At 70.8% G+C, this 89,095-nt stretch carries 77 protein-coding genes and 2 pseudogenes (1 of these 79 only partly in view); 39 read left to right on the top strand and 40 right to left on the bottom strand.

The annotated features are described in order from the left end of the window. The 8 genes from AB0H84_RS33880 to AB0H84_RS33845 form a co-directional block, all read right to left on the bottom strand. A partial coding sequence (locus tag AB0H84_RS33880) for a hypothetical protein (RefSeq protein WP_357613422.1) occupies nt 1-205 on the bottom strand: 205 nt, incomplete at its 3' end. A 53-nt stretch (nt 206-258) separates the two neighbouring features. Then, nucleotides 259-1,290 carry a LacI family DNA-binding transcriptional regulator gene (locus tag AB0H84_RS33875; protein WP_357613419.1) on the bottom strand — a complete coding sequence of 344 codons (1,032 nt, stop codon included), beginning with the start codon at nt 1,288-1,290 and terminating at the stop codon, nt 259-261. A 307-nt stretch (nt 1,291-1,597) separates the two neighbouring features. Continuing rightward, complete coding sequence (locus AB0H84_RS33870) at nt 1,598-2,953, bottom strand: sugar ABC transporter substrate-binding protein (RefSeq protein WP_357613417.1); 1,356 nt, start codon at nt 2,951-2,953, stop codon at nt 1,598-1,600. A 43-nt stretch (nt 2,954-2,996) separates the two neighbouring features. After that, nucleotides 2,997-3,941, bottom strand: a complete 945-nt coding sequence (locus AB0H84_RS33865) for a carbohydrate ABC transporter permease (protein WP_357613414.1) — start codon at nt 3,939-3,941, stop codon at nt 2,997-2,999. Between the two features lie 12 nt (nt 3,942-3,953). Further along, the gene (locus AB0H84_RS33860; RefSeq protein WP_357613411.1) at nt 3,954-4,775 is read right to left on the bottom strand and encodes a sugar ABC transporter permease; all 822 of its coding nucleotides are present in this window, start codon (nt 4,773-4,775) and stop codon (nt 3,954-3,956) included. Nucleotides 4,776-4,904: 129 nt separating this feature from the next. Next, complete coding sequence (locus tag AB0H84_RS33855; RefSeq protein ID WP_357613435.1) at nt 4,905-7,037, bottom strand: alpha-galactosidase; 2,133 nt, start codon at nt 7,035-7,037, stop codon at nt 4,905-4,907. A 411-nt stretch (nt 7,038-7,448) separates the two neighbouring features. Then, entirely contained in the window at nt 7,449-7,952 is a 504-nt protein-coding gene (locus AB0H84_RS33850) for a GNAT family N-acetyltransferase (protein WP_357613408.1), read from the bottom strand. 205 nt (nt 7,953-8,157) lie between these two features. After that, entirely contained in the window at nt 8,158-8,913 is a 756-nt protein-coding gene (locus AB0H84_RS33845) for a zinc ribbon domain-containing protein (RefSeq protein ID WP_357613405.1), read from the bottom strand. 176 nt (nt 8,914-9,089) lie between these two features. On the opposite strand from AB0H84_RS33845, the gene AB0H84_RS33840 reads away from it, so the two are divergent. The 3 genes from AB0H84_RS33840 to AB0H84_RS33830 all read left to right on the top strand — a co-directional run bounded on the left by AB0H84_RS33840 (nt 9,090) and on the right by AB0H84_RS33830 (nt 13,809). After that, nucleotides 9,090-10,610, top strand: a complete 1,521-nt coding sequence (locus tag AB0H84_RS33840) for an FGGY-family carbohydrate kinase (protein ID WP_357613402.1) — start codon at nt 9,090-9,092, stop codon at nt 10,608-10,610. Nucleotides 10,611-10,667: 57 nt separating this feature from the next. Beyond that, complete coding sequence (locus AB0H84_RS33835) at nt 10,668-11,582, top strand: hypothetical protein (protein WP_357613399.1); 915 nt, start codon at nt 10,668-10,670, stop codon at nt 11,580-11,582. Nucleotides 11,583-11,709: 127 nt separating this feature from the next. After that, entirely contained in the window at nt 11,710-13,809 is a 2,100-nt protein-coding gene (locus AB0H84_RS33830; RefSeq protein ID WP_357613397.1) for a M14 family metallopeptidase, read from the top strand. A gap of 346 nt (nt 13,810-14,155) precedes the next feature. Here AB0H84_RS33830 and AB0H84_RS33825 read toward each other — a convergent pair whose 3' ends face one another. Continuing rightward, nucleotides 14,156-14,638 carry an Lrp/AsnC family transcriptional regulator gene (locus tag AB0H84_RS33825; protein ID WP_357613394.1) on the bottom strand — a complete coding sequence of 161 codons (483 nt, stop codon included), beginning with the start codon at nt 14,636-14,638 and terminating at the stop codon, nt 14,156-14,158. A gap of 34 nt (nt 14,639-14,672) precedes the next feature. On the opposite strand from AB0H84_RS33825, the gene AB0H84_RS33820 reads away from it, so the two are divergent. The 5 genes and pseudogenes from AB0H84_RS33820 to AB0H84_RS33800 all read left to right on the top strand — a co-directional run bounded on the left by AB0H84_RS33820 (nt 14,673) and on the right by AB0H84_RS33800 (nt 17,400). Next, complete coding sequence (locus AB0H84_RS33820) at nt 14,673-15,101, top strand: hypothetical protein (protein WP_357613391.1); 429 nt, start codon at nt 14,673-14,675, stop codon at nt 15,099-15,101. A gap of 24 nt (nt 15,102-15,125) precedes the next feature. Beyond that, a complete protein-coding gene (locus tag AB0H84_RS33815) occupies nt 15,126-15,581 on the top strand; it encodes an EamA family transporter (protein ID WP_357613388.1) in 456 nt (151 codons plus the stop codon). 4 nt (nt 15,582-15,585) lie between these two features. Then, complete coding sequence (locus tag AB0H84_RS33810) at nt 15,586-16,566, top strand: aldo/keto reductase (protein ID WP_357613385.1); 981 nt, start codon at nt 15,586-15,588, stop codon at nt 16,564-16,566. 57 nt (nt 16,567-16,623) lie between these two features. After that, a pseudogene (locus tag AB0H84_RS33805) lies at nt 16,624-16,770 on the top strand (IS481 family transposase); the annotation flags it as partial. Nucleotides 16,771-16,974: 204 nt separating this feature from the next. Then, a complete protein-coding gene (locus tag AB0H84_RS33800; RefSeq protein WP_357613382.1) occupies nt 16,975-17,400 on the top strand; it encodes an SgcJ/EcaC family oxidoreductase in 426 nt (141 codons plus the stop codon). A gap of 39 nt (nt 17,401-17,439) precedes the next feature. Here the strand turns inward: AB0H84_RS33800 and AB0H84_RS33795 are convergent, their stop codons facing one another. Together AB0H84_RS33795 and AB0H84_RS33790 are read right to left on the bottom strand one after the other, a co-directional pair. Further along, nucleotides 17,440-18,648 carry a cytochrome P450 gene (locus AB0H84_RS33795; RefSeq protein WP_357613379.1) on the bottom strand — a complete coding sequence of 403 codons (1,209 nt, stop codon included), beginning with the start codon at nt 18,646-18,648 and terminating at the stop codon, nt 17,440-17,442. 49 nt (nt 18,649-18,697) lie between these two features. Further along, complete coding sequence (locus AB0H84_RS33790; RefSeq protein WP_357613376.1) at nt 18,698-19,468, bottom strand: class I SAM-dependent methyltransferase; 771 nt, start codon at nt 19,466-19,468, stop codon at nt 18,698-18,700. Between the two features lie 108 nt (nt 19,469-19,576). On the opposite strand from AB0H84_RS33790, the gene AB0H84_RS33785 reads away from it, so the two are divergent. Together AB0H84_RS33785 and AB0H84_RS33780 are read left to right on the top strand one after the other, a co-directional pair. Then, nucleotides 19,577-20,476 carry an amidohydrolase family protein gene (locus AB0H84_RS33785; protein WP_357613432.1) on the top strand — a complete coding sequence of 300 codons (900 nt, stop codon included), beginning with the start codon at nt 19,577-19,579 and terminating at the stop codon, nt 20,474-20,476. After that, entirely contained in the window at nt 20,473-20,931 is a 459-nt protein-coding gene (locus AB0H84_RS33780; protein ID WP_357613373.1) for a MaoC family dehydratase, read from the top strand. The genes AB0H84_RS33785 and AB0H84_RS33780 overlap by 4 nt, the downstream gene beginning before the upstream one ends. Before the next feature lie 91 nt (nt 20,932-21,022). On the opposite strand, the gene AB0H84_RS33775 is transcribed toward AB0H84_RS33780, so the two are convergent. The 3 genes from AB0H84_RS33775 to AB0H84_RS33765 all read right to left on the bottom strand — a co-directional run bounded on the left by AB0H84_RS33775 (nt 21,023) and on the right by AB0H84_RS33765 (nt 24,027). Next, entirely contained in the window at nt 21,023-21,919 is an 897-nt protein-coding gene (locus tag AB0H84_RS33775) for a hypothetical protein (RefSeq protein WP_357613370.1), read from the bottom strand. A 322-nt stretch (nt 21,920-22,241) separates the two neighbouring features. Further along, complete coding sequence (locus AB0H84_RS33770) at nt 22,242-22,889, bottom strand: response regulator transcription factor (RefSeq protein ID WP_357613368.1); 648 nt, start codon at nt 22,887-22,889, stop codon at nt 22,242-22,244. Between the two features lie 4 nt (nt 22,890-22,893). After that, nucleotides 22,894-24,027 (bottom strand): histidine kinase, encoded by a 1,134-nt coding sequence (locus AB0H84_RS33765; protein WP_357613365.1) that lies wholly within the window; start codon nt 24,025-24,027, stop codon nt 22,894-22,896. 160 nt (nt 24,028-24,187) lie between these two features. On the opposite strand from AB0H84_RS33765, the gene AB0H84_RS33760 reads away from it, so the two are divergent. From AB0H84_RS33760 to AB0H84_RS33715, 10 genes are all read left to right on the top strand, one after another. After that, nucleotides 24,188-24,901, top strand: coding sequence for an ATP-binding cassette domain-containing protein (locus AB0H84_RS33760; RefSeq protein ID WP_357613363.1), 714 nt, complete (start codon nt 24,188-24,190; stop codon nt 24,899-24,901). Further along, nucleotides 24,898-25,680, top strand: coding sequence for a hypothetical protein (locus tag AB0H84_RS33755; RefSeq protein WP_357613360.1), 783 nt, complete (start codon nt 24,898-24,900; stop codon nt 25,678-25,680). The genes AB0H84_RS33760 and AB0H84_RS33755 overlap by 4 nt, the downstream gene beginning before the upstream one ends. Before the next feature lie 266 nt (nt 25,681-25,946). Further along, nucleotides 25,947-26,522, top strand: coding sequence for a hypothetical protein (locus AB0H84_RS33750; protein ID WP_357613358.1), 576 nt, complete (start codon nt 25,947-25,949; stop codon nt 26,520-26,522). 135 nt (nt 26,523-26,657) lie between these two features. After that, a complete protein-coding gene (locus AB0H84_RS33745; protein WP_357613355.1) occupies nt 26,658-28,436 on the top strand; it encodes a PA14 domain-containing protein in 1,779 nt (592 codons plus the stop codon). Nucleotides 28,437-28,619: 183 nt separating this feature from the next. After that, complete coding sequence (locus tag AB0H84_RS33740) at nt 28,620-29,036, top strand: MarR family transcriptional regulator (RefSeq protein WP_357613352.1); 417 nt, start codon at nt 28,620-28,622, stop codon at nt 29,034-29,036. A gap of 248 nt (nt 29,037-29,284) precedes the next feature. Further along, the gene (locus AB0H84_RS33735; RefSeq protein ID WP_357613349.1) at nt 29,285-32,983 is read left to right on the top strand and encodes a nitrate reductase subunit alpha; all 3,699 of its coding nucleotides are present in this window, start codon (nt 29,285-29,287) and stop codon (nt 32,981-32,983) included. After that, complete coding sequence (narH, locus tag AB0H84_RS33730) at nt 32,983-34,575, top strand: nitrate reductase subunit beta (RefSeq protein ID WP_357613346.1); 1,593 nt, start codon at nt 32,983-32,985, stop codon at nt 34,573-34,575. The genes AB0H84_RS33735 and narH overlap by 1 nt, the downstream gene beginning before the upstream one ends. Further along, nucleotides 34,572-35,258: a nitrate reductase molybdenum cofactor assembly chaperone gene (gene narJ / locus AB0H84_RS33725; RefSeq protein ID WP_357613344.1), complete on the top strand. Its 687-nt coding sequence runs from the start codon at nt 34,572-34,574 to the stop codon at nt 35,256-35,258. Before narH ends, narJ begins: the two co-directional genes overlap by 4 nt. Then, complete coding sequence (gene narI, locus AB0H84_RS33720; RefSeq protein WP_357613341.1) at nt 35,258-35,950, top strand: respiratory nitrate reductase subunit gamma; 693 nt, start codon at nt 35,258-35,260, stop codon at nt 35,948-35,950. Before narJ ends, narI begins: the two co-directional genes overlap by 1 nt. 116 nt (nt 35,951-36,066) lie before the next feature. Beyond that, the gene (locus tag AB0H84_RS33715) at nt 36,067-36,504 is read left to right on the top strand and encodes an HPP family protein (protein WP_357613338.1); all 438 of its coding nucleotides are present in this window, start codon (nt 36,067-36,069) and stop codon (nt 36,502-36,504) included. A gap of 20 nt (nt 36,505-36,524) precedes the next feature. On the opposite strand, the gene AB0H84_RS33710 is transcribed toward AB0H84_RS33715, so the two are convergent. Together AB0H84_RS33710 and AB0H84_RS33705 are read right to left on the bottom strand one after the other, a co-directional pair. Next, a complete protein-coding gene (locus AB0H84_RS33710) occupies nt 36,525-38,546 on the bottom strand; it encodes a beta-galactosidase (protein ID WP_357613334.1) in 2,022 nt (673 codons plus the stop codon). Nucleotides 38,547-38,561: 15 nt separating this feature from the next. Beyond that, a complete protein-coding gene (locus AB0H84_RS33705) occupies nt 38,562-40,838 on the bottom strand; it encodes a glycoside hydrolase family 3 N-terminal domain-containing protein (RefSeq protein WP_357613331.1) in 2,277 nt (758 codons plus the stop codon). Between the two features lie 197 nt (nt 40,839-41,035). Between AB0H84_RS33705 and AB0H84_RS33700 the strand changes: the two genes are divergently transcribed. Both AB0H84_RS33700 and AB0H84_RS33695 read left to right on the top strand, forming a co-directional pair. Continuing rightward, nucleotides 41,036-42,046 (top strand): substrate-binding domain-containing protein, encoded by a 1,011-nt coding sequence (locus AB0H84_RS33700; RefSeq protein ID WP_357613328.1) that lies wholly within the window; start codon nt 41,036-41,038, stop codon nt 42,044-42,046. Nucleotides 42,047-42,100: 54 nt separating this feature from the next. After that, complete coding sequence (locus AB0H84_RS33695; RefSeq protein WP_357613326.1) at nt 42,101-42,553, top strand: NUDIX hydrolase; 453 nt, start codon at nt 42,101-42,103, stop codon at nt 42,551-42,553. A gap of 25 nt (nt 42,554-42,578) precedes the next feature. Here the strand turns inward: AB0H84_RS33695 and AB0H84_RS33690 are convergent, their stop codons facing one another. Further along, a complete protein-coding gene (locus AB0H84_RS33690; RefSeq protein WP_357613323.1) occupies nt 42,579-43,028 on the bottom strand; it encodes a VOC family protein in 450 nt (149 codons plus the stop codon). Nucleotides 43,029-43,094: 66 nt separating this feature from the next. On the opposite strand from AB0H84_RS33690, the pseudogene AB0H84_RS33685 reads away from it, so the two are divergent. Next, nucleotides 43,095-43,245: pseudogene (locus AB0H84_RS33685) on the top strand (DNA helicase UvrA); the annotation flags it as partial. Nucleotides 43,246-43,319: 74 nt separating this feature from the next. Here AB0H84_RS33685 and AB0H84_RS33680 read toward each other — a convergent pair. The 4 genes from AB0H84_RS33680 to add form a co-directional block, all read right to left on the bottom strand. Beyond that, complete coding sequence (locus AB0H84_RS33680; protein WP_357613319.1) at nt 43,320-44,954, bottom strand: fibronectin type III domain-containing protein; 1,635 nt, start codon at nt 44,952-44,954, stop codon at nt 43,320-43,322. An 856-nt stretch (nt 44,955-45,810) separates the two neighbouring features. Continuing rightward, complete coding sequence (locus tag AB0H84_RS33675) at nt 45,811-48,885, bottom strand: CARDB domain-containing protein (RefSeq protein ID WP_357613317.1); 3,075 nt, start codon at nt 48,883-48,885, stop codon at nt 45,811-45,813. Between the two features lie 309 nt (nt 48,886-49,194). Then, the gene (locus AB0H84_RS33670; protein WP_357613314.1) at nt 49,195-50,082 is read right to left on the bottom strand and encodes a phosphotransferase; all 888 of its coding nucleotides are present in this window, start codon (nt 50,080-50,082) and stop codon (nt 49,195-49,197) included. 25 nt (nt 50,083-50,107) lie between these two features. After that, complete coding sequence (gene add / locus AB0H84_RS33665; protein WP_357613311.1) at nt 50,108-51,055, bottom strand: adenosine deaminase; 948 nt, start codon at nt 51,053-51,055, stop codon at nt 50,108-50,110. Between the two features lie 65 nt (nt 51,056-51,120). On the opposite strand from add, the gene AB0H84_RS33660 reads away from it, so the two are divergent. After that, a complete protein-coding gene (locus AB0H84_RS33660; RefSeq protein ID WP_357613308.1) occupies nt 51,121-51,861 on the top strand; it encodes an alpha/beta hydrolase in 741 nt (246 codons plus the stop codon). On the opposite strand, the gene AB0H84_RS33655 is transcribed toward AB0H84_RS33660, so the two are convergent. The 4 genes from AB0H84_RS33655 to AB0H84_RS33640 all read right to left on the bottom strand — a co-directional run bounded on the left by AB0H84_RS33655 (nt 51,854) and on the right by AB0H84_RS33640 (nt 56,051). Then, nucleotides 51,854-52,615, bottom strand: a complete 762-nt coding sequence (locus tag AB0H84_RS33655) for a class I SAM-dependent methyltransferase (protein ID WP_357613305.1) — start codon at nt 52,613-52,615, stop codon at nt 51,854-51,856. The two genes, AB0H84_RS33660 and AB0H84_RS33655, sit on opposite strands and share 8 nt — an antisense overlap. 91 nt (nt 52,616-52,706) lie before the next feature. After that, entirely contained in the window at nt 52,707-53,702 is a 996-nt protein-coding gene (locus AB0H84_RS33650) for an RNA polymerase sigma factor (RefSeq protein WP_357613302.1), read from the bottom strand. Between the two features lie 160 nt (nt 53,703-53,862). Then, on the bottom strand, nt 53,863-54,948 hold the full coding sequence (locus AB0H84_RS33645) for a winged helix DNA-binding domain-containing protein (protein ID WP_357613299.1): 1,086 nt from the start codon (nt 54,946-54,948) through the stop codon (nt 53,863-53,865). A gap of 62 nt (nt 54,949-55,010) precedes the next feature. After that, entirely contained in the window at nt 55,011-56,051 is a 1,041-nt protein-coding gene (locus AB0H84_RS33640; protein WP_357613296.1) for a winged helix DNA-binding domain-containing protein, read from the bottom strand. Between the two features lie 21 nt (nt 56,052-56,072). Between AB0H84_RS33640 and AB0H84_RS33635 the strand changes: the two genes are divergently transcribed. After that, the gene (locus tag AB0H84_RS33635) at nt 56,073-57,239 is read left to right on the top strand and encodes a cysteine desulfurase-like protein (protein ID WP_357613294.1); all 1,167 of its coding nucleotides are present in this window, start codon (nt 56,073-56,075) and stop codon (nt 57,237-57,239) included. Between the two features lie 58 nt (nt 57,240-57,297). Here AB0H84_RS33635 and AB0H84_RS33630 read toward each other — a convergent pair whose 3' ends face one another. Beyond that, nucleotides 57,298-57,624 carry a hypothetical protein gene (locus AB0H84_RS33630; RefSeq protein WP_357613291.1) on the bottom strand — a complete coding sequence of 109 codons (327 nt, stop codon included), beginning with the start codon at nt 57,622-57,624 and terminating at the stop codon, nt 57,298-57,300. Nucleotides 57,625-57,714: 90 nt separating this feature from the next. Then, nucleotides 57,715-58,440, bottom strand: a complete 726-nt coding sequence (locus AB0H84_RS33625; protein ID WP_357613288.1) for a BTAD domain-containing putative transcriptional regulator — start codon at nt 58,438-58,440, stop codon at nt 57,715-57,717. A gap of 149 nt (nt 58,441-58,589) precedes the next feature. On the opposite strand from AB0H84_RS33625, the gene AB0H84_RS33620 reads away from it, so the two are divergent. After that, entirely contained in the window at nt 58,590-60,245 is a 1,656-nt protein-coding gene (locus AB0H84_RS33620) for an acetolactate synthase large subunit (RefSeq protein WP_357613285.1), read from the top strand. A 78-nt stretch (nt 60,246-60,323) separates the two neighbouring features. Next, nucleotides 60,324-61,295, top strand: a complete 972-nt coding sequence (locus AB0H84_RS33615) for a tyrosine-type recombinase/integrase (protein WP_357613283.1) — start codon at nt 60,324-60,326, stop codon at nt 61,293-61,295. Between the two features lie 4 nt (nt 61,296-61,299). Here AB0H84_RS33615 and AB0H84_RS33610 read toward each other — a convergent pair whose 3' ends face one another. Beyond that, nucleotides 61,300-61,905, bottom strand: a complete 606-nt coding sequence (locus AB0H84_RS33610; protein WP_357613281.1) for a TetR family transcriptional regulator — start codon at nt 61,903-61,905, stop codon at nt 61,300-61,302. A gap of 71 nt (nt 61,906-61,976) precedes the next feature. Here AB0H84_RS33610 and AB0H84_RS33605 point away from each other — a divergent pair, with 71 nt between their 5' ends. The 8 genes from AB0H84_RS33605 to AB0H84_RS33570 all read left to right on the top strand — a co-directional run bounded on the left by AB0H84_RS33605 (nt 61,977) and on the right by AB0H84_RS33570 (nt 70,903). Continuing rightward, nucleotides 61,977-63,962 carry an AAA family ATPase gene (locus AB0H84_RS33605; protein WP_357613278.1) on the top strand — a complete coding sequence of 662 codons (1,986 nt, stop codon included), beginning with the start codon at nt 61,977-61,979 and terminating at the stop codon, nt 63,960-63,962. An 87-nt stretch (nt 63,963-64,049) separates the two neighbouring features. Beyond that, nucleotides 64,050-64,379, top strand: a complete 330-nt coding sequence (locus AB0H84_RS33600; protein ID WP_357613275.1) for a hypothetical protein — start codon at nt 64,050-64,052, stop codon at nt 64,377-64,379. 157 nt (nt 64,380-64,536) lie between these two features. Further along, nucleotides 64,537-65,133, top strand: a complete 597-nt coding sequence (locus AB0H84_RS33595; RefSeq protein WP_357613272.1) for a CoA pyrophosphatase — start codon at nt 64,537-64,539, stop codon at nt 65,131-65,133. A 253-nt stretch (nt 65,134-65,386) separates the two neighbouring features. Further along, nucleotides 65,387-66,046, top strand: coding sequence for a lysophospholipid acyltransferase family protein (locus tag AB0H84_RS33590; protein ID WP_357613269.1), 660 nt, complete (start codon nt 65,387-65,389; stop codon nt 66,044-66,046). Nucleotides 66,047-66,098: 52 nt separating this feature from the next. Continuing rightward, nucleotides 66,099-67,673, top strand: coding sequence for a penicillin-binding transpeptidase domain-containing protein (locus AB0H84_RS33585; protein WP_357613267.1), 1,575 nt, complete (start codon nt 66,099-66,101; stop codon nt 67,671-67,673). A 43-nt stretch (nt 67,674-67,716) separates the two neighbouring features. Beyond that, the gene (locus tag AB0H84_RS33580; protein WP_357613265.1) at nt 67,717-68,964 is read left to right on the top strand and encodes a M24 family metallopeptidase; all 1,248 of its coding nucleotides are present in this window, start codon (nt 67,717-67,719) and stop codon (nt 68,962-68,964) included. Between the two features lie 224 nt (nt 68,965-69,188). Then, nucleotides 69,189-70,022 (top strand): GNAT family N-acetyltransferase, encoded by an 834-nt coding sequence (locus AB0H84_RS33575; RefSeq protein ID WP_357613262.1) that lies wholly within the window; start codon nt 69,189-69,191, stop codon nt 70,020-70,022. Between the two features lie 179 nt (nt 70,023-70,201). Then, nucleotides 70,202-70,903, top strand: a complete 702-nt coding sequence (locus AB0H84_RS33570; RefSeq protein WP_357613259.1) for a hemerythrin domain-containing protein — start codon at nt 70,202-70,204, stop codon at nt 70,901-70,903. Between the two features lie 2 nt (nt 70,904-70,905). On the opposite strand, the gene AB0H84_RS33565 is transcribed toward AB0H84_RS33570, so the two are convergent. Next, nucleotides 70,906-74,250 carry a BTAD domain-containing putative transcriptional regulator gene (locus AB0H84_RS33565; RefSeq protein WP_357613258.1) on the bottom strand — a complete coding sequence of 1,115 codons (3,345 nt, stop codon included), beginning with the start codon at nt 74,248-74,250 and terminating at the stop codon, nt 70,906-70,908. 149 nt (nt 74,251-74,399) lie between these two features. Between AB0H84_RS33565 and AB0H84_RS33560 the strand changes: the two genes are divergently transcribed. Beyond that, nucleotides 74,400-75,041: a GntR family transcriptional regulator gene (locus tag AB0H84_RS33560; RefSeq protein WP_357613255.1), complete on the top strand. Its 642-nt coding sequence runs from the start codon at nt 74,400-74,402 to the stop codon at nt 75,039-75,041. Further along, the gene (locus tag AB0H84_RS33555; RefSeq protein ID WP_357613252.1) at nt 75,038-75,526 is read left to right on the top strand and encodes an OsmC family protein; all 489 of its coding nucleotides are present in this window, start codon (nt 75,038-75,040) and stop codon (nt 75,524-75,526) included. Before AB0H84_RS33560 ends, AB0H84_RS33555 begins: the two co-directional genes overlap by 4 nt. A 595-nt stretch (nt 75,527-76,121) precedes the next feature. Here AB0H84_RS33555 and AB0H84_RS33550 read toward each other — a convergent pair. The 6 genes from AB0H84_RS33550 to AB0H84_RS33525 all read right to left on the bottom strand — a co-directional run bounded on the left by AB0H84_RS33550 (nt 76,122) and on the right by AB0H84_RS33525 (nt 80,370). Continuing rightward, complete coding sequence (locus tag AB0H84_RS33550; RefSeq protein WP_357613250.1) at nt 76,122-77,339, bottom strand: hypothetical protein; 1,218 nt, start codon at nt 77,337-77,339, stop codon at nt 76,122-76,124. A gap of 317 nt (nt 77,340-77,656) precedes the next feature. Next, nucleotides 77,657-78,313 (bottom strand): GPP34 family phosphoprotein, encoded by a 657-nt coding sequence (locus tag AB0H84_RS33545; RefSeq protein WP_357613247.1) that lies wholly within the window; start codon nt 78,311-78,313, stop codon nt 77,657-77,659. Nucleotides 78,314-78,376: 63 nt separating this feature from the next. Beyond that, a complete protein-coding gene (locus AB0H84_RS33540) occupies nt 78,377-78,595 on the bottom strand; it encodes a hypothetical protein (protein ID WP_357613244.1) in 219 nt (72 codons plus the stop codon). Further along, the gene (locus AB0H84_RS33535) at nt 78,565-79,002 is read right to left on the bottom strand and encodes a nuclear transport factor 2 family protein (protein WP_357613241.1); all 438 of its coding nucleotides are present in this window, start codon (nt 79,000-79,002) and stop codon (nt 78,565-78,567) included. Before AB0H84_RS33535 ends, AB0H84_RS33540 begins: the two co-directional genes overlap by 31 nt. A gap of 41 nt (nt 79,003-79,043) precedes the next feature. Then, nucleotides 79,044-79,652: an NAD(P)H:quinone oxidoreductase gene (gene wrbA / locus AB0H84_RS33530; RefSeq protein WP_357613238.1), complete on the bottom strand. Its 609-nt coding sequence runs from the start codon at nt 79,650-79,652 to the stop codon at nt 79,044-79,046. Nucleotides 79,653-80,082: 430 nt separating this feature from the next. Then, entirely contained in the window at nt 80,083-80,370 is a 288-nt protein-coding gene (locus AB0H84_RS33525; protein ID WP_357613236.1) for a DUF3040 domain-containing protein, read from the bottom strand. Between the two features lie 134 nt (nt 80,371-80,504). Here AB0H84_RS33525 and AB0H84_RS33520 point away from each other — a divergent pair, with 134 nt between their 5' ends. After that, nucleotides 80,505-81,536 (top strand): Rv2578c family radical SAM protein, encoded by a 1,032-nt coding sequence (locus tag AB0H84_RS33520; protein WP_357613233.1) that lies wholly within the window; start codon nt 80,505-80,507, stop codon nt 81,534-81,536. 449 nt (nt 81,537-81,985) lie between these two features. Beyond that, nucleotides 81,986-82,945 carry a trypsin-like peptidase domain-containing protein gene (locus AB0H84_RS33515; protein WP_357613230.1) on the top strand — a complete coding sequence of 320 codons (960 nt, stop codon included), beginning with the start codon at nt 81,986-81,988 and terminating at the stop codon, nt 82,943-82,945. A 183-nt stretch (nt 82,946-83,128) separates the two neighbouring features. Here the strand turns inward: AB0H84_RS33515 and AB0H84_RS33510 are convergent, their stop codons facing one another. The 5 genes from AB0H84_RS33510 to AB0H84_RS33490 form a co-directional block, all read right to left on the bottom strand. Next, complete coding sequence (locus AB0H84_RS33510; protein WP_357613227.1) at nt 83,129-84,607, bottom strand: glycosyltransferase; 1,479 nt, start codon at nt 84,605-84,607, stop codon at nt 83,129-83,131. A gap of 156 nt (nt 84,608-84,763) precedes the next feature. Next, the gene (locus AB0H84_RS33505; RefSeq protein ID WP_357613224.1) at nt 84,764-87,871 is read right to left on the bottom strand and encodes a PDZ domain-containing protein; all 3,108 of its coding nucleotides are present in this window, start codon (nt 87,869-87,871) and stop codon (nt 84,764-84,766) included. Between the two features lie 123 nt (nt 87,872-87,994). Then, a complete protein-coding gene (locus AB0H84_RS33500) occupies nt 87,995-88,123 on the bottom strand; it encodes a hypothetical protein (protein WP_357613222.1) in 129 nt (42 codons plus the stop codon). Nucleotides 88,124-88,184: 61 nt separating this feature from the next. Next, on the bottom strand, nt 88,185-88,412 hold the full coding sequence (locus AB0H84_RS33495; protein WP_357613430.1) for a GTP-binding protein: 228 nt from the start codon (nt 88,410-88,412) through the stop codon (nt 88,185-88,187). A 124-nt stretch (nt 88,413-88,536) separates the two neighbouring features. Continuing rightward, nucleotides 88,537-89,095 carry the 3' portion of a transposase gene (locus AB0H84_RS33490; RefSeq protein WP_357613427.1) on the bottom strand. 383 nt of this gene lie beyond the right edge of the window, so the window shows 559 of its 942 coding nt (coding positions 384-942); its start codon lies beyond the right edge, outside the window — the gene reads right to left on this strand; it ends in the stop codon at nt 88,537-88,539.

Below are 89,095 nucleotides of genomic sequence, written 5' to 3'. Positions count from 1 at the left end.
AGCGGCGGCGGGTGCCGATCTCCTCGAACCCGTAATGCCGGTAGACCGCCTGCGCGCGGGCGAACGGGGCCGTGCCCCAGTTGGACGGCGTACCCGGCGACGCCCCATCACAGAGGCGATCTCGCTCATCCGCTGCAGCTGCCTTGGCAGCACCCGGTCCGAGGCATTTGTCGCCGGCCACCACCACTGGCAGCGGCGCGTTCAACTGGAGGGCCTCCTCCCGAGGTGTGGACACCTCGAGTAGCGCGGCGAGTCGCGCTAGGCCGAGCCGCCCATGAGGATCTCGGTCGGCAGGTAGATGCCGGGCTCCCCCGTAGGGCCCTCCTCGATCTCCCGCAGGCAGCGCTCCACCAACGCGACAGCGATCTGCTCGAACGGCACCCGCACGGTCGTCAGCGGCGGATCCGTCAGCCACTGCAGAGGACCACCGTCGAAGCCGGTCACGGCCACGTCGTGGCCGACCCTCAGCCCCGCCGACCGTACGGCGCGGATCGCCTCGACGGCCAGCCAGTCGGCCGCGGTCACCACGGCGGTGGGGCGCCGCCGCCCGGACAGCAGCCTGCTCACGGCGGCCTCGACCTTCGCCTGCGGCTGCTGCACCACCCAAGAGCCGGGCACGGACAGGCCGTGGTGGCGCGCCCGGGCGCGGAAGCCCTCCACCCGCTCGGTGAACCAGTAGCCCGGCTGGCGGGGCCCCACGTAGGCGATGTCCTCGTGCCCTTTGCCGACCAGGTAGTCGACCATGGAAGCGATGCCCGCGGCATTGTCCACATCCACCCACGACTGCGGCAGGTCGGCCTCGGTGCGCCCGAACGAGGCGAAGGGCATGCCCACTCCCGAGAGATAGCGGGCCCGCGGATCGTCGATGCTGGAGTCGCTGATCAGGAATCCGTCGACGCCGTGGGCCGCCACGAGCTCGCTCAGGCGGTCGGTGACGTCGCCGCTCGAGGTGAAGACGAGGATCTGGTAGCCCCGCTGCTCGGCCTCACGCAGCAGCGGCGACACGAAGGACACGGCGAAGACCTGGTTACGCTCCAGCAGCTCGCCGGAGATGTGGAACCCGAGCTGACGGGTACGCTGCAGCCGGAGGCTGCGTGCCTGCCGGTTGGGCTGGTAGCCGAGATCCTGCACCGCCTCCAGCACCCGCAGGCGGGTCTCCTCGGGGATGCCGCTGCCCGGCCGCTCGTTGATGACGAAAGAGACAGTGGTCGGCGAGACGCCGGCGAGCCGCGCCACGTCCGCCATGGTAGGGCGCCGCCTGCGCGCCCGGGCTCCCTGCCTGGTGCTCATCGGCCGCTCCGTGCTGATCTCTCTCCCACCGCTCCCCGGTCGCTCCGGGCCGATCCCCCGACCGCCGCCCGGCAGGCCGCCGCCACCGCGACGCCCAGGCGGCGACGGCGAAACCGGGGGGCTTCACGCACGTGCATGCGCCCGGCCTGCCGGCTGGGCGTGATCAGCCTAGCGCAGGTGGTCCGGCCGATGAGTACCGCCTGTCGCGTGACTCTTCCGTGTGCATCGGACATGTGTGCCCCCCGTTCCGGTGGCGGACCCGGCGCCGACAGTGCCGGGCGCCGGGTCCGCCTGCGTCTCGCCCAGCTCACTTGAACAGGGCGTTGACCTGCTCGTTGGCCTTGGTCAGAGAGCTCGCCGGGGCGGTGCCGGCGACCACGGCGTCCATGGCCGGCTTCATGATGGCTTCGATCTGGGCGGCGTGGTCGGTGATCGGGAAGAGGAAGGTCGTCTTCTCCTTGACGTTCACGGTGAACGCCTCGACGTCGACGCCCTTCTCCGCGAACTTCTTCTGCGCGACATCCACCGCGGCGGGGATGGCCGGGAAGACGACCGCGTGCTCACCGACGACGTTCTGGCAGGCGGGGGAGGCGAGATACTTCACCCACTCCCACGCGGCGTCCTTGTTCTTGGTGCCGGCGTAGATGGAGTCGGCGAGGCCGTTGAACATGCTCATCCGCGTCCCGCTCGGGCCGGCGGGCAGCGGGGCGAGCGCGGGCTCGAACTTCGCGGACTTGGCGCCGAAGACCGAGCCGATCATCCAGCTGCCGTTGGTCCCCATGGCGGCCTTGCCCGCGGAGAGCATGTCGTTCCAGGCCACGCCCTCGGTCGCCTTGAGCGGCGGCATGTAGCCCTTGTCGATCAGGCTCTTCCACCAGGTGATGGCTTCCTGGAACTTGGGGTCGTCGTAGTTGTAGTGACTGCCCCAGGGGTTCTTGTCGGTGAACTTCCAGCCGTTGCTGGCGGCGTACATGCTCCACTGGGTCTGGCCCACGCCGTTGCCGGAGCTCTCGAGCCACAGGCCGTAGGTGTCGACCTTGCTCTTGTCGAAGCCGGGCTCGTCGCCGTGCTTGCCGTTCTTGTCCACGGTCAGCTTGGCGATGATCTTCTCGTAGGTGCCGCCGTCGGTCGGATTCCACGCCATGCTCTTCAGCTGCTCATCGGTGATCCCCGCCTTCTCGGTCAGCTTCTTGTTGTAGAAGACGGCGATGGTGTCCCAGTCCTTGGGCAGGCCGTAGCGCTTGCCGTCGGCGCCGACCCACAGGTCGGCCAGGCCCTCCGCGTAAATGCCGGTGTCCACCTTGTCGCGCTTGACGAGGTCGTCGATCGGCAGGATGGTGCGCTTCGTGACGAACTCGGGGTACTTGGCCAGGTGGTTGGTGAAGACGTCCGGCGCGGACCCGGAGACGAAGCTCGTGGTGAGCTTGGTCCAGTAGTCGTCCCAGCCGAGCTGGGTGATCTTGACCGAGATCTTCGGGTGGGCCTTCTGGAAGTCGGTGGCGCACTGCTGGTAGGCCGGCTGCTGGTTGGCGTCCCAGAGCCAGTAGGAGATGGTCGCCTTCCCGTCGGCGGAGGCGGCCCCTCCGCTGTTGCCGCCGCCGCAGGCAGCGAGGGCCAGCGACAGCAGGGCGACGCCGGCGACCGCCGGCAGCTTCTTGATCATCAATGTGTCCTTTCCGGTGGAGCTTGGCGAGAAGAGCGGGGGGTCACTTCAGACCGGAGAACTGGATGGAGTTGACGACGCGCTTGCCGAACGCCGCGAACAGCAGGAGCACCGGCAGCGCCGCGACGAGCGTGGCGGCCATGAGCCCGGCCCAGTCGGGGCTGCCCTGCGGCGTCTGGGACTTGAACACGCCGAGCGCCACGGTGAGCACGCGGACGTCGTCGTCCGTGGGATCGGTGACGAGCAGCGGCCAGAAGTACTCGTTCCAGGAGTTGATGTAGGTGAGGATGGACAGAGTGGCGATCGGCGCGGCGCTCATGGGCAGGATGAGGCGGAAGAAGATGCGGGGATAGCCGGCGCCGTCGAGCATCGCGGCCTCCTCGACCTCGCGGCTCACGTTCAGGAAGAACTGCCGCAGGAAGAAGACCGCGAACGGGGTCATGAAGAGGTACGGCAGCACGATCGCGGCGAAGGTGTTGAGCAGTCCCAGGCTCTTCATCAGCTCGAAGTTGGGCAGGTGGATGAAGATCGGCGGGACCATGAGCGCGGTCAGGAACAGGAAGAACACCTTGTCCCGGCCGGGCCAGCGCAGCCGCGCAAAGGCGTAGGCCGCCATGGCGCTGAAGAACACCTGGCCGACCGTGATGACCGTGGCGACGAGCACCGAGTTGCGCAGGTACAACCAGAATCTGATGGAGGCTCCCGACCCGCCCTGGGCCTGGGCCTCCTGGATGGTGGCCGCCCCGAACACCCGCTCGTATCCACCGAGGGTCGGCGCCACCGGCAGCCAGGACGAGGGGTCGGAGAACAGCATCCGGTTGTTCGACAGCGAGGTGCGCAGCATCCAGTAGAACGGGAACAGCGTGAGCAGGACGAAGATCCAGAGCACCGCCCAGGCGGCGATCCGGCCGATGCGGACCCGACGTGCCTGGCGTGCGGCCGGGCCGGCCGCCACGGTCTTCGCCGAGGGCATGCTTATCGCGGTCATGGCAGCGCTCCTCTAAGACAGGTCCGACTCGCCCGCACGCAGCAGGCGCATCTGGAGCATCGAGACACCGGCGAGGATGACGATCAGGGCGACCCCCATCGCGGAGGCGTAGCCGAAGTCGAACTGGCTGAAGGCCTTCTCGAAGATGTAGTAGTAGATGACCTTGGAGGCGTCCGCCGGGCCGCCCTGGGTGGTGACGGCCACGGTGTCGAAGATCTGGAAGGATCCGATCACCGTGATGACCAGCACCATCGCCAGCACCGGCCGCAGCAGCGGCAGCGTGATCCGCCAGAACGAGCGCCACTCCGTGGAGCCGTCCACCGCCGCCGCCTCGTAGAGCGACCTCGGGATCGCCTGCAGGCCGGCGAAGATCAGCAGCGCCGTGTAGCCCATGTGCCGCCAGACGTTCACCAGCGCGATCGTCGGGATCACCAGGTGCTCTTCCCCGAAGAACCCGAAGGGGCCGAGCCCGATCCAGCCGAGGAACTGGTTGGCCACGCCGAGGGTGTAGTCGGCCATCCAGTACCACACCAGCGCGACGACCACGTTCGCGACGAGGTACGGCAGCAGCAGCACTCCGCGCAGGAAGCTCGACTTGGTCAGCCGGTGCATCAGGACCGCCAGGACGACCGCCACGATCGTCTGCACTCCGATGTTGATGACGACGTACTCCAGGGTCACCGCGAGGGAGCTCCAGAAGGATCCGTCACCGATGAGCTTGGTGTAGTTCGACAGTCCCGACCACTCGGGCGGGGTGAGCAGGCTGTAGTCGGTGAAGCTCAGGTACACGCCGCGGATCGTGGGCCAGAGGTAGAAGACCGCGAACCCGAGCATCGCGGGAAGGATGAAGAAGAGCGCGGCCCGATGATCCCGCCTCTTGTGCGATGGGGCCTGTGGCGGCCTGCGGCGCCCGGCGGGCGCCCCGGGTCTTGGTGTGGGAACGGAGACGGTGTCCGCCATCGATCACTCCCTGGTCAGCCGGAGCAGCAGTAGGTGTTCTGGATGGAGATCGGGGGCCTGGATCCCGGCCTGTTCCAGGACCGAGCCGGGAAGGCGGAGCTCGCCGCGGGCCAGCCACGCCGGGAGTACGTGATTCACGCCGACAGCCACGTCGCCGGGTGCCAGCGGCTCGATCCGGTACATCGCGCCGGGGTCCAGTGCGGGCAGCCGCACCCGGCCGGGTGGCGCGACGACCGAGGTCGCGACCGCGACCAGCGCGAAGATCGCCTCGGAGCGGTCCTGCGCGACCACGCCGTGCACCCAGAGCGCGGGGTCCGGGTGATCGGCGCGGACGATCCGCCCCGTGTGCAGCAGGCCGCGCACGTCCTTGTAGAGCGCGATCCAGCGGGCGAGCTCCGCTCGCTCGGCGTCCGAGGCGGAGGTGAGGTCCCATTCGATGCCGAAGTGGCCGAACAGCGCGGTCCCCGCGCGGAAGGCGAGGTCGTGGCGCCGGCCGGTGGTGTGCGCGTGCGCGGCTCCCACGTGCGAGCCGATGAGCTCGGGCGGGAGCAGGAGCTGGGTCCAGCGCTGGATCGACTGGCGTTCCAGGGCGTCGATGCAGTCGCTGCCCCACACCCGGTCCGTCCGCTGCAGGATGCCGAGGTCCACCCGCGCCCCTCCAGAGGAGCAGGACTCGATCTCCAGGCCGGGGTGGCGCCGGCGCAGCTCGTCCAGCAGCCGGTAGACCGCCAGCGTCTGCCGGTGGACGGCCGGCTCTCCGAGCGGGCTGTGGCCCGCGTCGATCAGGTCGCGGTTGTGGTCCCACTTCAGGTAGTCGATGGCGTACTCGGCGATCAGCCGGTCCAGGCGGTCCAGCACGTACGCGTACGCCTCAGGGTGCACGAGGTCGAGCACCTGCTGGCGGCGTGCCTCCGGCGGCATCCGCCCGCCGGTCGACATGATCCACTCCGGGTGGGCCCTGGCCAGGTCGGAGTCGGGATTGATCATCTCCGGCTCGACCCACAGCCCGAACCGCATCCCGAGTCCGCGCACGTGATCGACCAGGGGGTGCAGGCCCTGCGGCCAGACGTCCTCGTCCACATACCAGTCGCCGAGGCCGGCGTGATCGTCGCGGCGGTGGCGGAACCAGCCGTCGTCCAGGACGAACCGCTCCGCCCCCACCTCGGCCGCCCGGTCGGCGAGCGCGCACAGCTTGGCGAGGTCGTGGTCGAAGTAGACGGCCTCCCAGGTGTTCATGACCACGGGACGCGGGGCCGGCGGGTGGCCGGGCCGGGTGCGCAGGTGCCGGTGGAAGCGGTCCGACACGTCGTCCAGCCCGTGGCCGTAGGCCGCGTACAGCAACGGAGTCGTGTACTCCTCCCCCGGCTCCAGCCGTACCTCGCCGGGCAGGAGCAGCTCGCCGCCGCCGATGACGGCCCGGCCGTCCGGCAGGCGCTCGGCGTAGGTGACGTGGTTGCCGCTCCAGCCCACGTGCACCGCCCACACCTCGCCGGAGCGGAATCCGAAGCCGGGAACGCCCGCCGCCAGCAGCAGCGACGCGTCGGCTCCGGTGCGGCCGCGCCGGTTCTCCCGGACCCGGGAGCCCACCGTGAACGGCTGGCGCTGCGGTGACCGCTCGCGCAGGTGCCGTCCGGTCAGGTCGAGCAGCTCAGCGGCCGCGGCGGGCACCGGCAGGCTGAGCACGAGGCCGTCCAGCACGTACGGCTCGGCCGGATGCCGGTTACGCACCGCGGCCCGCATCGTGATCAGGCCGGTGTCGTCGAGTGCGAGCCACAGCGTCAACTCCAGGGCCGCGGCCTCGTCCACGGCCTCGACGCGAACCTCCGCGCCATCGGCGTGCGCCGAGGTCACCGTGAACAGCGGCGACCAGGCCGTGCCGCCCCGATGCCCGCGCAGTCCCGGCAGCCCCGGCCAGCCGGTCGCGTGCTCGGCGACCATCGAAAGGGCCGCGGGCGTGTCGAGACCGTTGGAGACGACGGCGGGAATGGCGGCGAGGGCCAGGTCGCGCAGCTCCGCCGACGTGACGTCTCCGAGGTCGCCACCCCAGTGGAGCACGCTCGGCAGGCGCGGCCCGCCCACGTCCAGGACCAGGCTGACACCGCCTGCCCGCAGGTGGATCGGCTCCGGCCGGCTCACCGCGGCGCCGTACGGCGCCGTCGGCTCCCCGGCTCGTATGCCGGTCTCTTGGGTCACTGCGGCACCTCCCACTACGTGGCTAAGCTTTAGTAAATCGATTTAGGAAGCACCAATCGCCATGGCGATCAAGAGAGGAAGCCATGGGAGACCAGAAGGAGTTTCGATTTACTAATTGCTTTTAGTCGCTAAGTTGGCCTCAAAAGTGCCCTGGCATGAACCGCATGTCAATCCCTCGTTACGAGTCCGTTACGCTGATCGCACATACGGTAAGCGCTTGCCGGTCCGCTGCTCCAGGCGCGCCGTGCGTCTGGCGTCGCGCTTCTTGCCGGAGATGTCCGCTGCGGTGATCGGGCAGGGCGCGGCCCACGGCCGCCGGCGGACATGATCCGTCCGGCGGCCCACCGGAACTCGTCAGGCGAGCGTCTTGAAGGAGATCCACACGTCCGGCGGCTCGTCGGGCAGGTTCGGTACGGGCCTGCGCTCCTCGGTCCAGTCGTCTCCGGCGATCTCCGTGGCCACGCGCCGCCAGAACGTCACGGCGCCCGCGTTGGCGTCCTGGAAGGCGATCTCCCAGCTTCCCGGGTGTCGGGCGACGATGTCCTTGACGGCTCGCAGGCCGATCCCGCTCCGGCGCGCGCCGCGTACCACGAAGAAGCTGTTCAGCACCCGTACCGGGCCGTCAAGCCCGCGCACGAACGCCAGGCCGGCGGGGTGGTCGCCGCTCATGATCAGGTATGGCGCCCAGCCGGCGTCGTGGAAGGCGGAGTGGAGCCGCTCGCTCCTGAACGTGCCGTCGGGATGGGGCAGTCCGCCCTGGAACTCCGACATGTCATGGCGGAACATCAGCCAGAGGCGTTCCACGGTGGCGTGGTCGGCGCCTGTCGCGGGCCGCACGGAGAAGTTGTCATCAAGCATGAAAAAAGCCTCCCGCCGGAAGGGCGGAAGGCTTAAGGCTGAGGCAGTGATCATAGCAGGTCCTGCGATGGTCTCGGGCCTCGTACGGAGTCGGGGCCGCGCGGATGCCGCAACGGCCAGGCTCGACCCTGCGCGGGATCACCGCGCGGCGGTGCGGAATAGTGACACCGTGACTCCTTCGCTCCCTGAAGGAAGCGGCTTCTCGCTAAGCCGCTTGCGCAGCCTCACGAAGGGCAAGCCCTGCCCTCAAGATGTTGATCGCCGCGTTCACGTCGGCGTGTGCGGCATGCCCGCACGCCGTACAGGCGAACTCGGCTTGGGCCAGGCGGTTCTCCTTCGCGACGTGGTGCTCGCCATCGCTCGTGGTGACCAGCGACGCCACGCCCATGTCGATCCCGGCGACCGCTCTGGTCGCGGGCAGGGGCACGGCGGGGACGTCGTCGCACGACAGTACGACGTACCAGCGGGAGCCTTCCCGTTTGACGCTGATCGTCTTCACCCGGCCCTTCACGGCCCGGTGCTGGTGCACCCGCACATGTCCGATGCCGAGCAGGTAGACCCGTCGCACCGGTTCGTGCGGTTGGGAGTCCCACCTCGCGCCGTTCTTGGTCGCGGGCCACTCCACGATGTCGAACCGGCCCCGGCCCTTGAAGCGCGGGTACCCGGCCTTCTGCCCGGCCCTGACTCTGCGGAACGCCGCGAACGCCCTGTCGAGACGGCGCAGGGTCTGCTGCTGGGAGCCTGCCGACCAGCGGCCCTGCCCGTCAGGGTCGGCTTTGCGGATCTCTTTCAGCTCCGCCGACTGCTCGCCGTAGCGGATCGTGACACCGGCCTTGGCGTAGGCGGTGCGGCGGTGCTCCGGCGCGGCGTTGTAGAGCTGCCGGTGATCTTCCAGGCACTGCGTGAGCGCGGCGGCCTGCTTGCCGGTGGGGCGCAGCAGGAACGTGACCGACCTGCGCACTCCCACCTCCCACGTTCGGTAACGAGACGACCACGGTATCGGCCGGCACCGACAAAACCCGGAAGGACAGCTGTGATGCGCGGACCAGGCAGGGCAGGGCACGCTCGGGCCTTGACGGCCCTCCCGCTCACGATTCCCCCGACGGCTGAAGCCGCCGGTCCCTTCGGGAGCATCTGATGGCACGGCGAGCGCTGCTGGCGGGGATCGACGTGGGCACCACCCACGTCAAAGTCGGGCTCTTCGACGAGCGAGGCGCCCGGGTCGCGTCAGTGCGCGAGACCACCCCGCGCGAACTGCCCGCCGTCGTGGCCACGGTGTCGCGGGCGCTCGGCGAGTGCGCCGCACGGGCCGGGCGCGGGCCGGACGCGATCGGGGTCGCGGGCATGGCCGAGACCGGCGTGCCGCTGGACGGGACCGGCCGGCCGCTCATGCCGCTGCTGTGGTGGAACGACCCCCGGGCCGCGCAGGAGGCCGCCGGGCTGAGCCGGGACGCGGCGGCGCTGTACGCGCTGACCGGCCGCCGGGCCGACCCGAAGGCGCCGCTGGCCAAGTGGCTGTGGCTGCGGACCCACGCGCCGGACGTGCTGGAGTCGATGCGGTGGTGGGCGCACGTGCCCGACGCCGTGGCGTACGCGCTCACGGGCCGGCTGCGGACGCACGAGACGCTGGCCGCCCGCACCTTGGCCTATGACACGGGGGCCGGAGCCTATGACCCGGACCTGCTGTCGCTGGCCGGGCTGCGGGTCGAGCAGCTGCCTCCCACGGCTGGGGCGGTGGAGCCGGTCGGCCCGCTGACGGCCCCGGTGAGCGGGGTGGCGGCCGGCGTCCCCGTGGTGATCGCGGGGCACGACCACGCGGTGGGGTCGTGGGCGTCGGGCGTACGACGCCCCGGGGACGTGGCCGACTCCCTCGGCACGGCGGAGGCGGTGATGGTGCTGTCGGACTCCCGGCCGGACCCGCGCACCGGTCTGGCCCTCGGCATCACGACCGACCCGTCACTGGACGGCGCCCGCACCGTGGTGGTCGGCGGGCTTCCCACGAGCGGCGCCATGCTCGACTGGGTGCTGGGACTGCTGGCGCCCGAGGGCGGGCACTCCCCCTCCCGCAGCGGACGAGCCGGGGACCGGGAGAGCGGGCGCGCCCCCTCAGCCGGGGAGCGGGAGAGCGGGCACGCCCCTTCCCCCGGCGGCGGAGGCGGATATGACGCCCTGCCGGGGCTGCTGGACGGGGTGCGGCTGCCGACGGGGATCGTCATGGAGCCGTACCTGCGGGGCCGGGTCGCGCCCGCGCCCGATCGCGACCGCCGCGTGACCGTGTCGGGGCTCGGCCCCGAGCACACGCCCGGCGACCTGCTGGCGGCCGCCGTCGAGGGCACCTGCCTGCATGCCCGCTGGATGCTGGACGAGCTCACCGCCGTGACCGGCACCGCCCCCGAGCGTCTCGTCGTCCTCGGCGGGCAGGTCAGGATCCCGCTGTGGACGCGGGTCAAGGCCGCGGTGTCGCCCGTCCCCGTCGAGGTGGTGCGGGACGGCGACGCGGTGTGCGCCGGCGCGGCGCTGATCGCCGGGCAGGCCGGCGGCTCGCTCGACGACGTGCCGCTGCTCCCCCGCGACGTCCCGCCGCACGATCCCCGCCTCGCCGCCGCGTACGTCCACGTGTACGAGCGCTTCCTGGCCTCGGCCCGCGAGCCCGGATGACGCATGCGACCGGAGCGGGGCCATCGGAGAACCCTCGCGACCACGATCGGAGCACTCATGACCAGTCCGCAGAGCGGCACCCCCGCGCCGACGCTCGACCTGCTGGCCCGCCCTTCCGGCGGGTTCGCCATGGTGGCGATGGACCAGCGCGAGAGCCTCAGGCAGATGTTCGCGGCGGCGACGGGCGAGCGGGTGGGCGATGAGACGTTGACCGGGTTCAAGCTGGCGGTGGCGCGCGAGGTCGGCCCGTACGCCTCGGGCTTCCTGATCGACCAGGAGTACGGGTTCGGCCGGGTGGCCGCCGAGGGCCTGGTCCCGGGCGGCCTCATCATCGCCGTTGACCTCCTCCGGCAGGACCCCGACGGTCCCGTCGAGGACACCTCCATCGACGAGCGGGTCGATCTGGCCGCCGCCCGCGGGGCCGGGGCGGTGGCCGCCAAGCTGCTGCTGATCTGGCGCGACGACGAGCACCGCGCGCGGCGCCTGGAGACCGCCGCCGAGTTCGTACGGCGCTGCGCCGAGGCGGGGCTGCTCTCCGTGCTCGAAGGCGTCGCCAGGCCCCCGGCCGGGGCGGACGGGCCCTTCGACGGGCCTGCCGCGATCCGCGCGGCCGCCAGGGAGCTGGCCGGGCTGCGGCCCGATCTCTACAAGGCGCAGGTGCCGCTCGGAGGGGCCGCGCCCGAGGAGCGGCTGGTGGAGGAGTGCGCACGGCTCGACGAGGTGATCCCGGTGCCGTGGGTGGTGCTCTCCCAGGGCGTGGAGCGGGACGACTTCCCCGCCGCCGTGCGCGCCGCCTGCCGCGCGGGCGCTTCCGGGATGCTCGCCGGGCGGGCCGTCTGGAGTGACGTGGTGGGTCGCGGGGATGTGGCCGCCGAGCTGCGCACCCGTTCCGTGCCGCGGCTCCGGCACCTGGCCTCGATCGTCGACGCCCACGCCCGCCCGTGGCACGCGCCGCGCGCCACGACCACCTGACGCACGCGGAACCCGCCGCGCGGGCAGGGGTCCTTGCCGGTTCGATCATCTCCGCCTTCAATGGAGCCTCAAACGGGTGATCCAGGAGGGGCCGATGCGCGGCTTGCGAGCGTCCGCTGTCGTTCTGATGATCGTTCTCACGACGCTCGCGGCCGCGGATCCCCCGGCCACGTCCGTCGCCGCACCCTCCGATCCGAAGGATCCGGAGCCGGCCTCGCTGGTCACGCTCTCCGTGCCGGACCGGACGGCGATGGAGCGGCTGGCGGCCTCGGGCGCCGACCTCACCGAGCGGATGCGGCCGCAGCCGGACGGCAGCGTCCAGGTGGACGCGGTGGTCACGCCCAGCCAGCTCGCGGCCTACCAGGCGCTCGGCGCGAGCCTGGCCCCGGAGACGCCGCCGCCCCCGGCCACGGCGCAGTCCACCGCCGCGAAGGACCAGCTGGTCGTCGAGCGGGCGGTCTGGTTCAGGTCCCGCGACGGGTACTTCCTGTCCGTCGAGGCGTCCAGCAGCGCCGGCGAGGCCGCCACGCTCAGCGTGACGTGGACGGGCCAGGGCGGCTCGACCGGCCGGGCGCCGATGACGCCGTACGTGGACGCGGGCGCGTACCTGGGCCACCAGTTCAGCGCCCCGGTGCCGGCCACGAGCCGGCCGCAGTGGGTCACCGTCACCTCGGCGACCGGCGGCACGGCTGAGGCGAGAGTCAGAGCGTGGCCCGACGGCGAGCGCCCGGACCGGGCCGGCCCCGGCTACCAGAAGGACTTCGTCACCCAGTACATGCCGCCCGCGCAGCTCAACGAGCGGATCAGGGCGCTGCACCGGCGCTTCCCCAAGCTCACGGAGCTGATCACGCTGCCGTACCCGACCAACGGCTACCGGCGGCACGCCCAGGCCCTGATCGGGACGCCGCCGGCCGCGGCCGTCGTCGTCACCTCCGACGCCTACGGCTCCGAAGGCGGCAACGACCTGGCCGTCGAGCTGGCCGACCCGGGCGTGCCCGGCAGGCCGCTGCGGGTCACCGTGAACGGCAAGATCATCACCGTCAGCCTGGCCACCGACGGCTCGGGGGCGCCCGCCAGCACCGCCGCCCAGGTCGCCGCCGCGATCAACGCCACCGCGAGCAACGCCGTCGGGGGCAACGCCGTCGGGGGCAACGCCTCCTCGAGCAACGCCGTCGGGGGCAACGCCTCTTGGAGCAACACCACCAAGGGCAGCGGCGTCAAGGCCACCACCTACCGGGCCGACCCGGGCGCCGGCATCATGGCGCCCGCGCCGCTCACCCAGCTCAGCGACTTCCTCCACGCGCCGGCCGACGTCTCCCGGGCGCCCGCGCGGGTGCTGGCCCTGCGCATCGGCGCGCACCGCGACGGCACCCGCACCGGCGTGCTCGCCTACGCCCAGGAGCACGCCCGCGAGTGGGTGGCGCCCCTGGTCGTCGTCGAGGCGGCCGAGCGGCTGCTGCGCAACCAAGCCCACGACAAGGCCACCCGCAGGCTGCTGGAGCGCACCGACATCTTCATCGTGCCGACCGTCAACCCGGACGGCGCGAACTACAGCTTCTACGACTTCAACGCCCAGCGGAAGAACATGACGAACCACTGCCCGCCGCAGCAGTCCGACCCGGCGCAGCGCAACACCTGGGGCGTGGACGTCAACCGCAACTACGCGACTGGCTCGCTCTCCGACGGGTACTTCGGCGCCTCGGCCAACTGCCAGAGCGGCACGTACGCGGGACCGGCCGAGCACTCCGAGCCCGAGAGCCGCAACGTCATGTGGCTGGCGCAGGCGTACCCCAACATCAAATTCGCCATGAACGTGCACAGCTACGGCGGCTACTTCATGTGGCCGCCCGGCGCCTACAAGCTCGACGGCCGCGTCACCCTGCCCAGGCCCACGGCCCAGCAGGAGGCGTACTTCCTGCGCTCGGCCCGCACGATCGAGGAGGCCATCGCCGCCGAGCGCGGCACCGTCACCTGGCCGCAGCAGACGGGGCCGGTCACGGACGTGCTCTACTCCGCCGCCGGCAACTCCGCCGACGAGCTCTGGTACGAGCACGGCGTCTACGGCTGGGACTTCGAGGTGGGCGCCGACCTGTGGAACCCCGCGACGCGGGCGTGGGAGGGCGTGGGCTTCCAGCCGCCGTTCGCGGAGGGACACGCCGAGGCCATGGAGTTCGCGTCCGGGCTGATCTCGCTGGTCGGGGTCGCCGCCGACTTCCGTGAACCCTGATCCGCCGCTACCTGAAATGTGATCGAATGTTAGAACAGGTCAGGCAGCCGTGGCCTTACGGCCCGGCGTCAGCGGCCGGGACGACCGGGGCGCGGTCGTGGTCCCGCGCGCCCCTCACCACTTCCTGAGACACCTCGCTCGCTCCACGGCGGCCCCGCCCTCTTGGCGCTGCCGCGTGTAGGAGATGGCTTCGAACTCCGCGGGCGGTCGGTGACCGCAGGCGGTATGGAGACGGCGGTGGTTGTACCGGTCGAGGTATTCAAGCGTCGCCAGCTCCAGGGCATCGAGGCCCGGCCAGGGCCCGTGAGAGGCACGTCGGGCGCCGCGCGGGAAGCGTCATGAAACATCACTCCAGGGGCAGGGGGCGGCGCGGCACCGGCGCGGTGTGGATGAGAGACGTGGTCGTGTGACCGTACGGGGTGAACAGGTCGAGGATCGGTTCGAGCTCGTCGACCGTCCGCAGGTGCATCGTGAAGTAGAAGCAGTCCTCGCCGGTCATTCTGTAGCACTCGACGATCTGGGGAACCTCCTGGGCGATCTTGGAGATGCGTTGGAGCTCCCGGATCATCGGGCGGATCCGGACCATCACGGTGACCGGGAAGCCCAGGGCCCGCGGGTCGACCTCGGCGCGATAGCCGGTGATCACCCCGCTCTCCTCCAGCCGCTGCACCCTGTCGGCCACCGCGGGCGCGGACAGGGCGACCCGGCGGCCCAGTTCGGCGAAGCTCGCTCTGGCGTCGACCTGCAGCTCGGCGAGGATACGAAGGTCGAGGGCGTCGAGTCCCTTCGCTTCGTATGTCCGCTCGGGTCTGATCCTTCGGTTCGCCATTCTCCTAAACTACGGGCTGACCGACGATGGCGTCATGCCGCCCACCAGCCCTCGCGCTGTGCTCTCCGCAGCGCCTCCATGGACCTATTTCATCGCAAGCGCCGTCTTCCACTACCTCGGCCCGGCCTTCGCCGTGCTGCTGTTCGCCAGGCTCGCCCCGCTCGGGGTCGCGGCGCTGAGGATCTGGAGCGCCGCGCTGGTTCTCGCGCTCTGGCGTCGTCCCTGGCGGATCCTCGCGCGGCTCGACGCCGAGGGGCGGCGGACGATCGCCGCCTGGGGCGCGGTGCTCGCGGCCATGAACGTCTGTTTCTACCTGGCGATCGCCCGCGTGCCCCTCGGGACCGTCGCCGCGATCGAGTTCCTGCCGGTCATCGTGCTCGCCGCGCTCGGTGCCCGTACGGCGCGTAACCTCGTGGCACTCGTGGCGGCGGTAAGCGGGGTACACGTGCTGACCGGCGTCTAGCTGGCCGGGGAGCCGCTGGGGCTGGTGTTCGCCTTCGCCAACGCGGTGCTGTTCGCTGCCTACATCGTGCTGGCCCACCGTACGGCTCGGCGCCTGCACGGTGTCAGCGGCATCGACGGGCTGGCCGCGGCCATGCTGGCCGCCTGCGTGTTCGTCGCGCCGGTGGCCGTCTGGCAGGCCGCTCCGGCGGCGCTCGACCCGGTCGTGCTCGCCGCCGGGTTCGGAGTGGGGATCTGTTCGTCGGTGATCCCGTACGTGTGCGATCAGCTCGCCATGGCACGCATGGCTCGGTCGACGTACGCGCTGCTGGTGGCGCTGCTCCCGGCCACGGCGGTGGCGATCGGCACCGTGGTGCTCCGGCAACTCCCCTCACTCGCCGAGCTGGCCGGAGTCGGGCTCGTGGTGCTCTCAGTCGCGCTCCATCGGGAACGCCCGGCCTCCTCTGCCCACGGTGAAGACGGCGCCCTCACAGAAAGGTGACGAGATGCGATACATGAGGCTGGGCTCGTCAGGTCTGCGGATCTCCCGGATCTGCCTGGGCATGATGACGTACGGCGATCCGGATTCCTGGGAGTGGCTGCTGCGCGAGGACGCGGCCGAGCCGATCGTGCGGCGCGCGGTCGAGGCCGGTGTGACGTTTTTCGACACCGCCGACATGTACTCCGACGGCGTGAGCGAGGAGATCACCGGGCGGCTGCTCGGCAAGCTCTTCGCGCGCCGCGACGACTACGTTCTGGCCACGAAGGTCTACTTCCCGACGGGGCCGGGCCCGAACGACCGAGGGCTGTCCCGCAAACACGTGCTGGCCGCCGTCGACGCCTCGCTGGCCAGGCTCGGAACCGACTACGTCGACCTGTACCAGATCCACCGCTGGGACCACGAGACGCCGATCGAGGAGACCATGGAGGCCCTGCACGACGTGGTGCGGGCCGGTAAGGCCCGCTACATCGGAGCCTCCAGCATGTACGCCTGGCAGTTCGCCAAAGCCCAGCACACGGCCCTGACGGCCGGCTGGACCAGGTTCGTGTCGATGCAGAACCACTACAACCTCGTGTACCGGGAGGAGGAGCGGGAGATGATCCCGCTCTGCCTGGACCAGGGGGTGGGCGTCATCCCGTGGAGCCCGCTGGCCCGCGGCCTGCTCACCGGCAGCCGCCACCGCGACAGCGGGCCGCGCACGCTGCGATCAGCCAGCGACCAGCTGGCCGACAGCATGTACGAGGACGCGGATTTCGACGTGGTGGACGTGGTGCGTACGATCGCCGGCGAACGAGGCCTGCCACCGGCGCAGATCGCGCTCGCATGGCTCCTCGCACGGCCCGGGGTGAGCGCGCCGATCGTCGGGGCGAGCAAGGTGGGCCATCTGAACGACGCGATCGCGGCGGTCGACGTGTGTCTGAGCGAGGAGGAGACGGCCCGGCTGGAGGCCCCCTACCGGCCACACCGGATCATCGGGCACTCCTGACCGTGACAGCACCGCGCGGAGGCCACGTGTCCCACCGTAACGCCCGGCTGACCGTGCCCGGCCCGTATCGGGCCCGTCCTCGGGCTGGCGCCGTCCACCGTGCATCGGATCCTCACCAGACATCGCCTGCACCGCCTGGCATGGCTGGACCGGCCTACCGGCCAGATGATCCGCCGCTACGAACGCGACCGGCCCGGCGAGCTCGGGGGTCCTGGCCGTGTGCGGGCTCATCTGCCTCCTGGTGGGCGCGGTGGCCGGTGGCATCGCGATTCTCGCGGGGGCGGCAGTCTTCCCTCGCCTTCTTCGCCACCCGGAACAACGCCGCAGGGCTACCGCGATGAGTTCCGTGCCCTGCCCGGGTTGTAGTCCTGACGAACCGAACCCGACCGATTCGGAAAGGACGACACCATGCCGGTGGAGACCCGGGACCAGGCGCTGATCCGGACCCTGATCGAGCGCTGGGCCGAGGCGGTGCACCGCGGCGACCTGGAGGGCGTCGCCGCCGACCACGCCGACGACATCGTGATGTACGACGTGCCGCCGCCCTACGAAGGGCTACGCGGTCTTGAGGCGTACCTGAAGGTCTGGCCGCCCTTCTTCCGCTGGCAGGCGCAGGGGGCCTCGTTCGCGATCGAGTCGCTGGAGGTCACCGCGGGCGAGGACATCGCCTTCGCGTACGCCCTGCTGCGCTGCGGCACCGAGGAGGACCTGCGCCGCGACCCCGCCAACCGGCTGCGCCTGACCCTCGGCCTGCGCAGGCAGGACGGCCGGTGGGTGGTCGCGCACGAGCACCACTCCTTCCCGTACGTGGCGCGCGGCGGCCAGTCCGGTTGACCTCCATGCCCTCGGTACGGTGGCGCGGGCCAGAGCGTTCTATTTGTCACCGGTGCTTATCGGAAGTTTTGCCGGGCCACGCAGATTGATCCTGCCGTTCCACTCCACCTCGCCGTCAAGCGCCAGGCCGGGGAACCGGCGTACCAGGCGCTCGATGGCCACGCGGCCCTCCAGCCGGGCCAGTGCCGCGCCGAGGCAGTGGTGCGGGCCCGCGCCGAAGGACACGTGGCTGCGGGCGTTCGGGCGGTCCAGCCGGAGCCGGTCGGCGTCCGGGCCCCAGAAGCGTTCGTCGCGGTTGGCCGACGCCAGGCAGGCGAAGACGAAGGTGCCGGCGGGGATCGTACGGCCGCGCACGGTGTAGGGGGCGAGGGTGATCCGCTTGGACTGCTGGACCGGGCTGTCGTAGCGGAGGAACTCCTCCACGGCGTTGGCCGCCAGCTCCGGCCGGGCGCGGAGCAGGGCGAGCTGGCCGGGGTTGCGGAGCAGGGCGACGGTGCCGTTGGAGATGAGGTTCACGGTCGTCTCGTGCCCCGCGATGTAGAGCATGACGACCTGCGCGATCAGTTCGTCGTCGCTGAGCCTGCCGCCCTCGTGCTCGGCGGCGATGAGCGCGCTGAACAGGTCGCCGGCCGGGTTCGCCCGTTTCCAGGCGATCAGCTCCCTGGTCACCGCCGTCATCTCCCGGCCGGCTTCGGCGATCCGCTTGAGCACCTCCGGATCGGTGACCACCTGCAGGGACAGCGCCAGCACCCCGGTCAGCTCCCGGATGCGGGCATGGTCGGTCGGCGGCATGCCGAGCATCTTCGAGATCACCGCGAACGGCAGCGGGAACGCCAGCTCCTCGACGAGGTCGGCGCGCCCGGCCGCCTCGATCCGGTCGAGCGCGGCGTCGACGAGCCCGGTGATCTCGCCCTCCATGGCCGCGACCGAGCGCGTGGTGAACACCTTGCTGACCAGTGACCGCAGCCGGGTGTGGTCGGGCGGGTCGCGATGGACCATGGACAGGTTGAGCACGCCGAGGTCCAGCTGGTCCATCTGCTCGCGGATCTGGCCGCCGGTGACCTCCCGGTCGTCGACCGAGAGCCCGGCTCGCAGCAGCGCCGCGATGTCGTCGTACGCGCTCAGGATCCAGAACCCGAACGGATGCTCATGCACCGGATCGACCTCGCGCATCCGGCGATAGGTCGGATAGGGGTCGTCGGTGAAGCCTGGGGCGAACGGATTGAACAGCATTTCCGTGACGGTCATCAGATGCCTCCGGAGGCGTGGCGATGAGGGTTGCGCTGCGGGAGCGCGGTCAGGGGCGGCGCCCCCACATGGTGACCATCGCGATCCCGATGTCGCGGGTCTCCGGATCGGCGAGGTACGCCAGCGCGTCGTCGACGGTCTCGGACCCGAGTTCGCGCACCAGCGCGGGGCGGGCCGCGTTCGCCGTGCGCGCCCAGAACCGGGCCAGTGCCCCGCCCCCCTCGATCACCGGGACGTCGACCGCGAACCCGACCTCCGAGAATCCCAGCTCGGCCATGGGCCGCGGATACCGCCGGCCCGCGTTGAAGTCGCTGCCGGTCGTCCGCGCGGCCAGCTCGCCCGCCTTGGCCGCCGTCTCCCGGTACGCCGCGCACGGCGAGGTCGGCGCGCCCAGCTCGCACGAGTCGGAGACGACCAGCCAGCCGCCGGGCCGCACCCAGGTCGCCATGCGCCTCAGCACCGCGTCCCGCTCACGCAGGTGCATCAGGACGAAACGCGCGTGCACCAGGTCGAACCGGCCGGGATCGAAGGCGGGGTCGGTGATGTCGCCCTGGATCTCCTTGAACCCGCGGCCGCCGAGGTTGCGGACATCGGTGTCGATCACGGTCGTCTCCGCGCCGGAGCTGCTCATCAGCCACTGGGCGACCGTTCCGAGCCCGGCCCCGACGTCACAGCCGCGAGTTCCCGGACGGACGACAGGCCGCAGCCGCTCGAACGAGTACGGGTCGAAGACCTGCGCCAAGGCCCCGAGGCGGTCGGCCTCAGCGGGGTCCTCATGCGAGTAGAGCCGGTCTCCGTACCGCTCTTCCCCACCTTCCATGAAGGGATGGTCCAGCGGCGTCGTGGAGTCTCTCTCGACGATCGCTCGACGTGGTGCTCGTTGGGCAGATGCTTGACGATCGTCAGAAAAGTGCCTACTTTCGCCTCCATGGACCTGTCCTCCGACGCCGTCGCCGAGCTGGTCGCGATCGACGTGCACGCCCATGTGGAGGTCTCCAAGGACGGCCACGGCTCGCTGAGCCCGGCGCTGGCCGGCGCCTCGGAGAAGTACTTCGGCTCTCACGAGCGGCCGGGCATCGATCAGATGGCCGCCTACTACCGGGAGCGGAAGATGGCCGCGGTCGTGTTCACCGTGGACGCCGAGCACGCCACCGGTCATCCGCGCATCTCCAACGAGGAGATCGCCGAGGGCTGCGCCGCGCACGCCGACGTGCTCATCCCGTTCGCGAGCGTCGATCCGCACAAGGGCCGCGCGGGCGCGCGGGAGGCCCGCCGTCTGGTCGCCGAGCACGGCGTACGCGGCTTCAAGTTCCACCCGAGCGTCCAGGGCTTCGCCCCGAACGACCCGATGGCCTACCCGCTGTACGAGACGATCGAGGAGCTCGGCGCGATCGCGCTGTTCCACTCCGGCCAGACCGGCATCGGCGCGGGCGTGCCGGGCGGGGGCGGCATCCGGCTGAAGTACTCCGACCCGATGCTCGTGGACGACGTGGCCGTGGACTTCCCCCACCTGAAGATCATCCTGGCCCATCCGTCGTTCCCCTGGCAGGACGAGGCGCTGGCCGTGGCCACCCACAAGCCGTCCGTCCACATCGACCTGTCGGGCTGGTCGCCGAAGTACTTCCCACCCCAGCTCGTCCGATACGCCAACACCCTGCTCAAGGAGAAGGTGCTGTTCGGCTCCGACTACCCGATGATCACCCCGGACCGGTGGCTCGCCGACTTCGCCAAGCTCGACATCAAGCCCGAGGTACGCCCCAAGATCCTCAAAGAGAACGCCGCCCGCCTGCTCGGCCTCGGCTCCGACGAAGGGAAGGACCCGGCATGACCATCACCGTGCGCGGCCTGGAGGAGATCAAGACGCTCGCCGGGCGCGACCTCGGCGCGAGCTCCTGGCTGGAGATCACCCAGGAGCGGATCGACGCCTTCGCCGCCGCCACCGGCGACCACCAGTGGATCCACGTCGACCCGGGACGGGCCGCGGCCGGCCCGTTCGGCGGCACCATCGCGCACGGTTACCTGACCCTCTCGCTCGTCATCCCCCTGTACCACGAGCTGGTCGACATCCAGGGCGTGACGATGAGCATCAACTACGGCCTCAACAAGGTCCGCTTCCCCAGCCCGGTCAGGGCCGGCGGCAAGATCCGGCTGGCCGCCACGGTCGTCTCGGTCGAGGACGTGCCGGACAACGGCGTCCAGATGGTGTGCGACTTCACCGTCGAGATCGACGGCTCGGCCAAGCCCGCCTGCGCCGCCCAGGCCGTCTACCGGCACTACGCCTGACTTCGGTGCCTTGGCGCCCGTCCGGTCAGCCGATGGCCGGGGACGCCCCAGCGCGACCGGGCCGGTCAGCTGGCCCGGTCGCGGAGGTGGATCAGCCGGGCGGCACGATTCCGTTCTTGGAGACGGGGACTGCCAGTTGCGCAGCGCCGGTAAGCCTGAGCTCCTCGGCGGGCAGGTTCCCCAGCACGGGGTTCAGGTGTTTCAGGGTCAGCGGCACCGGAGAGATGGCCGGGCTGCTGATGTCGAACTTCTCCAGGTCGATCCAGCGTACGACATCGAGCACGTCCGACGGGATCGCGTCATTGGCCTTCTGCACCGGGACGCAGAGCTGGCGGGCGGCGGTGACCTGGGCGGTCCCAGTGGGGATCTGGTTGACCAGCACGGGGTTGAGCTGGGTGAGGGTCAGGGGCATATTCATGGACGGGTTCGGCAGGTGCGCGTAACACAGCAGGTCGATGTGCGAGATGACCCGCAGGATGTCCGGGGCGGGGACCATGCCGTTCTTGGCGACCGGCACGCACAGATGCTGCGGCATGTTCAGCGTGACAGTGATGCCCGGCACGTTCTGCAGGACCGGGTTCAGGTGGCGCAGCGCCAGCTTCTGGTTGATCGAGGGCCCGGTCACCCGGTAGCACGACAGGTCGACGAACCTGACGAAGTCGAGGACATTCGCCGGCGGGATGCGGTTGTTCTTGGCCACCGGGACGCAGAGTTGCTCGCGCTGGCCCAGCGTCACCTGCACGGTCGGCAGGTTGCCGAGCACGGGGTTGAGGTGGCGCAGCACCAATGTGGTGGCCGGCGGCTGGTACGAAGTGGTCTTGAAGCACTCAAGGTCGAGGTTCGACACGAATTCCTTCGGCGTCGGCAGGGCCAGGGCCGCTGCGGGCGGCGCGACGAAGAAGGCGGCGGCGACTATTGCGAGGCCGGCGGAGAACAGACCCCTTATTGCGTTTCTGCTGCGGGAATTTGGTGTGCCCTTTTCCTCCATATGCCCTCCAAAGGCCCGGATTCTTTGCTTCGACTGTGCGCGCGTGCGTCCGGTTTGACAAGGCTGGTGTCCACAATGTGTCACGGGGTTTACCAGCACGCTTATCCCGCAATTTTGAGCGCCCTATAATTTCCGTCGGGCACCCCGCCAATTCCTCGTTCCGCCCGGCCATTGTTTGCTGCTCGGAGATCAGGTACGCAGGCCCGGTCTCCCCGCCGACGGGCTGAAGACCCGTCACGGCCCGGCCCGCCTCGATCAGCCGATGCAGAGGAGGCGGAGACGGCCAACCGGGCAGGAGTGATCAGTCCGTCATGTCGAACGCCTAAAGGAGCCCCGCGTCGCGGACCTTCATCGCGACGTGCACCCGGTTGTCGGTCCCCAGCTTGGCGAAGATGCGGGTGATGTTGGCCTTCACGGTCGCCACGCTCACGGACAGGCTCGCCGCGATCTCGGCGTTGGAGCTGCCTCTGGCCAGCTCGATCGCGACCTCCCGTTCGCGTTCGGTGAGCCTGGCCAGCTCCCGCTGAGCCGCCGGCCGCTGCGCCGCGTACCTGCCGGTGGCCGCCGCGATCACCTGCTGCGCCACGCTGGGCGACAGCACCGGCTCGCCCCTGGCCACGGTGCGGACGGCCTCGATCATCTTCGGCGGCGGCGTGTCCTTCAGCAGGAAGCCGGCGGCGCCGAGCTGGAGGGCGCGCAGCACCATGTCGTCGGCGTCGAACGTGGTGAGCACCAGGATGCGGGGCGGCGCCGGGCGGCCCAGCAGCAGCTCGATGGTGGTGAGCCCGTCCTGGTGGGGCATCCGCAGGTCCATGAGCACGACGTCGGGCCGCAGGTCGCGGAGCACGGCCATGGCCTGCCGGCCGTCCCCGGCCTCGCCCACCAGCTCCAGGTCGGGCTCGCCGCCGAGGATGAGGCGCAGGCCGGTGCGCACCATGGGGTCGTCGTCCACGATCACGACTTTGATCACGGCGTCAAGCCTCCCACGGGAGCCGCGCGTCGAGGACGAAACGGTCGTCCTGCACCGAGTGGGTGATCGTGCCGCCCGCCATGCGGGTGCGTTCGGCCAGGCCGACCAGGCCCAGCCGGCCACCGGGGCCGGCCGCCGCGCCGGACCGGGCGGGGTTGCTCACCCGGATGCGCAGCCCCTCGCCGGGACGCCCGCCCAGCTCGGCCCGCACCCGGCTGCCCGGCGCGTGCTTGCGCGCGTTGGTCAGCGCCTCCTGCACGATCCGGTACGCGTGCCGTCCCGTCTGTGTCGGCAGCAGTTCGCGCCCGTCGATGGCGTCGTCCACCTCCACCTGCTGCCCGGCCGCCCGCACCTCCTCGAAGAGCGCGTCCAGGTGGGCCAGCGTCGGCTGCGGCGCCTCCATGCCGCCGTCGCGCCGGAGCGTGCCGAGGACGGCGCGCAGCTCGTTCAGCGACTGGTGGGCGCTCTCCTGGATCGCCAGGGCGGTCTCGCGGGTCTGCTCGGCGGACAGGTCCGTACGGTAGGCCAGACCGCCGGCGAGCATCGCCAGCAGGGAGATCCGGTGCGCGAGGACGTCGTGCATCTCCTGGGCGATCTTGAGCCGTTCGCCCAGCTGGGCCTGCTCGACCCGCTGCCGCTGCGCCGCGCGCTCCGCCTCCCGCTGCACGGCGGCCAGATCGCGGCGCCCGCGCAGGTAGAGGCCGAGGAGCACCGCCCCGGTCAGGACGCCGACCCCGGCCACCCCGTAGGCGATGGCCATCTGGCCGGTGCCGTACCACGCGGTCGAGCCGACCATGCACACCCAGAACGCGAGCCCGACCGGCACGTACTGGCGCCACGTCCGCCGCATGGCCAGGGAGCCGAGGCAGACCACGGCGGGGCCGATGGCCGAGAAGGAGTGGACGGTCAGCACGGCGGTCGCCAGCGCGATCTGCCACGGCCACCGGCGCCGCCACGACATCAGGGCCAGCGCGAACACGCCCAGGGCGATGTCGGCCAGCAGGCCCCGGACCCCGTCGGCGCTCATGGGACGCCAGGACATCGCGATCAGCGGGAGGGAGGAGATCAGCAGGGGCAGGGCGGCGAGCAGGTAGCGCAGCGCGATGCCCAGCTTGTCGAGGGGCAGTGGGTCGTACACGACCCCAGCCTAGGGACCGTCGCGGCGTCGTCTTAGCGACCCGGGTCGATCTCCGTACCGCCCCAGGTCTACATCGGCGGCGATGGCGGTAGCCCTGGCGCGCGCATCGCTCGACCCAGGTCCGATGAGGCCGGGCCGGGTTCTCCGATGGACTGGGGCGGTGATCGAATTTCAGCACGTCAGCAAGGCGTACAGAGGGGTGAAGGCGCTCGACGACGTGTCCTTCACCGTGCGGCCGGGCACCGTCACCGGGTTTCTCGGGCCCAACGGGGCGGGCAAGTCCACCGCGCTCCGCGTCCTGGCCGGGCTCTGCCGCCCGACCTCCGGCACGGCGACCGTGCTGGGGCGGCCGTACACCGAGCTGGAGCGGCCGGGGTTCGAGGTGGGCACGGTGCTGGACGCGGGGGCGCAGCATCCGGGCCGCTCCGGGCGGGAGGTCCTGATCCTGGGCGCGATGCTGCTCGGCCTGCCGAAGTCGCGCGTGGACGAGGTCCTGGAACTGGTGGGGCTGACCGGCAAGGAGGGCGGCCGGGCGGTGGGCGGCTACTCGCTGGGCATGCGGCAGCGGCTCGGCATCGCCCATGCCCTGCTCGGCCGGCCCCGGGCGCTCATCCTGGACGAGCCCGCCAACGGCCTCGACCCCCAGGGGATCCAGTGGATGCGGGGGCTGCTGCGCGACCTGGCCGGGGCGGGGTGCGCGGTGCTGCTCAGCTCGCACCTGCTGCACGAGGTGGAGCAGGTGGCGGAGCACATCGTGATGATCGGGCGCGGCCGGGTGCTCGCGCAGGGCACGGTCGCCGAGCTGAGCCGGGGCCGCGGCCTCGAACAGACCTTCCTCGACCTGACCGCGAACGCCGACAGGAGCGCCTCATGACCGACACCGCCGCTGACGTCACCGCCGGGTTCGGCCCGGCAGGCGCCGCCGGAGGGCGGCGCTCCTTCATGACCCTGGTACGGGTCGAGACCCGCAAGCTCTTCGACACCCGCACCAGCAAGATCCTCACCGCGGTCCTGGTGGCACTGGGGCTCGGCTCCGTGGCCGCCCGCGGCCTGGTCGCGGGCCCGCACTTCTTCACCCTGGCCGGGACCTCGGCGATCGCGTTCGGAACGCTGCTGCCCGTCCTCGCCATCCTCACCATGACCGGCGAGTGGAGCCACCGCACGGCGCTGACCACGTTCGCGCTCGAACCCAGGCGGGGCCGCGTGCTGGCGGCCAAGTGCCTGCCGCCGCTGGTCGCGGCCGTGGCGGCCTGCCTGCTCGCGCTGCTGGCCGCGGCCCCGGTGACGGCCGCCGTCTCCGCCGCGCAGGGCGTGCCCGCCGTCTGGCAGGTCGCGCCGCACACCGTCCTGGGCTGGATCGCCACGATGGTGATCCTGACGGCCGAGGGGCTGGCCATGGGCGCGCTGCTGCTGAACGCGCCCGCCGCGATCGTGATCTACTTTGTGATGCCCATGCTGTGGAGCGCCGTCGGGCAGCTCGGCCACGTGGGAGCGGCCCTGGCCGGGTGGCTCGACCTCAACAGCACCACCAGCGCCTTGACGAGCGGTGAGGTGTCCGGCGGCGACCTTGCCAGGCTGGCCGTGTCCGCGCTGGTCTGGATCGCCATCCCCATGGCCGCAGGGGTTCTGCGGGTGTCCAGGAAGGACATCTAACTGAGGTCTTTACCCTCGAACGTAGATCTTTGTCCGATTCATGGGTTTTCGTTTGCCTTTGTCCGTTATGCGCACGTAACGTAGGTGGCGTTACCGGCGAGTGACCTGGACCTTACCCCCGTGGAAGGTACCACTCGCTTGGGCTCTGGGATCCGATCTGCTGGATCCCCAGCGCTCCACGTAGCACCTGTATGGCTTGATGCTCGGCTACGTGCGTCTATGAGCGTACCTGCCCCCCGTTGTCGAACAAAGGACCCGCTACACCTATGTCTGCATGCCTGCGCCCTTTCGCCGCGCTCACCGCCTCCGTGCTGACGGCACTGGCCGTCGGTGCGCCTGCGGCGCACGCTGACGCCGACGCCGGCAGCACCACCCAGAAGGCCGTGCTCAAGGGCTCGACCGTCGCGTCGTACTTCTGGGACGACTCCTCCGGCCGGGCCGGCGACACCGGCCTGCCCGCCGCCGGCAAGCCCATGCAGAAGGGCCTGGTCGCCAGCCCCAGCTGGCCGCTCATGACCGAAGGCTACGTGATCTACAAGGGCAAGAAGATGCCCTTCTTCGTCGGTGACCGCGGTCCCGGCGACCCCTCCAGCAGCGGCGTCATGCTCGACCTGGACGCCAAGACGTTCGCCGAGCTGACCGGCGGCCGGTTCAACCCCGACACCCTGGGCGTCGACGGCGTCGCCGGCGAGGGCCACATCAAGGTGGAGTACGTCGTCACCAAGTGGGGCAACGGCGTCGGCAAGAAGAACTACCCGGAGGCCTTCTCCACCGGCGCCTGGGCCCAGCAGGACGCCAACCCGCTCACCAAGCCCATGACGGTGAAGCTTCCCGCCAACTGACCCCGCCGTGAAAGGGCGCTCCCGACCTGGGGCGCCCTTTTCGCATGCCCTTTCCGGCTCTTCCTGATTTCACCTCACTGTCATCCGCATATGTCATGATCCACGGGTCTTCATGGATCTTGTGACAGGAGAAGAATGACTGCATTGGCGCGTCGCGCGCTGCGTGCCGCTCTCGCGGGCGGCCTGGCCGCCGCCGCGGCGATCTGGCCGGCCGGGGTTCCGGCGGAGGCGGCCGCGTCCGCCGCCGTCTCGGTGGACTTCACCAGGCCGGTCCGTACGCTCTCCGCCGCCGACTACGGCATCGGCATCACCGGGTACGGCGACGGCTCGTACATCACGAACGACTCCAAGCACCGCGAGCACCTGCGCACCCTGAAGCCAGGACGGATGCGGATCGAGCTGCACTACCAGGAGCCCGGCAACCACGCCAGCCCCATCGTCTGCGGCGGCTACAAGTGCGACACGACGATCTCGGGCGACGCCTGGATCGCCGCCATCCGCGACCTGGGCGCCGAGCCGGTCGTCATCCTCCAGGTGGACGGGCGCCAGAGCGCCGAGGTGAACCGCGACGACGCGGTGGCCCTCTATCGGCACTTCGCCGCCTCCGGCACGCCGGTGCGGCGGTTCATCCTCGGCAACGAGCTCAACTGCGCCTGCACACCAGAAAAGCCTGAAATGTCGGCATCCGAGTACAGCCGGCGGTTCAACCTGATCACCGACGCCCTCGACGCCCTGGACCCGGCGGTACGCGTCGGCGGCCCCGCCACGGCCTGGAACGACCTGCCCTACATCAGGACGTTCCTGGAGGGATCGAAGGAGCGCGTCGACTTCCTCGACTACCACGACTACGGCAACGGCACCGAGGCCGTCACCGACGAGAACCTGCTGGGAGCCGTCGTCCGCGGCTACGAGACGGACCTCAAGGAGGTGAGCGCCCTCGCCGAGTCCGTGCTCGGGCGCAAGATCGAGCTCCAGATCGGCGAGTTCAACTCCGACTTCGACGACCCCGACGGCCACCGTACGCTGACCCACTTCAACACCCTGTGGGGCGCGGCGGCGCTCGGCCGGATCCTGCACGCCGGGGCCGCCGCCTACCAGTACGGCGACAAGAACGGGCAGCTCGGCCTGACCAGCACGAACGGCGAGGGCGGCATCCAGCGCAGCGAGCCGCTGCCCATCTACCACGGCATCGGCATGTTCACCGGCGAGGGCCTGTTCAGGCCGTTCGGCACGACCATGGTGCAGGCGACGGCCGACAGCGACCTCCTGCACGTGTTCGCCTCCGACGCGGCCAAGAACGTCGTCCTCGTCAACGTCGGCACCCAGCCGCTGGACACCACGCTCTCGTTCACCGGCCTGACGGCGGCCACGGCCTCGGTCTGGCAGAGCACCGCCGACGCCTGGACCCCGCACCGGACCGGCACGGTCACGGTCGCCGGCGGCAAGGGCACGCTGACGCTGCCGGCGGGCTCGGTCACGACGCTGGTCGTCGACCAGCAGGGCCTGTCGGCGACCTACTTCGACAACGCCGACCTGACCGCGCCCAAGCTCACCCGGATCGACCCCGGCGTGAACTTCGACTGGGGCGCGAACGCCCCCGACCCGGCCGTGTCCGCCGACACCTTCAGCGTGCGCTGGACCGGGAAGGTGATCGCCGACCGGGCGGAGACGTACACGTTCATCACCACGAGCGACGACGGCGTCCGGCTCTGGGTGGACGGGAAGCTCGTCGTGGACGACTGGACGGACCACTCCAAGCGCGACGACAGCGGCCAGATCGCGCTGACCGCCGGAGCGCACGACATCAGGATGGAGTTCTACGACAGCGGTTACGACGCCATCGCCCAGCTCCACTGGTCCAGCCCCACCATCACGCGCCAGACCATCCCCGAGGCGAAGCTCCTCGCCGGCTGACCCACGGCCGCCGCGGCCGGCGACGCCGGCTCTGGCGCCTCGGCCGGCGGTGGCAAGGGTTTATTACAGATTCAGGACTTTGGTATCACTGCGCATGGGTGTGACCATAGGGTTGGCGCCGTGCCCGGGCGTTCTTCGTGCGAAGACCCGGGCCTGGTCGCGACACCGGCTGAGGATGCGCATATGGACGACTCGGCGTGGCAGATCGAAGAGGCCTCGCTGGTGCTGGTGGAGGCGACGCTGGATGCGATGGCCGCGCTGGGCTATCTGTCGGTGACGCGGTTGCGGGTGCTGCTTGCGGTCGACCGCCATGGTCCCATGAATCTCAGCTCCCTTGCCGAGCGGCTGGACATGTCGCTCTCGGCAGCCGGGCGGGTCGTCGACCGCTTGGACGAGGCGGGGCTGCTGAGCAGGGCTCCGGCGCCCCACAGCAGACGTGAGATCCGGATCCAGGCGACACCGGAGGGCCGCGACGTGCTGGAGCGGCTGCGCGCTGTGCGGCGGCGCAGCATCGGTCAGGCGCTGGACAGGCTGTCGCCCACCGAACGGACGACCCTTTTCCGCATGCTTCGCCAATTGACTGAGGCGGCCGGCCAATAACACGGGGATATATACCCGCATATCCACGTTGTGGCGATTTCCGGATAAACGTGCGATCCAATCGCTGTTTACGGTCATGGCGAAACTGTTCGTTCAGCTAACAGATTCCATATAGACACTGTCGCATGCTAGAAACAGTCGACTGACCGAAGATGTCAGAGCCAGTCGACATCCCTGTGTCGTGGCTGAAAGCGTTACGCGAATCGGCGTGCGCACTGCCAAGCGTCAAGAAAAGGGGTCAATGCATCGTGCCTGGCGGAATCCGTTCATACCTGACGAAGGCCGAACGCGCCGCGGACACCGCGGCCGCGCGGCTGCTCGCTGCGGGAACGTTGCTGCGCCGTGCGGACACCACACCCGACCTGCGGGCCGTGTACCGCGACGAGGAGAAGGTGAACGACATCCCCTACCGGCAACGGTGGGCCCACGACAAGGTGGTGCGCTCCACGCACGGCGTCAACTGCACGGGCTCGTGCTCATGGAAGGTGTACGTCAAGGACGGCCTCATCACCTGGGAGACACAGCAGACCGACTATCCGAGCGTCGGCCCCGACCGGCCGGAGTACGAGCCCCGCGGCTGCCCGCGCGGCGCGGCGTTCTCCTGGTACACCTACTCGCCGACCCGGGTGCGTTATCCGCACGCCCGCGGCGTTCTCGTGGAGATGTACCGGGACGCCAAAGCACGCTTGGGTGACCCGGTCGCCGCGTGGGCGGATATCACCACAGATCCGGACAAGCGGCGCCGATACCAGTCGGCACGCGGCCAAGGCGGCCTGGTCAGGGTCGAGTGGGACGAGGCGCTGGAGATCGCCGCGGCGGCCCATGTGCACACCCTCATGACCTACGGGCCCGACCGTATCGCCGGGTTCTCGCCGATCCCCGCCATGTCGATGGCCTCACACGCGGTGGGCGCCCGGTTCATGTCGCTGATCGGCGCGCCGATGGTGTCGTTCTACGACTGGTACGCCGACCTTCCCATCGCGTCGCCGCAGGTGTTCGGCGACCAGACCGACGTCCCTGAGTCGGGTGACTGGTGGGACGCGGCTTATCTGATGCTCTGGGGATCCAACGTGCCGGTCACCCGCACCCCGGATGCCCACTGGGTGACCGAGGCGCGCTACCGGGGCCAGAAGGTGATCGTCGTGTCCCCTGACTACTCGGATGCGACCAAGTTCGCCGACGAATGGCTCCACCCGCATCCCGGCACCGACGCCGCGGTCGCCGTGGCGATGGGACACGTGATCCTGCGCGAGTGCTTCCTCGAGCGAAAGGTGCCGTACTTCACCGACTACGTCAAGCGGTTCACCGACCTGCCCTTCCTGGTGAATCTGGAGGAGCACGGTGACGGCGGCTACCTTCCCGGCAGGTTCCTCACCTCGGCCGATCTGGGCGATCAGGAGGAGATGGCCCGCTGGCGGCCAGTGCTGCTCGACGCCGCGACCGGCCAGGCCCTGCCGCCCAACGGCACGCTGGGCGACCGCTGGAGCTCCAGGACCGGCCGATGGAACCTCGACCTCGGCGCGCTCGACCCCGAGCTCACGCTCTACACCCCTGATGGCGACGGCGTCGAGGTGGTGCTGCCGCGCTTCGACGAACCCGGCGGTGTGATGCGCAGAGGCGTGCCGGTCAGGCGCGTCGGCGACCGGCTGGTCACCACGGTCTTCGACCTGCTGCTGGCCCAGTACGGCGTGAGCCGGCCCGGCCTGCCCGGCCAGTGGCCCACCGGCTACGACGACGCCGACGTCCCCGGCACCCCCGCCTGGCAGGAACGGATCACCTCCACCCCGGCCGCGCAGGTGACCAGGATCGCCAGGGAGTTCGCCGCCACCGCGGAGAAGACCCGCGGCCGGGCGATGATCGTGATGGGCGCGGGCACCAATCACTGGTTCCACTCCGACACCATTTACCGTTCCTTCTTGGCGTTGCTGCTGCTCACCGGCTGCCAGGGCGTCAACGGCGGCGGCTGGGCCCACTATGTGGGGCAGGAGAAGGTCCGGCCGCTGGCGGGATGGCAGCAGTTGTCCACCGCCGCCGACTGGGTACGCCCCTCCCGCCAGATGGCGGGCACGCCGTACTGGTACCTCCACACCGACCAGTGGCGCTACGAACGCTTCTCCGCTGGGGCGCTGTCCAGCCCCACGGGGCCCGGCCGGTTCGCCGGGCGGCACACCGCGGATCTGGTGGCGCAGTCGGCGCGCCTGGGCTGGATGCCCAGCTATCCCACCTTCACCGCCAATTCGCTGGAGCTCGGCCGCCGGATACGGGAGAGCGGCCGCGATCCGTCGGCCTGGGTCGCGGACGAGGTGGCGGCGGGGCGGCTCGGCTTCGCCTGCGAGGATCCGGACGCCCCGGAGAACTGGCCACGGGTGCTCACCGTCTGGCGGGCCAACCTGATCGGCTCCTCGGCCAAGGGCAATGAGTATTTCCTGCGTCATCTGCTCGGCGCGCCCGACAACGCCACCGCCGAGGAGGCTCCGCCGCAGGACCGGCCGCACGAGGTCGCATGGCGGCAGGCGCCACGCGGCAAGCTCGACCTGCTTGTCTCGCTGGACTTCCGCATGACCTCCACCACGTTGTTCTCCGACCTGGTGCTGCCGGCCGCCACCTGGTACGAGAAGCACGACCTGTCCAGCACCGACCTGCATCCCTTCGTGCACGCCTTCACCCCGGCGATCAACCCGCCCTGGCACGCTCGCACCGACTTCGAGATCTTCCACGCGCTGGCGCGCAAGCTGAGCGAGTTGGCCGCCGGACGCCTTGACGTCGCCTACGACCTGGTGGCCACGGCGCTGCAGCACGACAGTCCCGGTGAGATCGCCCAGCCGGGCGGCTCCGTCCCCGACTGGCGAGAGGCGGGCACACCGCCCGAACCCGGCCGCACCATGCCGGCCGTGGCGCTGGTGGAGCGCGACTACACGGCGGTCGCGGCCAAGCTGGCCGCGTTCGGGCCGCTCGCCGAGCAGCAGGGCATGACCGTCAAGGGCGTCACCGTACGGCCCGCGCCCGAGGCGGCCTGGCTCGCCGCGCGGTGCGGCACGGCCGGTGCAGGCCCCGCCGAGGGCCGCCCCCTCCTGGACACCGACGTCAAGATGTGCGAGGCGATCCTCGCCCTGTCGGGCACGACCAACGGCAGGATCGCCGCCGAAGGGTTCGACCGGCTCGCCGAACGCTGCGGACCCGGCTCGCGTCTGTCCGACCTGGGCGCCTCGGTCGCCGGGCACAGAGCGGTCTTCTCCGACACCCAGGATCGCCCCGTCCCCGCCGGGGCCAGCTTCGAATGGTCGGGCGCGGAAGGCCATGACCGCCGCTACGCGCCCTTCACCATCAACACCGAGCACGGCAAACCCTGGCACACTCTGACCGGCCGCCAGCACTTCTACCTCGACCACGACTGGATCGCCGAACTGGGCGAGCAACTGCCCGTATATCGGCCCCCGCTGGATCTCGCGGCGCTGGGCGAGAGCCTGCCCGGCGCGCCTGGGGAGGGCAAGGCGGTGACCGTCCGTTACATCACGCCTCACTCGAAGTGGTCCATTCACTCCGAGTACCAGGAGAACCTCCTCATGCAGACCCTGGCCAGAGGAGGGCCGGTCATCTGGATCAGCGTCGAGGACGCCGCGGCCATCGGCGTGGCCGACAACGACTGGATCGAGGCCGTCAACGCCAACGGCGTCGTCGTCGCGCGCGCCGTGGTCTCCCACCGCATGCCGACCGGCACCGTGTTCATGTACCACGTCCAGGAACGCCTGGTGAACGTGCCCAAGTCGCAGGCCGCAGGCCGGCGCGGCGGCGTGCACAACGCGCTCACCAAACTGCTCATCAAGCCCACCCACCTCATCGGCGGGTACGGCCAGCTCTCCTTCGCGCCCAACTACTACGGCCCGACCGGCAACCAGCGCGACGCGGTGACCGTCATCCGCCGCAGGTCCCAGGAGGTGTCTTACTGATGCGACCGATGGCCCAGATCGCCATGGTGATGAACCTCGACAAATGCATCGGCTGCCACACCTGTTCGGTTACCTGCAAACAGACCTGGACCAACCGGGCGGGCACCGAATACGTGTGGTTCAACAACGTCGAAACGCGCCCGGGTCAGGGCTATCCCCGTGGATGGCAGGACCAGGACCGGTGGAAAGGCGGCTGGCGGCTGCGCAACGGCAGGCTCGTTCCCCGCGCCGGAGGCCGGATCCGCCGTCTCGCCACGCTGTTCGCCAATCCCGAGCTTCCCCGGCTGGACGACTACTACGAGCCGTGGACGTACGACTACGACAACCTCATCAACGCGCCGCTCGGCGACGACGTGCCGACCGCGCCACCCCGCTCCCTGATCGACGGCGAGCCCACGGCCGTGACCTGGGGGCCCAACTGGGACGACGACCTCGGCGGCGGCCCCGAGCAGCTCGCCGCCGACGTCGTGCTGCGCAAGGTGAGCGACACCATACGCCTGGACTACGAGCGGGCGTTCATGTTCCACCTGCCGCGCATCTGCGAGCACTGCCTCAACCCCTCCTGCGTGGCCGCCTGCCCGTCCGGCGCCATGTACAAGCGCATCGAGGACGGCATCGTGCTGGTCGACCAGGACCGTTGCCGCGGCTGGCGCATGTGCGTGTCCGGCTGCCCGTACAAGAAGGTGTACTTCAACCACCAGACCGGCAAGGCGGAGAAGTGCACCTTCTGCTACCCGCGCATCGAGGCGGGCGAGCCCACCGTCTGCTCCGAGACCTGCGTCGGACGCCTGCGCTACCTAGGAGTCATGCTGTACGACGCCGACCGGGTGGGCGAGGCGGCCGCCGTCACCGACGAGCACGACCTGTACCCGGCGCAGCTCGGCTGCTTCCTCGATCCCGAAGACCCTGAGGTGATCGCGGCCGCGGAAGCGGCGGGCATCCCGCACGACTGGCTGGAGGCCGCCCGCCGCTCACCCGTCTACCAGCTCATCGTCCAGTACCGGATCGCGCTGCCGCTGCATCCGGAGTACCGCACGATGCCGATGGTCTGGTATGTCCCCCCGCTCTCCCCCATCGTCGATGCGCTCGCGCAGACCGGGCACGACGGCGAGGACGCCGGCAACCTGTTCGGCGCCATCGACAGCTTGCGCATCCCGGTGGCGTACCTCGCCGAGCTGTTCACCGCCGGTGACCCCGCCCCCGTGGAGGCCGCGCTGCGCCGCCTGGCCGCCATGCGCACCCACATGCGCGCGATCAACCTCGGTGAGGAGCCTGACCCGTCGGCCGCCACCGGCGCCGGTCTGGAGGTCGCCGCCCTTGAGCGGATGTACCGGCTGCTCTCCCTCGCCAAGTACGACGAGCGGTACGTCATTCCCACCACCTACATCGCGGCCGGCCAGGCGACAGGTCAGGACGGGGGCCGGGGATGCAGTCTGGACGGCCCCGGCGGACCGGGCATGCTCGCCGAGGGCTTCCACAGCCCTCCGGTGACCCGCGACGATCGCCTGCGTGGTCGCGTCAACCTCCTGAACTGGGACGGCAAGGGCCTGCCCGACGGGCTGTTCCCGCCTCGCCTCCAGGAGGACCGGTGAACCAGGCAGAGCTGCGCCTGATCCATCAGGCCGCCTCCCTCCTGCTGTGCTATCCAGGCGAGGACTGGCCTCGGCGGCTGGAACTGGTCCGCGCCGCGCTCGACCCGGTGCGCCGCGGCCCGGCAGGGCGGCTTCGCGCCTTCTGCGCCGACGCGGCCGCTCTCTCCCCCCTCGTGGCCGGCGCCGAATACGTGTCCACCTTCGACCGCACCAGGCGCCGCACTCTTCACATGACCTACTATGCCGACGGCGACACCCGCAGGCGCGGACAGTCCCTTGTGGACATCAAGACCGTCTACCGCGCTCATGGCTGGGAGCCGGACACCGGCGAGCTGCCCGACTTCCTGCCCGTGATGCTGGAGTTCGCGGCCCGCGTGCCTGACGCCGGCTCCCGCCTGCTCCGCGAGCACCGGCCCGGGCTCGACCTGCTGCTGGCCGGGCTGGTCTCCCACCGAAGCCGCTACGCCGCCGTCGTGGAGGCGGTGGCGGCCACCCTGCCACGCCCCACGCCGGCCGACCGCCGCGTCACTGGCGAACTGGCGGTCCTGGGACCGCCCCAGGAAAGCGTCGGCCGTGTCTCTGCGGTCGGCGGCGTTCCCGCAGTCGGCCATGTTCCCGCAGTTGACCACGTTCCCGCAGTCGGCCATGTTCCCGCATCGGACATCCCGAGAGGAACCATCTGATGACACACCTGAACATCGCATTGTGGGGCGTGCTGCCCTACATCGTGCTGGTGCTCTTCGTAGCGGGTGTGATCTGGCGCTATCGCTACGACCGGTTCGGGCTGACCACCCGCTCCAGTCAACTCCACGAAAGCCGTCTCCTGCGCGTGGGCGGCCCGCTGTTCCACTTCGGGCTGCTGTTCGTCATCGCCGGCCACGTCGTCGGCCTGCTCGTTCCCGAGGAGGTCACCGAGGCGGCGCACGTGCCCGAACGCCTCTACCAGCTCAACGCCCTCGTCGTGGGCGGGCTGGCCGGGCTGGCCTGCGTGATGGGCCTGGGCGTCCTGCTGTGGCGGCGGCTGCGCGTACGAGCCGTCCGGCGCGCCACCCAGCGGGCCGACCGCCTCCTGTTCCCGGTGCTGGCCGCCGTGCTGCTCGCCGGGGTGTGCGCCACCCTGCTCGGCCCCACGACCGCCCACTACGACTACCGGCTCGGTGTGTCGGTGTGGTTCCGCAGCTTGTTCGAACTGTCCCCCGACGTGCCGGCCATCGCGCACGCGCCGCTCATCTTCCAGCTGCACACCATGCTCGGCATGGCCCTGTTCGCCCTGTGGCCCTTCAGCCGCCTCATGCATGCCTTCGCGGCGCCGGTCGCCTACCTGGCCCGGCCGTACATCGTCTACCGGTCACGCAGGGGCGCCCTCACCAGATGAGTCATCACGCCCCCACCGGCCCTGCCGATGTCAATGAGCCACAGCCTGCGACGACGGCCCGGTCACGGGCCCGTCGGACGCTGGCTGTCACAGCACGGGCCGCACTGTGCATCAGCGTGCCCGCCCTCATCGCCTGCCTGACCCGCGAGCCCTTCGTATTCCCCTCACTCGGCCCCACGATCTACTTGGCGCTCGCCACACCGCAGGCACCCGCCGCCTCCCCGCGCCGCGTCGTCGTCGGCCATGCCATCAGCGCCGTCAGCGGCTACCTGGCTCTCACCGTCACCGGGCTGACCAGGGCCGCGCCGGATCTGACCCACACGGATGCGCGGCGGGCGCTGGCCGTGATCATCGCGCTGGCCCTCACCACGGGCGGCATGCTGCTCACCGACGCCTCCCACCCACCCGGTGGCGCCACCACGCTCATCGTGGCTCTCGGAATCCTGCGCACTCCATCGCACCTGCTCATCCTCCTGGTGGCCGTCGTGACGACGACGGCCACCCTGGCCGCGCTCAACCGCGTGTACAGGAGGGCGGCGCGCCCTGTGGCCTGAGGAGGCCGGGTACGTACGAGTCAGGCGCGGGGGCGCTGGATCACGGCCGCGCCGAGCGGGGCCAGGGCGACCGACCCCGACACGCGCTCCCCCGTCAGCAGGTCGGTCCCCTCCCCGTCGAACGGCACGGACGCGCCCTCCTCGCCGCTGTGGTTGAGCAGGAACACGTACTCGTGCTCCGCGTCCCCCCGCACCGCGCACTCCACGTGGGCCGGCACCCCCGGGAAGGGCGACCGGACGCCCGCCGCCTCCACGGCCGCGACCAGCTCGGCGTCGAAGGCCGCCTGCTCCAGCAGCGTGGCGAAGTACACGACCCGCCCCGCGCCGAAGCGGTTCTCCACCACGGCCGCCCGCCCGGCCAGCAGCCCGTCCCCGTAGGTGGCCAGGGCCGTGCCCGTCTCCAGGTGGAGGTCGTCGCGCCACCAGGTCGAGGTGGCCCGCCGCCCGTCGGCGAACTCCACGGAGAAGACCTCGTGCGGCCTGGCCGGCCAGTACTCGTCGATCTTGGCGCCGATGAGCTGCCGGAACGCGCCCGGGTAGCCGTCGGGCCGCACCCGGTTGCAGTCGTCGACCACGCCGGAGAAGAACGACATGATCACCGTCCCGCCGTCGCGGGCGAACTCGGTGATCCGCCGCACGCCCTCGTCGTCGATCAGGTACGCGTTCGGCACCACCAGCACCTTGTACCCCTCCAGCGACGACCCGGACGACACCACGTCCACCGGGAAGTGCTGCGACCACAGCGGCGTGTAGTGCCGCATGACCGTGTCGGGATAGCTGAAGTCCTGGCGCGGCAGCCCCGCGGTCTCCTCCAGCCCCCACCAGCCGTCCCAGTCGAAGAGGATGGCGATCTCGGCGCGCGAGGTGGTCCCGGCGGCGGGCGCGAGCAGCTTCAGCTCCCGCCCCAGGTCGATGATCTCCTTGAACGTGCGCGAGTCCGGCCCGGAGTGCGGCAGCATCGCCGAGTGGAAGCGCTCCTGCCCGCCGCGGCCGGCCCGCCACTGGAAGAACATCACCGAGTCCGACGCCCGCGACACCGCCTGGAGCGAGCCGAGGCGCATCCGTCCCGGCTCCTTGACGATGTTGAGCTGCCACTGGCTGACCGCACTGGCCGCCTGCTCCATGAGCAGCCACGGCTGGCCGCCCTTGAGCGAGCGGAACAGGTCGAACTGGAAGGCCGCCGACACGTGCGAGTCGGCGTCGGCGGGGTTGGGGTAGATGTCCAGCGCGACCGCGTCCTCCTCGGGCGCCCACTTCCAGTAGTCGGCGTGCTTGAAGAAGCGCATGAAGTTGGTCAGCACCGGGATGTCGTCGCGGAAGGAGCGGACGATGTCGCGTTCGGCGATGTAGCACTCGAGGAGGGCGTCGGAGGTGAACCGCTTGAAGTCGAGCCTGCGGGCCGGGTTCATCCAGGTACGCGGGATGTGCGGCACCTCGATCTGGTCCCAGTCGGTGTAGTGCTGGCTCCAGAAGCGGGTGTACCACGCCTCGTTCAGCGTCTCCAGGTCGCCGTAGCGGCGCTGCAGCCAGCGGCGGAAGTTGGCCGAGGCGGCCTCGTTGTACGCCGTGGGCCCGTACTCGTTGGAGATGTGCCACATCGCGAGCGCCGGGTGGAACGAGTAGCGCTCGGCGAGCTTGGTGGTGATGCCGGCGGCGTATTCGCGGTAGATCGGCGACGACGGGTCGTAGTGCAGCCGGTTGCCGAAGCCGAAGCGCTCCCCGTCGGCCATGACCGGGAACACCTCGGGGTGCAGCTGCGTGAGCCAGACGGGCGGCGCCGCGGTGGGGGTGGCCAGGTTGACGCTGATGCCGTTCTCATGGAGGAGGTCCATGATCTCGTCCATCCAGCCGAACTCGTACTTGCCGGGCTCGGGCTCCAGCGACGCCCACGCGAACACGCCGAGGGAGACGACGTTGACGCCGGCCTCGCGCATGAGCCGGACGTCCTCCCGCCACACGGCCGGGTCCCATTGCTCCGGGTTGTAGTCGCCGCCGTAGGCGAAGCCCCCAAGGCGGTGCCTGAAAGCGTCCAAGCGAGACATGTCACAACTCCCACATCAGGCGTTCTTCGCCGGCTCGACGGAGACGGCGGTCAGGCGCCGCTCGGAGCCGGTGATCTCGTACAGGGGGCCGGTCAGCTCCACGGACGCCTCGGCGATCGGTTCCGCGACGGAGCGGCGCACCGACAGGCCGATCTCGCCGGGCTCGACGACGCGCCGCCCGTCGCGGCCGGTGAAGGCCAGCAGCCTGACCGGGACGTCGAAGCCGACCTTGGCGCTCTCGCCTGGCGCCAGCTCGACCCGGGCGTATCCGACGAGCTGGGCGACGGGCCTGGTGACCGAGGCGACCTTGTCGGAGGCGTACAGCTGGACCACCTCCGCCCCGGAGCGCTCGCCGGTGTTGCGCACCACGACGGAGCAGCGGATCGACCCCGCCGTCGCGGCCGTCGGGGCGACGGTCAGGTCCTCGTAGGCGAAGCTCGTGTAGCTCAGCCCGTGGCCGAAGCCCAGCGCCGGCGCGGGGTCGATGTTGCTGACCGAGCTCGCCGCGCCGAGCCGGGGGTGCAGGTAGCTGTACGGCTGGCCGGCGGTCGAGCGGGGCATGCTCATGGGCAGGCGGCCGGAGGGGTTCACGGCGCCGGACAGCACGCGGGCGACGGCGCCCGCGCCCTCCTCGCCGGGGAAGTACGCCTGCACGACGGCGGCGGCCTGCTTGAGCAGGGCCGGAACGGCGTAGGCGCGCCCGGTCATGAGCACCACCACGGTCGGCGTGCCCGTGGCGATGACGGCGTCGGCGAGCTCCTGCTGCGCCCCCGGCAGGTCGAGGCTCTCCGCGTCGCAGCCCTCGCCGGAGGTGCCCCGGCCGAACAGCCCGGAGCGGTCGCCGAGCACGAGGATCGCGAGATCCGACCCCGCCGCCAGGCGCGCGGCCGCGGCGATGCCCGTACGGTCGCCGTCGTCCACGCCCGTGCCCCGCTCGACCTGGATCGTCGCGCCGGGGAACTCCTCGCGCAGCGCGTCGAGGAGCGTCGGCGCGGCGATCCCGGACTCGACCTCGGGGAAGTGCGGCAGGACGTGGTTGACGAACGAGTAGCAGCCGAACAGGGCGGTGACGTCGTCGGCGTTCGGGCCGATGACGGCGACGGTCCTGCCCGCGGCGTCGCCGAGCGGGAGCACGCCGTCGTTCGTGAGCAGCACGATCGACTCCTCGGCCAGGCGCCGGGCCAGGTCGCGGGAGCCGGGGTCGTCGAGGTCCACCGGTCCTGACGGCTCGGGCTCGTAGGCGTCGTCGAGCAGGCCGAGCCCGGCCTTCTGCAGCAGCACGCGGCGCAGCGCCCGGTCGACGAGGGCCTCGTCGATCCTGCCCTCGGTGACGGCCTGCTTCAGCGGCTCCAGGTAGGCCACCCCGGTGGGCAGCTCGACGTCGATGCCCGCCGTGAGCGCCTGCACGGCCGCGTCCTCGGCGCCGGAGGCCACCGCGTGCAGGGTGTGCAGGAAGGCGACCGCGAAGTAGTCGGCGACGACCGTGCCCTCGAAGCCCCATTCGTCCCGCAGGATCCGGGTCAGGTAGTACGGGTCGGCGGCGACCGGGATGCCGTCGATCTCGGCGTAGGAGTTCATGACCGAGCCCGCCCGCGCGTCCTTGACCGCGACCTCGAACGGGAACAGCAGCGTGTCGGCCACCTCGCGGGCGCCGGCGTGCACGGGGGCGAGGTTGCGGCCGGCGCGGGAGTTGGAGTAGCCGACGAAGTGCTTGAGCGTGGCGATCACGCCCGTGGACTGCACGCCGCGCACGTAGGCCGCGCCGATGGTCGCCACCTCGTACGGGTCCTCGGAGATGCACTCCTCGACCCGTCCCCAGCGCTGGTCGCGGATCACGTCGAGCACCGGGGCGAGGCCCTGGTGGACGCCGAGCGCCCGCATGCTCTCCCCGATCCTGGCGCCCATCCGCTCGACCAGCTCGGGGTCGAACGAGGCGCCCCACGCGGGCGGCACCGGGTACGTCGTGGCGCGCCAGGCCGCCAGCCCGGTCAGGCACTCCTCATGGGCGATCGCCGGGATGCCCAGCCGGGTGTGGTCGCGGAGCCAGCGCTGCCGCGCGGCCAGCGCCGTGCTCGCCCACTCCGGGTCGACGGGCCTGGTGCCGTAGTGGCGGGTGACGTGGCCCAGCCCGTGGCGGGCGAAAGCTTCAAACTCGACGTCCTCGCCCTGCATGGAGTCCTGCAGCGGCGCGACGACGCCCTCTTGCCGGTTGACGTTCAGCCATACGCCGACGAGCTGCGCGAGTTTCTCGTCGAGCGTCATCTCCGCGAGCAGTTGCTCGACCCGTTCCATACACCCTCGATCGGCAGATAGTGGTTCGGAAAATTTCTGAGACACTTTCCGAAATATTACCGTGACATTGCCGAGGGGTTACGCTAGGCTTCGGCCTGCACAGATGTCAACAGCACTGATCGGGTAGCAGGATGCTCCCAGGTCAGCGCGGGACCTGCCGTTTCCATCAGTTTCCGAAAGTTGTCCGGGGAGGCCCTGTGGCTCGAGCAACGCTGGCAGACGTCGCGGCCGCCGCCGGAGTGTCCGTGCCGACCGTCTCCAAGGTCCTGAGCGGCAAGAAGCACGTCTCGGCGGCCACCAGGGACAAGGTGCTCGAGGCCGTCAGGGCCTTCGGGTACGAGGCCCCGCGCCCGCCGAGCACGCCCCGGGCCGGCCTCGTGGACCTGCTCATCGACGGGCTCGGCTCGCCGTGGGCCCAGGTGCTCATCAGGGGCGCGGAACAGGCGGCGGCGCGGTGGGGGTTCTCGCTCGTGGTGACGTCCTCCGCCCGGCCCGACTTCGACCTGCGGCGCTGGATCGGGATCGTGCGCAAGCGCGGCACCGACGGGATCGTGCTGGTGCTGTCGCGGGCCAACCAGGATGAGATCGCGGCCATCGAGGAGCTGCTGCACGTTCCCCTGGTGCTGCTCGACCCGGTGGGCAAGCGCGATCCCCGCATGTCCACCGTCGGCGCCACGAACTGGTCGGGCGGTGTCATGGCCACCACCCACCTGCTGGAGCTGGGGCACACGAGGATCGGCTTCATCGGCGGGCCGCTCGACACGCAGTGCACGCTCGACCGGTACGAGGGCTATCTGGCGGCTCACCGTACGTTCGGGATCGAGCCCGATCCGACGCTGACGCGTTACGGCGACTTCCTCACCTCGGGCGGCAGGGAGTTCGGGGCCGAGCTGCTCGACCGCCCCGACCGGCCGACCGCCATCTTCGCCGGCTCGGACCTGCAGGCGGCCGGCGTCTACCAGGCGGCGACCGAGCGCGGGCTCCGGGTGCCGGACCAGCTGTCGGTGGTGGGGTTCGACGACTCGATGCTGTGCGAGATGATGTCGCCGCCGCTCACCACCGTCCGCCAGCCCCTCGACGACATGGCCAACGAGGCGGTCCGGCTGATCTCGGAGGAGCTGACCCATCCGAGGGGCGCGGCGGGGACCCGCATCGAGCTCGCCACCTCCCTCGTCCTCCGGAGCAGCACCACGCGGCTCGCCTCATGAACGGCGGCCGATCATCCGGTCGCGGACTCCGGCCGAGCTCGTCATAGTCGTACTGTGCTGATCACCAAAGAGCTGCGCGTGTCCGCGTACGCCATCTGCGTCGACGACGGCAGGCTCCTGCTCGCGCGCTGGGTCGGCCCGTCCGGCGAGCGGCTCTGGACCCTGCCGGGCGGCGGCCTAGAGCACGCTGAGGACCCCGTGGACGCCGCGATCCGCGAGGTGCGGGAGGAGACCGGCTACACGGTGGCGATCGAGACCCTGCTGGGCATGAGCACCCTGCACCGCCGCTACCCCCGGGGCGCGGGGCGCGAGGCCGACTTCCACGGCCTGCGCATCGTCTACGAGGGCCGCATCACCGGCGGCGCCCTCCGGCACGAGGTCGACGGCAGCACGGACCTGGCCGCGTGGGTGCCGCTCGACCAGGTGGCCGGCCTCGAACGCTCCGAGGTGGTGGACGCCGGCCTCGACCTCCACCGCGTACGGCCCCGCAACGGGAGGGCGACCTAGGCCAGGTCGTGTTTCATAAACGGCGCTACACCACGTCGAACTCGTTCCCCTCGGGATCCAGCATCGCCACCGCATAGTGATCAACCCCGGGCTGCGACAGCACCCGCACTACGGACACCCCCGCCTGGACAAGCCGCTCCACCTCGGCATCCACCCGCGCTTTCCGGGTCTCCAGCGGTACGTCCTCCCGCTTGCCGCCCACCTTCACATCCAGGTGGAACCGGTTCTTGATCACCTTGCCCTCAGGCACCTGCTGGAACCAGATCCTCGGCCCGTACCCTTCGGGATCGACGATGCTGTCGCTGCAGTCCCCCTCGCCCAGCTCGTCCTCCGGCACTCCGAGACTGCGCCAGTAAGCCCGCCACGTGTCGAATCCACCCGGCGGCGGCTCCACCGTGTACCGCAGCGCGCCCGCCCAGAACCGGGCCATCCGCTCGGGTGCCGCACAGTCAACGACCAGCTGATAAGAAACCATGGCAGCCATCCTTCAGGACCCATCCGACAATCGGGCCCGGCACCACGGCCGAGGCCGGCCAGGTGCTCCCTCATGGCGCACGCCGACTGGATCATCCCTCGGCCCCAGGGCCGGGCACGGCGGCGGCCGGATCGCCTTCGAGGGCACGCCCGCCGACCTCGTCGCCGCCCGCTCGACCCTCACCGGCGAGCACCTCGCGGCCTGCGTCGGCGCCTGAAGCGCATCCGCTGACCGCTCGCGATGGGGCCGCCCATACCGGCGGGTGCCGGTATGGGCGGCCTTGAATTTCGTTTACCCGCTGGTGCAGGTGTATCCGGATGGCAGGGCCGTGTTGCCGTCGGGACGGCTGGCCTGGAAGCCGAAGCTGGTGGTGCTGGCTCCGGGGGCCAACGTGCCGTTGTGGCTCACGCTCTTGGCCGTGACGGTCTGCCCGCTGGTGGTGACGGTGGCGTTCCATGAGCCGGTCAGCGTGTGCCCGGCCGGGAGCGTGAAGGTAACCGTCCAACTGGTGATCGTCGAGGTACTGGTATTGGTGATGGTCAGCGGCTGGATCACATAGCCGGTACCCCACTGGGACTGCACGGTCGGCGTGGCCGTGCAGGTTGCAGTGGTGCCGCCGCTGGTGGTGACCTGGACCGTGTTGGACACCGGCGAGAGGTTGCCGGCGGCATCCCGCGCGCGGACCTGGTAACGGTAGGTGGTGCTCGGGGTCAGGCCCGTGTCGCTGAACGAGGTCGTGGCCGAGGTGCCCACCTGCGTGAAGGTGCCGCCGGTGGCCCCGGGCGCGCGCAGGATGTCATAGCCGGTCACTCCGACGTCGTCAGTCGAAGCGGTCCAGGACAGGTTGGTGCTGCCGGCGGTGGTGCCGGAGGCCGCCAGCCCGGCCGGGGCGGTGGGTGGTGTGGTGTCGTCGCTGGTGGAAGCCGTGGTGAACGTGACTAACGCGGAGTTGGCCGACAGGTTGCCCGCGCCGTCCCGTGCTCGTACGTAGACCTGGTATTGGGTGTTGGCGGTCAGCCCGGTCAGGGTGATCGAGTTGGTGGTGGACTGGCCGAGTAGCGGGTCGGTGGCCCCCTGCTCCCGGTAGACGTTGTAGCCGGCCAGGCCGGAGCCGCCCTGGTCGGTGGATGCCGTCCAGGTCAGGGTGGCGCTGGTAGCGGTCACGTTGGAGACGGCGGGAGTGCCCGGAGCGGTCGGCGGAGTGGTGTCGTTCGTGCTCTGGAACTGGTTGAAGAAGTTCCACACCACTCCCTTGGTCCAGGTCCGTGCGCCGTCGTCGGCGGTGGACCCGTCCACTGGACCGGGAGTGTGCCCCCCGTCGAACGCCGCCCACACGACCGGGTACCCGGATCGGCATCCCGAGTAGGCGGTGACGATGTGCGTCAGGCTGCCCTGTGCCGGCTCTGGGGGGTTTTGGGAAGTGCAACCGTTGTTCCTGACGAACGTGTCCCGCAGCGACCGGCCCAGCGAGATGTTAAGGACGTTGTCCCTGATGCCGTGCAGCCCGATGTAGGCGATGGGCTGGGTGCCGCCGCTGCAACCGCTGAGCTGTGCGCCGGAGTAGACAGCGACCGCGCGGAAGACCGTCGCCCGGGCGCAGGCCAGGGCGTAACTCATGCCGCCGCCGTAGCTGAAACCTCCGGCGAACAGCTGCGTGGTGTCGACACACAGGTCCGCTTCGATCAGCCTGACCATGTCGTCGACGAAGGTCAGGTCTTGGCCGCCGGAATTGGCCCAGCCGTTGTTCAGGCCCTGGGGGGCGACGAAGATCGCGGTGTTGTTCGCCAGTTGCCTGAGCCCGTAGTAGGACCAGGTGAATCCGCTGCTCCCGCCTGAGTCGACGTCGTTGGCGGTGCCGCCGTTCCAGTGGAACCCGAAGATCAACCGGTAGGGGTTGTTGTTGTTGTAGTTGTCGGGAATTCTCAAGATGAAGGAGCGAGTCTGGCCGCTGCTCTGAATCGACTGCATGCCACTTCTGAGCGTCGGAGTCTTGCCGCATCCTGCCGTCGCCGCGGCGGCGCTTGCGGTGCGTGACGTGGTTTCGCTGATGCTCAGCGCCGTACCACCGGTGGCCACTACGAGAAGCGCCGCGACTATGACAGCGGCGAAGACGGAATTACGCCGCAACATCACTCACCTGCCGGTGGCGCTGCGGAGAGGGGCGGCACCACGGCCTCGGTTAGCGTTAACATGAGGTTGATCAGTCCTCTCATCCATGCAGACCTGGCGGCGGGTGGAGGGCGTGACGGAAGCATCGTGTGACCGCTGACATCGCTCCGCCGGGCCGGTCCTCCGCCGATGGTTGGTGGTGCGACGGAGCAAATACGAGGCGTGCAGGTGCCGTCAAGGCGTGGCCCGCTGCGCTGTCCGGACGAGCGGCGACCCATGCCCTCTTGCTGGCACGTACCGCCTCTTCACCCGGGAAAATACTGAAAGTTTCAGGGCAAAAAGCATGCTAAATCCGGCCGACGCCGAGGCTTCCAGAAAGCTATGAGGTTGAATCCAGCCTTCCCGGCCCTGGCCGCACTACTTTTGAAGGCCCTCGAAACTATCTGAGCATAAATGCGCATAGTCGGGAGTGGACCCGCGCCGACGCCGCCGAGCGCCGCGCGCGGACGAAGAGCGCGAGGCCGCCACGACGCTTGAGGAGACGAATCGGCTGCGCAAGCAACTGCGTGACGGTGGCCGCCGCGCTCGAGGCGGCGGCCACCGCCGGGCGGGAAGCCACCCAGGTGACGCTTCCCGCGCTGAGGGGGCCACGTGGCTGTGGCCCCCTCTTTTCTCAGTAAACCTCGCTCTTGTTGTTGACGATCTCGTCGAGCAGGGCGGTGGCGTCGGAGTACCGCTGGGCCGTCGAGCTGTTGACCGGCAGGGCCAGGGTGGCGAAGCTGTACCGGACGGCTTCTCCGACCGTGCGCGTCCCGAGCTTGCGGGTGAGCTCGCTGTCGATCTGCGTGGAGGCGTTGATCTGCCGCGCGGCAAGGTCGAACAAGGTCGCCAGCAGTTGGAACTTGGCGGGGCTTGGCTGCGGTCCGCCCGCCGCGAGCACGGCTTCGGCCTCTGAGTTGTCCAGTGCCCCGTTTCCCGAGCTGTCGAACTGCTGGTAGGTGGCCTGAACCCGGGCCAGCAACTCGGCGGTGCGGTTCTCCGGGTGGGTCTTCCAGTAGCCGTGCGAGTGTGGGTCGCGGGTCGGCGTGACCTCGGTGATCGTGGTGGTGGCCGTCGCGGTCACCGGCTCGTAGACGCAGCCGTTGACGTTGCCGTACGTCACGGAAGCCTGGTCCTTCAGCTTCTCCCCGGCGGTGAACAGCAGGCTGGGCCTGGCCGTGAACTGCACTGACCGGGCGGCGCCCGCGGTGATTTCGCCCAGCGACCACGTCAGCGTCGTCGTCCCGTCGGCGTTGCGGGTGACCTTGGTCGGACGGGGACCTGTGCCTTGGTCGAGGGCCTGGCTGTAGTAGACCTCCTTCGGGAGCGTGTCGGTCAAGGCGACGCCGGTGGCCTTGGCGCTGCCGACGTTGGCGACCTTCAGGTCGACGGTGATCGCCTCACCGGCGTTGACCGTGGCGGTCGCGCGCTTTTCGAGGGTGAGCTTGGGGGCGTGGACCTTGGTCGAGGCGGTCGCCGTGTTGTTGTCCGTTCTCGCCTCGGCTCCGCCGGCGAGGTCCTTCGCGGTCACCTCGGCCTTGTTGGTCAGTACGGCGGCGTCTTCGGTATCGCAGGGGATCTCGTAGGTGAACGTCTCTGTGCTCGTACCACCCGCGCCCAGTTGTCCGACCTGGCGCGTTTGAGCGTCGCCGGTCGGTGGGGTGTCCTTCAGGACGATCGCGGTTGCTTGGCCAGTGCCGATGTTGTCCAGCCTGACCGGGTAGGTGAGGGTGTCGCCGGGCTCGGCGTCGGCCTTGTCGACGGACTTCTTCGTGACGATATCGGGGTCATAGAAGTTGAAGAACGAGATCTCCTGGCGGATCACGGCGGCGAAGTCCAGTTCCTTCTCCACAGTGCCACCGGCCCCGGCGCAAGTGGGGGAGGATGCGGGCCAGCTGCTGCACGCCCAGCCCAGGCGGTCGGGGGACTGCGCCCGGAACCTGATCGCGGGCCAGTCGTCGTGATCCCTGAGGGTGGTCAGACCTTTCTCGGCGTTGATGTCCACGCTCACGTTGCTGGTGTCGATGATCGGGACGTTGGTGCCGGTCGTGCGGTTGTCGTTCCAGTTGAGCGGCCCGTTACCGGCGCCCGCCCGGAGCGGACGGAAACCGCTGCCCGGGTTGGCGAGGTTGTCCGTCCACCAGAACGTCCAGTCCGTGCCATCGCCGATACCCGCGGACTCGTTCAGGCCCCCTTCGTTCAGCGGGGGCAGCTTGCCGTTGGACAGGCCTAGACGTACCGCGCCCACCTTCCAGTCGCGCAGCTGGTTGACCAGCAGCGGCGGCGGGCTGTTCGGGATGCCCGTCTGGAAGAAGTAGTTCATGAGACTGAGGTAGTTGGGCTTGTAGTTGTCGTTGTTGTCGCCGCCGTGCCGCAGGGCCAGGGCGTGGAAGAGCTCGTGCAGGATGGTGCCGGCCTGGTCCTGCTCGGTGCCGACCTTGGCGTCGGCGTCGCCCGTGCCGGGGGTGAGCACCTGGATGTCGGTACGGTGGGCACTGGTCGTATCGCACTGGCGGTTGTCGCCGACATGGATCTGGGTGCCGTCGGTGACATCGTCACCGCGTGCGGTGGTCTGCAAAGTGTCGTCGCCGCCGTAGTCGCGGGTGAAGTCGGCCACGCACATGGTCCGCCATGAGCCGAGGGTGACGATGAAGTCCTTGTTGTTGTCCCGGGTGGGTTCGCAGCACTGGCCCGAGGTTCCCGGGTCGCCGAGGAGGTCGTGGGCGAAGATCCCGTAGTGGGCGTAACGGGCCAGCTCGGCGGGGAAGTCGGCGTTCCGTGCGTTCCGGTAGTCGTTGCTGTTCAGGCCCATTTGCTGCTGTTCGGCGAGTTGTGCTCCTGGAATGTAGACGAAGTCGATGCCGTCGCGATGTGTCCCCGGATAGGGACATGGATTCGTGGCCGGTAACGGAGCGGCGTCGAGGGTGTTGCGGACCAGGGTGATCGCGCCGGCCTTCGGCTGGTGAGAGTGCCGGGTGGTCGGGTTGGTGTCGGCCATGTAGTCGAGCTGCAGGATGATCGTCTTGCGGCACGGGTCGGCGCCGAGCGCGGGCAGGTCGGCGATGACATCGCCGCTGCGGTTCCTGATGCCGGTCAGTTCGATGATGTCCGGGATGCCGTCGCTGTCGGTGTCGGGCATCTCGGCGGTGGCGGTGATGCCGATTCTGGTGATCCGGCCGTCGTTGTCCCGGGGGAATCCGTGGTCGCCGTCGCCCTCGACGCAGGTCTCGCCCTTGGCGGTCTGCCCGTCGGACTTGACGCAGGGCTTGCCGAAGACGATGTCGTCGCCCGACAACGTGCCGGAGCGCACGTCGTAGACGAGGTTCAGCTCCAGGTCCTGGTCCCGGGGGCTGATGTCCATCCGGTCGTCGTTGGTGTTGAGCCCGTCGTCCCAGTCCCACAGCGTGACCGTGATGTCCACGGTTGGTTTGTCGCCCGGGAGGTCGTCTTTCGTGAAGGTCCAGCCGTTGGGGGCTTCCGGCAGGCCGAAGGGTTCGAACTCGTCGTCCTCGATCCTCGGGCCGATCTCCAAGGGGCCGTCGGCGATCTTGACCTTGGGGTAGTAGTCGCCGTCGCCCAGACCGCCGCTGTCGGGGTCTTCGATCTGGCGGAGGTACTCGATCTTGAAGGTGAGTTTGATGCCGGGGGCGGCTGCGGCTGCGGGGGTGGCAAGCGCCGGGATCCAGGCCAGGAGCAGCGCCAGGAGCACGGCGAACGTTAAAGGTTTTCTCGTTTCACGCCTGAACCGACTGAAGCCCATGGTTTCCTCCCTTGGAGCGCTGCTACAAGGAAGCGTCCGCCGTGGGCGGGGTCTGACGCCTGAGTACCCCCTACCCAAGTCGGCATGTGCGCATCGACGGCATGCTCAGCCGCTGACCGATCTCCTTGCGTTGGCGATGTCCAAGGTGCCGGCCGCCGCCTGGGGCTCGGCCAGGAGAACTGGGCGACCCGATCATGCGAACCCTGGCCACCTCCCGCAGAGATCTGGAGCAGCCTGTTCGATCACGACTTAGCGCGGTCACGGCGCTCGGGACAGGATGAAGTCCTCATATCCGTCGGGCGGCCGCATCCCGCGCGACAGCATCCAGTGCACCCGACCGGCCCCCGTCAGCGCGAGCGTCGCGCGGTAGCCCAGCTCCACGTCCGCCCGCTCGAACCGGCCCCCCGCCCCGGCCAGGTACTCCTCCACCGGATCCACGAACGTGGTCAGCGCCAGCGCCGCCAGGTCCGCCCCGACGGGAGCCGCGCCGAGCGTGGCCCAGTCCAGCACCACGGTCGTGCCGGCCGAGTCCATCAGGTTCCCGGCCGAGAAGTCGCCGTGCGTCAGGACGACCGGCAACCGCGCCAGCCGCGCGAGCAGCTCGTCCTGGCGCCGCCAGAGCCCGGCGACGCGCGGGTCGGCGTCCACGGCGGTCCATGCGCCGGCGGCCAGCAGCCGCTGGGCGAGCTGGTGCCCGGCCAGCCAGGGCACGTCCGGCACCGCCGAGCCCGCCTGCCAGGCCCCGAGCCTGCGGGCCGCCCGTCCCGGCTGCTCGGGCGCGCCGGTCACGTCGGCCAGGTACATCACGTCGCCCACGACGCCGTGACAGCGCGGCGCGGCCAGCGCGGGTCCGCTGGGGAGCAGGCCGCTCGCGTAGGCCAGGGGCTCGCGCCGCCAGTACGCCCAGTGACGGGGATCCCCGGCGTACGGGGCGTGCCGTCCGGACCGCACGGGGCGGACCTCCTTGCGCATCACGGTGAACGGCACCTCGTCACCCCCGCACCGGGCCACGCCGGACAGCCTGGTCACGGCCCCGGTCGCCGCCCCCGTGCCGCCACCGACCGGCTCCCGGCGGCACGTCACCACCACCCCGCCCGCCCGCCCCAGCACAGCGGCCAGGACGGGCTCGGGCAGCCGGTCGTCCATCACCGCCTCCGCGTGCGAGGGCGGGTCACGGGGCAGCGAGCCAGGTGTCCACCTGGGCTCTGAGCTCCGCCTTCAGCCCTTCGGGAGCGAACGACGCGTCGATCGAGGCCCGGGCCAGCTCCGCCAGCTCCGCGTCCCCGTACCCGAACACCTCCCGCAGCCGGGTGTACTCGTCGGCCAGCGCCGTCTCCCCGTCCGTGTTGATCGTGACCGCCAGCCCCGCCTCCAGCAGCCGGGGCAGCGGATGCTCGGGCAGCGAGGGGACGAGCCCGAGCAGGACGTTGGAGGTGGGACAGACCTCCAGCGGGATCCCGCGCTCGCGCACCTCGGCCACCAGCGCGTCGTCGTCCAGCACCCGGATGCCGTGCCCGAGCCGCTCGGCGTGCCCGACGTCGAGCGCCTCGCGGATGCTGGCGGCGCCGGCCGCCTCGCCCGCGTGGTGCACCAGGTGCAGCCCCGCCTCCCTGGCCGCCTCGAACACCTCCGCGAACGGCGCCAGCGGGTAGGCCTCGTCACCGGCCAGCCCGATCCCGATCACCCGCTCGTAGCGCCCGGCCAGCTTGAACGTCTGCCACAGCCGCTCCACCGGCCGCCGCCTGGAGTGGTCGAGCAGCACCCGGCAGTCGATCCCGAACCTGGCCCCGCCTTCGGCCAGCCCGTCGAGCACCGCCTCCAGCGGCATCTCCGGCTCCCCCACCCGCTCGCCGTGGGAGGCGGCGGTGAAGGTCACCTCCACGTAGCGGGTGCCCTGGGCGGCCTCGTCCTCGCAGAACTCCACGGCGATCCGCCGGAAGTGCTCGGCCGTGCGCAGCAGCGAGCGCACCCGCGCCCGCTCGTCGGCGAACTCTTTGAAGGTGCCGAACACCTCCGCCCGCTCGGACGTGCCGCCCAGCTCGCGCACGGTCTCGGGCCGTACGGTGCTCTCCAGGTGAACGTGCAGGTGGGCCTTGGGCAGGGTCCGTACGTCTCTCACTCCCGACACACTAAAGGCAGGCCCCCGGCGTATGCATGCGGATATCCACGGCGTACGGTCGTGGAATGACCCTCGTGCTGGTTCACGGCGTCCCCGAGACGGCCGCCGTCTGGGATCCCCTGCGCGCGGCGCTGAGCCGCCAGGACGTGCGCGCCCTCGCGCTGCCCGGCTTCGGCTGCCCCAGACCGGACGGCTTCACCTCCACGAAGGAGGAGTACGTCGCGTGGCTGGCCGGCGAGCTGGAGTCGATGGCCGGCGACGAGATCGACCTGGTCGGCCACGACTGGGGCGGCGGTCTGGTGGTGCGCCTGGTGAGCACCCGCCCCGGCCTCGTGCGTTCGTGGGCGAGCGACGCCGCCGGCCTCGGCCATCCCGACTTCGAGTGGCACGACCTGGCCAGGGCCTGGCAGACGCCGGAGGCCGGGGAGGCGTTCTTCGAGCAGCTCCTGGCCGTGCCGGTGGAGGAGCAGGCCAAGGCGTACGAAGGCTTCGGCGTGCCGCACGGGCACTCCCTGCGGATGGCGTCCGCCGTGGACCAGGTGATGGCCGACAGCATCCTGGCCCTCTACCGCTCGGCCGTGCACGTCGCCGAGGAGTGGTCGCCGGCATTCGCGGACATCCCCGCGCCCGGCCTGGTGCTGGCCCCCTCGGACGACCCGTTCCTGACCCGGGACCTGGCGCGGGCGAGCGCGGCCAGGGCGGGCGCCGCGGTGGCCGACCTGCCGGGCCTCGGACACTGGTGGATGCTCCAGGATCCGGCGGCGGGCGCGGCCCGGCTGGAGGCCTTCTGGGCCTCGGTCAGCTGACCCTGGTGATCCGGATCTTCGACTGCTTGTGCGGCCCCTGCTCCCAGTCCTCCATGAACGTGGCCCGCAGCCCGTGCGTCCCGGCCAGGGCCACGAGCGTCTCGGTGCGGTAGTAGAAGTCCTCCCGCAGCACGTGGTGCTCCTTGCCCTCGGTCCTGTCGAAGGTGAAGTCGAACCACGCGTCCGGCTTCATGATCCGCCCCACGTGGGCGAAGCACTCCTCGATGACGTGCAGCGGCGAGTGGGAGAACACGCTGTGCGCGTGCACGACGTCGAAGTGCTCGTCGGGCAGGAAGGCGAAGCGCAGATCGCGTACGGGGGTCAGATGGGGCAGCTTGTCGCGCAGCCCGTGCCGGACGATCGTGTCCTGGGCGGCCATGAGGATGTCGGGCGAGATGTCGATGCCGTAGTAGTTTCCGCTGTGCAGGTAGTCGATGAACAGCCGCCCGGCCCGCAGGTTGCCGCAGCCGATCTCCAGCATCCGGCATTCCGGCTTGAGCCCGTGCCCGACCAGGTAGTCGAACTGCATGCGGCCCAGCGCCAGCCACCGTTTGTGAGTGTGTGAGCCGACGGCGCCCTCGGGATCGCGCTCGGTGTCGGACTTCATGACGGCACGGTAGTAGGCGATGTGGTCACGCGTGCGCAGCCGGAACCACGTGTCGCGCGCCAGCCGCCGGAGGTGGGGCGCGATCCTGTCGGGGTTCCTGACCGCGTAGCCGACCTGGTGGACGAGGCTCGAACGGGAGCGTTTCACGCCTGGGAATCTAGGACAGCGCCCGCCGCGCTCACCTGCCTTGGGCGACAGTCTTGAGTCTCCGTTTGCACAGCCTTTCAGACGGGGGTGGTCAGCTCAGATAGTCGCGCAGCGCCAGGGAGCGGGACGGGTGGCGGAGCTTGGACATGGTCTTGGCCTCGATCTGGCGGATGCGCTCGCGGGTGACGCCGTAGACGCGGCCGATCTCGTCGAGCGTCCTCGGCTTGCCGTCGGCCAGGCCGTAGCGCATGGTGATCACGCCCGCCTCGCGCTCGGAGAGCTGGTCGAGCAGGGCGTGGAGCTGCTGCTGGAGCAGTGTGAACGAGACCGCGTCGGCCGGGGAGACGGCCTCGGTGTCCTCGATGAGGTCGCCGAACTCGCTGTCGCCCTCCTCGCCCAGCGGCATGCTCAGCGAGATCGGCTCACGGCCGTAGCCCTGCACCTCGATGACCCGGTCGACGTCGAGCTCGGTCTCCTTGGCGATCTCCTCCGGCGTGGGCTCGCGGCCGAGGTCGCTCTGCAGCCGGCGCTCGACCCGCGCCACTTTGTTGATCAGCTCGACCATGTGCACGGGGATGCGGATCGTACGGGCCTGATCGGCCATGGCCCTGGTGATGGCCTGCTTGATCCACCATGTCGCGTACGTGGAGAACTTGTAGCCGAGCCGGTAGTCGAACTTCTCGATCGTCCGGATCAGCCCCAGGTTGCCCTCCTGGATCAGGTCGAGGAAGAGCATGCCGCGGCCGGTGTAGCGCTTGGCGATGGAGACGACCAGCCGCAGGTTGGCCTCCAGCATGCGGCGCTTGGCCCGCGTGCCGTCGTCGGCGATCCACTCCAGGTCGGCACGTAGGTCGGCGGGCAGGCCCGGCTCGGTGTCGAGCCGCTCCCTGGCGAAGAGCCCGGCCTCGATGCGCTTGGCCAGCTCGATCTCCTGCTCGGCGGTGAGCAGGGGGACGCGCCCGATCTCCTTGAGATAGGCCTTCACCGAGTCTGCGCCGACGGCCGTGCCACCGTCGGCGACGTTGTCGTCGAGTTCGAGAACCTCTGCTGCTTCGGACAAAACACCCTCCTCGCTCGCTTTGGACACACGACGCTTCGAACGTGGGTCAGAACTGAACGTGGTGACCGTGGGCCATCGCCACCTTGGATTTCGACGGACGGGGAAGCGGCAGACCGTGCGGACCGCCTCTGACCACGCTACCCAACGGTGGCAGGTACGTGGCTCCAGGCGGAGAGCCGATTCGTGCTCAGCTCGTCGTAGCGCTCCTGGGCGGCAGCCATGCGATGCTCCCCTCCTCGACACCCGCGAAGGCCATCAGGCGCGCCCCCTCCACGGCCAGCTCCTCCCTGACGCCGTCGGGCAGCGGGCGGAAGGGCTCGACCGTCAGCACGCCGTTCTTAAGGTCCCACATGCCACCGACAGTTCCGTCGACGAGGAAGGTGGGGTAGACGACCGATCCCACGCAGACCGCCTTGCGCTGCTCCGGGGTCATCAGGCGGCTCCGGTCGTGGAAGGCCACGATGAGGTTGTCGAACCAGGGCAGGAACCGTACGGGAGCGGGCACGTCCTCGGCGGCGAGCGGGGCATCAGGAAGGTCATAAAGAACACGGCCCTCCATGTCATGAAATTTCCGCAAAAACGTCATCTGTTCCACGACCGACCGCAGCCGCGTCAGCCCCGACCACATCTGCACGTCCATGACGCTCGCCGGCCCGAACGCCGCCAGATACCGCACCACCAGCCGCTCCACGGGCGGCGACGCCTCCAGGGGCCGCCCGAGCCACTCCTCGGCGAGCGTGAACGGCGTGGCCCCGCGGGTCCCCCAGATGCCGTTCGGCGGCGTGTGCACGACCGGCACCACCGCCTGCGCCGACCACCCCAGCGCCGCCGCGTCCGCCGAGGGCCACCGCTCGTGCAGCAGGTCGCGCAGCTGCGACCGGGTGAGCGTACGACCCGCCAGGTGCTCGCGGGAGAGCTTGGTCAGCTCCTCCACGTCGACGCCCGGCATCACCCGGTTCCATGCCCCCTGCCTGCGCGAGAACATCGCCTGCAGCAGCGGCCGGATCCACAGGTAGTCGTCGGCCGAGACCAGATGCTGGGTGACGCGCAGCAGCGATCCCCGTACCACCTGCTTCCCGTACAGCAGCGCGGCCAGATCGGACTGGGTGAAGGAGGCCAGGCGCGACCAGAGCCCGACGTACGGCGCGTCGATGTCCTGCCCCTGCACGGCGACCAGGCGCTCGACGGCCTCCAGAGGGGACAGGGACGAGCGGCGGAGCAGGAGTTGGCGGTCGAGCGTGGTACGGGCGAGGACCCGCTGGTTGAGGATCATGCGAGGAGCGTACGGAGCAATGCGGCAAGCTTGCTTCCGCATTACGCAGCTCAGGTCGAAGGTCAGGCCTCCAGCTCGAGGGACGGGGCCGCGTCCGGCTCGGCGAAGGCCAGCAGGCCCAGTCCCTCCTCCTCGAGCAGGTCCAGCGGCGTCGAGGTGAACGGGCTGACGATCAGCTTGGCCCGCCTGCCCGCCCGCTTGATCTGCCACGTCCCCGCCGCGAAGCCGTCCACCAGGTAGACCGCCTTGACCCGGAGATTCTTGGTGGCGACCAGGCCCTTGTACTCATCGGCCAGCACGCGGGTCCGGTCGGCGTGGCCCAGGATCAGGGTGTCGAAGTCGGGCAGGAACCGTACGGGCGCGGGCGCCTCGCCGCCCGGCCTGGGCGCGTCCGGCAGGTCGTACAGCTCCCTTCCCGTGAAGTCTTTGACCCTTTCCAGCTCCATGCCGGACATGACCTGCTTGAGGCCGCGCAGCCCGGACCAGGTCTGCACGTCGGCGGGCGTGGCCGGGCCGAACGCGGCGAGGTAGCGTTCGATCAGCGCCTCCACGCCGGCCGGTGCCAGGGGGATGCCCGGCAGGCCGAAGGCGGACTCGCGCGGGAAGCTCCACCGGTCCTCGGTCGGCACCATGATCAGCGGGGTGAGCATGCGCACGGTGTATCCGAGCGCCCGGTCGTTCGCGCCGGGGAACTCCTCGAGCAGCCGGGGCCGCAGCTCGTTGAAGGTCATCGGCCCCGCGGCCAGCAGCCGGTCGGCCGCGGCCAGGACGGCGTCGAAGTCGAGCCCGTCGAAGCGGCGCGCCGCGGCCTCCAGCGCGGGCCGCAGCAGCGGCCGGAACGCGGCGAAGTCGGCGGCCGTCACCAGGTGCAGCGTGGCCCGCCACATGGTGGCCCGCACGAGCGTGCGCGCGTGCAGCGCCGTGTGCAGGTCGTCCCGCGCGAACCCCGCCAGCCTGGACCACACGCCGAGGTACGGGGGCCGCGGCTCCTGGGCCTGCAGCCCCACCAGGCGGCGCACGACGTCCGCCACGTCACCCTCGTGCCGTCCGAGAAGGTGCTGACGTGCCAAAGTGGCCCGGTTGAGGTCCCTGAGGGTGAGCATCTACCTATCATGCCTTTCCCTGTGGAATCGGTACGTTCCTCCTATCCCGCCTTGGCCGACGGCTTCGCCTACCTTGACGGCGCGGCCGGCACCCAGACCCCGCAATCCGTGATGGACGCCGTCTGCGCCGCCTACCGGAGCGGCATCGGCAACGTCGGCGGCGCCTTCCCCGCCAGCCGCCGCTCCGACGCCATCGTGGCGGGCTGCCGCGCCGCCGTGGCCGACCTGGTCGGCGGCCACCCGGACGGCGTGATCCTCGGCCCGAACATGACCACCCTGACGTACCGGCTGGCCAGGACCATCGCGGGCCCGGGCGACGAGGTGGTGGTCTCCAGGCTCGACCACGACGCGAACGTCCGCCCGTGGACCCAGACCGGCGCCACCGTCCGCTGGGCGGAGGTGGACCCGGTCACCGGGGAGCTGCCGGTCGAGCAGTACGCGGAGCTGATCGGCGAGCGTACCCGGGTGGTCGCGGTGACGGCGGCCAGCAACATCCTCGGCACCCGCCCCGACGTGCCCGCCATCGCCGAGCTGGCGCACCGGGCGGGCGCGCTGGTGTACGTGGACGGCGTGCACGCCACTCCGCACGGACCGGTGGACATGCGCGCGCTCGGCGCCGACTTCTACGCCACGAGCGCGTACAAGTGGTCGGGGCCGCACATCGGCGCCGTCGTGGCCGACCCGGCGCTGCTGGAGACGCTCAGGCCGGACAAGCTGGCCTCCTCGCCTGACACGGTGCCGGAGCGGTTCGAGACGGGGACGGCGGCGTTCGCCGACCTGGCCGGGGTGACGGCGGCCGTGGAGCACCTGGCCGCCCTGGTGCCCGGCGGGGGCACCCGCCGCGAGCGCCTGCTGGCCTCGATGACCGCGGTGGAGCAGCACGAGCTGGCGCTGTTCGCGGTGCTGATCGAAGGGCTGGAGACGATGCCGCACGTCACGACGTACGGCAAGCCGGCCAGGCGGACCGCCACGGCCTACTTCAACGTGGCCGGCCACACCCCGCGCCAGGTGGCCGAGCACCTGGCCGGGCTCGGGGTGAACGTCTGGAACGGCCACAACTACGCCTGGGAGCTGACCGGCGCGCTCGGCATCCGCGACTCGGGCGGGGCGGTGCGCGCGGGCCTGGTCCACTACAACGACCGCTCCGACGTGGAGCGGCTGCTCGACGGGGTGGCCCGCCTGGCATGAGCGCAAGGGGGGACCCCACCCGGCGGCGGCGGGGTGGGGTCCCGTCTATGGGCGGAGGTTACCTGGTCGGGGTGCAGCTGTGGAACCCCTCGTTGTAACCGTCCATGAACCCGCGCTGGTAGTAGCCGCCACCAGAGGTGCGCTGGAGGCTGTACGGGTTGTTGGCCCTGCAGTCCGCGCGGCCCTCCATGTAGCCGGAGTTCCTGCCGCGGTTGTACTGCTTCTGCCGGTCCTTGGGCGGCGCGGGCGCGGCGTGCGTGCTGGTCTGCACGCTGGTCGCGGTCGTGTCCGCGAGGGCCTGGCTGGTCGATGCCGTGACCGGTCCGAGTGTGACAGCGGCGAGAAGCGCCGGAGTAGCCAGCATCAGGCTCTTCTTGATGCGCATCCTGGTCTCCCTTCCTGTCACCCACAGCGTGGCGGGGGCCGTGTCACCACGCCGTGATGGCGGCGTGACGGCGGCGTCACCGGCCCCGGCTCAGCGGCCCCGCCCGGCGCGCAGATCCGCGACCAGCTCGCACAATCGGGGGGTCGGCTGGAGGCCGAGTTCGGTGTGGAGATTTCGCTCGTACAGCTGGAAATGGCGCAGCGCCTCCGCTTGGTTACCCTCCGCGAGGTGGGCCTCGATGAGCGCGGCGCAGGCGCTCTCCCGCAGCGGCTCGGCGTGCGCGGCCACGCTCGCGGCCGTGACCGCCTCGGCGAACCTGCCCTGCCGCACGAAGATCGCCGACAGCGCCTCGAGAGCGTGCAGCCGCAGCTGGTGCCACTCGTCCGCGGCGGCGAGGACCCATTCCTCGTACCAGCCGGGCAGCAGGCCGTCGGAGAGCACCTCGACGGAGTGCGTGCCGACCTCGTCCTCCCCGAGTTCGCGGGTGCGGTCGAGCAGGTGCCGCGCCAGCGCCCGCGCCTCGTCGAAGTCCACGCCGGTCTCCGGGCACAGCCCTATCTCGGTCGTTCCCACCTCGAGCATCCGCCGCCCGACGCCGTCGAGGCGGGCCAGCGCGGAGCGCAGGTTGGCCTGCGCGCGCTTCTCCGGCGCGTCGGGCCAGAGCGTGGTCGCCATCACGCTCCGGGGAACCGTCCTGCGGCTGATGGCGAGGAAGGCGAGCAGGCGCTCGGACCCGCTGGAGACGGCGCGCTGCTCGCCTCCGGCCAGCAGCCGGAAGCCTCCCAGAAGCGTCAGACAGAAAGGTCGCTCCACCATCTTCCGGTCCCCTCGTGGTGCGGGATCAGTGCGGGGAGCCGCTCTTCACTTACCCGCCGTCCGCCGGAATGAACGGCGACCTTCCGGTGCTTGCAGGGACGACGGCGTACAGGGTCGTACAGGGTCGTACAGGAAAGAAGGCGTGTCCCATGTCACCGCAGGCCGACGCGGCCCGGCTCATCGTGCAGGCACTGGAGGCGGAAGGCGTCGAGCACGTCTTCGGCATCCCCGGCGAGGAGAACATCCACTTCGTCGACGCGCTCCAGCACTCCTCCATCCGCTACGTGCTCGTACGGCATGAGCAGGCCGCGGCCTTCATGGCCGAGATCTACGGCCGGCTGACCGGCAAGCCCGGCGTGGCCTCGGCCACGCTCGGCCCTGGCGCGATCAACCTGCAGCTCGGCGTGGCCGACGCCACCACCAACAGCACGCCGGTGGTGGCGATCACCGCGCAGGTCGGGCTCGACCGCATCTACAAGGAGTCGCACCAGGTGGTGGACCTGGTGTCGCTGTTCCGGCCGATCACCAAGTGGGCCGAGCTCGTGCCGTCGCCGCAGGCGCTGCCCGAGATGATCCGCAAGGCGTTCAAGACCGCCCAGACCGAACGTCCAGGCGCCGTCTACCTCGCCATCCCCGAGGACGTCGAGTCGGCGCCGGCGCCCGCCGGCCTGCGCCCGCTCCCGGTGAACGTGGTCCGCCCCCAGGACCCCTCCCCCGCCCAGATCGCCCGCGCGGCCGACGTGCTGGCCGTCGCGCGCCGGCCGATCGTGCTGGCCGGGCACGGTGCCACGCGCGCCGGGGCCGCTCCGGCGCTGGTGCGTTTCTCCGAGCGGCTCGGGCTGCCGGTGGCGACCACGTTCAACGGCAAGGGCGTCTTCCCCGACGACCACCGGCACGCGCTGGGCGCGGTGGGTTTCATGCGCCACGACTACGTGAACTTCGGGTTCGACGAGGCGGATGTGCTGATCAGCGTCGGGTACGAGCTCCAGGAGTTCGACCCGGCCAAGATCAACCCGCTGCGGGACAAGAAGATCATCCACATTCACCGGTTCCCGGCCGAGGTGGACGACCACTATCCGGTGGAGGTGGGGATTCACGGGGACATCTCGCGGTCACTGCACGCGCTCGGCGACGCGGTGCACCGGCGCTTCGAGATGAACGGCACCGGCGAGAAGATCCGCCGCATGGTGCGGGAGGAGCTCGAGCAGGGACGTTCGGAGGGCGGGTTCCCGCTGTCGCCGCGCCGGGTGGTGGCCGACATCCGCGCGGCCATGGGGCGCGAGGACATCGTGCTGGCGGACACGGGGGCGGTGAAGATGTGGATGGCCCGCATGTACCCGACGTACGAGCCCAACACGATGCTGGTCTCCAACGGGCTGTCGTCCATGGGCTTCTCGGTGCCGGGCGCGCTGGCGGCCAAGCTGGCCTTCCCCCATCGCCGCGTGCTGGCGGCCACCGGTGACGGCGCGTTCCTGATGAACTCCCAGGAGCTCGAGACCGCCGTGCGGGAGCGGATCCCGTTCGTGGTGCTGGTGTGGGTGGACGGCGCGTACGGGCTGATCCAGTGGAAGATGGACCTGGAGCTGGGGCGCGATTCCAACGTCGCATTCGGCAACCCCGACTTCGTCAAGTACGCGGAAAGTTTCGGGGCCCGCGGCTATCAGGTCACGAGCGCCGACGAGCTGCTGCCGACGCTGCGCAGGGCGCTGGCGGACGACGTGGTGTCGGTGGTCGCGGTGCCGGTCGACTACTCGGCGAACCTGCAGCTGACCGACAAGCTGGGGGACCTGACCGGCCCCTTCTGACTAGACGGCGCGTTCAGATGTTGTAGATCACGTGTTGACCCCGGCTCCGGGCGGGGCGAGGGCCGTAAGATCGACTGGGTGAGCCTGCCCGCCGTCCCCCAGGAGGTGGCGCCGCCGGTCGAGCCGGCGCGCGACCCGTACCAGGTCTATCTCGACTCGCTCACCAGCCCCGAGTCGCGCCGCACGATGCGCGGCTGCCTCGACCGGCTGGCCCGGCTGCTCACCGGCGACGAGCGTGCCACGGGCGCGGGCCAGCCGTGGCATCTGCTGCGGTACGAGCACACCGTCCGCATCCGTACGATGCTCACGGACCAGGGCTGGTCGGCGGCCTACGTGAACAAGCACCTGGTGGCGCTCCGGCGGGTGCTGAAGGAGGCGTGGCGGCTCGGCCAGACCAGCGCCGAGGACTTCGCCCGCGCCTCCGACCTGGCCCCGGTGCGCCAGAGCCGCCTGCCCACCGGGCACCACGTGCCGCCCGAGGTGGTGGGGGCGGCCCTGTCGGCCTGCGACGACTCGCCGTCGGGGGTGCGGGACGCGGCGCTGATCGCCGTCCTCTACTCCACCGGCTGCCGCCGCGCCGAGCTCGGGAGCCTGTCGCTGGCCGACTACGACCCGGGGAGCCGGTCGCTGCGGGTGCGCGGCAAGCGCGACAAGGAGCGTCTGGTCTATCTCACCACCGACGCGATCGGGCTGGTGGAGCGGTGGCTGGCGATCCGGGGGAGCGCGCCGGGGGCGCTGTTCAGCCCGATCAGCAAGGCGGGCCGGCTGCGGACGCGCGACGGGCGGCCCGTGGGGCTGACCGGGCAGGGCATCGCCGACATCCTGGCCCGCCGCCTGTCGGAGGCGGGGGCGGCCCGGCGTACCGCGCACGACTTCCGGCGCACGTTCATCGGCGAGCTGCTGGACGCGGGCGTGGACCTGGCCACGGCCCAGGCGCTGGTGGGGCACTCCTCCCCCGCCACGACGGCCCGCTACGACCGCCGTCCGGAGAAGACCCGCCGCGACGCCGTCGACCGCCTGCGCCTGCCCGCCCCGCGTCCCCTCTCCTGAAGGTTCACAGGTCGGCGGGCAGGAGGGAGAAGGCGCGTTCGGCCGCCCGCACCGCCTCGCGCTCCACCTCCTCCAGCGGCCGCCCCTCGGCCAGCAGCTCCACGTTGCGCCGGGCCAGCACGCGCTGGGCGGCCAGCACCTGCCCGGCGACCAGATCGGCGGTCAGGTCGTCGGTCGTCTCCGCGAGCGCCTCGGCCAGGGCCCGCTCGTCCAGCGACATGTGCCGGAACAGCCGCGCGACCAGGCTGGGCGTGGAGAACACCATCCGGTTGTAGGCCAGCACCTCCGGATGGTCGTTGAGCCCGGTGACGGGGTCGTGCCTGGCGAGCCCGTCGAGGAAGTGCCGGCGCAGGGCCTCCAGGGGCCGCTCCTGCGGCGCGCGCTGCCGCACGACGCGCGCCGCCTCGCCTTGATGGTCGGCGATCCGGTGCAGCACGAGGTCTTCCTTGGTCGGGAAGTACTTGAACAGCGTCGGCTTCGACACCCCCGCCGCCGCCGCGACCTCCGTCACGGGCACCTCGTCGAAGCCGCGCTCCAGGAAGAGCGCGATGGCCGCCGTCGAGATGGCCTCGTGGACGCGCTGCCGCTGAAGCGCTCGTAGTCCAGTCATGGGCTCACTCTAACGCAAAAGTGTTAACCTGGTTAAAGTCTTAACCGAGTTAACGCTTTAGGGAGGCGCGAATGGGCACGCTCGAGGACGAGAAGCAGTACGTCGAACGCTGCAGGGCCGGTCTGCGCAGGATGCTCGAAGGCGCGCGCGACAACGTGATCGTCGGCGAGACCGTGGCCGGCGACCGGTACAGCGCCGAGCGGCTGGGGCGCCACCTCAAGAGCCTGGCCAAGGAGCTCAGTGAGGAGCCCGAGGGCCCGCCGTTCTTCGGCCGGCTGGACTTCGGCCGGGACTCGGCCGAGCACGGCGGGCGCGCGTACCACATCGGCAGGCGGCACATCACCGGCGAGCACGGCGGCCCGCCCGTGGTGATCGACTGGCGCGCGCCGGTCGCGCGGGCGTTCTACCGGGCCAGTGCCCGCGACCCGCAGGGCGTCGCGGTGCGCCGCCGCTTCGGCTGGTCGGGGACGACGCTGACCAGCTTCGAGGACGAACAGCTCGAAAGGGGCGAGGAAGGCACGTCACGCATCCTGGCCGCCGAGATCGAGCGCCCCCGCGTCGGCCCCATGCGTGACATCGTGGCCACCATCCAGCCCGAGCAGGACGACCTCGTACGCGCCGAGCTGGACACCTCGATCTGCGTCCAAGGCGCGCCGGGCACCGGCAAGACGGCGGTCGGTCTGCACCGGGCGGCGTACCTGCTGTACGCGCACCGGCAGCGGCTCGAGCGCTCCGGCGTGCTGGTCCTCGGGCCGAACCGGGCCTTCCTCGGCTACATCTCCGCCGTGCTGCCCGCGCTCGGCGAGATGGAGGTCGAGCAGACCACCCTGGAGCGCCTGCTCGCCACCGTCCCCGTCACCGCCGTGGACAGCGAGGCCGCCGCGATCGTCAAGCACGACGCGCGGATGGCCGAGGTCCTGCGCAGGGCCCTGTACGGGCGGATCAGCAAGCCGGTCGAGCCGGTGGCGGTGCCCGACGGCTCCTACCGGTGGCGGGTGCCGGCGGACGAGCTGCGCCGGATCGTGGACGACACGCGCCGCGCGTCGCTGCCGTACGGAGTGGGCCGGGAGCGGGTCCAGGCCAGGGTGGTCTCCGCGATCCGCCGCCAGGCCGAGGCCAGGGGGCAGACGGCCAACGCGGCCTGGACCCGCAGGATCGCCCGGGGCGTCATCCCGTTCCTGGACGCGGTCTGGCCCGCCGTCAAGCCGGAGGAGGTCCTGTACGAGGTCCTCCGGGGCGACACGCCCGGCGGCGTGCTGACGGACGCCGAGCGGGAGGCCATCACCTGGGCCAGGCCGCCCCGCAGCGTCAAGAGCGCCAAGTGGACGGCGGCCGACCTCGTGCTGCTCGACGAGATCGCCGGCCTCATCGAGCGCCCGCGCGGCTACGGCCACGTCATCCTCGACGAGGCCCAGGACCTGTCGCCCATGGAGTGCCGGGCCGTGGCCAGGCGCAGCGAGCACGGCTCGCTCACCGTGCTCGGCGACCTGGCCCAGGGCACCACCCCGTGGGCGGCCTCCTCGTGGCCGGAGCGCATGGCGCTGCTCGGCAAGCCGGACGGCCGGGTCATCGCCCTGACCACCGGCTTCCGGGTGCCCGCGGCCGTGGTCGAGCTGGCCAACACGCTGCTGGCGGCGCTCGACGCCCAGGTGCCCGCGACCCGCTCGTATCGCTCGGACGGCCGCCTGCGCGTCACCGAGGCGACCGCGCTGGAGAAGGGAGTGGTGGAGGCGGTGCGCGAGGCGCTGGCGTTCGAGGGCTCGGTCGGGGTGATCGCGGCGGACGCCGACCTCGAGGCGCTGACGGCCGCACTCCGGGACGAGGGCATGGACGGGGACATGGACGGGGACGGCCGCCTCAGCGTGCGGCCCGCCTCGCTGGTCAAGGGCCTGGAGTACGACCACGTCATCGTGGCCGAGCCGGCGGCCATCGTCGAGGCCGAGCGGCGCGGCCTGAACCGCCTGTACGTCGCCCTCACCCGTGCCGTCTCCCGGCTGGACGTCATCCACGTCCGGCCCCTGCCGCCCCAGCTTTCCCGCCCGGTAGAAGCCTCCTGATTTCGGTATATGTCGATGTTCGTTCGGCTCGACAGGAGCGGCTCCCTCGGTGTGTGATGTTGTTCACATCTCGAGAGGAGCCGGCCAGTGACCTCTTCGCACGAGCCGCCCCAGGGCGACGACGTACCGCCCGCCAGGCAAGACCAGTGGAACCAGCCGCCGCCCTATCCTCCTCCGCCGCCCCCGCCTCAGCGGCAGGCGCCGAGCAGCCAGGTCCTGTCGATCATCGGGTTCGTCTGCGCGGTGGTGGCCGTGCTGTTCATCCCGATCCTGTTCGGGCTGGCCGGCATCGTGCTCGGCATCGTCGGCCACACGCGGGGTGAGCCGCTGGGCAAGTGGGCCGCCGTCGCCGCCGGCGTCGGGATGATCATCGGGATAGCGCTCGGCGCCATCCTCGTCGGGAGCATGTCGTCCTGACCCCGCCCGTACGGCGGGTGCCGGGCCCGCCGTACACCCCAGATGGCGGGCGGGGCGGTCCGTGGGAGACAGGCGGGCGGTCGAGCCGGCGGAGCCCGAGGGCGGGCTGAGCGTCACCGTACGGCTGCCGCGGGGGGCGCCGTGCGATCCTTGAGGGATGCTGTCGCCGATCGACGAGCTGCGCGAGCAGATCACCTCCCGCCTGGCCGCCTTCGACCGCCGGGAGGTCCCTCCGACCGGCGCGATGCGCGGGGCCGCCGTCACCGTGTGCGTGCTGGAGGACGCCGAACGCGCCCCGTACACGGTGCTGATCAAGCGGGCCGCCCGCGGCCGCAATCCCGGGCAGTGGGCGCTGCCGGGCGGGCGGCTCGACGACGGGGAGCGGCCGGTGGACGCGGCGCTGCGCGAGCTCGAGGAGGAGACCGGCCTCACCGGGGTCGAGGTGGCCGGGCTGCTCGACGACTTCGTCACCGACTCGGGATTCGTGATCACGCCGGTGGTGGCATTCGGCGGCACGCAGGAGCCGGTGGCCGACCCCCGCGAGGTGGCCTCGGTGCACGCCGTGCCGCTGGAGTGGTTCCTGCGGCCCGGAGTGCCCCGCTGGCAGGGGGAGCTGCTGCAGATGCCGCTGGGGCCCTCCATCGTGGTCCACGCGCCGACGGGGGCGATTTTGTGGCAATTTGCCGAGGTGGCGCTGCGTGGCCGCGAGCAGCGGGTCTTCGACGTGGCACAGCCTCATTGGACGAGAACCTGACCGATTCTTGGGGCCCGATGGAATAGCGATGGCCGGATGTCCGTTAGCATCGAATGGCCGATGTGGTCTGTGTCCCCCGGGCCGCAAATTACCGCCTTCACGGAATACCGTTCGGCTGGAGCCGTGTTGTGCATCTCGCCGAGGAGGCGACCGCCACATCGGCCTAAACGGCTTTTCCCAGGCGTCCCGCCCCTCGGGCGGGGCGCCTGCTTTATGGTGGGGTGGCCGACCGCCCGATGATCAGGAGAGCTCGTTGCTGTACGAAGTGGTCAAGTTCGCCGCCGCGCCGCTCGCCCAGGCGATGTGCCGGCCGCACATCTCCGGGGCGGCGCACGTGCCCAGGAGCGGTCCGGCGATCCTGGCCGCCAACCACCTGTCGGTGCTCGACTCGTTCCTGCTGCCGGCGCTGCTGCCGCGGCACGTGACGTTCACCGCCAAGAACGAGTACTTCGACGGCAACCCCGTCTCCGGATTCTTCATGCGGCTGGGCGGCAGCCTGCCGATCGACCGGGACAGCGCGCACGCCGCGCAGGCCATGCTCGACGCCGCCGCCGAGCTGCTGGAGCGGGGCGAGCTGTTCGGCATCCACCCGGAGGGCACCCGCTCCCCCGACGGCCGCCTCTACCGCGGCAAGGTCGGGGTGGCCTGGCTGGCGCTCAAGACGGGCGCGCCGGTGCTGCCGGTGGCGCTCACCGGCACCGAGAAGGTGCTGCCCGTCGGCTCGAAGGTGCCGAGGCCCGCGCGGATCGGCATCACCATCGGGGCGCCCCTGCGGTTCGAGGGCGACCACACCAAGGCACGTGACCGGCGGCAGGTGACCGACGAGATCATGGCGGCCATCCAGAAGCTGTCCGGCCAGGAGTACGTGCCGGCCTACGCCGCCAGCGTCAAAGCGGCGGGCGGCCAGTCCTAGTGTCGTCGAGGAACAGGGGGATGTAGTGGCGCGGGGCCGTACCATCGCGATCGTGTCCGGCGCCGTCGTGCTCGCGGTGGGGGCCGCGGCCGGTGGCGCGTACTACGTGCTGCACACGAGGGGGACGCCCGCCGAGACGGCGCAGCGCTTCGCCGCCGCGTGGCAGATGGGTGACAAGGCCGCCATGACGGCCCTGCTGGCCAAGCCGCAGCAGCTCAGCGCGTACGACCAGCAGCGCACCGCGCTCGCGGTCGAGTCCGCCGCGATCCAGCTCGGCAAGATCACCGAGACCGACGACCGGGCCCGTGCCCCGTACACCGCGACCCTGACGCTCAAGAACATCGGCACGTGGTCCTACCAGGGCCAGATCGACCTCATGGTCGCCGACCGGGCGTGGAAGGTCGACTGGAAGCCCGCGACGCTCCACCCGTCCATGACCGACGGCGCCGCCTTCGCACTCAAGACGCGCTGGCCCGGCCGGGCCGAGATCACCGACGCCGACGGCGGCCGGATCGACACGGGCACGGTCGGCGGATCGGTGCAGCAGCTGGTCGGCTACCTCGACAAGGCCACCAAGAAGGACGTGGCCAAGCTCGGCTCCTCCTACAAGGTCGGCCAGGCCGTCGGGCGGGGCGGGCTGCAGGAGACGTTCCAGGAGCAGCTGGCGGGCACGCCGGCCACGGAGATCCAGCTCGGCGGCAAGACGCTGCAGACCATCGAGGGCTCCGACGGCAAGCCCGTCCAGACCTCGCTCGACCCGCGCGCGCAGGCCGCGGCGGTGGCGGCGGTCAAGGACATGAAGAAGCCCACCTCTATGGTGGCGATCAAGCCGTCCACGGGCGAGATCCTGGCCGTGGTCAACAACCAGGGCGGCTTCAACCGGGCGCTGGACGGCCGCTACCCGCCCGGCTCGACGTTCAAGGCGGTCACGGCGATCGGGCTGCTCGCGGCCGGGATGTCGCCGCAGGACACGGTGACGTGCCCGATGTACTCGACCATCGGCGGGCTGAAGATCCGCAACTCCGACAAGGAGGCGTTCGGGTCGCTGTCGTTCCTCGACTCGTTCGCGCACTCGTGCAACACCACGTTCGCGCCGCTGGCGCAGCAGAAGCTGGGCGCCGCCAAGCTGCTCGAAGCGGCCGAGGACGTGGGCTTCAACCAGCCGCTGAACATCGGGGTGCCGGCCGCCAAGGCCAGCTTCCCCAAGGCCGAGTCCGACGCCGAGCTGGCCGCGGAGTCGTTCGGGCAGGGCCGGATCACCGCCAGCCCGCTGACGATGGCCTCGGTGGCCGCCGCCATCGCCGACGGCACCTGGCGTCCGCCGACACTCGTGCCCGCGCTGAAGCAGAAGGCCGAGGAGCGTGCCCTCCCCGACGGGGTGAAGGAGAAGCTGCACGAGATGATGGCCGCCGTGGTGTCCAAGGGCACGGCCAAGTCGGCGGGGCTGCCCGCCGGGACGCACGGCAAGACCGGCACGGCCGAGTACGGCACCGGCGACGACCTGAACACCCACGCGTGGTTCATGGGGTTCAAGGGTGATGTGGCGTTCGCGGTGGTCGTGGAGGGCGGCGGCGCGGGCGGCAAGGTCGCGGCGCCGGTGGCGGCGACCTTCCTCAAGAACCTGTGACGCTCTCCTGCTTGGGCCGGCCGGTGCTGGGCAGGGGTCGGTCGTGGGGGGAATCGGCGCCGAGGAGTACGCGGCGCGGCAGGAGGCGATGAGGCGGCTGGCCGCGCGCGAGGGGTTCCACGGGGTCGTGGCCTGGTCCAGAGGCGGATCCACGCAGGACCGCTACGCCGACGTCCACCACCTCACGGGCTTCTACCCGCACCGGCCCTTCGTCCCCGACGTTCCCGGCCACTGGCGGGCGCGCGGCCACGCGGCCGTGGTGCTGCCCGTGGACGCTCTCCCGACGCCCCCGAACGGCCTTTCGAACGGCCGCGCTCGCGTCACGGCCATGCTGATCACCGACGCGGGCGATCTCCAGGAGCCGCGGCCGGCGGCGCGGGTACGGGTCGCCGCCGACCTCGTGGACGCGCTCGCCGAGCAGATCAGGGCCTGGATCCGGCCCGGCAAGGTCGCGTTGATCGGCTCCGAGTCGATGACCGCCTCCTGGTGGTGCCGCCTGCGCTCGGTGCTGCCCGGGCACGAGCTGGTGCGCGCCGACGAGCTGGCCTGGGAGGCGCGCCGGATCAAGAGCCCGGCCGAGCTGGGCCTGCTGCGCGCCTCCGGGGAGCTGGGCGTGCGCGCGATGGCCGCCGCCCGCGACGCCGCCGAGCCGGGCGCCACGGAGGCCGACGTGGCGGCGGCCGCCGTCGCCGAGATCGTCCGGGCGGGCGGCGCCTACTACGGCATGGGCATCTCCTCGGGCACCGAGTCCCACACGTTCGCCGCCTCGGGCCCGGCGCCCTACGCCGCCGACCGGCGGCTCGCGGCCGGCGACCTGCTCAGGATCGACCTGTACGGCTCGGTGCACGGCTACCTGTTCGAGCTGGCCCGTACGTGGGTCGTCGGCGAGGAGCCGACCACGGAGCAGCGGCGCCTTCTCGAAGCGGTGCGTGACAGCGTCCTCGCGGGTATCGACCTGCTGCGGCCCGGCCGGTCCTTCGGCGAGGTGGCGCGCCGGTGCCAGCAGGTGTTCGAACGGTCGGCCTTCGCGGCCCATCACGGGCTGCCCGAGGCGGAGATGCACGGGGTGTGGGGGCACGGGCTGGGGCTGTCGGTCGAGCCGCCGTGGATCATCGAGAACGGGCCGCACGCGGGCGAACGGGCCGAGGCCGGGATGTGCCTGGCCCTGGAGCGGCGGCTCGCGGTCCATTCGGTGGGGGGCGCCGGGTACGAGGAGGACGTCATCGTCACCGACGCGGGACCGGAGCTCACGACCACGAGCCGGCACAGCCCTGAACCGGCCGCCCGCTGAGCCGCGAGGACTGCCTTCAGAAACGGGTGGGCCGCTGGAGGTCACCTTTGGCGCGCTCTCGGGCGCGGCTCACGCGTGCGGTCCGAGCCGCCCAAGTCGCACCCAAGTTGCCTCCGCGACACTCCCCTGGTTCAGTCCGATCGTGACCCGCAGGCGTTGAGCCCCGACCTGACGGCCTCCGGTCCGATGACGTACAAGGTCACCTGCACATGAAGGAGCCGACGATGACCATCGAGTGGACCGCGCTGTCGCACGCGGACCTGCCGGCGATCGCCGATCTCGCCCGGCGGTGCGTCGCGCACGACGGCGGGCTCCGGGCGACCACCTCCCCGTCCTTCCTGGAGCGCAGGTACGCCGGAGGAACGGCGGTGGGCGCGTTCGCCGACGGCCGCCTGGTCGCCTGCGGGGCCGTACGCCCCGTGGGCGACGCCTCGGCGGCGACCGGCCTGGTCGATCCCGGCCACCGAGGGCGCGGCCTGGGATCCGGCCTGCTCGACCGGCTGGTCAAGGGGCCGGTCCGGCTGGAGACCGAGTCGCTGACCCCGCAGGCCCACGCGCTCTTCCTCGCGCGCGGGTTCCGGCAGACGTTCGCCGAGGACGTCTACCGCCGCGACCTGGCCCAGCCGCTCCCGGCTGTCCCCCTCCCGCCGGAGTTGAGGGTCGAGGAGTGGTCGCAGGAGACCGAAGGGGCCTTCTACGCGGCCTACTCCGCGTCCTTCGCCGACCGTCCCGGCTTCCCCGGCTGGTCGCGGGAGGAGTGGGTGGGCTGGCTGGTCGACGACGAGTTCCTGCCCGGCTGTTCGCTCGTGGCGCTTGACGCGGGCGGGGCCGCCGGCTTCGTGGCGTGCGCGGAGGGGTTCCTGATCCAGGTCGGCGCCGTGCCCGGGTGGCGGCGGCGCCACCTGGCGAGGGCACTGGCGGCCGCCGCGCTCGACCGCATGCGCGACCGCGGCGCGACGGAGGTCTTCCTGGACGTCAACGTCAACAACCCGGCCTCGGCCGCCCTCTTCCGCGGCCTCGGATTCGAGGTGATCGCCCGCCGGGCTCGCTACGAGTAATCCGCATATTTGGGGACTTCTGAAAGGGTGCCGCCGTTCTCCGTGATCGCGGAGAACGGCGGCGCCTTTCTTTGCCAGCCGCACGTCCTTGAGCCGCGCTTGAAGTCGGTCCACCAGTGCCGCCCAAGAGCGGGAGGCCACGATGACGGCGATCCCTCCACAACAGAAGGAGTACGACCATGTGGACCGCCGAACACCCGAACGTGCCGCAGATCACGCTGCCCGGTCAGGCCGCCGCCGTGCCGGGGCCGCTCGACATGACCAACATGTACCTGGCGCACTACGGCTTCCGCCGCGACCTCGGCCACCTGCTCACCACGGTCGGCCGGGTCTCCCTCGACGACCGCCGGCGCATCGCCGCCCTGCGCGAGCACCACGCGTGGGTGCTGTTCGTGCTGCACCACCACCACACCTCCGAGGACGAGACGGTCTGGCCGCGGCTGCGGGAGCGGGCGCCGCAGGCGATCGGCACGATCGACGCGCTGGAGGCCGAGCACGAGGCGTGCGACCACTGGATCAGCGAGAGCACCGGGGCGTTCCAGGCGTTCGACGCCGACCCGTCCGAGCCGGGGCGCGAGCGGCTCATGACCGCCCTGCGCGCGCTGGCCGACACGCTGGGCGCGCACCTGGCGCACGAGGAGACCGACGGGATCCCGCTGATGATGGCCCACATCACGCCGCAGGAGGACGCGGAGATGCACAAGACGATCACGAAGCAGTACGGTCTGCGCAAGCTGATCACGCTGCTCGGCTGGATCACCTCCGAGCTGCCGGCCGACGTCGAGGCCCACCTGCGCAGGACCTCACCCAAGCCGCTGCTGCTGCTCAGCACCCTGGCCAGGGGCCGCTACCAGCGGCGCATGGCCTTCCTGTGGGGGTGAGCCTACCTGTGGGGGTGGCCCAGCTCCCGCTCCACGCTCTCGGCGCGCTCGGCGTGCCGCCGCGCCGCCTCGGTGTCGCCCAGGGCCTCGGTCAGTTGTGCCAGCGACCGGCTGACCGGCCACAGCAGCATGCTCAGCCCGGCGGTCCCCATCCGGTCGGCGTACGGCGACGCCTCCTCGTACAGGTCGGCGCAGGCCTTCCGGTCCCCCAGCGCCGACCAGACCTCGCAGCGGACGACCAGCCAGAACAGGTAGACGAAGGTGCGTGGGATCGGCGGTTGCCGCTCCCACGGCCCGAGCGCCTGCCGTGCTTCCTCCAGCCGGCCGCTGACCACCAGGTAGTGGGCGTACCCGTCCAGGTTGAACTGAGAGAGCTGATCGTGCGAGACGTCTTGCGGCGGCTGGATCGCGTCCGCCGCACCGCGGCGCAGGCGCATGAGCCCCACCTGGTACGTGGCGCCCGCCATGCTCGACTCCAGCCCCCACATCGAGGTGGCCCGCTGCTCGGCGACGGTGGTCGCGAGCAGCGACTCGGCCGCCTCCAGGTCGCCGCGGCCGGTGAGGACGCCGAGCCGCAGCCAGTTCAGCATGATGCGCAGGTACGGCATGTGCGTGCGGCCGATCAGTTGCTCGGCCTCGGCCAGCACGTCCAGGGCCTCGCGCACCCGGCACAGCTCCAGCAGCGTGCCGCCCTGGCAGGTGAGCCCGATCGTGCGCAGCTCGTCGTCGCCGGCCTCCAGCCCGGCGCGGGCCATCTCCTCGCCCGCCTCCAGCCGCTGCTGGACGGAGTCGGGGTCGAGCATCGCGTAGTAGCGGGCGAACAGCACGCGGCCCAGCAGGGTCGCGTCGTTCTCCTGGCGGGCCAGCCGCGCCGCCTCGGCGCTCCACCGGTCCCGGTCGGCCGGGGTACGTCCTGGCTGGTAGTACGTCTGGAGCGCCAGGCAGGCCAGCACCCGGGCCCGGGCGGACGGCTCCAGCGTCTCGTCGGCGGCCAGCTCCGTCAGGTCCGCCAGCAGGTCGGCGTCGTGGTCGCCGTAGACCTTCCAGGGTTGCAGAATGCGGCCGCCGTACCCGGTCGCGGCCTCGATCCAGCGCCGCCGGTCGCCTGCCTGCTTGGCCAGGCGGCGGATGCGCGTCAACTCGGCCTCCTGCCCCAGCGAGTCGCCCGCCCCGAACCTGGCCTCGGCCAGCGCGAACAGCAGGTCCATCCGCTCGGCCCCGCCCAGCTCCAGGTCGTCCTCGGCCACCCGCTCCGCCCGCTCCAGCAGCTCGAGGGCCGCGTCGTACGCGCGCAGCCGCTTGGCCTCCTCGGCCGCCCGCCACGCCGCCCGCCAGGCACGCGCGGTGTGGCCCGCGGGAATCGCCTCGAACCAGTGATGGGCGGCGGCGGCCAGCCGGTCGGAGGCCGAGCCGCCGGTACGCGACTCGATCGCGGCGGCCACGGCGGCGTGCAGCCGGGCCCGGCGCAGCACCGGCACCACCTCGGTGAGCGCCTCCTGCACCAGCGCGTGCACGAACAGGAACCGGCCGGGCCGCCCCTCCGCGACCAGGTCGGCCGCCATGGCCGGCTCCAGCCGGTCCAGCGCCGCCTCCAGGTCGAGCCCGGCGGCCTCGGCCACGATCGCCACGTCGAACTCCCGCCCGGCCACGGCCGCCACCCGTAACAACTCGGCGGACGGCTCGGGCAGCCGGTTCACCCGGCCGAGCACGACGTCCCGGACGCCCAGCGGCAGCGTGCCGCGGCCCGGCGATCCGGCCTCCAGGTAACGCATCAGCTCCGTGACGAAGAACGGGTTGCCGTTCGTGCGGTCCCTGAGCGCGTGCACGTCCGTGCCCGCCGGGGTCAGCTCGGCCAGATCGGACGCCGAAAGGCCGGACAGCGGCAGCCGCACCGCCTGCCGGCGCGACAGCGCCTCGAACGCCTCGGCCAGCGCGCCCTGCGGCTGCGGCCAGTCGCGTGCCGTGCCCACCACGGCCAGCTTGCCGTCCAGCACGTACTCGGCCAGGTAGCTCAGCAGCCGCAGCGAGGACCGGTCCGCCCAGTGCAGGTCGTCCAGCACCACCAGGACCGGCCGCCGGCCCGCGGTCAGCGCCCGCGCCGCCGCGTCGTAGGTCCGGAACCTCGAGCCCTCGGGATCGGTCCCGGTCGCGGAGCCGACTCCGGGCAGGTTCGCGCGCACGTCGGCGGGCAGCGGCGGCAGCGTGTCGGCCAGCCGCTCCAGCACCGTCACCCACGGCCAGAACGCCGGCGCGCCCTCCGTCGCCGCGCACCGCCCCACCGCGACCGTGAAACCCCGGGCGTGGGCCCGGCTCACCAGCTCCTCAGCCAGCCGGGTCTTGCCGATCCCCGGCTCCCCCGTGATCAGCGAGAACCCCGGCCGGCCCGCCGCCGCCGCTTTCAGCAGCCCGTCCAGCGCGGCCAGCTCCTCCTGCCGTCCCGTGATGCCCCGCTCCGTGATGCCTCGGTCCGTGATGCCTCGGTCCGTGATGCCTCGGTCCGTGATGCCTCGGTCCGTGATGCCTCGCTCGGCGACCTGCGACTCGGCCACCTGCGACTTGGCCACCTGCGACTCAAGCGGCGGCCGGTGCGGCAGCAGCGCGGGCGATTGGCCGAGAATGTCACGTTCCAGCTCGCGGAGCTCCTCGCCCGGGTCGATGCCGAGCTCCTCGGCCAGGATCCGGCGCGCCGTGCGCAGCGTCTCCAGTGCCTCGCCCTGCCGGCCGCATCGGTAGAGCGCCAGCGCCCGCAGCGCCCACAGCCGTTCGCGCAGCGGGTGCTCGTACGTCAGGGCTTCCAGCTCGCCCAGCAGTTCGTGGTGACGGTCCTGCTGGATGACCGCGCTCACCCGCAGCTCGCGGGCCCGTTCCCGGGCCTCGGTGAGCCGCGCCCTGACGGCGGCCACGTACGCCTGGTCGTCCAGATCCTGGTACGGCTCACCGCGCCACAGCGCCAGCGCCTCATCCGCCAGCCGCTCCGCCTCGGCCGGCCCGTCCGCCTGCTCGGCCTGCGCGGCCAGGCGCAGGAACCGCGTCGCGTCCACCTGCTCCTGATCGATCGCCAGCGTGTAGCCCACCGGCCCGAACGTCAGCAACCGGCTCTGCTCCCTGGCCTGGCGTCCCGGCTCCAGCAGGCGGCGCAGATTGGACACGTACGAGTGCAGCGACGCCTGCGCCTCGGCCGGCGGCTCCTCGCCCCACAACCGGTCGATCAACGTGGCCGGGGCCACCGGCCGGCCCTCCGCCAGCACCAGCATGCTCGCCAGCGCCCGCAGCTTCAGCGGACCGATCTGACACGACCGCCCGTCGTCACCGACGATCTCCAGCGGGCCCAGCACTCGGATGTCCACAGCCCTACCACCCTCACGAAGTCGCCTGATCTTACGACAAGAGGCGGCCGATGGGATTCGCCACAACATGGCCGCGCCAGCCCGGGGCCACTTCTCGGCATGCATTGCATGCATTGCATGCAATGCATGCAACCGATACGCTTGGCGACATGCAGACCGATGTGGCGTTGAGCCGGGTGCGGGAGTTGATCCTCGACGGCACGTACCCGCCGGGAGCGCGGCTGACCGAAATGGAGGTCGCCGCCACGCTGGAGATGAGCCGCACCCCCGTCCGGGAGGCACTGCGGGCGCTCGCCGCCGACGGGCTCGTGCGGCCGTCCGGGCGCGGCGTGGTGGTCGCGTCGCTCGAGCGCGGCGACCTGGAGGAGGCCTACCAGGTACGGGCGGCGCTGGAGGCGCTCACCGCCGAGCTGGCCGCCACTCGCCAGCGCGAGGGCCGCATCGCCCCGGCCGACCTCGCCGCGCTCCGTGACGTCGCGACCGAGACGGCCACCGCCACCGCCGAGGGGCGGTTCGCCGAGGCCGTGCGGCTCAACCGCCGCTTCCACCGGCTGATCGCCGAGCTGGCGGCCAACTCGATGGCGCTGCACGCGCTGGAACGGATCTGGGACCAGATCCAGGTGTCCACCCTGCGGTCACTCGCACCGCCGTCGCGGCCCGCGCACGTCTCGGGACAGCACGAGGAGCTCGTGGCCGCGATCGTCCTCGGCCAGGCGGACGAAGCCGCCAGGGTGGCCCGCGCCCACGTACTCGACACCCGTACCACCACCAGCCAGGAGGAGCGAGCATGACCCGCCAGCACACCTATCCGGTCGTCGTGACCTGGACCGGCAACAAGGGCACCGGCACCAGCGGCTACCGTGACTACGGCCGCGAGCACGAGCTGACCGCCGAGGGCCCGCGCCCCATCGCGGCCAGCTCCGACCCCGCCTTCCGCGGCGACCCCTCGCGCTGGAACCCGGAGCAGCTGCTGGTCGGCGCGCTCTCGGAGTGCCACATGCTCTCGTATCTGCACAAGTGCGCGGTCGCGGGCGTCGTCGTCACCGAGTACGTCGACAACGCGGTCGGTACCATGGCCGAGACGGCGGAGGGCGGGCACTTCACCGAGGCGGTGCTGCGCCCGGTGGTCACCGTGGCGTCGCCCGACATGGTGGACACCGCGGTCAAGCTGCACGAAGACGCCCATCACGCGTGCTTCATCGCCAGTTCCGTGAACTTCCCGGTACGGCATGAGCCGACGGTCCGCAGCGAGAGCCCGGACGCCGCGGCCTCATGAGCCGAGGCCGCGCGCCCGTTCCGCAACGGCCCACCGCGCGGCACCCCTGACGACACTCAGGCCGTCACGCGACCGCATCGGGTGGGACCATCGCGCCGCGGCGGCCTCACCCGATGGCCGCCTCCTGTGCCGAGCCCAGGCGACGGAACTCCTCACCGAGCAGGAGCGCATAACCGGCGTCACTGGCCGATCCTCACGGCGTTCCGGAGGCTGCCGCCGCTGCGCCACCTCGCGGGCCGCTTCATCGGCATGGGCGTCCACCCGGAACACATCGCCGCGGAGTGGGGTGCCGCCAAGGCAGAAACGGGCCGCGCGCCCTCCGCCGCCAGGGCCGCTTCGTCCGCATCACAGCCCCGCTCTCCCTTCACTGCGCCGCACTCCAGCAGAGCGCCACCCTCGCGCCACCACCAGGCAACTCACCCACACACCCACATCAGCGGCCTACCAAGATCCTTTTCAGCGGTCAGCCGCTGTTCCTGGATCTCTCAATCCGAGGTGGGAGTCGACGACTGTCCCTTTCTCCCGTACTTGGCACCGCCTGAGGAGCGACATGTTCACCGCCACCATGCGCCGCGAGCGTTGAACGCCTGCCCGGTCAGCCGCCGGGCTTGGTGAACTCCAGGCCGTCGAACCGGAACACCGTGACGCGGCCGGGGTAGTCGTCGACCGCCAGCAGTCGGCCATCGGCGGAGAACTCAACCGTGCGGTAATAGAGTGATGGCTCGCCGGGTACGACGAAGCGCGGCTCCAGCGGCTGTCCGGTCTCGGTGTCATAAACGATGACCGGACCTCGGATGCAGGCGCCGGCGAGCCGGGTGCCGTCGGGTGACAGCGCGACGTCAGCCAACCTGTCTTCGATCGTCCAGCACAAGGCACCGGATTCCACCGAGACACCACAGCATCCCAACGTCTCACCGCTCGCGACAAGAAGCCGCTCGGTCCGGTCGAACATCAGCTTGTCGAGCCCACGGGCATTATCGGCACTCGTCGGGAAGGGGTGTGGGGCACCCAGCACTCGCTGGCCGGTGTCGACATCCCAGATCTCGAGGGCGTACTCCGTATCGCGGTTGTCCGGGTGGTGGATGAGGCCGACGAGCCGGCCCGACGGAGACAGGGCGGCGGCGCCGGTCCGCGAGGGCCCGCCCGCCGGAAGATCGAGGCACGACCGGCCATCCGGGCCCAGCACGCGCAACGTGTGATCGTCGGCTACCAGCATCCGGCCGGCGACGGCGTCCCGCCCCAAGCGGGTGTGGGGCAGACGCTGAACGTGACCGGTGGCGAGTGCCACCGTGTGGCTCGTGTCCCCCCCGCTGCTCGTGTTCCGGACGGTGAACGTCAGGTGCGATCCGTCCGGTTCGAACGCCAAGTCATGGACCGCTGAGTTCCGCGACGCATCGGCGTACACCACCCGGCGGGCGCCGGTCCCTAAGTCGACGGTCTGCACCTCGGAGCCGAGCTGCAGCCGGACCCGGTCAGGGATGCCGCGGGCGACCGCGAGGGTGCCGCCGTCCGGGTGCAGGGCGAACGCGACGATCCCGTTGGTCGCCGGCGTCGCGCACTGGACGACGACGTCGCCCGGCTCGGTCGCGGCGACGTCACGCAGCACGGCGTACCCGTCACGCATCTTCTCGGTGACGATCTTCTCCAGGGCCTCGCATGCCGCGCGCACGCTGCCGAACGACTTCATGCGCTCCTGAGGCTTCCCGGCACCGGTCCACCAGCTCCGGTGCAGCTCGACCCCGTCGGTCCGGAGCTCCAGATATTTGGGCTTCGAGGTGCCGGGATGGGTCAGGAGAATCCGCTCACGATTCATACGGGGCAGCGTAGAGATCTCCACCGTCAGAAATCATCAGCGCGTACGGCGGGGCCGGCAACGCCACCACCTGGAAGCCATCGCGAACCGGCCTGGGACGGACACCATCGGGTATGGCCGACGCGCGGGGGGTGGTTCTCTTCGGACCCGTACGCGAAGGCGTCAGCGAGGGGCTCGGTGTCGCGCCCGGTAGGCGACGGTTCGTCAGGCGTGGGCGTCGTAGCGGCATCATGGCGGTGGCCCGAGCCGGGGGCGAACCACCGCCCGCACTGTGGGCATCGGCGCGCGACGTCATCGACACCGGCAACCAGAGCGGCTCACCCCGTGGTGGTGGTCGTCGCGGCGACGGTCGCCGCGGTGATCGTCGTGATCATGACCGCGTTGATGGCGGCGATGGTCTGGGCGACCGCGTCGGCCGTCCAGGCGCCCTCCGCGATCTCCTTGACGCGCTGCTTGCTCGCCTCGGGGAAGGCCTTGCCGTCGAGCTTGGCCGCGTGCGCGATGGCGATCAGGACGGCCGTACGGGCGTCGGGGTCGGCGCCCGCCAGCGCGCTGGTCACCCGGCCCCTGACCGCGGCCTCCACGTCGGGGTTGGCCTCGGGCCAGCGCGTGGTGGGGAAGATGCCCAGCACCTTGCCGCGCTGCTCGGCCAGCACGCCGGACTCCGCCAGCCTGCTGAGCAGGCGCTTGCGCAGATTGGCCGACTGCAGCCGCTGGACCCACCAGGCGGGCTTGCGCTCCTTGCCCTCCTTGGCGATGCGGCCCAGCGTGGCGTCCAGCTCCGGGTCGCCGAGCGGGGACGGGTCCTTGACCGTCACCTTCTTGTCCGACAGCTCGAGCCGGCCGTTGACGGCCAGCTCGGCGAGGAGCGCGCCGGCGAGGGCCGGGTCGAGCTGGGTCCCGGAGACAAGCTGCGTGCCCTTCTCGTCGTTGTAGGCGAGCAGGAGGAGTTCTTCGGCGATCGTCACGGTCATGCTTCGACACTAGCCTCCCAGCACATGACCTTTTCGGAGAAGTTGCACGCTGTCGGCCGCCCGTTACTGCGGGTGCAGCTCGAACAGTCGAGCGTGGCCGGCTGACGAGGACCAGTGCCCCCGTTGCCGATCTCTCATTCCGCGCAGGTTGGCAGCGGCCAGCGGGCGGCGTTCGGCTCGGTAGGCGTCGGCCGGCCGGCGGTGCACGCTGACCGGCGACGTCCAGGCGATGTCGTGCAGGCAGATGCCGGTCAGGCCGGCTCGTACCCCGGCGGGAACCACGCTTGCAGGTTCTGCGGGTTGATCGGCACGGAGATATGTTCGTGTGCGATCAGCCACGTGTCAGGTGTCCGCCGGAGACAAACGGTCGAACGTACCCATATAGCGCTTTGAAGCCCGTTCTTTCGCGTTCCACTGTCCAGGTGAAGCATGTGGGCGAACGCGACATCCCCCGCCGTCGCGACGGTGACGTCGTGCGTTTCCAGGCTGATAGGGCCGTCGTACTCGTCGAACCAGCGCACGAAGTTGCCGCGGACTTCATCGGCTCCCGCGAACTGGAGAGGGGGAACGACATCGTAATAGACAACGTCGTGAGAATAATGTGACATGAGCCGGTCGATGTCCTTCGTCTGGCAGGCGTCGACTCGGCTGTCCAAGAGCGCCCTGACCTCGGAATCGTATGAAGTCATCGCATCCTCCGTTCAAGAAAAGGTGGGTGTTCCCTGGTGGATCAGGCGGCGCGGCCGGCCTTGAGCAAGGCCGCGGTGTCGACGAGGCGGCGGGCCTGGTGGCGGGCCGCCTGCAGGGCCACCTCACCGGGTACGCCATCGCCGGCCACGTGGGAGGTGCCGTAAGGATTGCCTGACTGGAACTGGATGGGGTCGGTGTAGCCGGGGGGAACGATGATGCCGCCCCAGTGGTAGAAGGTGTTCCCCAACGCCAGGATGGTGGATTCCTGTCCGCCGTGGGCGGTGTTCGAGGCGGTGAAAGCCGAGTACACCTTGTCCGCGAGCTGGCCCTGGTACCACAGCGGACCGGTGGTGTCGATGAACTGCCTGAGCTGACTGGCCGGGTTGCCGAAGCGGGTGGGGGTGCCGAACAGCACCGCGTCGGCCCACACCAGGTCGTCGTGGCCGGCCTCGGCGATGTCGGCGGTGTCTTGCAGGTGCCGGCCCCAGGCCGGATTGGCGCCGATCGCCGCGGGTGGGGCCGTTTCGGCGACCTTGCGCAGCCGCACATGCGCTCCGGCCTTCTCCGCGCCCTCGGCGGCGGCTTGGGCCAGAGCGTGCACGGTGCCGGTGGCGCTGTAGTAGATGACGGCGATGTTCACGGGTTCCATGACCGGTTCACTTCCTTCGCGTTTCGGTTCACCGGTACGACGACACAGCCCCGCGCAATGTCAGGAGACAGCGCCACACCCCCGGAGCGCGCCTCACCCCTCGGGGCCTCAGTGGCCTCGGGACATCAGAGGCTGGGCAGGCCCTCCGGAACGCCGTCCAATGCCAGGTGACAGCCCATGCCGGGGCTCGAGGCGCCCGTGCAGGTTCAGGCGGGTCCAGAACAGGGCCGTCAGGCCGCGCCGGTCGGCCGCCGCGATCCGCTTTCGTCAGGCGGCATCGCGCGGCACGATCTGGATCAGGCGGATGCCGGGGCCATGCCGTTCAGAACGAACCAGTGGCGAAGGGGATCCGGCCAGGTCGAGGTGGGCCGGGAGCTGGGCGGGGGTGGCCGGCCAGGAGGGATGGGCCGGGCTGAGGTGGGGTGAGTGGTCAGAAGGCGGCGGCGAGGGCCAGTGCGGCGGCGGCCTCGTGGCGGAGGACCATGATCAGAAGCGTGGCGATCAGCGTGGCGATGAGGAGCCAGCTGATCAGGATGATGACCGTCGAGCGGCGCGGCCGGGGCCGGGGGACTCGCTGCGCCCTGGCCTTGGCCTTCTCCTCGCTACGGCGCACTCGCTCGTTGAACGACTCCAGCCGTGCGACGAGTCGCGGATCGTCGTCGACGAGGTGCTGCTCGATCTGGGCGAGCATCCGCTCCTCGTCCTGCGACCAGGCCATAGGTGCACCTCCCGAACGCAAGCTCTGCGACGTCTTTCTGCCCAACCCTGAAGATCATTAGCCCCCAGCTGACCAGGTAATTGCAACCTCTTTTCGGTTTGCGATCAAGCTCGAACCTTTGTTCTAATCATGCCATGCGCTGGGACAACCTGCGCCTGGCCGGGGCCGGTCGGGACGAACCGGCCGTGCCGCTGTTCGCTCGCGGCGCGGTCACCCGCACCTTCGACACGCCCGAGTTCAAGGGGATGACCTTCTACGAGATCCAGGCCAGATCCATCATCAACCGGGTTCCTGGGGCGAGCCGGGTCCCGTTCGAATACACGATCAACCCCTACCGTGGGTGCACTCATCGCTGCATTTACTGTTTTGCCCGAAAGACGCACGAGTATCTAGATTTTGATGCCGGTGCGGACTTCGACTCGAAAATCGTCGTCAAGGTCAACGCCGCCGAGCTGGCCCGCAAGGAGCTGGCCTCGCCCCGCTGGGGTGGCCACCACGTCGCCATGGGCACGAACGTCGACTGCTACCAGCGCGCCGAGGGCCGCTACGGGCTGATGCGCGGCATCCTGTCCGCGTTGCGCGACGCCCGCAGCCCGTTCTCGATCCTGACCAAGGGCACGCTGATACTCCGCGACCTCGACCTGCTGACGGAGGCGGCCGACGTCACGGAGGTGAGCACCAACGTGTCCGCCGGCTTCATCGACCCGGCGATGTGGCGCGCGGTGGAGCCGGGCACTCCCCACCCGAGCAGACGGCTCGAGACATGCGCGACACTCAACGACAACGGAATCGCCTGCGGTGTCCTGATGGCCCCGATCCTCCCGTATCTCACCGACTCCCCCGCCCAGCTGGAGGCCACCGTCAAGGAGATCGCCGCCTCCGGCGCCACCCACGTCGCCCCGATCGTGCTCCATCTGCGGCCAGGGGCGCGGGAGTGGTGGCTGAAGTGGCTGTCGCGCGAGCATCCACGCCTGGTGCCCCGCTATCTGGAGCTGTACGGGCGGGGGGCGTACGCGCCGAAGTCGTACCAGGAGCGCGTGACCGGCCTCGTCAAGGAGCTGGCCGAACGCCACGGCGTCGGCCGTGCCACCCCCGCCATGGCCCGCCGCCTCCCACCCCGTCGCGAGTCCGACCGGGACCGGCCGGAGCAGTTGCGCCTGCTCTGACGTACTTCTACACGTTCGCCGTCGGCCGGATGGATGGATGGCGCGCCCAGCGGGGCCTGACGACGACCGGATGGCCGCGCGATGGATTCTGACGATGACCGGCAGCGCCGCGCGGCGGCACCCGACCAGACCGCAGGCCTCAGAGGCGCACGCCCGCCCACGGCCGACAGCCCTCAGAGGCGCACGCCCAACCACGACCGGCAGGCGTCAGAGGGGGCACGCCCGACCACAGCCGGCAGGCCTCAGCGAGGGCACGTCCGACCACGGCCGGATGGCGGCGATGCGGGGCGGCCGGCCGGTGAACGTGTGCTGCGGCGACGTGTACGGGATCTTCGTGTAGATGCGTGCTCGAACCAGCCCATCGACGACGTCCCGGCCAGTTGGCGTCAATCGGCACGGCGAGAGTTACGGTGTAATCACGTAATCCCCTTCTCGTTCGGGAGCCGTCCATGGCTGAGCCGCTCGACTCGTACTCCCAGATCGTGTCCACCGTTGCCGCAGAGCTGCTGCCGAAGGTCGCCAGTGTCCGCACCAACCAGGGCAGCGGTTCGGCAGTCGTCATCTCGGCAAGCGACTTCTCCCCCGCGAAGGAGTACACCCACGGCTCGCCGAGCTTTCTGCTGACCAACGCGCACGTCGTCGGGTCCTCCCGTGCCGGCACCGTCGCGTTCGCCGACGGGAGTTCGGGTGATTTCACCGTGGTCGGGCGGGATCCGCTGTCGGACCTGGCGGTGATCAGGGCGCAGACGGCCACGCCCGAGCCCGCCACGCTGGGCGACAGTGACAAGCTGGTCGTGGGCCAGCTCGTGGTGGCCGTGGGCAATCCGCTCGGACTGACCGGGTCGGTGACGGCCGGAGTGGTGTCGGGGCTGGGGCGGTCGTTGCCCGCGCGCAGCGGCTCGGCCGTACGGCTCATCGAGGACGTGATCCAGACCGACGCCGCGCTCAACCCGGGCAACTCGGGCGGCGCGCTGGCCGACTCCCGGGCCCGGGTGGTCGGGATCAACACGGCGGTGGCCGGGGTGGGCGTGGGGCTCGCCGTGCCGATGAACGGCACCACCCGTTCCATCATCGCCGCCCTGATCAGGGACGGGCGGGTGAGGCGGGCGTTCCTCGGGCTGGTCACCTCTCCCGCACCGCTGCCCGAGCCGTTGCGGCGGCGTACCGGGCAGGCGGGGGCGCTGCGTGTGATGGAGGTGGTGCCGGGCTCGCCCGCCCACCAGGCCGGGCTGCGCGCCGGCGACCTGGTGTTGAGCGCGGGCCGCAGCCCGGTGGGCGACGCGCAGAGCCTGCAGCGGCTGATGTTCGCCGACGCGATCGGCCGGCCACTGCCGATCACCGTCTACCGGAACGGCGCGCTCGTCGATGTCATCGCCGAGCCGGTGGAGCTCACGGGGTCCGGCGTCTGAGCCCGCCGATCACGGGCCCTCGAGCGCACCCGACCTCGCGTCTCATCAGCCCGCCGATCATGGACCTTCGGGCGCGCCCTTCATAGCGTCCCAGCGCGCCGCCCATTGCCCCCGGGCGCGCCTGTCATCGCCGTCCCAGCGCGCCGGCCATTTCAGGGCTGTCTGCTGCGGAGCCGGTGCAGGTCACGGGCACGGGGGCATGGCATCGGACGGATGAGCCGGACTCGGCTGCTCACTCCGTCCCGGCACGGTCGCCGCAGCCTCGCCCGATCGCGGCGCGGAGGTGGCGCCGTCAGATCCCGGCGCGGAGGTGGCGCCGTCAGATCCCGGCGCGGAGGTGGCGACGCCGCCCGGTCCCGGGGAAGCTGCGCCGTCCGGCGACGGCTCGGGGGCCGGGGGCTCCGGGCGGACGTACGTGCCGTCGCGCCGCGCCAGCAGCTCCGCCAGCAGCGCGTCCCACTGCTCCCCGATCGCATCCACGTCGTACGTCCGCGCCGTCTCCAACGCCCCCGCCGCCAGGCTGCGCCGCAGCTGCTCGTCCTCGATCACCCGGATGATCGATTCCGCCAGGTTGGCATTGGTACGCGGCTTGACCAGCAGCCCGTCGACCTCGTGCGTGATCATCTCCTTGGGCCCGTGCGGGCTGTTGAAGCTGACGATCGCCAGTCCCTTGGCCATGGCCTCCAGGATCGTCATCGGGAAGCCCTCGTGCCGGGAGCTAAGCACGAAGATCGACGCCTTCTCCAGCTCCGCCCCCACGTCGGACGTGGGTCCGGGCAGCTCGACCTTGTCCTCCAGCCCCGCCTCCCTGATCTGCTGCGCGAGGTTCTCCTCCTGTGGCCCGGCGCCGTAGATGCGCAGCTTCCAGTCGGGGTGGGCGGCGGCGACCGTCTCCCAGGCGGTGATGAGGCGGTGGAAGCCCTTGATGCGGGTCATCCTGCCGACAGCCACGGCGACCTTGGCGTCCAGTTTGGACACGTCACCGCTCATCGGCGGCACCGCGTTGGGGATGCGGGCCAGCTTGCGCGGCTTCTTCGGCAGCGTCTGGCGGTAGTCGCGCAGGTCGGCCTTGGTGAGCGTGACCAGGGCGTCGAGGCGGCGGTAGCGCCACTTGATGAGCTCCTGCATCGACTCGGCCTGGGTGCGCAGCGCCACGTGCTCCTGCCCGATCGTGATGACGCCCGGCTGCGCCAGCTGGGCCATCACCAGGTTGAGCCCCGGGCGGGTGGCCATCAGCACGCCGGTGTCGAGCGAGCGGATGTAGCGGGCCAGCTTGAGGTCGGTCCACAGGTTGAAGCGGTGGTACGCCGTCTCGTCCTTGGGGATGAGCCGGCTCGGCATCTTCGACAGCATCGCGCGCAGCGGGTCGGGGCTGGGGTTGAGCCGGTCGTCGATGAAGCGGAACTTCACCCTCGGGTCGATGGGGAAGAACGGCTCCTCGGCCTCCTTCAAGATGCTCACGATCTCGACGTCATGCTCCTTGGCCAGATAGCTGGCCAGGTTGAACACGGTCCTGATCGTCCCGCCCATCCCGTACGCGTGCAGGAGCAGGATGCGGACCTGCCTGGTGGACGGCGGGGGCGCGTTCTGAGCCTTGCGCCGGTTGTACCCCCGATAGAGCCGGCGCATGGCCGACTTTCCCTTGCGTGCCAGTGCGCGCACCTGACAAATCCCCTTTTATCGCCGGAAGAAGTCACAACACGTATGGCCGGCGGCAAGGAGCCCCACCACCGGCCTATTGTCTCGCTTCGGCAGAGTGCACTTGTTCATCCCCTATGTGCTAACCCCACCTATGATCTTTAGACGCTTGCAATGTCCTTAAGGTTGCATGCGCGGCCTATGCCGGGGATCAGGAGTGTGCGGCGGCTGTTCGGCGAGCAGGTCGAGCGCGACGTCGATGGCCCGCTGGAGCTGCGTGTCCACGCCTCTTGCGTAGTCCTGCGGGGTGATGTCGACCTCGATGTCGGGATCGGTGCCGTAGTTCTCGACCTGCCAGCCGACGTCGTCGAAGGCGAAGGAGAACTCCGGCTGCGTCGTCACCGTGCCGTCGGCGAGCTGGTGGCGCGGCCAGATGCCGATGACGCCGCCCCAGGTGCGCCTGCCGACCAGCGGGCCCAGCTTCAGCAGCTTGAAGGTGTGGCTGAAGATGTCGCCGTCGGAGCCCGCCCACTCGTTGGTGATCGCCACCAGCGGCCCGCGCGGCGACTCCGGCGGGTACGGCTCCGGGTCGCCCCAGCGCGGGTAGTCGTACCCGAGCCGCCGCCTGGCGAGCTTCTCCAGCAGCAGCGCCGAGACGTGGCCACCGCCGTTGAAGCGCACGTCCACGATGAGCGCCTGGCGGCCGTACTCGGCCAGGAACCCCCGGTGGAACTCCCCGAACCCCTCGGCCCCCATGTCGGGCACGTGCAGGTAGCCCACGCGCCCGCCGGAGCGCCGGTGGCATTCGGCGCGGTTGAGGTTCACCCAGTCGCGGTAGCGGGCCGGCTGCTCGTCGGCGAGGGTGCGCACGGTGACCGTGAACACCCGCTCCTCCCGGCGCAGCGTCAGCTCGACCTCCTCGCCGGCCTGGTTGACCAGGCGCTCGTTGGGGGTGGCGGCCGTTCCGATGGGAGCGCCGTTGATGGCGAGGACCGCGTCGCCCGTACGTACGTCGAGACCGAGCCGGTTCAGCGGCGAGGTCGCCTGGGGATCCCACGGGTCACCGGTCACGATGGAGCGGATGTGGTAGACGCCGTCGCGGTAGTCCCAGTCGACGCCCAGCTTGCCCTGGCTGTAGTCGGGACCGGGGCGGTATTCGCCGCCGCTCTCGTAGGCGTGGCTCGTGGCGAGCTCTCCGTGCAGCTCCCAGAGCAGGTCGGAGAATTCGCCGCGGGTCGTGACCCGCTCCACCAGGGGCCGGTAGCGGTCGTAGACGGCCGGCCAGTCGACGCCCGCCATGTCCTCGGTCCAGAAGTTCTCCAGCTGGAGCCGCCACGCCTCGCGGAACATCTGCCGCCACTCCGCCTCAGGGCAGACCGACACCTTGATCCGTGACAGGTCGATCCAGCCGCTCTCGCGCCCCGGCCCCTCCTCGTCGCCGGGCGCCTCGCCCGCCTTGACCACGCGCAGCCTGGCGTCCGCGCGGTAGAGCAGCGTCTTGTGGTCGCGGCCCAGCTCGAAGTCGGTGACGCCGTCGGCGAAATGCTCGTTCTTGCCCTTGGTGAAGTCGTACAGATGCAGGGAGTTCTCGCCCTCGAGCGGGCTGGTCAGGATCAGCACCTTGCCCTTGAGCCCGGCCACCCGCTCGTAGCGCCCCTCGGGCAGCGGGAACGCGGTGACGCGCCGGACCAGCCCGTCCAGGTCCACGTGCAGCGGCTCCGCCTCGTCGGAGTCGTCCTCGTCCTTCTCCCCCAGGGGCCGCTGCACGGGCACGAACGGGTCGGGCGCGTCCGCGCGCAGCGCCACCGCGTACGGACGGGTGCCGAGCGGGAAGCCCAGGTCGAACTGGAGCTGGTCGTAGACGGGCGAGAAGGTCCGCTGGCCGATGAAGTAGAGGTAGCGGCCCTGCGGGTCGAACGCCGGCATCGAGTCCTTCAGCACCGGCTCCGTGGCCTGCACCGTCCGTCCCGACTCGGGGTGGTGCAGCTTGATCGCGCTGGACTGGGGGCTGAGCGGGCTGGTGTACGCCAGCCAGCGCCCGTCGTGCGACCAGGCCGGGTCCTCCGGCGCGCCGTGCGGGTTGGCCTCGACCAGGTCGGACCGGCCGGTGGCCAGGTCTAGCAGGTGCAGCTCGTGGCGGTGGTTGACGACGGCCACCCGGTCGTGCACCGGGTCGGGGACGAGCGCGTTGACCCGGCCCAGCCTGGCCACCTCCGTGCCGCCCCCGCCCTCGTGGCCCTCGAGGATGACCAGGCGCTCCTCGTCGCCGTCGTCGCTGGCCGCCGCGATGAGCCGGGCGCCGTCGTTGAGCCAGGTCAGGAAGCGGTAGCGGACGCCGTCGGGCGAGCCGTACTGCTGCACGGGCCCCTCCCAGTCCGCCATCGCGTACGCCTTGCCGCGCGCGGTGACGGCCAGCGCGCTGCCGTCGGGGCTGAGCGTGGCGCTGTCGAGGTAGTCGGCGGGATCGACGAACCTGCGGTTGCGCTGCGTCCTGGAGCTGGCCAGTTGCACGTCGAGCCGGCGCGCCGGCTCACCGGGCTCGAGCAGGTAGAGGTCGGCGCCCGCGTGGTAGACCAGCCGGTGCCCGTCGCCGGACAGGTTGCGCGCGTAGTAGTCGTCGTGGTGGGTGTGCTTGCGCAGGTCCTGGCCGTCGGGGGTGCAGGAGTAGACGTTGCCGACGCCCTCGTGGTCGGAGATGAAGCACACCCGGCCGCCGCTCCAGCAGGGCGAGGCCAGGTTTCCCGGCAGCCTGATCAGCCGCCGGAACTCGCCGTCGCCGCGCGGGTCGATCCACAGGTCGCCGACCGTGCCGCCGCGGTAGCGCTTCCACCGCGCGGGGTCGGCGGTGTTGCGGCCGAGCACGATCATGCCTTCTGGGCCGTACGCGATCGAGTTGGCCGGTCCGTACGGAAGTCGCTCCGGCACGCCGCCCGGCGCGACGCGGTGCAGCCATTTGCGGCCCTCGAACGGCTGGGCGGCGTCGCTGGCGTAGAGGATGCGCCCCTCGGGGTCCCAGCCGGTGACCGTGCAGCGGGCGCCGTGGAAGGTGACCCGGCGGGCCGCGCCGCCGCCGGACGGCATGACGTACACCTCTTCCGGGCCCTCCTCGCGCCCGACGAACGCGAGCCGGTCGCCGCGTGGCGAGATGCGCGGGTAGCCCGCCTCGGCGAGCCCGGCGGTCAGGCGGAAGGCCCGCCCGCCCTGGGCGGAGACCATCCATAGGTCGTCCTCGGCGGCGAAGACGACCACGTCCTGGAAGACAGCGGGGAAGCGCAGGTAGGCCGACATGAGGGCAACTCCACGATCGAATCGACAGCCGGGAGCGCGAGGCCCCCGGCTGTCAGATCATGTCACTCGGGTCAGAGGAGTCACCGCTGCTGCCCAGCCGTCCGGCCGGGCAGGCGGGAGGGGTCATTCCTCGTCCGTGGACGTCTTCCGCGGCGTCTCCCTCTTGGTCTCCTTGGCCTGCCTGCTGGTCTTGATGGCCTGCTTCTTGGACTTGCCGGACTTCGCGGCGGGTTTCTTCTTCGTGTCTGCCATGGGAATCCCCCCTGTACGGACGTGTGCCCCCGAATGGTGCACTGTGCCCCTTAATACCCATCTATCGCCGAAACCCGACATACCGCCTACCGGATGGGCTGATCCCGGCGGACACACGCTCCACCTCGGCCACGAAGTCGCCGTGGCTGAGCGTGTCGACCAGGTTGACCCGGAGGTCGCCCGGGGTGAAGGAGGCTACGGCCGCGCGGATGGTGATGCCGCGACGGCGCTCTATCTCACGGGTGTCGGTCTGTGTGCTGCCCTCGTCGACGCTGCCGACTCGGTCGATGACGCCGGTCTCGAACAGCAGTCACTAAGTGAGACGGCCCTTGCCGCTTCTGCGCGCGCGAGGATGCCGATGTCAGGATGTGCATGATTGACTGCTCCCCTGTCTGAAGGCGGGGATTCCTGGCTCACGCTGCCCGACCGTCCGGCGGACAGTCGGGTCTTACGCGATCAGCACCAGCCGGGGCCAGACCAGCCCGGCTGAGCATCACGCGGGCGGAGTTCTTGTCCCTGGGGGATTCGGCTCCGCACGCGGTGCAGGTGTAGGTGCGCTCACCCAACGGCAGTGCGTGCTTGGCTCTCGCTCCGCACTGCGCGCAGTCCATCGTGGTGTGCGCGGGGTGGACCAGGCGGACGTCCCGCCCGTGCTTGCGACCCATCTCGACCAGGGCCTTCTTCGTGGCGCCGATGGCGGCGTCGGCAGCCTTGCGCGCCATGGTCGATTTGGCCAGGAACCTCGGCTTGAAGTCCTCCACCGCGAGCGCGTCATGATCGCGGACCACGGCTTTGGCCCACTTGCGGCCGGTGTCCTGACGCTGCCGGGCCACCTTCTTGTGCAGCTTGGCGGCCTGCCGCTTCGCTTGCCGGTAGCCGTTGGAGACAGCCTGGCCGCGCTGTGGTTTCCTGCGGGCCATCATCCGCTGGTAGCGGGCCAGCTTCGCGGCGGCTTTCCTGCCGTGCTCGGCG

The organism is Nonomuraea sp. NPDC050786 (assembly GCF_040654115.1).
In the GTDB taxonomy this organism is placed as follows: Bacteria; Actinomycetota; Actinomycetes; order Streptosporangiales; family Streptosporangiaceae; genus Nonomuraea.
This window is presented reverse-complemented; position numbering and strand designations above follow the sequence as displayed.

Excerpts from the sequence above, each read along its gene's own strand:
- AB0H84_RS33795 (WP_357613379.1), bottom strand. The coding sequence starts at position 18,648 with ATGACCGTCACGGAAATGCTGTTCAATCCGTTCGCCCCAGGCTTCACC.
- AB0H84_RS33820 (WP_357613391.1), top strand. The coding sequence starts at position 14,673 with ATGCCGCCCACCAGCCCTCGCGCTGTGCTCTCCGCAGCGCCTCCATGG.
- AB0H84_RS33595 (WP_357613272.1), top strand. The coding sequence starts at position 64,537 with ATGCTGTCGCCGATCGACGAGCTGCGCGAGCAGATCACCTCCCGCCTG.
- AB0H84_RS33850 (WP_357613408.1), bottom strand. The coding sequence starts at position 7,952 with ATGCTTGATGACAACTTCTCCGTGCGGCCCGCGACAGGCGCCGACCAC.
- AB0H84_RS33555 (WP_357613252.1), top strand. The coding sequence starts at position 75,038 with ATGACCCGCCAGCACACCTATCCGGTCGTCGTGACCTGGACCGGCAAC.
- AB0H84_RS33690 (WP_357613323.1), bottom strand. The coding sequence starts at position 43,028 with ATGGTTTCTTATCAGCTGGTCGTTGACTGTGCGGCACCCGAGCGGATG.
- AB0H84_RS33625 (WP_357613288.1), bottom strand. The coding sequence starts at position 58,440 with ATGGTGGAGCGACCTTTCTGTCTGACGCTTCTGGGAGGCTTCCGGCTG.
- AB0H84_RS33520 (WP_357613233.1), top strand. The coding sequence starts at position 80,505 with ATGCGCTGGGACAACCTGCGCCTGGCCGGGGCCGGTCGGGACGAACCG.
- AB0H84_RS33705 (WP_357613331.1), bottom strand. The coding sequence starts at position 40,838 with ATGGAACGGGTCGAGCAACTGCTCGCGGAGATGACGCTCGACGAGAAA.
- AB0H84_RS33535 (WP_357613241.1), bottom strand. The coding sequence starts at position 79,002 with ATGACTTCATACGATTCCGAGGTCAGGGCGCTCTTGGACAGCCGAGTC.
- AB0H84_RS33605 (WP_357613278.1), top strand. The coding sequence starts at position 61,977 with ATGGGCACGCTCGAGGACGAGAAGCAGTACGTCGAACGCTGCAGGGCC.
- wrbA (WP_357613238.1), bottom strand. The coding sequence starts at position 79,652 with ATGGAACCCGTGAACATCGCCGTCATCTACTACAGCGCCACCGGCACC.
- AB0H84_RS33660 (WP_357613308.1), top strand. The coding sequence starts at position 51,121 with ATGACCCTCGTGCTGGTTCACGGCGTCCCCGAGACGGCCGCCGTCTGG.
- AB0H84_RS33740 (WP_357613352.1), top strand. The coding sequence starts at position 28,620 with ATGGACGACTCGGCGTGGCAGATCGAAGAGGCCTCGCTGGTGCTGGTG.
- AB0H84_RS33670 (WP_357613314.1), bottom strand. The coding sequence starts at position 50,082 with ATGGACGACCGGCTGCCCGAGCCCGTCCTGGCCGCTGTGCTGGGGCGG.
- AB0H84_RS33710 (WP_357613334.1), bottom strand. The coding sequence starts at position 38,546 with ATGTCTCGCTTGGACGCTTTCAGGCACCGCCTTGGGGGCTTCGCCTAC.
- AB0H84_RS33575 (WP_357613262.1), top strand. The coding sequence starts at position 69,189 with ATGACCATCGAGTGGACCGCGCTGTCGCACGCGGACCTGCCGGCGATC.
- AB0H84_RS33505 (WP_357613224.1), bottom strand. The coding sequence starts at position 87,871 with ATGTCGGCCTACCTGCGCTTCCCCGCTGTCTTCCAGGACGTGGTCGTC.
- AB0H84_RS33800 (WP_357613382.1), top strand. The coding sequence starts at position 16,975 with ATGCCGGTGGAGACCCGGGACCAGGCGCTGATCCGGACCCTGATCGAG.
- AB0H84_RS33525 (WP_357613236.1), bottom strand. The coding sequence starts at position 80,370 with ATGGCCTGGTCGCAGGACGAGGAGCGGATGCTCGCCCAGATCGAGCAG.
- AB0H84_RS33790 (WP_357613376.1), bottom strand. The coding sequence starts at position 19,468 with ATGGAAGGTGGGGAAGAGCGGTACGGAGACCGGCTCTACTCGCATGAG.
- AB0H84_RS33755 (WP_357613360.1), top strand. The coding sequence starts at position 24,898 with ATGACCGACACCGCCGCTGACGTCACCGCCGGGTTCGGCCCGGCAGGC.
- AB0H84_RS33645 (WP_357613299.1), bottom strand. The coding sequence starts at position 54,948 with ATGATCCTCAACCAGCGGGTCCTCGCCCGTACCACGCTCGACCGCCAA.
- AB0H84_RS33545 (WP_357613247.1), bottom strand. The coding sequence starts at position 78,313 with ATGACCGTGACGATCGCCGAAGAACTCCTCCTGCTCGCCTACAACGAC.
- AB0H84_RS33610 (WP_357613281.1), bottom strand. The coding sequence starts at position 61,905 with ATGACTGGACTACGAGCGCTTCAGCGGCAGCGCGTCCACGAGGCCATC.
- narI (WP_357613341.1), top strand. The coding sequence starts at position 35,258 with ATGACACACCTGAACATCGCATTGTGGGGCGTGCTGCCCTACATCGTG.
- AB0H84_RS33835 (WP_357613399.1), top strand. The coding sequence starts at position 10,668 with ATGACCAGTCCGCAGAGCGGCACCCCCGCGCCGACGCTCGACCTGCTG.
- AB0H84_RS33620 (WP_357613285.1), top strand. The coding sequence starts at position 58,590 with ATGTCACCGCAGGCCGACGCGGCCCGGCTCATCGTGCAGGCACTGGAG.
- AB0H84_RS33500 (WP_357613222.1), bottom strand. The coding sequence starts at position 88,123 with ATGGCAGACACGAAGAAGAAACCCGCCGCGAAGTCCGGCAAGTCCAAG.
- AB0H84_RS33810 (WP_357613385.1), top strand. The coding sequence starts at position 15,586 with ATGCGATACATGAGGCTGGGCTCGTCAGGTCTGCGGATCTCCCGGATC.
- AB0H84_RS33830 (WP_357613397.1), top strand. The coding sequence starts at position 11,710 with ATGATCGTTCTCACGACGCTCGCGGCCGCGGATCCCCCGGCCACGTCC.
- AB0H84_RS33550 (WP_357613250.1), bottom strand. The coding sequence starts at position 77,339 with ATGAATCGTGAGCGGATTCTCCTGACCCATCCCGGCACCTCGAAGCCC.
- AB0H84_RS33785 (WP_357613432.1), top strand. The coding sequence starts at position 19,577 with ATGGACCTGTCCTCCGACGCCGTCGCCGAGCTGGTCGCGATCGACGTG.
- AB0H84_RS33825 (WP_357613394.1), bottom strand. The coding sequence starts at position 14,638 with ATGGCGAACCGAAGGATCAGACCCGAGCGGACATACGAAGCGAAGGGA.
- AB0H84_RS33780 (WP_357613373.1), top strand. The coding sequence starts at position 20,473 with ATGACCATCACCGTGCGCGGCCTGGAGGAGATCAAGACGCTCGCCGGG.
- AB0H84_RS33775 (WP_357613370.1), bottom strand. The coding sequence starts at position 21,919 with ATGGAGGAAAAGGGCACACCAAATTCCCGCAGCAGAAACGCAATAAGG.
- AB0H84_RS33560 (WP_357613255.1), top strand. The coding sequence starts at position 74,400 with ATGCAGACCGATGTGGCGTTGAGCCGGGTGCGGGAGTTGATCCTCGAC.
- narH (WP_357613346.1), top strand. The coding sequence starts at position 32,983 with ATGCGACCGATGGCCCAGATCGCCATGGTGATGAACCTCGACAAATGC.
- AB0H84_RS33640 (WP_357613296.1), bottom strand. The coding sequence starts at position 56,051 with ATGCTCACCCTCAGGGACCTCAACCGGGCCACTTTGGCACGTCAGCAC.
- AB0H84_RS33860 (WP_357613411.1), bottom strand. The coding sequence starts at position 4,775 with ATGCTCGGGTTCGCGGTCTTCTACCTCTGGCCCACGATCCGCGGCGTG.
- AB0H84_RS33570 (WP_357613259.1), top strand. The coding sequence starts at position 70,202 with ATGTGGACCGCCGAACACCCGAACGTGCCGCAGATCACGCTGCCCGGT.
- AB0H84_RS33865 (WP_357613414.1), bottom strand. The coding sequence starts at position 3,941 with ATGACCGCGATAAGCATGCCCTCGGCGAAGACCGTGGCGGCCGGCCCG.
- AB0H84_RS33745 (WP_357613355.1), top strand. The coding sequence starts at position 26,658 with ATGACTGCATTGGCGCGTCGCGCGCTGCGTGCCGCTCTCGCGGGCGGC.
- AB0H84_RS33630 (WP_357613291.1), bottom strand. The coding sequence starts at position 57,624 with ATGCGCATCAAGAAGAGCCTGATGCTGGCTACTCCGGCGCTTCTCGCC.
- AB0H84_RS33515 (WP_357613230.1), top strand. The coding sequence starts at position 81,986 with ATGGCTGAGCCGCTCGACTCGTACTCCCAGATCGTGTCCACCGTTGCC.
- AB0H84_RS33870 (WP_357613417.1), bottom strand. The coding sequence starts at position 2,953 with ATGATCAAGAAGCTGCCGGCGGTCGCCGGCGTCGCCCTGCTGTCGCTG.
- AB0H84_RS33840 (WP_357613402.1), top strand. The coding sequence starts at position 9,090 with ATGGCACGGCGAGCGCTGCTGGCGGGGATCGACGTGGGCACCACCCAC.
- AB0H84_RS33750 (WP_357613358.1), top strand. The coding sequence starts at position 25,947 with ATGTCTGCATGCCTGCGCCCTTTCGCCGCGCTCACCGCCTCCGTGCTG.
- AB0H84_RS33875 (WP_357613419.1), bottom strand. The coding sequence starts at position 1,290 with ATGAGCACCAGGCAGGGAGCCCGGGCGCGCAGGCGGCGCCCTACCATG.